The following is a 115,343-nucleotide window of genomic DNA, read 5'->3' on the forward strand; positions in this document are numbered from 1 at the left end:
GGGAAGTATTCTTGAATCCGGATTCGAACCACAATATCTGCTGGGTAACGGGATGAATATGGACTATTCGGAGAATCTGGACATCTTTGTACTGAAATATGGATTAGGGATGGGGAACTTTTCCTTAGGTACAGCAGCCGGCATATTCAAAACTGTGGTCAGCTTCATCTTCCTTTTCTCCGCGAACTATATAGCGAAAAAAATGGGAGAGAGCAGACTATTCTAAAAGGAGGCCTATGCCATGCGAAAAGGAAACACATCCCGCTTGCGGAATAGCAGCACCGGGGATCGAGCGTTTGACACCATTAACATCGTCTTCATGGTATGTCTGATGATTGTGACGATTTATCCCTTTGTTAATATGATTGCCGTATCCTTCAATAATGCAAATGATGCCATACGGGGTGGAATATATCTATGGCCTCGTGTATGGACACTGGACAACTACAAATACATTTTTGGCGAATCCGATATCTATCACGCAACTCTGATCTCGGCGCTGCGTACGGTCATTGGAACCGTGGTGTCCGTCTTCTGTACAGCCATGCTCGCGTATACGGTTAGTCGTCAGGAATTTGTGCTTCGCAAGTTTGTTACGATGTTTTTTGTCTTCACCATGTACTTCAGCGGGGGGTTGATCCCCGGTTATCTGCTGATTCGAGACCTTGGATTGATTGGTTCCTTCTGGGTATATATCATTCCGGGTGTAATTGGAGTCTTCAATATGATTGTCATCCGTTCATTTATTGAAGGTCTTCCTGAAGGCATTCTGGAGTCAGCCCGTATTGACGGGGCAGGGGAGTTCACGACATTTATCCGCGTTGTCCTGCCGCTAACGATTCCCGCAATGGCAACCGTATCACTCTTTGTAGCTGTGGGACAATGGAATTCCTGGTTCGATGTATTCTTGTACAACTCTTCCAATAAAGAATTAAGCACATTGCAATATGAGTTGATGAAGATTCTACAAACTTCGACGACCTCAGCGACTTCATCAGCAAGTGATGCTTATCAGTCTGCCGAGAGTAATGCAACGGCTGTCACACCAACCTCGATTCGGGCGACCATGACCATTATTGCAAGTGTTCCTATTCTGATGGTGTATCCGTTCTTACAGAAATACTTTGTACAGGGCATGACGATTGGAGGCGTGAAGGGATAGTCAATTCCCTGAATATAATTTCATAGAAGTATGAAAACGCAACAAACTGTACCGTAGTAGCGTCTATTCATCCATAGAATACAACAGGAGTGAAACAAATGCATGTAAAATGGAAGACGATTATTGGTGCTGTTGTAGGCTCTATGCTTATAGGGGTGGGAACGGCAGCTGCGGAAGAAACGTTTGTTGATCTAAAGTATTCCAAGTGGGCAGAGGATGGCATCACGTATATGGCGAAACGGGGAACAGTAGCCGGATATGGCAATGGGATCTTCAAGCCAGAGGCACTTGTGACAAGAGCACAAGCTGTCACTTTTATGGTGCGGGAGCTTTATCCAGATCAACTTCAAAGAGCAGTGGAAGGCACAACCTATTCGGATGTGCCAACTACACACCCGTTCCATCGAGAAATCATGATAGCTGCTAAAAATGGACTTGCAAGTGGTTTTCCTAACGGAACCTTCCGTCCGGACGCACCGCTTAGCCGCGCAGAGACTGCGGCCTTCCTTACACGGGCTTATTCACTAGCGGAAGGTAAGAATCCTGCTAAATGGACTGATACGGACAGGCATTGGGCTGCAGCACCGATTCTTATTATGAGTTCAAATGGCTTGGTCGGCGGTTATTCAGATGCCACCTTCCGTCCGAATCAAGCTGTCACGCGTGCTGAATATGCCGTATTTATGGCGAGAGTAATTCGCTTCGAACGTGAAGCGGCCATTCGGACACAAGATTGGGATAAGCTGATATCCTATATGACGGTAAGCGAGCAAGTTGGTCAGATGCTTATGCCCGACATTAGGCAATGGAATGGTAAAGCGACGACGACCGTGAATGAAGGACTGAAACGCACGATCCATGATCAGGACTTGGGCGGACTTATTCTTTTTGACAAAAATATTGTAGACATGACGCAGCTTACAACGTTCACACATGATATCCAAAGAGAAGTAGGTGACATTCCTCTATTTCTTAGCATCGACCAAGAAGGAGGCGTTATTAAGCGAATACCAGGAGGCACGAACCTTCCCGGGCAGATGGCGCTTGGCGCAACTGGAGATGCAACGCTAGCCGAAGCAGCTGGTCAGCTGACAGGGGAGGAGCTGAAGGCATTAGGATTGCAGATCAATTTTGCGCCAGTGCTGGACATCAACAGTAATCCAGATAACCCCATCATTGGTATACGTTCGTTTGGCTCGGATGCGGATTTGGTGACAAGGCTTGGTCTGGCAACGATAAAAGGGCTACAGCAATCAGGGGTGATGGCGGCAGTTAAGCATTTTCCGGGACATGGAGATACAACGGTAGATTCCCATCTTGGTATGCCTGTGCTTGCCCATAACCGAGAACGGCTTGATGCGGTAGAACTAAAACCGTTTCGGGCTGCGATTAAAAATGGGGTAGAGATGATTATGACCGCGCATATTGCTTTCCCTGCCATAGACAACGAACATGTCACTTCGCTCAAAGACGGTGAACGTGTGCCGATTCCTGCCACCTTATCGAAAAAGGTACTGACAGGACTTCTTCGAGGAGAGTTGGAATACAAAGGACTCATCGTGTCGGATGCCTTTACCATGAATGCAATTGCGGAGCACTTTGGGGAGAATCAATCGGTAGAACGCGCCGTTTCCGCAGGTGTTGATATCATCCTTATGCCAAAAGATTCAGCAGCGGCCCATCAAACGCTGGTGAACGCGGTGAACAATGGAACGATCAAGGATGAAACCATACATGCATCTGTGAAACGAATCTTGGAGATGAAAGCGAAATATGGTTTATTTGAACGCAGTCAAACTCTCGCGCAAAAGCTAACTAAACTTAACGGTATCATCGGATCGAAGGCGCACCGAGCAGTGGAGCAGACAATCGCAGAGCGGGCGGTCACTGTACTCAGCAGTCGCGAAGGTGTGCTTCCTGATCCAATGAAGCAAGGCGACCGGGTCGTTATTGTCGCAGCCGAGCAGGAACAGGCGAAACAGCTTGAGAAGCAACTGTTGCAGGCCGCTAATAATCTGTCGTTAAAAACTGAAATTGTACTTGTTGGTCAAGGCAACATGAATGAAACGCTCCAAGCAATTGGCAAAGCCAATTATGTCATTCTTGCTTCTTACCAGTTCCGCAATGTGGCCAGCCAGTTCGGTTGGGGTGATTATCAAACCTTGATTAATGCGATGAACAAGAGTAATCAGCGATATACGCTGTTCTCACTCGGTAACCCTTACGAGATGATCTATTTACAGAACGTGCGCTCAGGGCTTGCTGTGTATGGAAAGCAGGAGCCAAATACGTCTGCCGGGATCAAAGTATTGCTTGGTCAACTGAAAGCTGGAGGACAGTTGCCGGTACTAACGGATTAAATGATACTTTATAGAACATTAATGTAACCCAGTGAAAAAGAGAAACTGGGTTGTCTCGAAAAAACTCCCTTAAAGTCGCTTTTATAGCGGCTTTTTTTTTGATTTACAGGTCATTATTCTTAGGTAGAAGAACTTGACCCGATCTCAGATGGCATACTAGAACGTATTGCACCCCTGATGTTAAAAAAAGATTGCTCAATTTTAACCGCAATTGAAAGCGAATACATATTCTCATCATAATTGTACGTATAGGAGGTATGATTTAAGCAATCTATATACACCAGAAGTCAATAAAATAACGAATGTAACCGCTTATTTGAAAACGAACGTTCAAAAAATGCTGTGGTTAATAACCGACTAGAGGTGAAGTGATATGGATTATAAAGAACTGTCCAAACAAATCGTGAAAAACATTGGTGGAGAGAAGAATGTAACTTCTTTGATGCACTGTGCAACACGGTTAAGATTCGTTTTGAAGGACCCGGACAAGGCAAACAAAAACAAATTGATGGAGCTAGACGGGGTGATTCAGGCCTTGGAGGCAACTGGTCAGTATCACGTCGTCATCGGTAGTCAAGTATCAAAGGTCTTTGATGACATACAGCGTCTTTATTCATTTAACAGTGATTCCGGAGACGACGAAGAAGTAACATCCACGCCGCAGGAAAAGCAATCAGATGAAGTTAAACCTGCAAAAAGGAAAAATCCGATCAGTAAACTGCTGGAGACGGTCATCAGCATTATGGGACCTTTGATTGGAGTTATGGCAGCAACTGGTATTGTCAAAGGATTCTTGGCGTTGTTCCTGTCACTAGGATGGATTATGGATTCGAGTGGAACTTACAAAGTACTCTATGTCGTCGCGGACGTAATCTTCTACTTTATGCCAGTCTTTGTTGGCTTCTCCGCAGCTAAACGTTTCAAAATGAACGAACTGGTGGGTATGGCGATCGGTGCAGCATTATTCTATCCAACACTGGCAGAATTGCTTAAGGCTGACCCGATCAGCGTACTAATGTCAGGCTCTCTACTGGAAGCCCCCGTTTATACGACATTTGCGGGAATCCCTGTTTTGTTAGCCAGTTATTCAGCGACAATTATTCCTGCAATTCTGGCCGTGTATTTTGCTTCCAAGGTCGAGCATGTAGCTAAAAAATATATACCTTCGGTTATCTCAAGCTTCGGAGTTCCACTGGTGGTTCTGTTAATCTCTATTCCAGTTACATTGATTGTAATTGGACCACTAGCCATGCTGTTAAGCCAGATGATCGCTAAAAGTATTCTCAGTGTGTACGGCTTGAGTCCAACATTAATTAGCGCGCTTTTAGGTGGATTGTGGATTCCAATGGTTGCTGTGGGTTTGCATGGTGCTATTGTACCGATCGCCCTGACGAACTTCTTCACTAACGGTTATGATGTCATCTTCCCAATGATTACAGGTCATTCGTTTGCGATTGCTGGTGCAATTGTGGCTATGGGCATGAAAAATACCAACAAAAAGCAAAAAGGACTTGCTTATTCCGCCGGATTTAACTCGGGGCTTATGGGAGTCATTGAACCAGCCTTGTATGGCTTCCTGCTTGCTGAGAGAAAGATTTTAACGATGGTTTGTATTGTTTCCGGTATTGGTGGGGGAGCCATTGGATATTTCGGAGCCAAACTTTTGCAACTAACGCCGAGTGGAATCTTCGCTCTGCCAGGATTTATTGATACTCAAAACACTGGAACACAGGTAGGGTTTATCGTTGTACTGGTTGTTATGATCCTGTCATTCGTTATACCTTTTGCTCTTACATTACTGATGTATCGTGGTAAAAAAGATAATATTTCAAACAAATAGATTCAATAGGGAGAGAGAAACCATGATGAAAAAAGATTTTTTATGGGGTGCAGCGATGTGTGCGACTCAGAGTGAGGGCGGCTATCTCGAAGGTGGAAAGGGTCTCACGCTAGCTGATCTTTTCCCCGCAATCAGCGAAGGTCGTTGGGATGCGATCTATAATATCGAAAAGGCGATGAACACAAAATACGATTACTATCCAAGTCATAACGCGATCGATTTCTATCATCGTTACCCGGAAGATATCAAGTTGCTGGCGGAGCTGGGGATTAATTTTCTTCGTACTTCAATTAACTGGGCTAGAATTTTCCCGAACGGGGACGATCCTGAGCCAAATGAAGAAGGGTTGGCTTTCTACGATCGATTATTCGCAGAATGTGCGAAGTATGGAATCACTCCTGTAGTTACATTAAACCACTTCGATACTCCGCTTGCTCTGATTCACAAAGGCGGTTGGAAAAACAAGAAGGTCATTGATTACTTCGTCACCTATTGTGAAACGGTATTCCGAAGATATAAAAATCACGTCAAGTATTGGATCACATTCAATGAAATCAATATGGTCCTGGGTATTCCAGCAGTTGGTGGTTTGATCGATCCTAATAAGGAAGAGAACATTCTGGAAGCCAAATTCCAAGCCGCTCACAATCAGCTTGTATCTGGAGCACTCGCTACAAAGGTTGGACATGAGATCAATCCTGATTTTGAGATCGGATGCATGATCGGAGCAGGTAAGAACTATGCCTACACATGTAACCCAGAGGATGTCTGGGCAGCTTATCAAGCGGATCAGAATGAGTTCTCACTAGTAGACGTACAAGCCAAAGGGAAATATTCCGACTATATGCTGAGTTACTTTAGAAGAAACGAGATCGATTTGAAAGCTACTGAAGAAGAAATGGACATTCTGCGTAAATATACCAGTGATTTCGTAGCGTTGAGCTACTATTCTACGCGGCTCGTATCCTCGGATAAAGAAGACAAAGAGAAGACTGGCGGCAACATTAATGGTACATTGAAAAACCCATATCTGGAGGCTAACGAATGGGGCTGGCAGATCGATCCGACAGGATTTAGAATCACGTTGAATGAGCTGTATGACCGATATGACCAGCCGCTCTTTATTGTCGAGAATGGTTTCGCAGTTAGAGAAACTCCGGACGAGAATAACTATCTGGAAGACGATTACCGTATTGCCTATTTCCGTTCCCATATCAAGGCAATGCAAGACGCCATGTCCGACGGAGTCGATATCATAGGCTATACCACGTGGGGGACGATAGATATCGTTAGTGCCAGCAGCGGAGAAATGAGCAAGCGATATGGCTTGGTCTATGTCGATCTGGATGATAAAGGGCAAGGAACGGGTGACCGCTTCAAAAAGAAATCTTTCGACTGGTACCAAGAGGTTGTTAGGTCAAACGGTGAAAACTTGTAAGTAAGGTTCTGTAACTAAATCTCATGAGGTCGGCTCGTCTAACGAGTGGCCTCTTTGATGTATGGTCTCTGATCCAAAGAAAAGAAACAAACGATATTTTGCATCTAAGATGAATGTATCAGGAGATGCCAGACGGGGAAAAGTATCGGAAAGACTAGACGAAAGTCTCGTATCCTGTATCAGATTTGCAAGATGAAAGCCGCCGGCAAACCTGTTGTAGCAATTCTAATGAATGGTTTTCGCCTGGCATAGGTATGGAAACGCTGAAAAATTGACGTATTGTTAGAAACATGGCATCTTGGTAGTTAGATAACAAACAACCACTTGAGTATGGTGCGTATAATTACTAAATGAATCTAAAGAAGAATTAAAGGTAGCCATGAACGCGAAATGTTTTTGCGTTTATGGCTTTTTTGGAGGCTTGTTATGAAACTTGTAAACCCGTGGGAAAATATCGCGATTCAACAAATCATCCCTGGAAGCAGCATCCATAATTTTGATGGGAAAGTTCATATCCTTTATGTGTTGAAGGGCTCTATCGAAGTTGAAAGTGAAGAGGAATCGATCAAGGTCGAGTCGCCAGGGTTTTATATTTTACCGAGATCCGACTCCTTTCAGTTGACGTCAACACAGACTCTTTCCTACGATATCGCACTCTATTATAACTATGATAAGAATCAGGGAGACAACGGATACCAGTTCGAGTTTCGTGGCGATTCGAGAAAAGGCGGGAATGGTAGTGACGAGGAGATGAGTCATCTTGCCAATAAGCTACTGTCCGGATTTTACTTGGAGAAAAACAGCATGTCTGACGTCGAGGTATTTAACCTCTACTTCTCAATGTTGAGCTTGCTGGAGAGAAAGTATTATAAGGAAGTTCCCATTCGCAGTAATAAAAATATGCGCAGCCGAATTGAAGAGATTAAATTCTACCTGGGTAACAACTTCGAGAAAGATATCAAGTTGAAGGAAATCGCCAAGAAGTTCTTCGTATCAGAACAGTATTTGTCACGAATATTCTCTGAAATCGTTGGACAATCGTTAAGCGACTATCTGCTGGGGCATCGAATGCGCAACGTGGAAAGACAACTGCTCGAGACAAACGATCCGGTAACCTCTATTGGATACGAGGCGGGGTTTACGAATATCAATTCCTTCAACAGACTTTTCAAAAAGAAACATGGCATAAGTCCGAGCACATTCCGTAAAACGAAGACGCCTAATCCGGTTATTCGGAATATTGAATCAGAGGAATGCGATCAAAAAGAATTAGAAGCCGTTCTGCAGCATGTGAATCAGGAGAAGAAGCGTAAAATTCGAATAGAAGCTCAGAATAGCGAAGATATAAGGATCTCGTCCGCAATCTTGAATGTAGGACAAGCTTCAAAACTGCTGATGACTGAGTTGAACGATCAACTTGCTGTATTTGAAAAGTACAAGATATTTGAATTCTCAAGAGTAAGTGGACTCCTGAACAGAAACATGCTTCGCGTAGAAGGAAATACTCCTGATTACGCACTGGTTGCAAAAGCGATCGGAAAGCTTGTGGCCAGAGGCTGGAAGCCGTTTATTGTACTTAATCCTCCCGAAGCTGCCGAAGTCGTTACGAGTGTTGGTCATAACCATAGAACATACTCCTTGGAAAACTGGCTAAAGGAAATTCAAGAATTGTTCCGTCTGTTACTTAATCAATACGGAAAATCAGCGTTGGTCCAATGGAAAATCGAAGTGGTCAGACCTAGCCCATGGCATTATGAGACGGGTATTAATCATGGTTGTGAACGTTTCAAGGGAAAACTTCGCAGTTATGACTTATCCCTGGATGAAGAATTTGTTAAGTACTACGATGAAGTACGGAAATTACTCAAAAAGGTGGAACCCGGTTTACAGGTTGGGATCGGAGGCATTGTGTTAGAGAATAAGGAGACTCATCAGCATGGCTTTCTGGCTCATCTTGTGCATGAGGGTATCGAACCAGACTTCTGTGGAATTTCCGCACTGCCGTATTCCAAAAAGAACAGTACCACTAACGGTAAATCTGCAATCGTCAAGTCAACCAAAGAAAACTATTTATTGATGATGACCCAAAGCCTGATTACGTATCTGGAGGATAATCTGAACGTACCAGACCTCTATCTCACCGAATTCAACATTACGTCATCGAGTCGCGATCAGTTGAACGATATGGCATTCAAAGGATTATATATATTTCACCAACATCTGGGTCTCACTGACCTCTACAAAGGCATTGGATATTGGTTGGTGTCAGATTTTGCTTACCCAAATGAAATTGCGGAGGAAACCATTGAGTTTAGTGGTGGTCCCGGACTTCTAACCGTGAGTGGCATTCCCAAAATCGGCTTTTATGCCTATGAATTCCTGAACAAACTTGGAAATACATTGCTTTTTCGGGATTCATCCTTGTTCATCACCAAAAACGAAGATGAGGATATTACAATTTTGGCTTATTTATACGCTCCGGTAGACCCATCATATTTTAGCTCGTTCGAAAAATACGATATGAACAGTAACAAATTCATCTTTCACAATCCTGCATCCAAAAATATGATATTACAACTATATAACCTGCCTGCAGACTGCCGTAACTACAGAGCTGTCGTAAAAAAAATAAGCTTCAACGATGGAAATGCGTTAGATGAGGCTTTAAAGATGACCAGTCTGAATTCATTCGACATGGAGACTATAGATTACTTAAAAGTCCGGAGTACCCCGGTAACTTACTTGAGACATATCCAGGCTCGTGGGGGAACTCTGGAAATGGATATTAAGATTGAGCCTCAACAGATACTCTGTATTACGTTGGAGCGAATGTATTGAGAACTATATTTTCTAATCATTAGGTTGTATGTATATAAGTAATTGCTCTAAATTAACCATCAAGTCTTAGAGAAATTAACATCATCAAGATTGTAGGAGTAATTAGTAGGTAAAATGCAATCTTTGTTATGAAAAAGTAACTAAAATATGATATGTAATCGGTTACTTCAGTCCAAAAAATCGGATAAACCCCATGTTGAGATTACAAGTATAAGTTATTAAATTATTAACATGGGGTACGAAGTGAAACAGGAGGAATGGCTTTTGTTTAAGAAAATGAGTGCATTATTTAGAACTGAGAAACAACCACAAGAGCAACAAAGTACAACAGTTGTTGCAGATGAAGTTCAACCATCTATTTCTGACGAAATACTGCTTAGTCCTATGATCGGGCAATTAATTCCATTGAGTGATGTAAAAGATCCTGCTTTTGCTATGGGGGCTATGGGGGATGGAATCGCTATTGAACCCATGGAAGGAAAGGTTTTATCACCAGTAGATGGTGTTATTATGAATACGCCTAAATCCAAACATTCATTATTTATCAATAGTAAGAATGGCGCAGAAATATTAATTCATGTTGGGATAGATACGGTTAAGCTTAAAGGAGAGCATTTCAATGTTCTGGTTCATGTAGGACAACAGATAAAAGCTGGAGATTTACTTATTGAATTTGATTTAAACATGATAAAGCAGAGTGGGTATGAAGTAACTACACCGATAATTATTACGAATAGTTCGAACTACTCTCAGATTGAAAAAAACGAATATAAAAAAGTAATTATCGGCGAACAAATCCTGCAACTACATGCCGAAGTTTAAATTTACTAATATAGAGTGCAATAGCATATCCCATATAAAGCCGCTGTCATAGCGGTTTTTTTGGTATGTACATAAGTTCGTTTACTCTTGAGTGCACCAACCCGAAGGCAGAAAAGATGCAAAAGACTGATCCATCTGCTGGAATCAGTCTTTTGCACTTTCTGGATATGCCGTCACTCATGTATTTCCTCGCTACAGACAAAATGGAGCAGCATCTTCACAAACTGCTCCCTGATCCGTGTATCCATTTCATCGGATTTGGACGGATCGATCTTAACGATCCTCTGTAGCATACCCATCATCGTTGTGAAGATGAATTGAGCAAGCTCGAGTGGGGGGGACGGATTCTTGATACTGCCGTCAGCAACGCCTGTAGTTAAAGCATGCAAGAGGAAATGGTCTTCTTTCCCGTGCTGGTTGAACTTATCATACTTTTCTCTTAATTCAGGACTAAAATCATACATCTCATAGTTGATATCAAATAATTGAATAAACCGGATGTAGTCTGGATGATCCTGGGCAAACACAACCCATACATTCAACATGACCTTAAGTTGTTCTCGCCCGTTCATGTCCTTCGTTGATGTACGACTAATCTCATCTGTTAAATGTTCGATCAGTTGCATCTGAATGGCTAGAAGAAGCTCAGCCATAGACTGAAAATGTTTATAAAAGGTCACTCTACTAAGTTCAGCTTTCGTACATACATCCTTAATCTTCACCTGGAGCAATCCATATTTCAAAAAAAGCTCCTTACCTGCTGCAATCAAATCATCACGATGTTTATTTCCCAATTGTTGATGCCAGTTTTCATTCACTTGTATACAATTGTCCTTTCTTCGAACGAAATGCGTTCAAGGTCAGTCCGAGAGAAGCGAGCAGCATAATTGCACCAAAAATATACGGGAAGTTTATGTTTTTGTCAAACAATAGTCCTGCGATCAGCGGCCCAATCACCGTTCCGAGACTGGAAAATGTGGTGTTCAGACCGGATGCATAACCTTGCCGATCTCCCGCATTCTTGGATATTAACGTGCTGACCGAAGGTCGCAAAAACGAATTAAAGGCAAAGAATAACGCAGAAGCGAACAACAGAAACACAAGGTTGACTTTAATTAACATTAACAATAAAGCTATAGGTGTGATTATCAAGGAGAGACGGATCAACTTAATTTCACCGATTCTCTGTACGAACCAATCCAAAAGCCAGATCTGAACAACGATACCGATAATCGCGCCCAAGGTAATAATGATGGAGATTGTTGCAGCATCAAATCCATATTTTTGCTCTGCAAAAAGAGCGAATACCGTCTCATAACTCATGAGGCCAAAGGTCATGACAAGCAATACAATCAAATATTTGAAATAGGGGACTTTAAAAGAACTCCAGATTTTTTTGCCCAAGTGATCTCCTTTTTGAAGACGGATGGAGACCGTTCTTTTCTCCGGGGGAAGTGTCTCAGGCAATAGCAACGTCATTAGGGCCGCAATCAGTCCCAGCCCCGCTGCGAAGAAATAGGGCATGCGAATGCCCATCTCGGCGATGAGACCGCCCAGACCAGGTCCCAGAACCATCCCCAAGTTCATAGCTGCGCCGAAATAGCCCATGCCTTTTGCACGTGTTTCTGGCGTTGTAATATCGGCGACATATGCGAGGTTGGCAGGAACCATTAAACCAAGACTGATTCCACCGATAAAGCGTGCGACATAGAGGAACGGTAATGACGTCGACAGCGCAAATATGATATCTGAGATGACAGACAGAAACATACCTGCGATGATCAACTTTTTGCGTCCAAATCGATCAGACAGTTGTCCCCCGAGAGGTGAAAAGAAGAATTGAGCCGCACCAAAGGCGGCAACTAAAAATCCTGCTACTGTGCCTCCCGCATGAAAAAGCTTCAAATACTCTGGCAATATGGGGATGATCATGCCTTGCCCCAATAAAGCGATAAACAGATTTAACATCAGAATGAACAGTGGAAAGCGAACTGATTTTGGTAATGTACTCATGTACGTCATTAACCCCTTCGTTTACAACTTGTTAACCTTTACATCGTGTAAACCATTTTAAATGATTTGAAGGAAATATGTAAATCTTTTTTTTAATGAAGCAGTCTGATGAGTAGAGTTATAATTGGATTCATATGGAGGTGGGAACACGTGAAATTAGAGGAATTGTTTACGGTACATGTGAACATCGAAGAATCATTTGATTTGCAGAATAGCGAAGATGATTCGGTTGTCATGATTACTTTTACAGGCAGCGTAACCGGAAAGTACTTTGAAGGAATCGTGCTGGGTGGAGGAGTGGATACGCAGATCATCGGGAAGAATGGTGGTCCGCATACTCTATCGGCAAGATACATGCTCCAAGGCAAGGACTACACAGGGCATACATGCAAAATTTATATCGAAAATAACGGAATCATCGATAAAACGCTGAAAACTGCTTTATTTCGTACTTCCCCCAAGATGATTACAGACAGCAAAGCCTTATCCTTCTTGAATCGTGAGACACTTGTTGGAGAAGGTCATCCGACGGAGTCAGGGATAGATATAAAAATATATAGAAAACCGCTGTAATGCGGGATAAATAGCAATTATTTGTTTATTGTATGGCAGAGAAGATAGCTTTTTATAACGAAAAGTCAGAGTCGCTAAATAAAGCGGCTCTTTTTGTCGTATGAGACTTTACGTCAATTTTTATATGTATTCTTTTACAATCAATTAACATAGGATGGATACTGCGCAGACACTTCTCACCTATAGTATGATGAGCGAAAATAAAACTAATACGAGCATATCAAGGGAGAAAACGATTCAATATGATGATCAAAAAAATCGGGATTTCAGTAGCATCACTCGCCATGTTAACGTCTGTAAGTGTGTTTGACGTATATGGTGCAGGCTCCAAACGCATGATCGAAGTGTCTGAACAATCGGCTAATGTGGTCGTGAACGGACAAAGGGTGGAAGGAGAGTCGTTTCTCTACAATGGAGTTACTTATGTACCGGCAAGAGCTGTTGGAGAGGCCCTGGGGCAAGAGGTAGACTGGGATAACAACACCCAATCGGTATTTGTTGGAGCAAAAATGAACGATCAGCAGGGATACCGCGGCACCAAAACGCCATATCCTTTTAAGGCAACAAGTTATACAAAAGCTCCTAATGGATATGAACCCGTATTTATTAACTACATAGGGAGACACGGTTCCAGACATCTATCCAGTTCCAAGTACGACAAGACGCTCTTTGAACTGCTTGACATCGCTGAGAAGGATGGGCAGATCACTAATCTGGGCAAAGAGCTGAAGAAGGAAATTGGCAATCTGATGAAGGTTGAAAAAGACCACTATGGATTGTTATCCACTACGGGTGGAGAAGAACTGAAAGGAATAGGAACCAGAGTCGGGCAGAATTTCAGAGAACTATTTACATCAGATAAAAAAGTAATTGCTCAGGCCACCTTCAAAGATCGAACGCCCCAGAGCAGAGATCAGTTTATTGACGGGTTAGAGGAAAGCTTGGGAGATAACAAGGTAGACATCCTGGCTTCAGCCTTTGAAGAAGGGAAAGACCCCTATCTACGGCCCTACGACCTGGCTACGAAGTATAACGAGTACTTAGAAGATGGAGACTGGGTTAAATTATACGAGGATTATGTCACACAGAGGACTGGAACGCGGTATGCAAAAGAGGTCCTTTTGCAATTTTTCTCTGAAGACTTTTATCAACGGCTGAACGCTGGAGAGTTTGAACTGAAAGATGAGAAGGGAAAAGTGAAGCTCAGCAACCCAACCGAGGCTGCTTCTAATTTATACGAACTCTACATCATATCTTCGAATATTAAAGGAGAAGGTGACTTCGAATTCGGGCGGTATTTCACGGCTAATCAGTTGAAATGGTACGAGAGCATTGACAATATCAATGATTTCTATGAAAAAGGTCCATCTTTAACGTCAACGGATCTGCCGCAGAATATCATTGCACCTCTGGTCAAAGAGTTGATCGTGTCTACCGAACAGTCCATTCAGCAGAAAGACACGGCTGGTATATTTCGTTTTGCTCACGCAGAAACCATCATTCCATTATCTTCATTCCTGGATATCGCCGGAGCTAATGTGAGCATTGATAAACCGCAGGACGTGACCCAAAACTGGAATGGCTCGGTTATCTCACCGATGGGGGCAAATATCCAATGGATTCTGTATTCCAATGGTAAGGATATTCTCGTAAAAATGCTTAGAAATGAAGGAGAGATTGCCTTCCCGATTGAAACAAAGACCTATCCGTACTATAAATGGGAAGATGTGAAGACATATTACGAAAACAAACTGCAGAAGGTAGGCGTAAGCTTGGACAGCAGTTTGGAAGACAATATCGAGCTTTTACAGAAAGAATTCTAGTTGGTGAACCCATATCAAATGTGGATGAACATGAAGAAAGCAACTCCTAAACGGGGCTGCTTTCTTTTTTTATTTGGAACGAAAAGAATGAACGCAAAAAAATCCTAAAACAAAATGTGACCAAATGCCGTCCGTAAGAGTGTTAGAGGTATAAAGGAGGGCATACAACCATGCAGCGATCAGTGCCCCAGCTGGGCGATCATGTGATGAAAGTCTATGAGACATACGCGGATACGCTGTTCCGGATTGCCATGGTGCACCTCGGCAGACGAGAAGACGCGGAGGAAGCCACTCAGGATACCTTCATCAAACTAATAGAAAAAGCACCTACATTCAACGATGCGGAGCATCAGAAAGCATGGTTGATTCGGGTCATCACCAATCATTGCAAATCCTTATTAGGCAGAGGCTGGCGTAAACGGGAGGTTAAGCTGGAGGGAGTCGATCCCCTTACAACAGACAACCCTGAAGATCACGCGCTGATCGAACTTGTGCTGTCACTGCCCGTCAAGTATAGATCGGTGGTTCATCTGTATTATTACGAAGATTATCCGATCCGAGAAATCAGCGAGATCCTGGAGATTAGCGAATCAGCAGTGAAAATGAGATTAAAACGAGGCAGACAGCTGTTAAAACTGGAGCTGGAAGGAGAGGAACTGTAATGAACGAAGAACAATTCAAACAAAACTATAAGAAAGCGGTGGATAATATGAAAGCAAACGAACAAATGAAGAAACGGGTAGAGCAATCCTTAAACACGCAACATCAGGGACCAAAACGTCAACGTAAACCATTATACATTGCAGCAAGTGTCGTTATCGCTGCCAGTATTGGCTTGGCTGCGCCAAGTGTATGGCAACAATTCAATGGACCAGCCGCACCAACACCACAGGTGGCAGCGGTGACTCCAGGCACGTCGTTCGATCCGATCGTGATTCCGAAGATGGAGTTGCCGGATTCACAGGTCAAAGGCGCGATGGCTGATATGGTGCAATTGGTCGTGTATGGAGGAAACGTCTATACACAGTCCCCAACATTGCTTGAAGGCGCCAATGCACTCAACCTGCGGGGGGATAAACTGGGGACCACCACTGGCGGCATTGATGAGCTGAGCGGCCAGGATAAATACTCGGAACTTGCTTCCAACATTGGCGAAGCTGACATCTATGCGGTCAATGGCTACGATAAGGACTTCCGCATCATGTCTTACACCGAGATCGATGGTCAGGTGTATGCTCAACTATTTGACAAGAACAACGGGATCACCATTGGTACTGGTGCCGATCTGATCGGCAAGCTACATCTCGAAGGCAACATCACTTCTGCGCAATGGGAAACGTTTGACAGCTGGAATAACGGATTGCAGCAGCTTCAACCGTTAGCAGCGGATGAAGCACTGGACAGCTTTATCTCGGCGTTATCTGCTGCCAAACCAATCGCAACGAGCCCGGAATTGGAAGAGAACCTCTACGGCAAGGAAGATCGCAAGATCATCTATCTCACATTGGAAGATAAAACGCAGGTCCCACTGGTTCTATTCGGTGAAGGTCTGGTTCGTTACGGTAATGTTCCGGCATTCCTGGAAGTGGAGAAAGGCACATTTCAATCATTCTGGAACAGCTTGGGTGAGTAACGCGAAGACAGTAATATGGATTCATGAAGAAGAGCGAACATGGCACGCAAGTGCTTTGTTCGCTCTTTTGATTATCGGTGGGGTTAGATTAATTAGAATTTTTGTAATACACCAAGTGATCGGTCCATTCATTATTTTCGTGAATAAACCCTTTACGTAGACATTCAAATTCCATACCAACACTCTCTGCCAGTTTCATGGAAGGGGTGTTATCCACATTGATATGAGCCTCTATACGGTGGAATTTCAGATGTTCGAATGCAATATGAAGTGCTTCATTCACTGCTTCTTTCCCATAACCTTTTCGCCAATACTGATTATGGATCGTGTATCCGAAGCTTCCCCATTGAAAATCATCTCTTGCCAAGGTAGCAATATCAATCATACCCAGATGTGTACCATCATGCTTTCTAAACACACCAAATACATAAACGGCATCTGTACGCGCTAACTCTTGATGTCGATCTACCAGATCACGAAACCAATCCAGTGTGCATTCACTCATATCCATTTTGCCTGTATCATGACGGTGTTGGGAGGGATGACGGTTTTCGAACTCATTCAACCAATTTTCATAGTCGTCTTTCTGTAATGGTCGGATGACTAGCCGTTCTGTCTCTGAAATATGATCAAATTTTTCTGGTTTTAATATCAAAATGACAACTCCTCTGTATTGAATGTATGCTCATGGCATAGCACTGAAATAGTCCATAACCACGCTGCGAAACTCTAAAGCGGCTTTGGAAATATATCTGTTTTTGTGCGAAAGTAGAGCGATTTCCCGAACGAGCTTGTGTTCCTCTACCTGAAGATATCTAATGCGCTCATGCGGGTTTCTGGCTGTGCTAGGTATAAACGCGAGACCGATCTCCGCTTCCACAAGGGCTGTTAATCTTGCAGGCTCATCACCTTCATATACATACTTCGGTAGGAAACCAGCGGATTGACATACGGAATCTACCATATCACGAACCCCATACCCTTGCTTCACCCCAACAATCCGCTCGTCCTTAAGCTCGGTTAATTGAATGCTGCTTCGATCTGCATATCGATGACCCATAGGAACAGCGACTACAATCGGATCGTCATATAGGATCTGACATTCGATATCGTCACCATGAATCGGAGGGGAGGAGAGACAAAAGTCCACCTCGCCCCGATGTAGAAGTCTGGACATGTTTTCTAACGAAACCATTTGCACATGGAACTGAATATCCGGTTTGTTTTTCCGGAATTCCCGCAGTATGCCTGGCAATGTGCTCGCCGTAGTCACCGCCAATTGCAGTGTACCCTGATCCGGGTTGGAGAGGTCAGCAATTTCCCGCTTTCCTTGTTCCAATTCAAATAAGGCTTTTTCAGTTCGCTGAAGAAATGTTCTTCCAAAGTCGTTTAATCGCAGCTTTCTCCCGATTCGATCAAATAAAGGGACTCCCAGGTCATCCTCTAATCGTTGTATCGTTTTGCTCAGGGAGGATTGCGTGACATGCAGCTTTCCTGCAGCTTCCGTAACATGTTCGCATCGGGCCACCGTCAGGAAATATTTTAGTTGAAGAAGTTCCATTTGCACCATTCCTTCATTCCTTCTAGTTCATCAAATCATAACATATAATGCGTTGGAATAAATGAATGTTTTCAAGTAAGATGACAGCAGAAGAAGGAGAGGTGCACCAATGAACGTTCGAAATAAAGGATTGATGTTAGCTGTTGGACTCGGAATTATGTTGAATCCGTTGAATTCCTCCATGATTTCGGTGGCTATTTCAAGGCTACAACAAGTGTATCAACTTAATTTTACAGCCGTTTCGTGGATTATTTTATCATTTTACATTGCCAGTGCTGTCGCTCAACCCGTCATGGGCAAATGTAGTGATTTGTTTGGCCGCAGGAAGATATTCCTCATGGGTCTTATTATTGTTTTTGTATCATCCATGCTAGCTCCGTGGTCTCCCAGTTTTTCGTGGCTCATCGTATTCCGAATCATTCAATCGATTGGCACAAGCATGATGGTGGCCGTCGGAATGGCGATTGTCAGAATTAACGTGACTGACAAGCAAGCCTCCGCCTTGTCCACCTTGGCTATATTCCTTTCTGGAGCGGCTGCGATCGGGCCCTTTATTGGTGGAGTATTGATTCATTGGTGGGATTGGCATAGCATATTCATCGTTAATATTCCGTTTGTCTTGGCAAGTTTTTGGTTCGCCTGGAAAACAATCCCGAAGGACGAGCAATCCCCGTCTATCTCTGGTCACATGTCCATTCGGAAATGGCTTGCGTTAATTGACGCACCAGGCATCCTGATGTTTACGGTAGCCTTGGTAACTCTGCTCATCGGTTTACTTTCAGTAAATTCCACAGGAGATATTTCAACATGGCATCTGCTGACAGGAGCGATCGGGTTAATCGCACTCGTTATGTTCATTCGACATGAATTAAAAGCAGACACGCCTTTCATCCCTCTGCGAACCTTTGCCACATATCCCGAGATGACTTGGGTGAATGTGCAATACATGCTGGTAAATATCCTGTTTTACGCACTATTTTTTGGAGTTCCTACGTATTTGAAGCAGATACGACATCTCAATGAAGTTCATACAGGAATGAGTATGCTAGCTTTGGGGTTATGTTCAGTCATTATTGCTCCGATTGCAGGGCGCTGGATTGACAGATCAGGATCACGGCCAGCGCTGATCTTATCCGCTTCTTTAATGACATTGGGCTCTATATTGATCGTTGTTATGAATGAAACTTCTCCAATCTTCATAATCATTGTTGCCTTAGCTTTATTTGGAATAAGTAACGGCCTAAACGCGGTTGGCATGCAAGCAGCACTGTTCAAAAGCACACCCAAAGAAATGATTGGAGTCGCATCGGGTATTTTTAATACATCACGCTACCTGGGGACCATCTTATCGTCGTTATTCATTGGAATTGTTATGGGAGATACATTTAATGTGACAGGATTTCACATGCTTGGCATCATCCTTACGGTATTAGCTGCATCATTGATCATCATGAGCGTACGTCGCGAGGCAGGTCCGGTGAGTCCGGAGCAAGTAAGCAAGTAAATAGCGAATCTGCCGTGCAATAGCACGTTTACACCCAATGAATCAATAGCTCCATTGGGTGTATTTTTTGTTTTTCACCAAGTTGTCAGAAAGAGTTGATCCTTTCTTGAACGTTTAAGGTAGAAGACGTGTCTTTGATTGAATTAGGTAAAAATAAAGATATAATAATTTTGATTAATAGGCTTGGTCAGTACTTGAAGTGCATCAATATCAGATTTTCATAGGCATCCAGCGCTTGTTATAATCGGGAGCCAACAGGAGTAAACGCATTAAAGGTGTGGCAAGATATCGTCGTACCTACCTTTGTGAAATATTTCGCAACTATGCATTGAGCTTGGCCGAAGCTGATATTGATTGTTTCAAAATTGAACAGAGTTTGAAGGGAGGCAGTATAACGAATGGCTATTGATACGGTGTTATGGAGCAGGCTGGTGACTGGTTTGACGCTCGGGTTCCACGTTATTTTTGCAACACTTGGTGTCGGTGTGCCTCTGATGATCGCTATTGCAGAGTTCATCGGCATTCGGAAGAAGGATCACCATTACATACTTATGGCGAAGAGGTGGTCACGAGGGTTTGTCATTTCTGTCGCGGTTGGTGTCGTGACAGGCACAGCGATATCGCTGCAATTGGCTCTGGTATGGCCGAATTTTATGAAACTGGCCGGGAATGTCATTGCACTGCCACTATTTATGGAAGTATTCGCGTTCTTTTTTGAAGCCATCTTCCTGGGCATTTACCTGTACACGTGGGATCGGTTCAAAAATCCGTATATCCACTGGTTGCTGACCATTCCAATTGTCGCCGGGGCAGGTATGTCTGCTGTTTTTATTACTACAGTGAACGGATTCATGAACCAGCCTGAAGGCTTTGTGATGGAAGCAGGCCAATTCATGGCAGTGAACCCCGTGCAAGCGATGCTGAATACGGCGACGTTCTCCAAAGTGTTCCATGTATTAAGCTCGGCTTATCTGACAGGAGCTGCCCTGTTAGCAGGAATAGCAGCCTTTGCGATGCTGAGAAAGGGAGTGTCCGCCTACCACAAAAAAGGCTTGAATCTCATGATGGCCGTTGTACTGGTATTCAGTTTATTAAATTCCTTAGCTGGAGATGTATCTGCCAAGTTTTTGGCTGAGCATCAGCCGGAGAAGCTCGCAGCTGCCGAGTGGCATTTCGAGACGGAAAGCGGAGCGGATTTGATTTTATTGGGATGGCTGAATGCTGAACATGAAATTATAGGCGCACTACATTTGCCGAAGGTGCTCAGTTTCCTTGCCTTTGGAGACTTTGATGCCGAGGTAACCGGGCTGAACGAATTTCCACCAGATGAGCATCCACCTTTACTTGTGCATTATTTGTTTGATCTAATGGCTGGAATCGGATTTGCTCTGCTTGCGATCTCAAGTCTGTACTTCCTGTTTGTATTCTGGAAGAAACGTAATCAGTTTAACAAGTGGATGCTTCGTATGGTTGCACTCAGTGCACCGCTCGCTTTTCTGGCCGTTGAGATGGGTTGGTTCTATGCAGAGATTGGGCGGCAGCCATGGATCATCCGAGGTTATATGCGAGTGGAAGAGGCCGCTACTTCTTCACCGAGTGTGAGAATTTTATTTTTCGTCTTCTTGCTTCTCTACATCCTGCTAGGCGTTATGTGTGTCGTTGTACTGAGACGGTTGTTCAATAATAATCCTGCTGAACTCGAGATGGAGAAATGGTTGAAGGAGAAGCATGATCAATCAGCCGAGAAAGGGGGTCAGGCATAATGAGTTATGAATTAATTGGTATTTCGGTACTCTGGCTGTTCTTGTACGGCTATCTTATTGTAGCTTCCATTGATTTTGGAGCAGGTTTCTTCGCCTTTTATGCACGCCTGACGAAGCAGGATCACCTGATTAATCGTCTGATCTCCCGTTATCTATCACCGGTCTGGGAGATCACCAATGTATTTTTTGTCTTTTTCTATATTGGCATCGTTGGATTCTTTCCGGATACTGCTTACTATTATGGCTCCGCGCTGCTTGTTCCGGGAAGTATTGCCGTCATTTTACTTGCCATTCGTGGTTCATTCTATGCTTTCGAAAATTATGGTTCTAAAAAAAGTATCGTGTATTTGTTCTTATATGGAGCTACGGGTCTACTTATTCCAGCGTCATTGTCAGTGGCACTGACCCTGTCTGAAGGTGGCTTTATTTTGAAGCAGGGAGATACCGTTTCCCTGGATTACTGGGCGTTATTTACCAATCCGTTATCATGGAGCATCGTTGGACTGGCAATCGTATCCGTATTGTTCATTAGCGGGTCATTTCTAACATTTTATGCTTCTCGGGCAGAGGATCATTCGGCATTGAAGCTAATGCGTAACTATGCTTTGTTCTGGAGCACACCGACCATTATTCTCGCGCTGACTGCATTTATATATTTGGGTCAACACAATGAGCGTCATTTTCAAAATATGATGGATCTATGGTGGCTACTGGCGCTTTCCGTTGCGTTTTTCATGATTGCCATGTGGCTGTTATATAACGGACGCCGTTACGGTTTAGCTTTTATATGCATCATGCTGCAATTTCTCACAGCCTTTTTTGCTTACGGGATTGGGCAATATCCTTACATTCTTGATCCATTCATCACCATTCAGAGCAGCGCCACACCACCTGCAATGGGCTTTGCACTCGTCGTTGTGTTTATCGGTGGTCTGTGCCTGTTAATTCCTTCTCTAATCCTGGTCTTCAAACTGTTCCTGTTTGATGCGGATTATGTGAAAGGGAAAAAATAAAGGAGGAGCGTTCAATGAAAAGGAGAGGCAAATCCAATCTGATCTCGCAGCAAATGTCTTTACAACGAAAAAACAGACTTCTCCTTGCGATCATTTCGCTGGCCCTTGGTGTAGCTATTGTAAGCCAGGCCACCTTGGTAGCTGAAGCAGTCCAGCGAATCTTTGTAGAGAAAGCTTCCTTTTCATCCGTGATGCTGTTGCTTGGCCTATTGCTGGCTGTCATGGCTGTACGCTCACTGTTGTCGTATGGTAATGGGAAAGTGGGCTTGCATATGGCAGCACGCGCCAAGACGAATATGCGAGCATCTGTGTTGCAGAACCTGACCCGCGCTTCCATGCCTTCAACCCTGAGTGGACAGACGGGAGGAAAGGTCAGTGTTGCTTTGGATGCTGTGGATGAGGCTGACAGTTATTTCAGTCAATATATGCCTCGAATGATGGAAGCCGCGATGATCCCGATTCTGATTCTGGTTGTTACGTTTACGCAGCACGCCAACACAGGCTGGATTATGCTATTCACGGCACCGTTTATCCCGCTGTTCATGATTTTGGTTGGGCTCCAGACAAAGAACAAATCAGAAGAAAAATATGCGCAACTTGCCGAGTTTTCCGGTACGTTTCTGGATTCGCTTCAAGGGCTGGTTACGTTGAAAATATTCGGACGGGCTAAACGTCAGCAGCAGGAGATTGAACGCAGCAGTCTGGGGTATCGTGATGCCACCATGGGCATTTTGAAGATTGCATTTACAAATACGTTTATACTGGAATCGATCGTGATGTTAAGCATTGGTATTGTTGCGCTTGAATTGGCTATTCAGTTACTTGTGTTCAAATCGATGAGCTTCCACACAGCCTTTCTTGTGTTGTTACTCGTGCCCGAGTTTTACAGTCTGTTGAAGAATACGGGAACGGCTTTTCACAGCGGTCGAACCAGTATGGGGGCCATTCGTAAGGTGGAACAAATGCTTGAGGAAACTAGTGTCAAGAGCACACAAACGAAGCCTGAGAATGTTGAGAAGGCCACACATACCAGTGATACTAATGGTCAGATCGTGCAGCAGACTGGGGTACACGCCCCTCGCGCCGAGTTCATAACAATGCCACCAACCATTGAACTGAACGATGTCCGATTCCAGTACACACCTGATTCCTTTGGACTTGAGACAGGACAGATCTTGATTGGACCGGGAGAACAGATCGCTATTGTAGGCAAAAGTGGCTCCGGTAAAACCACGCTGCTTCATCTCATTGCCGGTTTACTGAAACCAGATTCGGGAGCGGTTCTGGTTAACGGAAGCGAGATTTCACAACATGATGAGGCTGCATGGTTTGAACGTGTTAGCTATATTACACAGCATCCGTATATTTTTGCAGGTACATTTTCCGAAAATATCGCGATTGGCGCAGGTCGGAACGTCTCCAGAGCTGAAATAGAGCAGGCGGCAGAGGAAGCAGGGCTTGCTGGTGTTGTCGCACAATTGGAGCAGGGCTTGGATACGTTTGTTGGTGAAGGTGGCCGGGGGCTGTCTGGCGGGGAAAAGCAAAGACTTGCTTTGGCACGTGCTTTTCTGAAGCGACCAGCTGTCATTTTGTTCGATGAACCCACCGTAGGATTGGATTTGCACACCGAGCGGGTAATGCAACAATCCATTGCGGCATTAGCCAAAACGGCAACGATGATTACGGTGGCACACCGTTTATATACGATTCAACATGCAGACAACATTTTGTTTATGGACAATGGGGTGTTGGTGGATTCAGGACATCATGAAGCGCTTCTGGCGCGCCTGCCTCAATATGCGGAGATGGTGGATGTACAACGGAAAGGAGGGTTAGCATGAATGAGCTGACGATTCTGTCAAAAGCGATGATTCAGGAGCGCAAGGATATCTTGCTTTCGATATTGGGCGGATTTATCGCCGGCATAGCAGGGGTAGCTCTCTTTTCCGCAAGTGGTTATATGATATCTCAAACAGTATTTGCGCCACCGCTGTACACCTTAATTGTACTCACCTCCATGGTCAAACTACTTGGTTTCCTTCGAGCGGCAAGTCGCTACGGGGAACGCTTGTATTCGCACAGGGCGACATTCTCCATGCTGAGCCGTTTGCGGACGTCCTTTTTTGCCAAACTGATCCCGGTAACGCCAGGTATATTGAACAAAAACCGAAGCGGGGATCTGCTTGCGCGGATCGTGGGTGATGTGGAAAGTTTGCAAAATTACTTTTTGCGGGTCGCGTATCCACCCATCATGGTCGTTATGGTGTTTTTGGCTACCATGCTGTTCACTTCGGCCTTTTCGATCTGGATTGCGTGTTTGTTAGTACTAGGTATGTTGATTACGGCATTTGTTGTACCAGGTATTGTCTTGTTAGGTCAGCGAAAAATACACGGACGTGTCCGCCAGCAAAGGGCTTTGCTGTCCACGGAAGTAACCGAAGTGTTGTATGGTTTCAGGGATCTGAAAGTATACGGCCAATTGGAACAGCGTGAGCAGCAGCTTCAGCAGGCTTCCGCTGCATTGGCAACAGAACAGAAACAAGCCGCTTCGCACCTGCTGCGTGGGCAATCCATGCACGTTTTTGTGACGTATCTCGTTACATGGGGTGTGCTAGCACTCAGTGCCTTCTTAATTGTGAATGGAGCGTTTGCCGGTGTATTCCTCGCCATGCTGATCCTGGCCACGCAGACCGTATTCGAAGAAGCTGCCGCAATGGCTATATTACCTCTATATAAGCAGGATAGTGAACACGCTGCTCAGCGACTGGCGGAAACGGTGCAGACCTCTGATGTGCAACCTGTTCAGCCAAGCGGTGACGTGTCAGCCGATCAGGCGGTTTCGATTGAACTATCCGGTGTTAGCTTTCAATATGAAGGGGAATGGAGACCGGCGCTGAGGGAGCTCTCCCTGCAACTTGCAGCAGGCTCCAAAACAGCGATTGTAGGGTCGAGCGGGTCAGGTAAGTCAACGATTATTGATTTGTTACTCAAGCTGCGTGTACCAACGTCTGGCGATATACGGTTAAACGATGTTCCGGTGCAGGAACTGAATGAGGAGAGTATTTGGCAAAGGGCAAATGTTGTGTTGCAGCAAAGCCATTTCTTCCGGGGAACCATCCGGGACAACCTGTTGCTGAATGGAGAAGAACATTCAGATGAACAACTGTCGGCTGTGCTGGATAAAGTCCAACTGCCGAATAAGTTATTGACCGACATGGTATATGAAAAAGGGGAGAACCTGTCGGATGGTGAGAAGCAGCGGCTGGCTCTAGCACGGGCCATGCTGCGCAAAGGACGGTTATGGCTTCTGGACGAACCAACTTCTTCGTTGGATTACGTCACAGAGAAACATGTGCTCCAGCATCTTCTTGCACAAGCATCCGAAGATACATTTCTTCTGATCTGCCATCGGCTGACGGGATTGGAAGAGATGGATCGGATTGTGGTCATGGACCAAGGCAAGATTGTAGAATCGGGTTCTTTCTCCGAGCTGATGGAGCAAAAAGGCTATTTTTATGAAATGAAACAAATTGAACGACAAATGATTGGAGACGTCGGGGCGTAAGAATCTAGTCTATTGAGTAGACAATACGGTCGATTGTCGTTAATGAAGAAAACTTCAATAAATCAATTTTATAAATTTAACTAAACCCCAAAGGATGCGGTGCATATACTCCTTGGGGTTTGTTTTGATATAATAGTTTTTTATGTCTATAAAGGAGATGGAAGATGGGAAAATATAAGTGGGATATTGTTTTTTATTTGGCCGTATTTTTATTTGTTGTGTACATGAAGATGAATGACCAATCTCTGTTTTGGATACTTGGAGTTGTTCTCACCGCTACTCTGATCATGTTTACCATTCGTATTTTTTATCCTCTGGGTTGGGAAACACGGATGGACCGCGTCGAGGCATTTCTACGCAGACAGGAGAATACCCCAAAGCTTTATATCTATTACGCTCTTGCAAACAGACTTGATGATGAATTGGAACACACAATAGAGCGCATCAGAAATGAGGACACCAATAAAAGGACACAAGCAGTATATAATGCAGCTTACGGCTCCTATCACAACGACTTGGTAGCTGTTCGTACTGCGGTGCAGAATATGCGTAGATCGGATTATCGTACATATTATGAAACGTATTTACTTATGGAAGAAGGAAGAAGTGAGCAGGCGAGGGAACACTTGAAATCCATTAACAAGGTCTGGATGAGATCTTCGCTTCTTGCAGCGATTGAACTAAAAGCGGGACAACGCGAAACTGCGATTCAGCTAATACAAGAAGCAATGCATGCTGTCAGAGGTGTCCATCGTTATATGATATTTAAGGAATCAGAGAGATACTAAGGGTGAACAAAAATCTTCCTTGGCATATAGTACAACTGACACGGACAAAAGCTTGTTCCATATAGGAGCAGGCTTTTATCTTTTGTCTTAAAGGAAGGACAGGAAGGACAAGAGTATACAGAGGCGCTAAACTGTTCGGCATAGTGGGGAACACCCGAATTAAAATGCTCTCCAACCAATTAGCCTATATGATGAGAATCTTAGCGTCTTTTAGTAACCTTTACATAATAGCAGATGATTCAGCCGTTTTAATTTTCTTGGTAAGCGGCTTTTTCCTTAGTGTCCTATCATACAAATATGGCTTTCCGTGATAATCCCGTGCATGCTGTTGTTTCTGCTTTTTATGTATATCAACCTTGATCTCCAGATTGGCAACGTTATTCTGGAATTCAGAAGCAACTCGTTTGCACCATTTCAATCCACTTTCTTCAGATGCACTGAAATGAACACGTAATAGATATCCGTTCACCGTTAATTCAAACTTGTATAAATTCATGATATGTATCCTTTCCAGGTGGGCATGTTATGTTACACCAAATACGATAACCTGATTATAACAGGAACGTATGTTCTGTAAAAGTGTTATTTATGATACCCGCAATTCAATAAGGTTCGCTAGACATCTTTGCAAGAGTCCGTTTAATGGTAAAATATCTAAAAATGGTTCATGTTGGGGGATACGCATGTATAAACTGATGATCGTAGATGATGAATTGCTCATGCGGGTTGGAATTCGTTCCATGCTGAATTGGGAAGAGTACAATTTCTATGTTGTTGGTGAGGCGGGAAATGGAAAAGAGGCATTAAGCCTTGCGCTTGAAGTGATGCCTGATCTAATTATTACAGATATCAAGATGCCGATTATGGATGGGCTACAGCTTATACAAGAGGCCTCCTGCGTACTGAAAACCTGTAAGTATGTCATCCTGAGTAATTTTGACGAATTTCATTATGTGAAAGAGGCGCTAAAACTTGGCGCTTCAGATTACTTGATTAAAAGTGAGATCACCGAATCCTCCCTTATTGACCTCCTGAGCACGGTTGGACAGAAACTGCAAAGTGAACATGTTCACCCAACCAACACACCCTCTATAACACAGGACTATTCCAAGAGCCTAAGATATCTAAAGGATAGTTTCTTCCAAGATATTGTAAGCGGATTCATTAGTGAGGAGGATATCATCACCAAAGCGGAAGAACTACATTTTCGTATACGTTCGGACCAGTTGGTTGTCATGAAGTTCATCGTGAATTATTACGAGGATGCAAAGCGGAAATATGTAGAGAAAGGGGAAAAGCTGCTCCGATTTTCGATTCTTAATATTATGGAAGAGATTATTCCTTCGAAGTGGGAGAAAGAGATTTTTGTTGAAAGTTCCTCTGAATATTGGGTGATCGTCAATGTACTTCCTGAGAGCCAATCTGTACATGCCGACTTGAATAAACTATGTAATAAATTGCTGTCTTCAATCAAGGATTTTATGAATCTATCGCTCACGGCTGGGGTGAGTAGAATGACTTCCGGTTTTCTTCACATCAGGAAGGCCTGCCAAGAGGCAGAAACGGCTCTCCAACAGAGTTTCTTCACAGGAAGCAACCAGGTGTTGCATTACGATGATATGGTTCAATCCCCAGATCGACATGAAGTTAAGGGGGCTTTAAGCCCGCAACAAGAACGAGATTTGTTGAAGTTATGGGTAAGCAAAGACAACAAAATGGCGGAAGAGTTCCTTGAAGGAATCCGATCCAACCTGGAACAGCTACGAGCGGATGAGAATAGCATTCGCAAGCAATATATCATGGTAATGGAAACGATACATTCCCATTTATCCCGCGCTACGGAAAGAGGTGCTCCTTCTTTAACAGAAAAATCACCCTATGAAATCGTTCTAAAGGGGGAGTATTGGGAGGATATCCACCAAGATATGCTTGCTCATATTGCATATTACTTCCAAACCGATTCCCAAATCAAACAGGAAAGCACGTACACCGATCTCGCCACTGAATTGATCGACAAGTATTATGCGGAAGATATCTCACTGCAAAGTATCGCTAGCCAAATCAGTGTGAATCCGTCGTATCTCAGCCGTGTGTTCAAACAGGAACGAGGAGAGAACTTTATCACGTACTTGACCCGAGTTCGAATTGAACATGCGAAGGCGTATCTATTGAGCAGAGGAATGAGAGTGTATGAAATCGCAGAAAAGGTGGGCTACCATAATTACACGTACTTCAGTAAAATTTTCAAAAAATCGGTAGGGGTCACTCCGGAGGAATATCGAGAATTACAGCAGGGATGAATGTAATCGGTGAATAGAGGTGCAGCATATGAAGCATGTTCGGCCCTTCCGAATCAAGTACAAAATTATGGTGATCTGTATGACGGTCATTATCCTTCCGGTATTGGTGATGACCATCAATTCGTATTACTCCTCAGAGCGGTTATTGGCACAGAACTATACAACGTTGCTAAACGATCTGGCCAAACAAACGAATATCCGCATTGACGAGTTCCTCAAGGAGATTGAGAAAATTTCGCTGCTAGCCAGCAATGGCCTTAGTGACAATCTGTCTGCGACTCATGAAGGGAGTTTCCCTATACAGGATTTCCTGCGAGAGGGTGATGAACATCATGAGATTGCCGCATACAATATTCTGATGAATTATATCATGATGAAAGATCGCGTATTCTCCATCTACCTCTACAATATGAACGGGGGGCAAGACCTTTTTGTCAGTCCACATCAACCCATTGATCCAAACTTCAAAGTAGCAAACGAATTGTGGTTTAAAAAGTTCATGCATGATAAGGATCGAACCATTACCCTCACAACACGAATCGACGAGCAATTGGAGAATAAAATACTGGCAGTGTCACACGCACGCAAAATTCATGATGTGACTAGTGGAAAACTGCTTGGCGTGATCGTTGTCAGCATTGATATCAAATTCATTGAAATCGTCAACCGCAACTTGCAGGAAGGGCTGCGCTCCAGATTCATGATTGTTGATGAGGATGACAAGATCGTATATAACGTGAACGAACGATTAATCGGGACACTGTTCCGTGACAACGTTCGTCCGCCTGAATCACTAAATGTCGTGGTGACCAGTCCCCTTAGTCAGCAAAAATGGACAACTTACTTATATATGCCTTTGGATGAACTGACTGCTGATGGCAAAATATTGGGCCGTAATCTGGTGACGCTTGCCATCGTTATTGTTCTTTTTGCTGCCGTCATATCCATCTTTTTATCTCACGTGATCACAACTCCCATTAAAAAATTGCTGCGGAATATTGCTCTAGTGGAGAAAGGTCAGTTCGAACAAGTTGTACCTATTGGCTCCAGAGATGAGATTGGCCATTTATCCATTCGGTTCAACAGAATGTCACACGAATTGAAACGGTTGGTCGAACGGATGCAGCAGGAAGAGATAGATAAAGCCAAGGCCGAGATGCGTGCGCTCCATGACCAGATCAAGCCTCATTTTCTGTATAACACCCTTGGGTCGGTGAAATGGATTGCCTCGATGCAGCAGGCTGATAAAATCGTGGAAATGACCGATGCACTAATCTCGATGCTCCGCTATGCAACAAAATCTGATGGAACTCTCGTAACCATTTGTGAAGAACTCGATAATATAGCGAATTACGTAACGATTCAGAATGTCAGGTACTATGGTTGTATTCAGATGAGATATGAGGTTGAGGATAGACTGCTGAATTATCGCATGCCCAAAATGATCCTGCAGCCGATTGTGGAGAATGCGATTTTTCATGGTCTGGCCGAACTGGAAGAAGACGGAATCATCACTATTCGGATTCAATCACAGCTGGATGAAGTTGTGATCGAAATCTGTGATAATGGCGTGGGGATGGATCATCAAACGATGCAGAATCTATTGGAAGAGAAGTCCGGTGCACGTACGGGAACGAATGGGATTGGATTGCATAATGTGCAGCGGCGAATTCAACTTCATTTTGGGAAACCCTATGGAATACAGGTGGAGAGTAAAATGGGTGAAGGTACCATTTTCTCCATTCTGCTGCCTGCCATCCTAGAAGCCAAATAGTCATTCATGCTTTCATTTATGCATCTCATAATGCAGTACAGCGATCATAAAAATAAGTTTAGATATAAACAAAGGGCTCGCAGTATGAACTGCAAGCCCTTTTGTTCACCCTTTGACGCTACCTAACACCAAACCTTTGGTGAAATATTTCTGTAAGAATGGATACACAAGCAAAATCGGAATGGCACCCAGGAACATCTGAGCGGCGCGCCCCGTCCTGGCGTTCATCATGGACAACAGCTGCGTATAATCTGACCCAGATTTCAGCATGATTTGCTCAAAACTTTGCAGAAGGGTCTGGAGGTAACTTTGTAATGGATAATTGTCTGGATTGTTCATATAGATAATGCCATCGAACCACGAATTCCAGTGAGCAACGATACTGAACAAACCAACCGTAGCCAGAGCGGGCTTGAGAAGTGGGAGTAGAATACGAAGCAATACCTGTACAGGCCCAGCACCATCGATAATGGCTGATTCTTCAATCTCCTCGGGCAGCCCCCGAATGAAATTCATGAGGATAATCATACTGAATACGGGGAGGGCCCCAGGCAGGATCAGAGACCATATGGAATCGATCAGTCCCATTTTGACGACTACCAGATAGGTTGGAATTAGACCTCCACTGAATAACATGGTTACGATGAAAAATCCCATATAGATATTACGCCCCATCAATTTTTGTTTTGATTTGGAGAGGGGATAAGCCGTGAGTACGATCAGAACCAGATTCACCAACGTTCCGATAACGGTTCGTTGAATGGCTACCCAGAGAGAGGAGAAAAATGATCCTCCAGTTAATGCAAATTCATAGGCTTTTGTCGTAAATTCCACAGGCCAGAACGTAACACTCCCCGCAGATACAGCCGCGCTGCTGCTGAATGAAACAGCCAGCAGGTTGATAAACGGCAGGATACATAGGAGAGAGATTAGAAGCAATATGGTGTAGTTTATGATAAGAAATACACGTCTGCTCATACTTTTATCATAGATCATAATGTAAGTTCCTCCTTCTTAGAAGATACGATAGCCAGCCACTCTGTAAGCCAGGATGTACGATACAGCAACGAGAACACTGGAAATGATCGATTTGAATAACCCGACAGCGGTACCAATTGAATACTGTGCTTGTTGAATTCCTAAACGGTAGACATAGGTATCAATAATATCACCGGTCTGATAAACAACAGGGGAGTAGAGATTATAGATTTGGTCAAAGCCAGCATTGAGTACGTTCCCAAGTGAAAGTACGGTCATTAAAACAATGGTTGGCATGAGGAGAGGCAACGTGATGTAGACGGTCTGCTTCCACCGTTTCGCTCCGTCGATCACTGCGGCCTCATAAAGTCCCGGATCAATACTGGTCAGAGCTGCCAAATAAACAACCGTGCCAAATCCGAAGCCTTTCCATATGTCACTCACAATCATCGTCCAAGGAAAAATAGAGGGTGTGCCAAGGAAGGAGATCGGTGCAATCCCAAATACACTTAGAAATGTATTGATAATACCGTCGGAGCTAAGGATATCCAGCATGATGCCAGCCATAATGACCCAAGAGAGGAAGTTCGGAATGTAGACAAGGGTTTGAAATGTACGTTTAATTCCACTGTGTAGTACCTCGTTAAGCAATAATGCGAAAATTACGGGTACGATTATACCACCGATAATCTTAAAGACAGACATGTACAATGTATTCCAGATCGTTCTTACGAAGTTCGGCTGATTAAATATGTGGGTAAAATTATCCCACCCTACCCATGGCGAGTTGAAGCCGAGACCCGGATTGTACTTCTGAAACGCAATAATAAGTCCGTAGAAAGGGATGTAACAAAAGATGAAGACCAAGACCAGGCTTGGGATCAACATGAGATGGTAAGGACTCTGCTGCTTCCATTTTCTCAACATACATATTCCTCCGTTCCTTGTACGCCAAATGTAATCGCTATCAAATAAAGGGGAGAGATCACCCTCATCCCCTCTTTGTGACAAACGAGATTATTTCTTCCCGTAGGCTTCATTAACTGCCTGAGTTGCGTCATCGCCCCCAGCTGCACGCCAATTTTGGACAATAACATCGAAATAATCGATACTTTCGCTACCCATAATGATCTTGGTGAAACCTTCGGTCAGGATATCATCCAAGGTTGTGCCGTAGCTTGAAAGTATTTCTGGCGTAACACCCCATAAGGCCGTCTTTGTATAGTTCTCGCTGTCCAGTACTTTCTTGGCAAGACCATACGCGTTCTTTGGAGCCCCTTGTTGCAAATAATCACCAACTGCTCCTGGGGTTGCATTCTCTATGAATTCCACACTGTTGTTATATTTTTGCCACATACCCGAAGTCGTGAGTCCACTGGTATCCTTGGATTGAAGGGCAGCGGAGACCGCCTCAAATTGCTCGTAATCGGAATTCGGATTAAGTACACGGAACGCTCCAACAACATGGGCAATATCGTTGTCCAGCAAGGCGGATAACGTTTCTGTGGATTCCTTGCCATTGCCTTCATCCACAATATAAGCATAGTCGTTCAAAATTTTGATCACTTCTTCAGGACTTTTAAATCCCTTTTTCATGACGATATAATTGTTGTTAGCGAAAAAGATGGATTGTTTGGCTTCTTTCCCATCAACGGTAGGGATGATATAAGGGTAGAAGATGGCGTCCTTACCCAGATTGGATACCGTATCGACACCCGGATTATAACCCCACCATTGGTAATAAGGCTGCATTCCCACTTTGCCGGCTACGATATCCGCGTTCATCGCATTAAAGTCTTTGATTGCAAATTCCGGATCAATGATGCCTCGCTTGTACCATTCTGACCACTCAGCCAGCGCATTTTTCATCTCAGGCTGCACGGAGCCGTACACGAGTTTTCCAGTGCTATCCTCCATCCACATATCCGGATGCGCATTCCATGCAATGGCAAGCAGGTTGAGGTAATCCAACGATTGGTCTACCGCTATACCATAACCACTGTGCTTTTCCATGAATTTTAGTGCAATATTTTTGATGTCTTCCACAGATTTTGGATCTGGGACTCCCAATTCTTCTTTCCAGTCGTTCCGGATCCAGATGAAGTCTGGTTGTTCAATTAATCCCCAGTGCATCTGTGGTATCCCGTATAGCTTACCGTCTTTCTTTCCAGACTCGTAACTGTCCGCATCTGCTTCCATGTAACCTTTGAGACGATCTGAAGCGTGTTGATCAAATACCTCGGTAAGGTCCATGACCATATCTGCTTCGACTAACTGTCTCAGTTGTGATGGATTAACTCTGAATACGTCAGGAAGATCGTTCGATGCGATAGCCAAATTGAGTTTTGTATCGTACTCATCGCTAACCCAGTCTGTTTTGACATCAATATTAAACTTCTCTTTGTATCGCTTAATCCAAACATTGTTGGTGATATCGTCGCCCTTTGGATATTTTGCAGAGGAGTATTCTGATGTTACGGTATGAATGGTTGTCGTTCCAGCCTCGTTGGAATCCGTGTCCGTCGTTGAACCTTTATCAGCACCGTTTCCATTGCTACAGGCTGCGAGTAATAAGGTTGACATGCACACAGACAAGACTAAGGCTTTCGTTTTCTTGTTCATTTCTTTTCCCCCTTATCAGTCATATTTCAATAACGCTTTCTTGAAAATATTCTAAACGAGAAAGGGGGAACGGGATATAAAGGTTATTGACGAGAACTGGTATCTTTTTTTACTTTTGAGTTGTAGCGGAGAAAAGAATAATGAGCTTTGTGCACTTTTTTTACTTTGTACTCCTTCTTTTTTTACTCATGTCTCCAAAAATTGCTTTAGATGACGATCGATAACGAGTGAATCCTCTTCGTTTGCTCCGATTCCAAAGCAGTGTCCCCACTTGGACTGTATAGGTTGATACACCGCGTTTGGCATATGCTGAGCATCATACGCACTGTCTTCTGGCGTGAAGAACAAGTCACTTGATCCTGGCATAACGAGTGCAGGAGAGGTGATCTTGCTTAACGCCTGTTCGAAGTTGCCGTCATCTACGGGATTATCGCTAATGTCTCCATAGATTCCTGTACGCAGCATGGTAATCAAGTCGTTAGCATCGAAGGGAAGAAATACCTGATCCCAGTAATCTTCTACATAAGATTGCAAGGAGTCGTAACCCTCAGATTGATACAATTTCTCCAAATAGTACGCCTGCGAAAACCCCCATGGAGCATAAGCTCTTCCCATCGCTGCGAGACCAGCAACCGGAGGGCGTTCATATCTACCATTTTTATAATTCGAATCTGCCTGTAACGCCGCGATCATTGCTTCGAATACCAACTGTGTATGGGGTCTGCTCTTTGCCGTTCCGCCAAAGGGGGCAATACGCTCGACCATCTCAGGATAACTGGTTCCCCATTGATAAACCTGCATGGCTCCCAGAGACCAGCCCACAACAAGTTTGATTTTGGAGATACCGAATTTTTGAGTGATGAGTTGATGTTGGGCACGTACATTGTCATACATGGAGATGAGAGGGAAGTTGTTCTTATCATATGGGGCAGGGGTATTACTAGGAGAAGACGATAACCCGTTACCCAACATATTGGGCACAACGATAAAATAACGACTGGGGTCCAGTGCCTTGTCCGTTCCAATTAACCATTCATTATCTGTGTGAATTCCAGCAAACCATGTTGGGACAACAATAACATTGTCCTTTGCCGCGTTTAAGTTTCCATAGGTCTTGTAAGCGATAAAGGCTTGAGGGAGCTGTTGTCCCGATCGAAGTAATGTATCTCCAAGGTTATATGTTTCATAATCGTTCATAGATTGATTCTCCTTATAAAATAGTAATAACTTGATTTCACTCTACAATACGTCTATTATCAATTCAACGAAACGTTATCGAACATATCATTCATTTTTTTTGAACTTGGGAGGTACGTGACTCATGGAAATACGCCAGCTAAAAACCTTTTGGACACTTGCATCGACCTGCAGCTTTAGTCAAACTGCTGAATTATTGAGCTATGTACCCTCTACCATAACCATGCAAATCAAATCGCTGGAAGAAGAGCTTGGTGTAAAATTGCTGGATCGATTAGGCAAAAAGGTCGTGTTAACGGATGCTGGCCAACAGTTTCTGCCTTACGCCACTAAGATTTTAAACGATGTAGAGGAAGCAAAGTGCATATCCAGTCAGCACGGAGAATTGGCGGGAACGGTTGTGATCGGAGCAGACGAAGTGCTGTGTGCATATCTTCTTCCAGCCTTGTTCAAACGCTTTCGAGCAGACTATCCTGGTGTGCGGTTATTGTTCCGCCCCTTGTCTGGGCAAGAGCTTAAATCGAGTCTGAGAGAAGGGCATGCCGATGTCGTTTTTGTATTGGATGAGCCTATTAATTCCAAAGACCTTCAATCAGAGTTTTTAAAGGATGAGACCTTTCAAATGGTGGTTTCTCCCGATCATATGTTAGCATCGCGTTCCGAGTTGGTCATTGATGACTTCCACAAACAGCATTTTTTGCTGACCGAAAAGAACTGTTCGTATCGCACTCATTTTGATCAATCCATAACAAAGAAAGGTGTGGATGCTCTGACAGAGCTGGAGTTTCATAGTGTAGAAGCCATTAAACAATGTGTTGTGGCTGGCCTAGGGATCGCTTTATTACCTGAAATGGCTTTGAAGAAAGAGTTGAGCGAAGGGGAAGTGGTTGCTCTGCCGTGGGATTTATCAGATGTATCCTTTTCTGCGCAAATGCTCTGGCATCGGGAAAAATGGATCTCTCCGTCCATGGCTGCTTTCATGGAGGTCGCCAAGAGTGAGTTGATTTGATTGTTCAGAATTTGTTTAGATGTATGTGTTAAGATATTCTTCATGGAGATCGTGATGTTAAATGGAATCAACCTTCAGCAACATGATACAGATATATATGGGGGATTAGCAATGGAGAGAAAGATTAGAAATTCTGCAAAAGCATTGATCATTAAAGACGGGAGAATGCTTGCAATGAAGCAGGATGATAATGATGAAGTCATCTACATCCTGCCTGGTGGGAGCCAGAATGCAGGTGAAACCTTGACGGATGCTGTGAAGCGTGAAGTTGCGGAAGAAATCGGAATAGATGTAGAACCGTTATCACTGGAATTTGTCATTGAAGGGGTATACGGTGAAGCTCTTCATCGTGTAGATTTTGTTTTTTTATGCGAGTACATAGGATTGATAGACCAAGATAGTTCTATTCTGCCAATTGACGAAAATCAAGTGGAATATGAATGGCTCGAAATTAAAAATATAAACGAACTACCTTTATTTCCTTCAAAATTACGAAAGCAGATCATTAGATTGGTTGAGGGAGAAAAAACGGTTATGTATTTAGGAAATGAGGAAGATGACGACCTGAATAGTTAGATGTGTACACGTCGTAAACAAGCGGCCGTCTTGTATTTATAAAGGAAAGACTATTTCAAAGGACATGATGGTCCAGTGAAATAGTCTTTTTGCCGTTGAACAAATTGTGCAGAGCGATTAGATAATGAACATCTATGATAAGGGGTTACATTAGGCCAGGAGTTATATATCTTGTTGCTTCACGCCTGCTGTCATATTTTTCTGACCCCACATTACCATGGATTCAATTAAAGGAACCAATTCCTTGCCTGATTCTGTGAGCGAATACTCCACTCTCGGTGGCACCTCGTTATATTGCTCCCGATGCACGATGCCGGAATGAATCAAATCCTTCAAACAGTTCGTTAACATCGTTCCGGTAATGCCAGGCAGTCTTCTTTTTAATTTATTGTAACGTATACAGTCATTTTCACTGAGGATTGCCAGGATCGGAAGATTCCACTTGCCTCCAATGACCTGAAATGCATAAGTCGCTGGACATAACTGATCAAAATTAAACTCGTATTTCACTTAATACCCTCCAATAGTATACTTTTTGATACTAAGTCAGAAAAAGAATCGTACTTGTTCAGAAGATTGTAGACATTATAATCAAACTAACACAAGAAAATCAATTCATAAGACAATATAAAGGCGGGATAACGTGAGTAACGAATCTATGATGTGTGATCTGGAAACAGGCGTATGTGGTGTGAATGAGGAAGAGGCGATGCAAGAAATCAATCTGAATCACGTTGAGAAAAGGATAACTCTTTATTACGCAACAGATCCGATCTGCTCTCACTGCTGGGCGCTTGAGCCTGTGCTTCATCGGTTTATTGAGGAATACGGCCATTATTTTACGCTGCAAATCAAAATGGGTGGGCTACTGGCTAACTGGAATGGTTTCTCGGATGGCGCTAACGGGATTAAGAAACCTTCGGACGTTGCAGCGCATTGGAAGGAAGTGGGTGAACATTCACGCATGTCCATCGACGGTTCCTTATGGCATGATAATCCAATACTTTCTTCTTATCCGCCATCTCGCGTATTTAAGGTCATTCAGAGTACACACCCTGGTAAAGAGCAGGACTTTTTAAGACGTGTGCGTGAAGCCGTATTTGTATTTAATCGAAATATTGGAGAAGATGATGTGCTGACGGATATCGTCAATCAACTGGGCTTGAATGGAAAAGAAGTGGTTGAGGCGGCTGCACAGCAATCTGCACAAGATTTATTAGAGGAAGACTTTGAGCGTGTCGCTGGTTTGGGAGTTAGAGGTTTCCCATCCATTATCATTGTGAATGAAGAGAATCAGGGTATAAAAATTGTCGGAGCGCGTTCTCTTGAAACATATGTGCAAGCACTTCAGCAGGTGCTCGGTGGTGATCTGAAACCCAAACAGATAATCTCGTTGGAGCAGAAAATCAATGAAGGACACCTTCTTTTTTCTAAAGAAATGGAGGTCTTGTACAGTATCGAAAAGAGTGATATTGAATCATATGTGAAATCTGAATTGGCAGAGCACACATATCGTGTGGGTCATATTTTGAATGAGATGTATGTTGAGCATATCTGAGGCAGGAAAATACAAGAAATCAAATCCAAAGCAGGTCAGCGATATGACTTGCTTTTTTTGTACATCTGCGAAAAAAACTGATTTGAATTGAAAACGAGGCTTGACCTTGGGTCGGACCTAAGGTTTATGCTATGTACAGGAAGAACAGCGAAGGTGGAGATGACAGTGAATGCTGAAATTACAATTAGCGAATTGGCCAAGCTGATGCACGTATCGGTACATCAAATTCGTTATTTTGAGGAAAAGGGAGTGTTGCATCCGGCTTACACAGGTGATAATCAGTACCGGATGTATGGCATAGATGAAGTGTACAGGCTTGCCCATATTTTATTGCTGCGTAAGATGGGGCTGTCCGTTCAAGTGATCAAAGAATGTCTTACACGTCTGACTCCCGAAGAGATCACACGACTCTTTCATCAGGCACTGACCGATACCGAAGCCGAGATTAAGAAACTTCAGGAGACCAAGCATTTTATGGAGAAGTTATTGGAGGAAAAAGCACATCTTGCCGATCTGATGGAGGCAGCATATAACATCATTCAGCGCGAAGCCACACCGCTATCGCTATGGTTTGAGATGGAAGCTACTGCCACTCTGAATGCGCAGACACTTGTACAGCACAAAGGCAAGATCACCAATCTGTTTGAAGCAGATCTCCATTATGTCTACGATTCGTCCGGCATCGTAGGCATGTACACTCCCACTCAGGAAGGAATGCATCATCTGATGCTGCCAGCGGGTACGTACCTGTCCTGTCATCTATTTGTGGAAAATGAAGAACAACTGACTGCTCATATTCAGCATTTTTATGCTAACGCCGAAGAGGTGGGGTATGTCTGTCAGGGGCCGCTTCTCATGGTGGAAAAATCGTATTTATCGTTGTTCACACCCGACAAGCTTCATTATGAATTACTGTCACAGATTATAACAGAACAGGAGGTTTCCTTATGACACATCTCGTTCAGATTGAACACCTCCAGCCTGATCGTTACAAAATAGCCAGCGAACTGATGGCTTATGGATTTGGACATAAATTCCAGAGATCCACTGCAATGTCCTTGTCAGATCTGGCTACAGCCTTTGAGCAGATGCTGCATCATGTTCCCCAAGATACTGGTAATCTGCGCATGGTCGCACGAGAAGACGATGTCATTGTGGGCACGATGTCGTTGAAGTGGAAACCAGGCTCTCATGAACAGATCTCTGGAAAGGTGAAGGGTTCCCAGGTATGGGACGCTTGCAATCACATCGGCGCTTGGAGACGCCTTCTGCTGTTAACGGGAATTCATTTGCTGAAACACGAACCTGTGACGCAGGAATGTTACATCGAGGATATCGTTGTGTATCCACAACATCAGCGCAAGGGAATCGGCAGACAATTACTCGCCTGGGCGCAGCAATACATGCTGCAATCCCCGCAGATGTCGTATCTCAGTCTGCATGTGGCAAGTCACAACCTGAAAGCCATTCAGATGTACGAACGTCTGCAGTTTCACACACAAAACAGTACAAAAAGCTGGATGACTGGTATGCTTCTCGGTGAACAACAATGGAATTATATGACTCACAATGGAGAATATCATGCTTCAACGTAAAGGAATCTGGATTTCACTACTCGTCTTCATTTTATTAATTGTTGGTACAGGAACGTACATTATCGTGCAACAGGACTACAGTATGGTCGAACAACACATTGAAATTCAAACCCCACAAGGCAAACTGACAGGTACACTGTCTCTGCCTGAGAACGAATCAGGCAAGCTGGGACTCGTGCTTTTCATCCATGGTAATGGTCCGATTGATTCGACACATAGTGATGGATATAAGCCATTGTGGGAGCGCCTTGCTTCCATAGGATACGCTTCGTTGTCGCTGGACAAACGCGGCGTAGATGGTTCCGAAGGCAACTGGCTGAATCAAAGCATCGATGATCGCGTAGTTGAAGCCGAGCAAGCTATCGCTTGGGCGAAAGAGCAGCCGATGATTGATGGTTCCAAAATTGGTGTATGGGGAGCGAGTCAGGCAGGGTGGGTCATTCCCAAGCTTGCAGGCAAGGAAAATCTCGCATTTAGTATTCTCGTTTCTCCAGCGATCAATTGGCTGAGACAGGGAGAATACAACACAAGGAGTCAAATGGCCAAGGATGGATTTTCGGCCACTGAGATACAAGCACAGGTGGATTACAATAACAAGATCAATGATGTGTTGAAACGTCATGGTTCTTATGAGGAATACATTAGGCTTGCACGTCAAGGTGAGGAGCAAATGATCAAGGATCGTTGGAACTTTGTGAGTAAAAACTTCACAGTGGATGCAACGGAGGATTTGCACAATTTCAAAACACCAGTCCTGCTATTGCTTGGAGAAGATGACGTCAATGTTGATATCAAGGATACCGAGCGTGCATATCGTCAGGAAGTCAAGCCGTCGTATTTGCTTCACGAGAAGATTTTCCAAAACACAGAGCATTCGATGCTTCCTACATCCATTGCAGGCTCGGAATGGAGAATGGGGCTGAGATTCCTGTTTGCTCCAAGAAGTATTACCACCGCTGAGTATATGGACGAGATTGAACAATTCCTGACCAAATTGGCGTTATAAAGAGAACAGGTTGAGCACCGATTTTATATCGATTCGTATTAGAAGGTATAATAAAGCTCTGGAGGTGAACGAGATGCTGGAATTAGAGTTTACTACTATAGAGGAGTGGGATGAAGCAATGTGGGCACGGATGGAGCGGATCTATCATGAGGCCTTTCAAAGCGGTGCGAAGACAAAAGTGATTCTGCGCAGTATGCTGGACCGAGGGGTTGGTTATTTACACACGGGCGTGCATCAGGGAAAAGTGGTTGCGATGGCTGTTACTGGACTGGAGGGGAAGGCTGTGGACCGCATTCTGATCATTGACTACCTCGCAGTTGATCAGAAGCTGCGCGGGTTGGGCATAGGGACCTGGATGCTGGAGCAGCTCAGAGCTTGGGCGCTAAGGGAACATGAGATCAGAGGGATCCTTATCGAGGCGGAGTCCGGGACAACGGGGGCTCATCAGGAACGCATTCAGTTCTGGCAAAGCAACGGGTTCATCCTGACCTCCTATGTCCATCAATATAGAATGGTGCCAGAACCATATCAGGCAATGATGCTGCCATTGGATAGAAGTACGCATGTGCCTGATGATGGTGAGGCACTGTTTCGTTATATCAATGCTTTTCACAAGGTTGCTTACCGGAAGAGTTAGACCCCTCAAACGATTTTACTTTATCCAATAAAGCGCTGGTCATTTTTCAATTTCGGCACACGGATGTACTATCGCACAGGCAAGTCGTCCACCCATTGCGTAGACTGAAGTAGATCAAGTCAAGTGAGGTGAATTCCATGGCTAAAACCAATGAAATACACGTCCGGGTGAAACGGCTCAAGGATCGCCCAGTCTGCGTGACTCTTCATAATGGCGAAACGTATGTCGGGTACATCTCTGGCGTTAACAACGAAGGCGTAGTGCTTACCGGGGGCGGAAAGCTTACTCAGGCTGCAATCACAGCAACCTCATCTGAAGGCAGTGCTCGCAAAACCAAACCTAAAGCAGGGGTGAAGAGAAAAACAGCCTCCTCTCGGAACCGTAAACGGGTGAACAGTACTTGTAAGTCGCAGGTGCGATCCCGGTCGATGTCTCGTTCAACGTCTCGGCCAGCTCAGGTATCCTCTTTCATGCCTATGCTAGGCTCGTTGTTAGGTGGCTTCGGCGGAGCTGGTGGTGCAGGCTCAATTGGAGGTATGTTAGGCGGTGGTATGCGGTTGTTTGGCATGATCCAGCGGTTTACACCTGTGGTCAAAATGGGGTATGGCATGATTAAGCAGATTCAGCCATTTATGGGGGCAGTTCAAGGGCTGATGACTCCAGCAAGCCAAGCAGCTCAGGCTGAAGCCGAAGGTGAAGAGGAAGCACAACAAGGATAATACTTGAAATGAAAATCGTGAAATAGAACACAACCTGCGTTGCATTTGGGAAAGAAGCATTGCTAGTATGTTGGGTGATCTGATTTCTTTCTGATCTGGTCTGTTCCTTATCTTCTCCGCTAGATGCTTAACTGCAAGCTGCTCTCCGTAAGCCAAACGGAGGGTGGCTTATTTGCTTATGCTGTATATGAGGTTCGAACTAGCTCAATATAGTATGCTTGCTCAGCGCTAACGAACTTCAGAAACCTTATTCGGGTCAATATCAAGCCGTTAAAATTCTAACGAACAAGACACACCCTATTTGCTGCAAAATGTAGGTGAAAAGGGGCTGATTCTGCATCATAACTTCTCCTGTGTTCGTTAAATTCCTTCGTTGCGAGGAATGAAAACTGAGGTTTCAAATACTCGTCTAACATCTAAATTTGATACCATGTAGTTCGACCGACCACTGTCATACAGCAAAAAGCACCGCGCGCTGGGAGCTGCACGCGGTGCGAAAAGCATTGCTGTTGTTGCAGAGTGGAAACCGATTCTATTCCGCTGTTATTAAGCCTTTAAGCCTGTTTGGTTTTCAGACGAATGACGTTCCATGATGCTTTGTTCAAGACTGCTTGCACTTTACCCTGGTCAACCGTTGTATATCCGCCGTTGTGAGGAACAACGTTACGTGGGTTTTCTTTGGTATTGGTGGCTTTCAAGTCGTTGTTCTCCAATACGATATGTTCCACAAATGTCGTTTCTCCGAAGGAGCGCAGATCCACATTCAGTTCCAACTTCTCATCCAGATGTCTGTTCACCGCAAAGATCGTGATCGTGCCGTTTTCTTCATCATGCACACTGATTGCTTCGAGATAAGGCACATCTGTAAAGTCTTTGGAATCATATTTAGGTGAAGTTGTGATGGATCGCAACACCGTACCACGACCGAAGTTGGATGCGTGCATGAATGGGAAATACGTCGTCTGGAACCAGATTGCTCCGTTATTTTCCGTCATGATTGGTGCAATGGTGTTAATCAACTGGGCAAGGCAAGCCATTTTTACACGGTCGGCGTGCTTGAGTATGGTAATCAGATAACACCCCACAGCCAGTGCATCTTCATGTGTATACACATCTTCAAACTCTGGAGGCGCAATCTGCCAACGTTCTTCCATACGGCTTGTGCCGATGGATTTCCATACATTCCATTCATCCAGAGACAGCATTAATTTCTTTTTGCTGCGTTTCTTGGCTTGTACAAAATCACAGATTGAAGCCACACTATCAATAAATTGATCCAGATCCAGCGATGTCGCCAGGAAGTCATACGTGTTGTCTTTGTTGTTGTTGTAGTACTGATGCAGGGACAAGTAGTCCACATTTTCATAGGTGAGATCAAGCACGGTTGCTTCCCAATCTGCAAATGTACTCATGTCACGGCTGGAACTGCCGCAAGCCACAAGCTCGATATCCGGGTCTACCCATTTCATCGCTTTAGCGGTCTCATTGGCAATACGCCCATATTCATATGCAGTCATTGCACCAATCTGCCAAGGGCCGTCCATTTCGTTGCCTAGACACCAGGTTTTGAATTTATGCGGGTCCTTGTAACCGTGAGAGATACGCAGATCACTCCAGTATGTGCCAGATGGGTGGTTGCAGTATTCGATCAGGTTTCTGGCCGCATCAATGCCGCGAGTACCCAGATTTACAGCCATCATCACTTCGGTTCCAACGAGTTTGGCCCAATCTGCAAATTCGTTTGTTCCAACTGCATTCGTTTCAATCGTCCACCAAGCGAGTTCAAGTCTGCGTTTACGTTCCGCTACCGGACCAACGCCGTCCTCCCAATTGTAACCGGATACGAAATTGCCGCCCGGATAACGAACAATTGGCACATTCAAAGCTTTAATCGCTTCAATGGCATCCTGACGGAAACCTTGAGCATCTGCCGTAGGGTGACCTGGATCATAAATACCGCCGTATACGGCCCGTCCCAGATGTTCTATAAATGAACCATAGACACGCGGATCTACTTCAGCAATCTGAAAGTCTTTATCGATAAGCATTTTGGATGTAAGCATGGTATGTACCTCCATTGGATGAATTCATATTCTTGAAAGAAGTAACAGTGATATTGAATTCGCTTAAAAGCAAAATCAATTCCTTGATTTGTTATCTAATATGTATCATAGTGCTTATATATTGAGCAAGTTCATTTTGATGAGTTCGCTAAATAACGAATCCTGTGATTGAAATAGATCGATTTTACTCAAAAAGGAAGTGAACATCATGATGCTTGGGACAGATGCAGCTTCATTGCTAATTTACGAGGCACTGGCAAGTGAAGCCCGATTAAACATTGTGCGCCTGCTGCTACAAAACAGAGAAATGCATATCAATGCGCTTGCCCAAGAGCTTTTTCTGAGCAAAGCTATTGTAAGTACACATGTCAGCAAGCTGCAAAAAGCCGGAATTGTCGGTAGCCGAATGAAACGGGAGAACGGCGGAACCTATAAGTACTGTTTTATCGTACGAGAGTTCATGACTATTAACCTGTCACCAGAGCCTGTTGATGCTCCTTACCATGAAATATCCATACCGGTAGGTCAGTATACAGATTATGAAGCGTGGCCGACCTGCGGGATTGCGACAACTACGCAGATGATTGGACAGTACGACACACCGGCCTGCTTTATGGACCCGGATCGGGTGAACGCGGGAATCCTTTGGATGGCACGAGGTTTTCTTGAGTATAAGATTCCCAATTATCTGTATAATGATCAGCATCTTCGAGAGATTGAAATTTCCCTTGAACTAAGCTCGGAAGCGCCAAAGGTGAACGAAAACTGGCCGTCTGATATTCGCTTTACCCTTAACGGCAGTGATCTCGGTACTTGGACAAGCCCTGGCGATTTCGGGGATCGGAAAGGTAAACATACGCCACAATGGTGGAAGCTGGATGTCAATCAGTATGGTGTATTGAAAATGCTGCGTATTAACGGGGAAGGCACGTTTATGGATGGTCAGCGCATCTCGGACGTGCGCGTTCAAGACCTGAATCTGGGTGCATCCACCTATTGGACCTTTGGATTGAAGCCAGAAGAGGGAGTAGATGGCCGAGGCGGGCTTACCCTGTTTGGCAAAGGTTTTGGCAACTATGATCAGGATATTCTGATTCGATACTATTATGATGCTCAGGAAAATAAAACTCCAGACGAATAGGATTTTCGTTTTGATGTCAGTTTATAGAGGGAAAGTTCCACGATGAACCACCTGCAGAACAATTCCAGAGTAATGGTATTGACAACGATTACATAGCTGATATAAGATACAGCTATATAAGGAGTGTCACTGATTCGATCAGGCACCACCAAAGTCTGGATTCCACAAGTTTGTTTATTACTTGTGAATTGGACATTGGTGGTGCTTTTTGCATACTGGGGGTGATTGCATCATGAGGTTTAAAAAATCGTTAAATAACAACATCGCACTGGCGGAAGACGCCGAAGGCTGCGAAGTCATTGTCATCGGAACGGGTGTTGGCTTCAAAAAAGTAAAAGGACAGCCGATTGAGCAGAGCCAGATCCAGAAAATGTTCCGAATTGGCTCGAATGATAAATATCAGCGAGTTGAACAATTTCTCAGTGATATCCCACTGCAAGTCATCGATATTACGGATCAGATTATTGAAGAAGGCAAGACGATAATCGGAAAAAAGCTGAATGACTCGATCCTGTTAACACTTGCGGACCATATTCATTTTGCGCTGGATCGTTTCAAAAAAGGCGTGGATGTGCAAAATCCGCTTCATTGGGACATTCGCCATCTATATCCTGCCGAATACCGTGCCGGAGAATGGGCAGTTCGAAAAATCAATGATGCTTTTCAAGTCTCATTGCCATCTGGTGAATCAAGCTCTATTGCCCTTCATTTCGTGAACTCACAATTCGACTCGGGCAGTATGAACCAAACGATTAAAATTACACAGATGATTAATGACATTTTAGGTATCATGACAGAACATTTTGGAATGGCACTGAATCAGGAATCTGCTGATTTTTCCAGGTTCATCACCCATCTGAGATACTTCATTGTTCGTCAGTTGAACCGGGAAGTGCTCTCGTTTAAAGATCAGCAATTTCTATATGATGTATTGTCGGAGCGATATCCTGTCAGCTTCCAATGCGCACTCAAAATAAAGGATGCGATGGAGCAGCAACGCGGATTCGTGATTACTCCCGATGAGATGGTATATCTCATGATCCACATCGAGAGAGTGACATCCCGTACCGATACGGATTGATCTCCATACAACCTGTTTGAAGTTATACCATCATCAATATGAATTGAATATGGAGTGTTACTGATTCGATCAGGCACCACCAAATGTTTCCGACTCCGCATCTGCAGCGGGCCGGTATTACATTTGGTTTTTTTTTCGCCAAAAAAGGAGGAAGCAGCATGAATCATCGGGAGTTGTCCAAAGAAATTATCCAGTTAACAGGAGGGCAAGAGAATATTACCCAAGCCTGGCATTGCATCACACGGCTTCGTTTTAACGTTCGAGAGCAAAACAAAGTTCAATTGGAACAGATCAAAGCACTCGATGGTGTGCTCGGCGCACAGTTTCAAAACGATCAGTTTCAGGTGGTCATTGGCAACCAGGTTGCAGCCGTATATGAGCAAATCGAGGATCAGATGAAGCAGAGTGGCATATCGAAGCCCGAAACAGACGCGCCACGCTCTAAAGGGATTAATGCTGTTTTGGATACGATCTCCGGCATTTTCACTCCGATTCTGCCTGCCATCGTAGGTACAGGGATGTTAAAGGGGATTCTGGCATTGCTCGTTACACTTGGAGCGATACAGGAGAAAAGCGGTGAGTATCAAGTTCTGTCTTCCATCGCAAACGCGGCCTTTTATTTCTTGCCTTTTCTTCTGGCTCTATCATCTGCCCGCAAGTTCAAAGTGAATGAATATATCGCCCTGACGCTTGCAGGAACGTTATTGTATCCTACGATGCTGGATGCGTATCTGGCAAACCAGCTTGAACCGATCCGTTTTCTCTCGCTACCCGTGTCCATTGTGAATTACACCCAGTCCGTTATTCCCATTATTCTGGGCGTGTGGCTTCTGAGTTATGTACATCGCTGGGTGGATCGTTTTATTCCCGGTCCGGTCAAAGTCATCTTTACCTCGATGATTGTACTAGTCATCACGGTGCCGATTCTATTAATTGCGATTGGCCCCCTAGGGAATTACATGGGTATCTATCTGGAAATGGGCACTTCTTGGCTCTTTGCCCATTCGGGTCCGTTAACCGGCATTATTCTTGGCGGCTTCATGCCTCTGATTGTTATGACGGGAATGCATTATGCGTTCTTCCCAGGCACCTTGCAGAATCTGAGCAAACTCGGATATGACGTGCTTTTGCTGCCGATCAACCTGATAACCAATATGAGCCAGGCTGGTGCAGTCACGGCTGTTTTCCTCAAGACCAAAGATAAAAGAATGAAATCCATTGCTTTATCCAGTGGCATATCCGCCTTGCTTGGCATTACTGAACCCGCACTGTACGGTGTCACCTTGAAGCTGAAAAAACCATTTTACGCTTCACTCATCGGTGGAGCAGCAGGGGGTGGCTTTATTACTGCAGTGGGTCTGAAATGCTTCGGTTTTGCTGTACCAGGATTGCTTTCACTTCCGTTATACATTGGGCCGAATGGTGGCATGTCCAATTTCTGGTATGCATTAATCGGAATAGGCATCAGCTTTAGCGTTTCCTTCGTGGTGACTTTACTGCTCAAGTGGGATGAGCCAAATACACGCGATTCTGCCATGTCCGACTCAGCAAAAAAATTAACCGAACAGGAACAGGAGACAACCACTGCCTTCTCTCAAGAAATGGTGACATCTGTAACAGTACATTCCATTGAGGAAAAGAAAGGAGAGGTTTTCAGCCCGCTCATTGGTGAATTGGTGCCGCTCGCAGAGCTTCCCGATCAAACGTTTGCCGAGGAAATGACCGGGAAAGGTATTGCCATTCGTCCGCAGGATGGACGTGTTACAGCTCCTTTTGACGGAACCGTCACGTTGGTTGCCAAAAGTAAACATGCGATAATGCTGACATCATCCAGTGGAATCGACATTCTCATTCATGTTGGACTAAACAGTGTGTCGCTCAAAGGGAAATATTTTGACGTGAAGGTTGTTGCTGGACAAGAAGTGAAGAAGGGTGATTTGCTTCTGGAATTTGATATGGATGGCATCCAGGGTGCGGGTATTGATCTTGTGACACCAGTCATTGTAACCAATACGCCGGATTACCTCGATGTAGTACCTGTTCAGGTGAAGGGGGTGATTCCAATGAATGAATTGCTTCTCCTCACCGTTCGTTGACAGCTTCATGCATACCACATACAAAAAAAGGAGAGAAATAACATGACAAAAACAATTAAACACTCATTTCCTGAAGGATTTTTATGGGGCGGAGCTACCGCTGCCAATCAGCTCGAAGGTGCATATGACGCAGACGGCAAAGGACTATCTACCTCAGACATGGCTCCATTCGTTCCACATGAGGAGCGCAATGGCAAGGATTTTACCTTCGACGTGGATTCTGTTCAATTGGAAGAATATCTGAGCGGTAACACAGACGTATATTTCCCGAAACGGAACGGCGTGGATTTCTATCATCGCTACAAAGAAGACATTGCCTTGTTTGCAGAGATGGGTTTCAAAGTGTTTCGTCTTTCGATCGCGTGGACACGGATCTTCCCAACAGGAGAAGAAGCAGTTCCCAATGAAGCTGGACTTGCCTTCTATGATAACGTGCTCGACGAACTTTTGAAATACGGCATTGAGCCGCTCGTAACGATCTCTCACTACGAGATGCCCGTTGAGTTAACCCGCAAATACAACGGCTGGGAAAGCCGCGAGATGATCGATCTGTATCTGAAATTTGCCAATACGCTGTTTGACCGTTACAAAGACAAAGTGAAATACTGGATCACCTTCAATGAAATGAACATGATGCTGACAAGTCTGTATACTGGCGGCGGCATTCTGGAAGATAAAATCAAGGGAAACCCGGAGCAAGTGGCTTATCAGGCAACGCATCATCAGTTTGTAGCTAGTGCGCTGGCTGTCAAAAGCGGAAAAGAGAAAATGCCGAATGCACAAATCGGCTGTATGATCTGCCGTCTGGAAACGTATGCTGCTTCTAGTAAACCGGAGGACGTTCTGCAGACGCTGAAGGAAGATCAGATGAACCTGTTCTACCCAGAGGTGCAGGCACGAGGCGAATACCCATCCTATATGCAAAGATATTTTGAGGAAAACGGCATTGAACTGGTTAAAGCTCCTGAGGACGATGCCATTATCCGGGACAATACCGTGGACTTTATTGCTTTCAGTTATTACATGACGTATATCGGAAAATATGATCCCAATGACAACAGCAACTCTGGTATGCTGGTCAGTCAGATCAAAAACCCGCATCTGAAAGCTACCGAATGGGGATGGCCTATCGATCCAATTGGTCTTCGCGTCGCGCTGAACCGATTGTATGATCGTTACCGGATGCCGCTCTTCATCGTTGAGAACGGGCTGGGTGCTATCGACACACCGGAAGAGGACGGGGCAGTGCATGACCCTTATCGCATCAATTACTTGCGCAGCCACATTGAACAGATGAAAGAAGCTGTCGCTGACGGCGTTGAATTGATGGGTTTCACTAGCTGGGGACCTATCGATATCATTAGCTGCTCGACTTCTGAAATGGGCAAACGTTATGGTTTCATTTATGTAGATCAAGACAATGCCGGCAATGGTTCATTGGAAAGAACCCGCAAGGATTCCTTCTACTGGTACAAACAAGTTATTGAAACGAACGGAGAAATCCTGTAATTATACAAAATTCTTACACGCCGCCCGTATGGGCGGTTCTTTATTTTACACTAGTAAAATCAGGGATAATTATGTAAACTTGTGATATTCAAACAAGAGGAGTGAATTCAATGTCTAACAAGGTGATTTTGCTTTAGGTTCACAGAAGGATATTTGCGTTACAGGGATTCCTTTTGTGGACATTGCAGTGCGGGAAACCGTCCAAACAATGTTTACTGGAGGAGATTATTATTAATTTTAACGAAGCTGTTAACATCAGCAATACGCATGTACTGACGCTGGTACCCCAGCTGTTTCATCTGGAGGGTTACAATATTCAGCTTATTCCGCCTCATGAGGGTGGACGTAATGTCGTTTACACTTGCGAGCAAGAGGGGCGTGAATCGCTAATTCTACGGGTGTCTTTTTTGCCTGACAGAAAGCGGGAAGATTACATTGCCGAACTGGAGTATGTCCGGTATCTGTTTGAGCACGGTGCAAGTGTCTCGAATGTAGTTAGCTCGAAAAAGGGTCATCTGTTAGAAGAGATCACTTATAATGAGCATACGTTCTTTATCTGTATGTTTGTAAAAGCCAAGGGGAAGTTGCTGGTAGAAAACCATTATCAGTACCGTGAAGGGGTCCCAATTAGCGAATACTATTATAATAGCGGAAAAGTTCTGGGCAGGATGCATCAACTATCGAAAGGGTACACTCCCGTCCATCGCCGGCATCATTTGATTGACAATTACAGCGGTGAATATATCGATAATCTGGTACCTGAATCATTCCCTCTGCTTAAGGAGAAGATGGTTGAGCTCCTGAATACCTTACAAGGTTTGGATACAAACCAAGAGACATTCGGCATGATCCATTTTGATTATAATGACGGGAATTACTCGATCGATTTTGATACCGGTCAGATCACCGTGTATGATTTTGATAATTCATGCTTCGGTTGGTATATGTATGATCTGGCAGATCTATGGACGCACGGCGTCGGCTGGATTCAGTTTGAGCCGGATGCGGATAAACGCAAACAGTTCATGGATGACTATTTCCAAACCGCCCTCGCTGGATATACTTCCGAAACCAAGATCGAAGATTCGATGCTGGAGAAGCTGCCTTTATTTATTCAAGTCACTCTCTTGGAGAATATTCTAGGTCAATTTGAGGAAATGCAGCGTGCTGGCGAAGAACCAGAAGCTAACGAAGAACTGTTGTATCTCATTAAATGTCTGGAAGAGGCTATACAGTATAAAGGATTTTTCCATGAGATGTATTCCACTGAAGCTCCTTTTGAGTATGAGGAACGCTGAAGGGAGCTGTACGTAAACTAAACCCTGAATAACCAAGGATTCATCAAGTGGGGAGGCAGCCGGATTGACCGGTTGCCTCTTTGTTTGTCTGCGGCATGTTATTCGAATTTGGAAGGGGGCACGTTGTAGAATTTTTTGAATGCTTTGGAGAACGTAAAGGGGTCGGGATAACCTAGAAATCCGGCAATTTGCTGGATCGTATATTTTTTCTCGTACAGATAGTCTCTCGCCCGGTTCATTTTGATCTGATTGATATACTGCCCCGGTGTAATACCGAGAATTTTTTTGAACAAAGAAATAAAATATTTCTCAGAGACGCCGGCAATATCTGCAAGTTCGTTAACTCGGATGGCACGATGCAGATTTGCATCCACGTATGGAAAGACATTCTGCAGAACCTCCAGACTTCCTTCGATCTTCCTCGGTTTTCGGTCTTTCAGAAACTCACCGTGATACAGGCCTTGCCCGTGTAATTCCAAAATTTTGGCGATGACGAGAAGCAGAGAGGCTTTCAAGTAAAGTGGACTGGCGGAAGCGCCGCTACTCTGCTTGAATCTTCGATAGGACGAGGTGAACAGCGTTGATTCCTCTTGAATCAGATTGCCAGGTACGATGCCTGGGAGTTGAAACTCGCTGAGAATTCGTTTCTGCTCAGCGATGCTGAAATCAAAGTGCATGTATACGAATCGGCACAACTCTCCAGTCGTGGAAGCCGTGTAGGGCATATCCGGATAAAAAAACACGACGTCACCCGGGTTCGCCATATGCTCGATTCCATCGATGGTAATCTTGAGGGAGCCTGCTGTAATGAACCACAGATCATAATCGGAATGAGACTTGTGCTCCGTCCAATTGCCGTCATGCGTTTGTTCCAAATAAGAGCTCATGCGAAGTGTGATATACTCCGAAAGTTCGTCGATTATACTCATATTTACAGTTCCTGTGTGCATCTAATCCAACCTAATCCTCTCGACTTTATGACATCCTTTATATTTCACTATCATAACAAAGGATTTATCTCTTGTTAACTATCGTACGATATGACATGTTTTGAAAACTATCACACATTCCGATTCCAGCTCACTCACCTATAATGAACTTATATCGTTAAGAGGAGGGGTTATTGATGAATGCTACAAGTACACAACATCCAAAGGTAGTTGTTATTGGGGCGGGCAGCCTGTTTTTTGGTCGGCAGTCCATCTGGCAGATGGTACACTCCCCATATTTGAATCAGGGAACGCTGGCTTTGGTGGATACGGACGAGGAACGGCTTTCGAAAATGGTAAAACTAGCGGAGATGGTCGCCAAGGAGAACAACGTATCCCTAAAGATTGAGGGTTCAGTGGACCGAAGAGAGGTACTACCGGGAGCCGACTTCGTTGTGCTCAGCTTTGCGGAAGAATCGGTGAAATATCGGGGCATTGACTGCCAGGTTTCTCTAAAGTATGGAATTCGTATGTGTTCCGGCGATACAATTGGCCCTGGTGGAATCTTTCGCGCGATGCGGGAACTGCCGGTTATTATGGAATGTGCTAAAGACATTGAGGAGTTGTGTCCGGATGCTTGGGTGATCAATTATATTAACCCGTCTACCGTTCATGGCATCGCATTACATCGATATGCACCCAGTCTCAAATCATTTGCGCTGTGCGATAGTCATCATATGCCGCATAAAAAAGCCTATTATGCTGTACGAGCCGGAATCATTGAAAATACAAGCCAGTTCACCGAAGAGATCAACCAGAAATTCGATTTTCGTATCGCGGGTGTTAATCATTTCACTTGGCTGCTCAAAGCCGAGTATGAAGGAAAAAATGTGATGCCCACAATTGCAGAAGCCATGCGCAAGCTGGCAGGTGATGAGAATAACGGCGGTGATCGCGGCGCAAAAGCTCTTTTTAACGATGCGATTACCTATGAACTATATGATATTTTCGGAATCATTCCCACTTGTACGGCGCATACGAAGGAATACGTGCGGTATTGGCAGGGTCTCGGCAAAACTGCGGACACCATTCCTCCATTATCGATCTGGGAGACAGAGGACAGGTATGAGCGTCATGACGAAATGTGGCGTCAGGTGGATGACTTTCTTGCAGGGAACATCCCGATTGCCGATTATATGAGCACCTTTGGACCGGATCATGCGACCGACATCATTGAGAATATGGTGGGGAACTTGGGCAAAAAGTTCTTTATCAATACGCTCAATCAAGGCGCCGTAACCAATATGAATAACGATTCGTTCCTGGAACTCCTGTGCGATGTAGATATGGATGGAGTGAAGCCACTCCATGTAGGCGAAATGCCGCGCGGAATTAGAGGGATGCAAGAACTTGTACTGGATACGCATGAGCTTACGGTTGAAGCTGTTCTGGAACAGAGCTACGAGAAGCTGAGAAGGGCGATGCTCACCGACCCGCTCGTGAATTCCATCAGTGACGCGGACAAGATCATCCATGAATTGTTGGAATTGGAGCGTAAGATGATTCCTGACGTTTGGTACAAGGATAGACTGCAGTATAGCTAAGAGTAGATAACGATCAAAGACCACGTCGGTTCCTTCCAAGGGACTACGTGGTCTTTGTTTTTATCGTTTGTCATGTATCAAGAAATCCTACTCCACTTTAAACAATCCAGCATGGTCTTCATAGTACGAAGTAATAAAATTACGAAATTCTCTTACAGCAGGAGATAACCATTTTTGTTTGACCCAGGAGAGGCTAATTGGATATATAGCGGAATCATCAGCAATTTTTACATAACGTAACCCCAGTGCTCTACATACGGAGATCGGAAGTAATGCAACACCCTGATTAAGCCTGATAATTTCAAGCAGGGTATGAGAATCGACCTCAAATGCATGATTGGGCAGGAAACCTGCTTTTTCACAGAGCATGGTGGTAAATCGGCTGTACTCCTTATTATCGGCAAGGGCAATAAAGGGCTCATTTGCAACAACATTTAATGAAATTCTTGTCTCTCCGCCGTATGCATGATCCGTGGGCACAACCAGAACAATATCCTCCTCAACCAGGACAACACTCTCAATCTCCTCATCCTGAATCGGATGCCCCGTAATCCCCAGATGCATGTCACCTTTCTTCAAACCTGTAATAATTTCACTGCGGGTCCCAATACCCTGATGAAGCTTGGTTTCGGGGGAACCGTTGATATAGTCACTAATGAGACCTGTGAGGAACCGAGTATTCGTAATTGAGATCCGGATTGTATTGGATATTTGCTGTTCCTCCGCTTTAATCTCCATCTCTGCATTTTCAATTTCAATAAAAATCCTGTTCACATGTTTCAATAAAATTTCACCTGAGGGATTCAATTGAATGTTTCGTCCTCTCCTATGAAATAGAGGGGTACCCAGTTCATCCTCAAGTCTTTTAATCGTCAAGCTTAGGGAAGGTTGAGCAATATTCAATTGCGCAGCTGCCTTGGAGATATGCTCAGTATAGGCAACGATCTGAAAGTATTTGAGCTGAAGCAATTCCATTTATCTGCACTCCTTATTTATTCTGATAAATATATATAGTACTTATTATGTATTATATTAAATTTAAATATTGATGTAGAATTTTTTTATGAGATACAGATCAAATTTTAACTAACAAAATTCAACTAAATTTATAAGGTAGGTGTCTTTGATGAAAATCGATGTGAATAACATAGCTAAAAATCTGAATACACCCCTAACGGCTCCGGCATACCCGATGCCACCGTACAAATTCGTGAATCGTGAATACTTGAATATTATTTACCGAACTGATGAAAAAGCGTTGTGGGCAGCCGTACCAGAACCTCTCGAAATTACGGAACCACTGGTTAAATTCGAAGTGATGTGGATGCCAGATGTTTCTGGACTGGGTGCTTATACAGAAGCTGGACAAGTTATCCCTGTACAATTCAATGGGGAGGAAGGCGATTATGTACATTCGATGTATGTAGATAATTTCCCCGCGATTGCAAGTGGTCGAGAGCTCACCGCCTATCCGAAAAAGCTGGGTGCGCCCAAGTTGTATACCGATTCAGATACACTTGTTGGCACACTAGATTATGGGACGCTGCGTGTAGCCACGGCAACGATGGGCTATAAACATGTGGAGATGGATAAGGAGTTCGCCAAACGTGAAATATGCCGACCTAATTTTATGATTAAGATTGCTACGGACTATACCGGGAATTTAAGAATATGTGATCTGATCCGTACTCAAATTACGGACATCGAAGTGAAGGAAGCTTGGACAGGACCTGCCCGACTTCAACTGTTCGAACATGCGCTTGCACCTCTTGCAGATCTGCCTGTGTTGGAAGTGGTGTCCGCTTCTCATATCCTTACCAACCTAACCTTAAACGCAGCACAACCTGTATATAACTATCTGGAAGAAAAATAAGGAGGAAATTAAAATGAGAATTGCAATTGTAGGCGCAGGATCTTTGGGAACCATCGTCGGGGCATACCTTGCGGATGGGGGACTGGACGTTGAGTTAATTGATGCATATCAGGAACATGTAAATGCTTTAAATCAGACAGGTGCTAGAGTAACAGGTACTACAGAGTTTCAGGCCAAAGTAAACGCAATTACTCCTGATCAAAAATCAGGACAGTATGACCTCGTTTTACTATTAACCAAACAACTTTATAACGATTCAATTCTTCAGGAATTACTTCCATTTTTGAAAGAAGACAGTATGGTGTGTTCCTTGCAGAACGGGATTCCGGAAGAAAAAGTGGCGTCCATCGTGGGTGAAAAACGTGTCATTGCAGGCTCCGTTGAATTTGGCGCTACGTTCATTGAACCAGGTGTATCAAGTCTGACTACCGAGTACACTCAATTTAAGCAGTATGCTTTTCAGATTGGCGAATTAAATGGTGAAATCACCGAACGAATTCAACGTGTGAAATCGGTGTTGGATCTTGTGGGTGGAACACATATTTCCGATAACCTGGTTGGAACCAAATGGTCCAAATTGTTGATTAACAATGCATTCAGTGGTTTGTCCGCTGCATTGAATGGGGAATACGGAGACATTATCGATCATGAAGCCGGCATTGTGAGTGCAGCTCATATTGCGGACGAGACGATTAAAGTTGCTCGTGCCAATGGGGTCACTTTGGTTAAAATGAATGGATTCGACATCGCTTCACTCGAACTGAACAGCACAGAAGATATTCCTGAACGGGTGAAAACATTACGTTACGTGATGGAGCCCTCCAGACTGCTCAAAGCAAGCATGCTTCAAGATCTGGAGAAAAACCGCAAAACAGAGATTGATTATATTAACGGGGTTGTTTCCAGCAGGGCAGAAGGTACTGGAATTGTGACACCTTATAATGATTTAGTTGTAAAACTGGTCAAATCTGCTGAAGAAACGCGAACCGTTCCTGATTTTGACACGAACATAAAAGCTTTTGAAGAACTATTAAGTGCACAATAATAATTTCAATTATTTCAACTGAAAGTCGCTAATATAGCGGCTTTTTTGTTGCATCAGTAAATCTAGTCAGGCTTGAATTTACGACGGATAGAATATTCTTTGTAATTTTTGTTTCCTAATATTATACAAAAAGGGGGATTAAATTTGATATAATGTAGACTTGCTGGTTATTTTTCTATTCGAAGGAGATTCATTATGAGGTACTCTTGGTGGGAATTCGGGTTTTATTTGGTTGTATTAATGTTTGTCTTGTTTATGCAAATAAACGAATATCCTCTATTTCTGATTGTGGGGGTTGTAGTCGTTACCATTCTTATCGCGTTTATTAAGCATGTTTTTTATCCTTTAGTATTTGATAAGCGTATAGATCGTTTAGAGTCCTTTTTATCCAAGCAACAAAATACACCTGGGACATACATTATTTATGTTCTTGCAAACAGACTTGATGATGAGGTAGAACTAGTTATGGAGCAAATTATGCAGAAATATAAGAGAAGAACAACACAAGCACAGTTCAAGGCAGCTCACGGATTATATCGCAAGGATATGTTTGCCATTCGGCAAGCTGTACCTCATATCGGCTTATCGGACTACCGTACATATTACGAAACCATTCTACTCTTGGAAGACGGGAAAAGTGAAGTAGCGCTTGAAAGACTTCAATCCATTAAAAAACAGTGGATGCGATCAACATTGCTCGCGGGTATTGAACTCAAAGCAGAAAACCGTGATACCGCTATTCAGCACGCGCATGAAGCACTTAACTCTTCCAGAGGTGTTAATCGTTATGTTTTATATAAGGAATACGAAAGAGTATTACCAGAGGTTGTTGAACACATATCGTAAGATGGTGAAAATGTTTTGAAAAAATAAACCGTGCTTCACGGTTTATTTTTTCCATTTGCTAGTACAGGTGCCAGTCCTTCCTTAGCAAAAATAGAGGGGAGAACCGTCAGTAACCTCTCACGCGTAAGAGGATCATCGTAATTCCAGCCAGCTTCTACTACAAATACATTACCGGGTCCCAACATGCCAACCAAACTTTGGAGTGGAGAAGGAATATTTAAATGCATCTCCTCCTGAGGTATCATCACGAAGTTTCGGTCTCCAGCGTATTGTGTGATTTTATTGTGATCGATTTGTATCCAAGGTCTGCCATTAATGATCAGTTGATTTACGGATTCAGTGGGTCGAAAGCCAAGTGATTCATACACGGTAGCAGCAAATCCCGTCTGTCCCATAACATATATGTTTCTGCCCAGCACCAGATAAACAGTTGCTCGTTCTCCTGCAATATAATCATCCGCCAATTGTCGCCGTATCCTCCTGACACTCTCCTCATAGCGGTCGATCCACTGTTCAGCCGTTCTGCTTCGACCGAAAAGATCCGCAATATAACGAAGACGCTCAAAAGTGCTGGTTGATTCGTGATAAACGATGGTAGGGGCAATGGCATCCAGTCGAGGTAACTGCTGCTCACTATAGTTGCCTAACAGTATAAGATCAGGGTTCAGTAGGGAGACTTGTTCCGGTACGCCTTGCAGTCCAATATCCGGGATCTGATGCAGTTTGTTTCGATATATGACTTGTGATTTCATTGTAGTTATACCCGCGCCGACTGGACGGATACCGATAGCAAGCAACTCACCAAGGGTATTGGTACCTGTGGCCACGATTCGTATAGCCGCATCTGGGAGGGAAATCTGCCTGCCGAGGGAATCGGTTATCGTTCTTTGCCTGGTACGTCTTAGTATATTGGCGTATTCCCGGGGAGGGTGTCCTGTGAGCTGATGAAAGCGTCGACTGAAATAATACTCATCCTTAAAACCGACTTGTCGGGATATTTCACGTAAGGTCTCGGTAGAACGGGACAGTAGTCTTTTAGCGTGCTGGACCCTAATCTCTGTCAGGTAGTCCGTCGGCTTCTTGCCAGTCATCACCTTAAACAATTTGCTATATTGCCATCGTACCATGCCGGCCATTTCGGCCAAAAGCTCTACGGTAAGATCTTCGTTGTAGTGCTGCTCCATATAGCTGAGTGTACGCTGTACCGCTTGATCATTTTGCACTGGCGGAGCAGCGCTTTCTAGCTGAGCCATCAGGCTAAGTATCAGTTGCAGCCGGACCTGAGTAACTGCTGATTTTGAATGATGCGTAGGCGTAAATTTCTTCTCCTGCAACCGATTTTGCTTGTTTGATTGCAAAGGCAGCGGAGAGATCCAGTCCTCTCCTGTCAACGCCAATTTTATAGTAGAAAGAGACAGCCTGTAAGGAAAGCCCAGAATAAGAGGAGGGCAAGCCGGAAGCAGAGTCAACTGATCCACTTGAAAAGCAAGAAAGGTAAACCGAGCTATATGCGCTTGCTCTTTTATCGTTTTGACAATGTATGATTGCTGAGTAGGGAGCAGAATACAACTGCCTTGGCTCAGATCTTGGGAGATGTTGTTTGTTAACAGCCGAATTCCATGATCCAGAGCAATAAGCAATGTATATTCATTGGCAGCCTTGCTCTTGGTTGATGGATTATGATGATTGGTTTCCTGCAGTGGTGTGAGCTGAAGCAGATCATGCTGCTGCAGTTGGATGTAAAGGGAAGCCATTTGCATTCTGGAGCACTCCGATCTAGTGATAATAATTCTCAATTACTAGTTTACCACATTTTACACGTTAGAGAATGTTTCGTTACAGACCTTATTACACGCAGTAAAAGTTTACAAAATCCAAAAATCCTCCATAACCCAAAGGGGTTGGAGGATTTTTGACGTTATCTATGCGATATTATTGATTCATCCATTTCGGTAGTTCATCAAGCAATTGCTCCAGTGCCAGCAGGTTGTCGGTATTCCAATCGGCTGATGCTGTGTAAACGTGTCCTTGCTGAACGGCCGGCAATGTTTTCCATAGTGTGCTCTGTAACAACCGATCAGATTCAGCTCGACTTTCGTCATTATCCAGCGTTAGGACAAAGAGATGATCTCCTGCATAGTCCGGCATTAGTTCTTCCGAAAGTTCGACGAATGTTAGCTCCTTGTCGATAATGTTTTGCTGGATTGCTGGTGGAATTGCAAATCCGTGCTCTTGATACAAGACTACACCCAATGAACGATTGCCCATCGCATAGAGCTGTTTACCCAACTGCAAGAAGATGGTCGCTGTCTCGCCCTCTGCCACATTCAGCTTGTCCCACATCGCTTCCGCTTTTGTATCAAATCTGCTGATCCATTGCTCTGCCTCATCCTGTTTGCCAAAAATGTTGCCAAGTTCGCGGACGCGTTCCGTAAATGGTAACGCCGAGTTGAACGGAATGGTAGGCGCAATCTTCGAAAAAGCGGTGTTTCGGTCAGCATCTTGGTTATAACCATTCAAAATCAAGTCAGGCTGCAAGGCTGTTATTGCCTCCAAATCACCAGGATTTCCGACATCCTCAATACCTTCTAATCGGTCTACAATATAGCTTTCGGAAGCATGAATCAGATTGGCTCCAACGACGGGAATATCCATGGCGAGGAGATCTCCAAGTGTTGAACCAAGATAGATCACCCGTTGCGGCTGAGTGGGTATTTCAATCACTTCGCCTGTTTGGGTTGTATAGCTTTTTGTCGTTTGTTCGTTGGTCTTCACAGCTTCTTGTGAAGGAGCGCTTTCCGAACGGCTGCATGCTGCAAGGACGGATAGAAGAAGGAAGCATGCTCCCCATATGAATAGGTGTTTCTTTATTGTACTGTTCATCATTGTTTCCCCCTAAGTTCTCTTTTTCTCATTGATAACCATTATCAATTACAACGTAATTATAGGTGCCTTTTCAGCGGCTTACAATGAAAAAAACGCAGTGAATTTATTTGTACAAATGTCAATGCGTGTATCTATTTGTTCGTTGCTTTATTTTCAATCCGCAGGTGTGTTGTCATCGGAGTATGCGTGATCAAAAACAGCTTGCTGTATAAGGAATTAATAACCTTTGGATAATAATTACATTGACAACTGCAGGTTTTTCCAAAATAATAGGATGTAATTGAATACTGGTACCTTTAATTCAGTCCAGAGAGGCTGGCAAGGGCAGCGGATTTCATAATCACGCGAGAATCAGGGCTTATCCCGTCATGGGATGCTCTGTGTCTTCGCGCGGGTTATGATGCAAAAAGGGCTACTTGTCAGTGTATAACTTGACGAGTAGCCTCTTTTTTCTGCTTTTTTTGGTATCAGATACACTTTCTGTTGGGGGTATTCTGATGAGCAAACAAGATCAAGAATTTTCATGGCAAGCGGTGCCGAAAGCACAAAGAAACCAATTTTGGAAGACGTTATCCGTCATGCTCGGTTTCACATTTTTCTCAGCAAGCATGCTGGCAGGAGGGACATTGGGCGTCAGCTTGACGTTCATGGAGTTTATGGGTATCGTGCTCGCAGGCAATCTTGTGCTCGGTATTTATACAGGGGCACTGGCACATATCGCTGCCAAAACGGGCCTGTCCACACATTTGCTCGCTAAATATGCGTTCGGTGCAAAAGGGTCGTATCTGCCCTCGTTCCTGTTAGGCTTCACTCAGGTTGGATGGTTCGGAGTAGGTGTAGCCATGTTCGCAATCCCGGTTGCCAAAGCCATGGACTGGAACGTGTACCTGCTCATCATCGTGTTCGGACTTGCCATGACAGCATCAGCCATCTTCGGTATGAAGTCACTTGTCATTCTCGGATATATCGCGGTTCCTGCGATTGCCATTCTCGGTGGTTACTCCATGTTCGAAGGGGCAGGTTCGCTGGGTGGTCTGCAAGGGTTGCTTGAATACACGCCGACTCAGTCGCTTACCACGGCGGCAGCATTAACGATCTGTATCGGATCATTTATAAGCGGCGGAACACTGACACCCGATTTTGCGCGGTTTTCCCGGACATCGAAACAGGCAGTTACCGCAACAGTGATTGCATTCTTCCTGGGTAACTCACTCATGTTTCTGTTCGGTGCAGTTGGTGCGATGGCCTATAACCTGGCCGATATCTCAGAGGTGATGTTCCTGCAAGGGTTAATGATCCCGGCAATTATTGTTCTGGGCCTGAATATCTGGACAACGAATGATAATGCACTGTACGCTTCGGGTCTTGGTTTTGCCAACATCACCAAAATCTCAAAGAAATTCTTCGTCATCGTTAACGGCATCGTGGGTACCGTATTCGCCATGTGGATGTACAACAACTTCGTCAGTTTCCTGAACGTACTGGGCGCGGCGGTACCGTCCATCGGGGCTATTATTATCGCAGATTACTTCATTGTGAAACGTAGAAACTATAAGCCATTTGCCGACATGTCATTCAAAAATGTAAACTGGGTAGCGATGGTGGCTTGGGCCATCGGCGTGGCATTCGCCCAACTGGCTCCTGGCGTAACACCATTGAACGCACTGCTTGGTACAGCAGTGGCCTATATCGTCTTGATGCTGATTGTTCCTGCGAAAGAATCGAAAGAAATGGGGAAAATAAATGATTATACAGAACGCAAAATTGCGGGGTAAAGAAGGACTATGGAATATCGTTGTGAAAGACGGAAAGTTTGAACGAATCACACAATCGTTGGAAGTGACTGAAAATGAGGAAATCCTGGATGTCAACGGATCGCTTGTCCTGCCACCTTTCATTGAGCCACATATTCATCTCGATACAACGCTCACCGCAGGCGAGCCAGAGTGGAATCTAAGCGGAACGCTGTTCGAAGGCATCCAGCGCTGGTCAGAGCGCAAGGCTTTCTTAACACATGAGGATGTGAAAACACGCTCCAAAACGGCACTCAAGTGGCAATTGGCACAGGGCATCCAGCATGTACGAACACATGTCGACGTTACCGATCCAAGCTTGATTGCTGTTAAAGCAATGCTTGAAGTAAAAGAAGAGATGGCTCCATATATGGACATCCAGCTTGTTGCTTTTCCACAGGAAGGCATTCACTCTTATCCAAACGGGGCAGAATTACTGGAAGAGTCACTGAAAATGGGCGTTGACGTGGTCGGCGGCATTCCACATTTCGAATTCACACGGGAATACGGCGTTGATTCGATGAAAGTTGCCTTTGATCTGGCTGAAAAATACGACCGTCTGATCGATATCCATTGTGATGAAATCGATGACGAGCAATCCCGTTTTGTTGAAGTTGTTGCCAAGGAAGCCTTCGAACGTGGACTGGGTTCACGCACAACGGCAAGTCATACAACCGCGATGGGGTCATATAATGACGCTTATACGTACAAGTTGTTCCGTTTGCTGAAGATGGCTGATTTGAACTTTGTCTCCAATCCACTGGTTAACATTCATCTGCAAGGACGCTTCGATACGTATCCGAAAAGAAGAGGGTTGACGCGGGTTAAAGAGCTGCAGGAAGCAGGTCTGAATGTGTGCTTTGGTCACGATGACATCTTCGATCCTTGGTATCCGCTCGGTACAGGCAACATGCTGCAAGTACTGCACATGGGGATTCATGCTTCGCAGTTGCTTGGTTACGACCAGATCGTGAATTCAATTGACCTCATTACGAAAAACAGCGCTAGAACGTTACACATTGAGGATGTATACGGTATTGAAGAGGGTAAACCTGCTAACTTCATCGTACTTGAAGCAGAGAATGAATATGAGGCTGTTCGCAAACAAGCCGGCGTACTTTATTCCTACAGAGGCGGTCGTAAAATTGCGGAATCGAAGCCGCGAGACACATCCATCATATTTGAGGGCGGTACAGAGAAGGTTAATTTCAATAAATAATGAAGAAGAACGAATCCCATTAAAAGTCGCTATTTAAGCGGCTTTTTTGCTTTTTCACCTGTTATACTGCCTGACCTATACGATGTATTTTATAAGGAACATGAAAGGTATCAACAGACAAATTGAAAAACCTCCCTATGTTTATAGAGGAGGTCTTTGTGTACTCATATTTTTGCCACAGTTGAGTAGAGTACTACTTGTTTTTTTTTACAACAATCCTGCCCATTTCAGACCATGCCAGATCCCGTCCTGCTCCGCACTTGCTGTAACATGAGACGCCAGTTGTTGTAGAGAATGCGGGGAGTTGCCCATGGCAATGCTACAGCCTGCATAACGGAACATCTCCAGATCATTGAAGTTATCGCCAAAAGCATACACCTGTTCAGGGGAGAATCCCAAGCGGTCTGCGAGTCGGGAAACCCCTTCGGCTTTGGAGCCTCCCGCGGGTAGAACGTCCATGGACAACGGATGCCAGCGTACAAAGTGGAGATCACGAAACCTTTCACGGTATACCGTTTCCTCTTCTGGTGAGCAGAATAACATCGTCTGATAGATGAGTCTATTTGTACAAAAGCTTTTGCTAAACCCAGGATACGTGACACCAAGCGAAGTTAGACAAAGGTCTACATGCGGATGATATTCCTGACTGCAGCTCATCTGTGAATGATCCAGATAAACGAGAGGATGTCCCGACAACTCAGCAAATGCAGACAATTGCTCCAAAGCTTCCGAACAGATGGGATTACTGTGAATGAGTTCTCCTTGATGCATCACATATTGTCCATTGAAACTAACATAAGACTCCAGCTCCAGTTCAAGCCGAACCTGTTCCAACATAAACGGAGATCGACCTGAAGCTAAAGCGACCACATGTCCGTCTTTCTTTAATGCAAGAACGGCTTGTTTCGCGGAAGCGGGAATTCGATTATGGCGGTCGAGCAGCGTACCATCAATGTCAAAAAAAATCAGTTTTGGGCTTTGAGTCATAACGTCACACTCCTTCACCGCCGACGGAAGAAAGACTCAAACTTACTTGTTCATTCAGGGCGAAAGGAAGAGGGGAGATGACTTCCCAACGTTTCGTATCACTACGAATATCATAGTGAAATTCTTTCCCTTGAAACTGAACATTGGCGATCTCGCCCATTATTCCAGCTTCACTGGAAGGTTGTAAATGGAACTCATCGGGTCTAACGGGATACAAACCGTTGGATTTAAAATAGTGTGCAACATGCTTGCCAGGCCAAGCAATATTCGTACCGCCTTCAGGGACGAACATATCTGCATCCCAGTGACCTTTGACCAAATTCGACTTCGATACAAACCTCGCCACGAATTCGGTCTCTGGCCGCAAATAAATCTCCTGCGGCGTGCCAGCCTGTTCAATACGACCATCCTTCATCACGATAATTCGGTCAGCCATGGCAAGGGCTTCTCCCTGATCATGCGTAACATAAACTACGGCTGATTTCGTATTCCGATGTACTTGTTGAATCTCACGCCGCATATCCATGCGAAGCATGGCATCCAGACTGCTGAGTGGTTCATCCATCAGCAGCAATGAGGGCTGGGGAGCGATGGCGCGTGCAATAGCGACGCGTTGTTTTTGCCCTCCGGATAGCTCATGCGGCATACGTTCGGCCAGATGGGACAGTCCAGACATATTCAGGACTTCCTGAATGCGGTTCTGCTCGTTATTTTTAATATGAGGAGGTGTTGATTTATGTGTTCTAATGGGAAAACGGACATGTTCGGATACATTCATATGCGGCCAAAGTGCGAAGGACTGGAACACCATGCCAATTCTCCGTTTCTCCGGAGGTAGCAATGTCCCTGAACCTGCAACTACCTTGCCATCCATCAGAACATTACCGCTGCTTGGCTGCTCAAATCCGGCAAGGATGCGCAGCAATGTGGTTTTTCCACAGCCTGACGGTCCAAGAATCGCCACGAATTCGCCATCCTTAATCGTTAAATCAATGGAATGAAGAGCCTGGTAACTTCCGAAAGATTTGCTAACCTGTTGAATCTGGATACTCATGATTTCACTCCCTTACGAGTTGCCCAACGTTGAGCGATGAGCAAAATAACTCCGCCTGCTGCAATAAGTGCGACAATCAGACTGGACAATGCAGTTGAATAGAGAGTATCTCCTGCCTGTTCAAAACTAAATATGGTAACACCAATAGTCTGTGAACCTGATGAATATAACAATGCTGATACAGTAAGCTCGGTCAAGGCAGTCAGGAAGACCAACATACCTCCGGTCAGAATACCCGGCAGAAGTAAGGGAAGCAGAACAGCAGTCCACTTACGCCAGAAACCGGCTCCGGATATCCGCGCGGCTTCTTCCATGGATGCATCCAACTGCATGAATGAAGTGACACTTGAACGGATCTGAAGAATAAGGAATCGGCAGATGTAGGCAATAAACAAAATGGTCATGGTGCCATAGATGCCAGGGTTCCAACCGGGAACCGGCTCCATCCATACCAGAATCATGGACAGTGCGAATACAATGCCGGGTAGTGTATAGGGAACAGCAGTGGCCAGTTCGGCCATTTTATTGAATTGATTAGGTTTGCGAACTCGTATATAAGCAAATCCTGAACCAATAATCAGACAAGCCAGCATCGTGACAAGAGAGAGGACCAGGCTGTTCTGGATCGCCTGCCATACACGCTCATTCTCGAAGAGAATATATCTATAATTGTCCAGGGTCATATTCGCACGAGTCAGACCGAGACCATACGCTCTTTTTAAAGACATCGAGATCATTGAAGACAACGGAATAATTGTAATCAGTGCGAGACCTGCCCATATGGCCAAGGTCAGCGGCTTGCGCATGCAACCCAAATTATACCTTGGGGTAAGATCAGGTTGCATCGTATCCGAAGCATGACTTTTACGTAAAAGAATCCATTGCAACAGACTGCCGACTACCGCAGCAGCACCGAGTAGTACAGATAACGATGCACCACGGGCAAATGCCGAAGGGCCGAATCCAATAATCTCTTCATATATAAGTGTACTGAGAACGGAAATATTCACAGGTGTGCCAAGGAAAGCAGGTATTCCGAAATTGTCCAGCGAAGCCAGGAAAACCAGCAATCCGCCCGCCGTAAGACCCGGAAGAGCAAGCGGCAGTGTAATACGACGGAAGACCTCGATCCTGCTGGCACCACCGGCTCTGGCTGCCCACTCCAGATCACGCGGGATTTTGCGGAGTACATCCAAAGTGAACATATACACCAACGGAAAATGATGAATACCCATCACAAACACGATGCCGCCCATACTGTACATACTCCAAGGAGCCAGATCGGGATGAATCCATTGCAGAAGATGTGCGAGCCAGCTCTGTGACCCGGTAAATGAAGACCAGGACAACGTGAGAACATAAGAGGGAAGAATAAAACAAAGCATGATTCCCATATGAAGGGCCGATTTGTGTCGTATATCCGTATAGGCGACGACCCAGGCCAGTGCAGTTCCAATCACGAGTGAGAACACAGTTGAACCGATGACGATATATACAGTATTGCGTAATGTGGACCAGAAGCGCTCCTGCTGAAGCAATTCGTTATAATGTGATAACGTTAACCCTTGCTCACCCTGAAAGCTGAGAAGAACCAGCTTCAGGATGGGGTATACAAAGAATAATAGAACAGCTATAGCACCCAACAGGGCGATCAATCGATTCCAACGAAACAGGCTGGGGAGGGAGAAAACGGACTTGCGCCCGTTATCTTGCCCCCTAAGAATGATCATGTTTCTCTTCAATTTCTCCATTCAGACAGCTCCAATCCTTACTCGCCAAACACATTAATGAATTGCTGTTTATCTGTTTCACGATCCGCTGCAAGTTTGGCCGCATCGCCAGGCAAAATCTTCATTTCTGTTACACCTTTCAATCCTTCAGGTGGGGCAATACCTTCACGAATAGGGGAGTAACCGATCTCGGCAGACAACTTCTGGCCCTCTTCAGAGAGAATGAAATCTACAAAGGCTTGAGAAGCCGGTACGTTGGCAGCTTCTTTCATAATCCCGATCGGTTCTGTAATGATGGGAACACCTTCTTCTGGATAGATCAGTTCAACTGGAGAACCTTTCGCTTTTTCGCGTGCGACGAGGTAATCAACAACGACGCCATATGATTTTTCACCGCTGGCTACAGCTTTCATAACAGCACCATTTCCTTTAATTACGGCCATGCCATTCATCTTGGTTTCCTGTAGAAAATCCCATCCAAACCCATCTGTTCGACTAAACACACCGATGTTGTATGCTGCTGCACCAGAGTATAAGGGACTCGGCATAATACTTGCGTCCTTACTGTCCGGCAGGGTCAGCACTTGCCAAGATGTCGGTTGAGTAGTGACTTTTTGGGTGTTGGTAGCGAGTACCGTTGCCATAACCTTCGTACCGGCGTACATACCGTCCGAATCAACCAGATCTGTCGGGATTTCACTTAGCTCTGGGGACTTGTACGATTGCAGAAGGTCATCTTTTTTCAGATTTTCAAAGGTAACGGCATCGGCCAGCAGGAGTACATCCGCCTGTGTTTTACCCGCTTGACGCTCTGCCTGAAGCTTGGCAGTGACTTCTTCGGTTCCGGAACGGAAGATGCTGACTTGAACATCAGGATATTTATCGTTAAACGCCTTTACCAGTTTGCCTGCATCTTCTTCTGGTTGGGATGTATAGAATGAAAGCTTACCTGAGACTGTGCTCGAAGCTGCGCCTGAACTATCTTGATCTGTCGTGGCTTGTCCCTGTGCAGAACAACCGCTGAATACAATCATGCCTGCCAAAAGGGGCAGTAATAACGACTTTTTGAATGGAATCACAGATAATCTCTCCTTTGGTGTCTAGCTGATAGATTAGAGTAAGAACGTATGGATTGCCTGTGCAACGCCATCTTCAGCGTTGCTGGCAGTGACAACATTAGCGATTTCCTTCACATGAAGCTCTGCATTTCCCATGGCGATTCCTAATCCTGCCCATTGCAGCATGTCCAGATCATTATCATAGTCTCCGGCTGCAGCTACCTGCTCGCGTTCGATCTGATGTGCATGACATAAACGTTCCAGTGCGCCTCGTTTACTGACTCCGGCTGAATTAACATCAAACCGCAAACTTCCTGTTCGTGTACATTGGAATAACCCTGATTCTTCAAGGGTACGAAATAGGTTTTCGCGTGAGTCGTGATCTGTACAGATCACGGCTGCTTTGAACAGCATGCCTGGCATCTGGTTTACAAAGGTTCTGAAATCCTTTCCGACTTCAACGAAGCGAATAAGATCAGCCTCTATAGCATCAAGTTCATCACGTTCTTCGAAAGAATCCAATTCCGGTCTGTTGACCCTATTGTTGATGGCCCAGTTCCTATTGATATCATTAATCTCTTGAACATAGAGGACATTGTATCCATAGAAATGGATGTAGGCTTCTTCTTGCTGGATGATATCCAACATGAACAGCATATCTTCTATTTTCAGCGCAACGCCATCAAGCAGTTGTCCTGTCAAGGGATCTACCGTTACGGCACCGTTTAGTGCTACCAGTGGGAAATTCATGGAGACTTCCTTAGCATGTGACCATACGGAAGCGGGAAATCGTCCAGATGCAATCGTGACATTCACTTCCGCTGAGATTAATTGTTGAATGGAACTTCGTGTCTTAGGTGTTATCATTTTATCTGGATTGAGCATCGTACCGTCCAGATCAAGGGCTAACAATCTGTACATGAACATATTCCTCCCGGATCGATTAACTTACACAACATACATACGAAGTGGTTCGGGGATATCCACAGGCCCTTGGAAAGAGCGACTTGCTTCATCCCGCATGAACTCCAGATCGCCATCTCCGGGAAGATGGACAAGGACGAGCTGCTTGACGTTAGCCTGACCAGCAATCATGCCTGCCTGAAGTGCATTCATATGTCCTTGGCCAGTTGTATGTACACTGCCTTCACAGATGGTAGCCTCACATAGAAAGATGTCTGCATCACGAGCAAGTTCGATAAGAGAATCACAGTACGAGGTATCACCGGAATACACCAGCACCTTGCCTTGATATGTGATTTTAACGGCATAACATGTAATGGTATGCTGCACCTGTACAAATTCGATTTCTGCGCCAGCAAGCTGAATTTTGGATGAAGGATCAATCGAGATGATCTCGGTATGTTCACCATATAGACCATTCAGAATATCCACTGGATTATCCGGTGCATACAGCTTCAGTTTATTCAACATGCGACCATTGCGGATCGCACCCGCTGCAGCATATTGAAGGACTCCCAGATCGGCGATATGATCATGGTGCAAGTGAGACAAAATAACACCTGATAGATCTTCCACGCATGTCTCACTGGGGAGTTTACTCATAACGCCGCTGCCACAGTCCAACAAAATCTGCCCTTCATCTGTGGTTACAAGGTATCCCGCGGTTGCTCCGCCAGAGGCGGGATAACCACCCCAGTAACCTAATATCTTCACATTCATCTTTGCACCTCTGTCTGTCTTGATCTACATTCTTTACAAATGTTCCGTACAGTTACAATTGTAAAAAGGGTTTGTTTCTCTCGTGTCAACCGAAAGTCAATCTTTTGTAAAACTGCTTTTGGCAAAGTTATCCTGGCTTGACTCCGCCGCGAATCCCATTTTATAGTGGGAAATGTGTTAGAAGGGAAATTTAAACGTCAAAGGCGGACTTATATGTGAATATAGACGAACGCAAAAATATGATAAGAGTCTGTAAGATGTATTATTATGAATCCTGGACACAGGAGAAGATTGCGGAGAAGTTAGGTGTATCCAGGCCAGTCATCTCCAAGATGCTGCAACGTGCGAAGGAAGAGGGCATTATTGAGATTGTCATTCATGATGATGATTACGAAACGTCCAAATTGGAGAAAAAACTGGAAGACATATTTAACCTCAAACAGGTGTTGGTCGTCCCAACCAAGGATCTGAATAAAGAGTTGTTGTCGAGTGCTGTAGGCAAGGCTGCCGCTCAATTTGTCCAAAAATTGATTAAAAACGGTGACCGTGTAGGTGTCTCATGGGGCAATACGCTCTATCATATGGTGCGAGAGTTCCCTTTGGAGAAAAAAGAGAATGTCAAAATTATTCCACTGGTGGGTGGAACAGGGAATTCGCGCAATGAAATGCACTCTAATCAGATCGCCTATGAGTTATCCAAAAAAATGGGCGTAACCTGTGATACGTTATATGCTCCGGCCGTTGTGGAAACAGAAGAGTTAAGGGAGCAGATTGTTGGCATGCCTAATATTTCGGCCGTTCTTAAAGAGGGGGAGAATATCAATCTAGCGCTGGTGGGGATCGGAAATCCGTATTCCATGTCAACGAAGGAACGATCGGGTTATCTTAATGAGCAAGTGTTAACTGAATTAAAGGCACTTCACACGGTAGCGGATATTAATTCTGTGTTTATTACTCGTGAAGGTACAATCACCGAGCATCCCATTAATCATAGAGTCATTGGCCTTGGACTGGAGCAGTTAAAGAAGACTAAAACGGTGGTAGGCATGGCCTTTGGTTTGCACAAAATAGACTGCATACTGGCTGCTTTGCGGGGTGGATATATTAATATGCTCATTACGGATGAAGCCACAGCAAGTCATATTACGAAAATTTGATGTTCGAGAAACATCCTTTCGTTTGGCTAATGAAACAAGTTGAAGCCGAGACTAAATGTATATTCATGAAGCCAGGAGAACGACAAGGTTCTCCTGTGCACCTATAAGAAGGACTAACCATTTAGCCTACCTTTATGGCTTCACTAGAAGCCTGCTTCCCACCTTTTTTACGAACAAAACTAATGATCAGCAGTAGCAGTGGTAACAAGCCAAATAAAAAAATGGAGATATTGCCAAGAAAATCACCTAAAGCTAATGTTTCCTCCAGGTTTTTTGGCAAGTAAGCAATTACATATAAGACTGGCAACATCGCGAATTGTATGCTCGTAATATTTTTGAGACGAAACAAATCTCGGATCCCGATTGCCGCAAAATAGTGTTTAAAAGCATACGTTGCAAAGATCTGCATCAGCCAAAATACAATAAACAGTGATTCATAACGCTCAAAAAGAAACCCCTCAATTTCAAAACTTCGAACCATATCGAACGTTGGCCACATCCGTGTTTGAATTCCTGGCAAAGATAAATTCCCTACAACGGTGACAATCGTGATCAAATAGATAATCGTGCAAATAAGTATGCTGTATATAGCAGCTTTATTGCTCGCTTTCACGTCCACCATGTAAGCTGTGATGATGAGTAAAACTTCATATCCAGAATAGGAGAGACACGAAGGTTTAAGACCCTTCAACACAGGCATGAATCCATCGCCCAGAAGTGGTCTGAGGTTATTAAGTTCAAACATCTTGCTGCTTAAAAGGAAAACCAGTGCTAGCAACACAAGCGTAACGGGCAACACAATGGAAAAAACTCGGATGATGATTTTTAGACCACCTGTTAACATATAGATACCAATCCATAAACTAACCATGATGGTAACCCAACTAGGCGTGCGCTCAAGGATGTACATACTTGTAATTTCGGCCATGACTCTGACTTCGAATGAACAAAGAACAACAAAATACACGATAATTAAAAGTCCCAATAGATAAGCAATCCATTGACCTGTGATTTCGGGTATAAATTCGAACACCGTTTTACCGGGGAATCTACGACACAAGGTTACAAGGAGAATGCTGATTGTGGTTACAATTAATCCTGATAAAATAACAGCAATCCATACATCTGGTGTTCCTACTGCTTTACTAATTGTGCGAGGGAGTGTTAGAATTCCAGCTCCGAGTATTGAATTGATAACTACAATAATGACCTCGGAGGTATTAATATTAGTTGTGGATTGCTTCATTGGACTTCGCTCCAAACCGGAGAATATATTTCTAGGTAGTATCGCCCAACGCAGTTGTTTTATGTAAAAATGCTGTACTGATATAATGTAGTGATATCCAATAATGAATTGAAGATGAGGATGTAGGTTATGCCAAAGAACGATAATATGTTAGCCATTCTATGGATGCTGAATTCAGGCAGCAAGGTAACTGCAAAACAGATGTCCGAAAAGTTAGAAATCAATATAAGAACCGTATATCGATATATTGATGCATTATGCACCAGTGGAGTACCGATTATTTCCGATACAGGTCACAACGGCGGGTATAGCTTGCTGAATCAGCATATCAAAGCACCTCTGTTATTTGATATTGAAGAAAAAAAGGCACTTCTCCAAGCTGCTGTGTTTGCAAAAGAAGCTGGATACCCTTTGAGTGAGGCATTGGACAATGCAACATCCAAATTGAGAATGTATTCAAATCAGGATCAGGAAAACACACTTCGTCGTCATTTAGCAGGGTTTAACGTTATCAATCGCATGGGAGATCCATCCGTTCAGCCGATCTTGGCGGAATTGGAGCAAGCCGTGGCTAATGATTGCTCTGTCGAAATTGATTATCGCAGAAGCCGTGATGAACAACCCAAGAATAGAGTAATAGACCCTTATGGAATGGTTTACTGGAATAATAAATGGTATACCATTGCGTTTTGCCACTTGAGAAATGAGTTCCGCAGCTTTCGGGCAGATCGGATTCTGCGAATCAACCCTACTCCGCTCCGCTTTAAGCGTTCGGAATCTTTTTCTGCTCGTGAATTATTTATGCAAAATTTATTACCTGATGTAGTGGGCAAAGAGGGGGTAATTTCCTTGGTTATCGAAGGCCGATCAGAGGCATTGGATGACTTGGGGCTGCATTGGTTTATGGGACATTATCTGAAAGAGCGGACTTCTAATCAAGCCATCTTTTTATTTGATGAAAAATCAATTGATACATACGTCCCCTATTTTCTCCTATCCTATGGGAAATCCATTCAAGTCATCGAACCACAGCGTGTGAAGGACAGACTTGTTGCTGTTGTATCCGAGTTAATGGAATACTATCAACTTTAACAACTTCACTGACAGTATTTGAACTTATCGGATTTTGATCTGTGAACTTGATAAAAAAGTTGCGAAGCTTTGCTGCTTTGGATATGATTATCTAATGTTCGATTAAAAAAATACTTATGTAATCAATTAATGATAAAAGATAGTGAGGTAAGAAAAAATGATCGCAAAAACAGAAGAAGATTTTAATGGCTTGAAGGAAATTGGCAAAATTGTAGCTTCTATTAGAGATGAATTGGTTCAAAGAACCATCCCAGGGATAACCACTAAAGAACTTGATGATTTGGCAGGAGAGCTTTTTGAGAAAGCTGGCGCAGTTTCTGCTCCAAAAAGTGAATATAATTTCCCGGGATTTACTTGTATTAGTGTTAATGAAGAAGTGGCACATGGTATTCCGGGAGATCGGGTTATTCAAGAAGGGGACATCGTCAATATTGATGTGTCTGGCTCCAAGAACAGTTATTTTGCAGATACGGGAATCTCGTTTGTCGTAGGCAAAGGTGAAGAAGTGTTAACGAAAATATGCGACGTTGTTAAACTGGCATTTGAAGCAGGTCTTAAAAAGGCAAAACCAGGCTCCAAAAAAAGCGGAATCGGGAAAGCCGTATTCCAAACTGCCAGACAGCATGAATTAACGGTTATTAAAAACCTTACAGGACATGGTGTTGGACGTGGAATACACGAAGCACCTGACCACATCTATAATTATAATGATCCATCGGATGATGAATTGTTAAAAGAAGGCATGGTTATTGCTTTCGAGCCATTTATCTCAACTTCAGAAGAAGAAGTAGTTCAAACTGGAGATGGCTGGACCTTTGTTACTAAAAACAGCTATGTAGCTCAAATAGAACATACCATTATACTTACTAAAAATGGTCCGATTATTGTCACTCTTTAAGGTGTTCAAACTGAAAGTCGCTAAATTAGCGACTTTTTTTGTTTTTGTTTTATTGGTACGTCAAAGCTAATCAAAATATAAACGTTCACTTATTAATTTATGTTGAAATTATGGAAGGATTTAACGTATATTTAGATCTGATCTTTATGTTATAGACAGAGGTGATTGATTGAGCACATCAAAAAAGCGCGTTCAAGTCATTGATGGACTGCGCGGATTCAGTCTGGCAGGCATTGTGCTGGCGAATATGCTGGCTTTCCAATATGGAATGTATGGCCAGAGCAAACCCCAACTATTCGGGATCGGTGGAGCAGATCAGGCTTTCCTCTCGTTTCTGCTGATCACTGTGGTGGGCAGTTTTATGCCGATTTTTGCATTTATGTTTGGCTTTGGAATGGTTAAGCTCTCGGAAAGCCTAAAATCACGAGATTTACGACCAAAGTGTCATCTGGCACGCCGTTTTCTACTACTGTTTGGAATCGGATTACTACACATCATCTATCTGTGGGAAGGGGATATCCTGGCTTTTTATGGCGTACTCGGTTTCTTCCTGCTCATGTTCCTTAATCGGAAGCCTATAACGCTGCTCATTTGGGCGGTACTGCTACTCATGGGAGCGGGGATACTTGGTCTCCCGGCATCTAATCCGATGAACCCGCTGGCGATTGAGTCCATTCATATGGAGAACTACATCATTCAAAGTCAGGATGTATACGGTAGCGGCAGCTACACGGAGATAAGGAATTTCAGTAATAACGGCGATCCATTCGGCGGAGAGATGGAGGTGTCATTCGCCCTATTGATCCTGCTATTAGCCCCACTCATGACAGTACCAATGTTCCTGCTCGGCATGCACGCTGCCAGAATCGGCACGTTTAGCGATCCCCAAACGATGCGGACTATGTATCTTCGCCGGGCATCATTATTGATTCCGGTAGGTTTGATACTCAAAGCATACGGTGTATTGGCGCCACAATTGGGTGCGGAAGGTTGGCTTGGAATCGGAATCGGGGGGACGCTTGGAGGATCGTTGCTTGCGCTGGGATACATATACGTATTTGCGCTGTTGTATGCTGGATACCGCCGTTCCAGCCTGATGGACAGGTTCGAGGCGGTCGGCCGTCTCTCGTTGACGAATTACCTGATGCAGAGCGTAATCTGTACGACAATTTTCTATGGATATGGCCTGGGACTGTTTGGAAGTGTTGGCGTGTTTATCGGAGCGATTATTGCACTTGCAGTCTATGGCATTCAATTGTGGCTCAGTCCGCTATATCTTAAGAAATTTAGCAATGGGCCTGTCGAGTACCTGCTACGGATTTGGACATATCTGTCCTGGAAAGGGCAGCCAAGAAAGAAGAAAAGATCGAACTTAACTACGAATGAAAACGCTCCTGGTGTTCAGTAAGCATAAAGTGTTATCGTGAAACGCAAAAAGAAGCTCGTTCCACCAAAAGAAAGGGCTTCTTTATGCCGTAACGATCATCTTCCTAATGTTTCCTGTTATAATTAGTAATTATTTATAGATTCAACTATTAACCCTAATACATAAGCTAACTATTATAGTGCAGACAGTGGAAGGTAATGCGAAATGAAAGATGAAAGCATATACATTCAACTGTTTCCACTCAGGCTTGAAAGGATCATTATTGTGCTAAAAATAATTAATTTTCTTCTTTTCTTGCTGATCATTTGGGTAGTCATCTTTTATCCTTTTCGTTTTGCTTGGTTTGAAGGTTTGAAACAGATTCCTCCAGATCTTCATGGTGTTTATTTACTATTCTTGTTCTTTGGATATCTGATCTGTTCATCGGCTATGGGACTTATGGTAGGCAAGATGTTTTTTAAACGAAAAGGAAAAGGACAGTAATAGGACAGTAGTTACGAATTGGAGTAAAATTTCGTGCAGACTAAGAGGAGCCCCGTTCAATTGCAATGTGGGTAAGAGTATTCAAGTGGGGGAAGATTTTCTGACCCCATTACAACGTACAATTCTTGATGTTGATAAAGCATCATTCAAAGTCGCTATAGTAGCGGCTTTTTTTGTTTTGAGTGGGGGAGAGCGCGTACTGTACGCAAGTTACTTTTCATTTCGGTAAACCGAAACCACGTTTGTTAGAATCTCCCCTTTAACAAACGTGGTCGAGAGGGCGGCTAGATAAGACGCTAAGAGCTTGAGTTTGTCCTTTCCGCCAGTTTAATAATCAACTCGATATCTTGTTCGGTTAATTGTTCAAAAAAATGTTTGCGTATTGCCTTGGAGAGGAAGGGACGGGCATCATCTAACATTGATTTTCCAGAAGAAGTGATACTGACTTGTACTCCACGATCGTTGTCTAATGGTTTTTTCATCACGAGTCCACGTTTTTCCATACGCTTCAGATGATGAGATAACCGACTTTTATCCCAGTCCATAGAGTCAGCTAATTCCTGTTGGCGAAGGCTACCGTCCCCAAAAAGGACTAATCGGTCCAATACTCCAAAATCACCCTCTGACAATCCTGAGTGATCGGCCATATCTTTGACGATGCGACCGAAGATGGTCTGAAAGGAACCTTTCCACATATGCCATATTCGCATTTCTTCTTCGTTAAGTTCATTTTTATCCATAGGAGCATAATAACATGGTTGACGTGTCAACTTCAATGTGCTAAATTTGATCCAAGGTTGACGCGTCAACTTGATTCATATGAACCCACCAATCACAAAAAAAGGAGATTATAACTATGCAAAATAAACCCGTTGCTCTGGTCACTGGGGCTAATAAAGGTATCGGCCTTCAAATTGCGAAGGATCTTACGGAACACGGCTTCACCGTGCTCGTTGGATCTCGCAGCCTCGAGAATGGAGAAACTGCCTCAAAAAGCATCGGTTTGAATTCACACGCTCTCCAGCTCGACGTTACAGATGAAACCTCCATCGCTGCTGCTGCAGAACGTATTCGGAACGAATTTGGTCGTCTCGATGTACTCGTGAACAATGCGGGGATCTCGCACGCAGGCAGATCGGGTGAACCATTTCCGAACGGTGGAGCAGCGAGTGGTCTTTTGACCGTTGCTTCGCTTGAAGATATTCGTACAGTTTATGAGACTAATGTTTTTGGTGTTATTGCTGTCACGCAGGCGATGTTGCCACTTTTGCGGGAGGCCCCGGCAGCACGTATCGTCAACATAGGCAGTACCGGCGGCTCCCTTAGCTGGAACTCTATTCCGGAAAACTCGCATCGTGCGATGTTTGGTGCCTATTCGGCATCCAAATCGGCTGTTCATGCGGTGACACTTGCCTTTGCATTTGCGCTTGAACCAACAAACATCAAGGTCAATGCGGCATGTCCAGGCTTCACATCAACTGCGCTTAATAATTTTGCTGGTACTCGTAGTGTTAAACAAGGGGCTCGTGAAGCGGTCCGGCTGGCGATGATTGGAGCTGGTGGTCCAACAGGAACATTCTCAGATGAGGATGGACCCATTGCTTGGTGATCATAGTTATACAATGAGGGTGAGCAACTTAAGGAGGATTTCATGATGCGCGTTTTCGTAACAGGAGCAACAGGCTACATTGGTTCCGCTGTCACCCGTGAACTTATTGAAAGGGGGCATCAGGTCATCGGTCTCGTGCGTTCAGACAGTAGTGCTGCGAAACTAGAAGAGTCCGGGGCCGAAGTACACCGCGGTGACATCAACGATCTTGACAGCCTCCGTAGTGGTGCAGCTGCTGCGGATGGCGTCATTCATCTGGCATTCCATCACGACTTCTCGAACTTCGCTGGAGCACTCACAACAGATCTGCATGCCGTAGAAGCGATGGGGGCGGCACTTGAAGGATCGGGCAAGCCGTTCGTAATCACCACGCATGTGAATGGAGTGGCAACGGAGAACATGGTGTTAGCGCTGGCAGGGCGTGGAGTGCGTACATCGATTGTAGAGCTTTGTCCATCGGTACACGGTGAGGGTGACACAGGATTTGTGCCGAGTCTGATCAATATTGCCAAGACTAAGGGCTTCTCAGCCTATGTGGAAGAGGGGAACAACCGTTGGCCGGCTGTACATCGCCTTGACGCCGCGCATCTATATTGCCTGGCGTTAGAAAAGGCACCTGCTGGTTCACGACTAGATGGGGTCGCAGATGAAGGAGTGCCATTTTGCGACATCGCGAGTGCTATTGGTGAGCAGCTGAACGTACCTGTAGTCAGTATTTCACGTGAAGAGGCAGATGCCCATTTTGGCTTTCTCAGCACACTCGCAGCGCTCGATCTCCCAAGATCAAGCGTTGCAACACAGGAACTTATGGGATGGCGGCCAGTGCAACCTGCACTGATTCCCGACCTTAAACAGTCTCATTACTTCAACAACTGATTGGAATTTTAACGCCTTTTTAAAAAATAACAACCATTAATAGAAGCCACTCCATTCATCAGGGGTGGCTTCTTCTTTTGCTAATGTATTCTTAAGACATGGGAAAAATAGGTTCTTGAATTTCTTTCCCGATGTACAGCCGAATCCGAGATTGTGATAGGCTGTATCTACAAAAGTATTACACGTTCTAAATGGAAGGGGATAATTTACTTGGATCAGGAACTTGCGACCACGATCGCTATTGAATTTAAGAACAATCAGAAGGTGTTGAATGCGATCGGAGACGAGACTCGGCAAGCCATCCTCATAGCCTTGATTCAAGGGCCGCAAAAACCCGGCATGCGCGTAGGAGAGATCAGGATGAAGACTCACCTTTCCCGACCGACCGTATCACATCATCTGAAAATATTGAAAGAATCACAGATAATAAGTGTTCGTAAAGAAGGAACTCTCAACTATTACAGCCTTGACTCAGGTAGCAAGTTGAAATTGTTGAAAAACCTGGTGAACCAAATAGAAAAGTTGCTAGCGCAATGCGAAGAACAAGCATCGGAACAATAAATAGAAAACACGGGGAGGGGGAGTTGCGAATGAATCAGACAGTCGCAGCGGCAAACGGAGTGGGCATTCCTCAACTAGGGTTCGGCCTATATAAGATCAAAGACGGGGGGACCTTCGAGAGGACAGTCGAGGAGGCTATTCGAATGGGTTATCGCCATTTCGATACGGCCAAAATTTACGGTAATGAAGCGGCGCTAGGTCGGGTCATCCAAAACAGCGGCATTCCCAGGGAGGAGTTCTTCATTACCTCCAAGGTATGGACGACAGACCTGGGGTACCGTGCGACGAAAAAGGCGTTCGAGCAGACTTGCCAGAAGCTGAACGTAACATATCTCGACATGTATTTGATTCATTTTGCCGGTCCTCAATACGTGAATGCCTGGAAGGCGATGGAAGAGTTATACGACGCAGGTAAAATCAAAGTTATAGGTGTAGCCAATTTCGAGATCCGGCATCTGGAGTATCTGAAGAAGCATTCCCGGATTTCGCCGATGGTAAATCAGATCGAGACCCATCCGGAATTTCCGCAACATGAATTGCATGATTATATGGTTCGGCATCGGATTCTGCATGAAGCTTGGGGACCGTTGGGGCAGGGAAACAAAGCGCTGCTGGAGCATCCGGAGCTGGCGGCAATTGCCCTTTGCCATCAGAAGTCGGTTGCGCAAGTCATTTTGCGCTGGCATCTGCAACGCGGAATTATTGTCATCCCCAAATCATCGAATCCTCAAAGGATAAAAGAGAACAAAGAAACATTTGACTTTGAGTTGAATGAGAAGGAAATGGAACAAATACGACGATTGGATACGGGTAAGAGATATTCAGTAAGTCCGAATGGCTACATGGTCAACCCGATTTATATCAATTTGATGAAGTTATTTATTCGCTCTCATTGATGGATCATATTTCTCCGGTACTGGTAGGGCGTAACTCCATATTCCACTTTGAACAACTGGATAAAATATTGATTTTTTCGGTAACCAACCATCTGGGCTATATCGGCTACACGGAGTTCCGAATCTTGAAGCAATTGAGAAGCCTTCTCCAACCTCTTCCTGGAAATGTAGTTTGACACATTTTCGCCCGTCTCCTGTTTAAACAGTTTGGAAAAGTAAACGGGATGAAGATGTGCAACTTTCCCCAGTTCATCCAGGCTAAGGCCATGTGACAGATGGTCTTCGATATACGTTTGTACTTTGTCAACGATGGTTTGAATGGACATCTGTTTGTTGTTTCTGATCCGACTGACCCGATCCATGAGAGTTGAGGATAGTTCATCAGGATAACGTAACTGGTTGAATATCCACTCCACGGTTTCAGAGGGATCGCGATCCTTGTCCGTCAGATATACATATAGAATGGTTTCCATGAGAAAGATTATTTTTTGTTTATGGAGATGGATTTGATCATATTTTTTAATGATATTTCCCGCCGACTCCCAATCACCGCATGACGGAGAATGGTTGAATATCCCGCTGAAGTCTTCTGAGTGTACGTCCTCATTAAGGAAGAACCTGTAGAACATCTGTCGGGTCGCGTTTCGATCAGTCAACAGAAATGGAGGAGACACGACCGATTTCTCCAGTTTGATGGTCAGTTCTACAGCAGCTTCTTCCGGAACCAGACCGAAAAGCCACGTTCCGGCAGCCCACACGAGACGATCCAATTTGTCTCCGACAGCGTGTTTTATAACATCCTCATGTTCCTGTGTGAAACCCTCCAGCTTGAAGCAGCAAAAACGGCGTTCCCCTAAAAATTCAGTATACGCATCATAATCCTTCCTTAATGTCTCGTTATGACCAAGAAGTGAAAGTAGATACCCCAAGCCATCGAAGTTCTCCCATACAACAGATTGAGCAGGCCGTGTCTTTGTAATATTATTGATGGCTTTGGACATGGCTTTCTCCACATCATCTTTGTCGACAGGTTTGAGCAAGTAGTCGAGCGCACCTAAACGGATTCCTTGTTGCGCATATTCGAACTCGGAGTAGCCGGAAAGGATGATCACTTTGGTAGGCAAGCTATGTTGGTGGATATGTTGAAGCAGATCAATACCCGACGCCTCAGGCATTCGGATGTCAGTGATTAGAATATCGATATGATTTTGAGTCAACATGTCTCGAGCTTCAATCGAATTGGTCATCGTCTCGATCTGATCAATACCAAAGGTGTTCCAATCGAGTAAATGCTTCATATATTCAACGACATAATGTCCGTCATCCACAATTAATAATCGCATTAGTTATCTCCTTTCACCTCGGGAATGCTGATGAGCAACAGGACGGACAAGCCGCCCCAATCATTAGTAGTAAAATGTAACCCGCTACGTTCGCCGTACGTATTTTTCAGACGTTGATTTACATTCCAGAGCCCTACGCCTTTAATTCCTTCAGGCGGGGTATCACTCTCAAGCCGAGCCTCCAGGCTGCGGATATCATCCAGTGAAAGACCTTTGCCGTCATCGGAGACCTTGATCGTTATCGCGGTCTCTGTCTGTTTTACATCAATCGTCACCCGATGGGCCCCTTGTTGTCCTTCAATTCCATGTTGAATCGCATTTTCAACCACTGGCTGGATGATCAATGGCATGAGGGGAAGGGAGGACAGTTCTGGCGGCAGATCAATGCTGTACTCCATTTTTTTGCTAAGAGCCATAATTATCAGGAAATGTTCCGCAAACTGAAGCTCGCTTTCCAGCGTGACTTCATGCCGGTCCAACTTCGTAAAATAACGATAATATTCAGCTAGATGTTTGCTCATGCGCATGACAGAATCAGGTGAAAATTGAGCCACCGACATGATGAAAAACAAACTGTTGTACAAAAAATGAGGATTGATCTGAGCTTGGAGTTGTTGAAGTTCCGCACTTCGTCTTAGTTCCGTTTCAGTCTTCAAGGATACGAACAGATCCTGGATCTCGGTAACCATATGATTAAAACTTCTGAACAGGCTGTAAAACTCTCTATCCGTATTTTCGGTAATACGAGTATTATGATTGCCTTGTTCGACCTGTGAAAACTTCCGCTCCAACAAACGAATATTACGGTAATAGTTCCGGTAAAACGTAAAGATCACAACCAGACCAAGCGTGAAAACAGCTAAAATGCTGGCAAAAAAAACTTTACGGTTGCGGTCAATCGGTTGCAGAAAATCATTCGTCTGTGTATATGTAATCAGGTAGGCGTCGATTGATTCAATATATCGGGAAAGAACATAATAGTCGTCTGAATTGGTGTGATAATCATATTTCAAAGTGATCTCCGGCTGTGGAGAAAGCATCTCAGTAACCGCTTTCAACAAATCGTTGTCGACTTCTTTCTCACTCCATAACTGATGGGAATTAAACCAAAAAAAAGCGTTTGAGCTGTCGTTGTTCACAGCCTTTTTCAGCAGATTTTTCAAATAATCGGTATTCAGCTTTACACCAACGACGTACTGAGTCGGTTCATTTTGTCCGGATTTTTGGATGTAAGGGTAGAGGGCAAAGTAATACAAGCTATTGCCGACGATTTGCCATCCCCGTTGATTAACATCCTTGAACGGAAGTCTCGCCTCCGGCGTACTGTTGGTGGACAGAAATGTTTCTTCAGACTTCCAGTAAATGCCGATCGATTCAATCGATCGACTGGATAGAAGCGTTTGCCGCAAGCGATCAACAATATCGTTTTTCTTCATTTGGGAATCGTAATTGCTCAGCTCGATAACATGCCTCTGATAAAACCGGACATCACTGTCTGCCGCATACTGAACCCCGTACATATTAGCTTCGTATATAATCCCGTCAAGAATACCTTTCACATAATCAAGCTGGTTTTTGGAAGCGCCAATTAGATTTTCTTCAAGTGTCTTGGAGCTCAATCGATTCATCACGAAAAACAAACTTAACGTCAGCAGCAGAAAAAAAACAAAGAAATAGATAAATCGCTTCATATACATTTTTCTGATCATATGTGTTTCCTTTCATATCGCAAACGCAGAAGTTTAAAAATCCATATCGGATTAACTTTAATATAAGCCAAACCTTCAAAAAGCGGAAGGGCAGTAACAGCGAGAAATGAAAGCGGTTTTAAAGTGCTTCAGGGTGGGGTGATGATCTTGAAATTTTGGCATTTTGAAGTGAAAGCGCTTTTGTTAAGCTTATCTTCAAGGATCGCTTTCGAAGAACCATCATAGAGGAGGTATGCAACATTAACGAGATTGTGCCCGTCCGATCCGCGAAAAAAACAAAGCTTTCCCAGCGGACTTCATTCAAAAAGGAAATCAAGAAAAGCTGGCCTTTGTACGTACTGTGTATTCCCGCATTTGTGTTTGTCTGCATCTTTTCTTATGGCCCGATGGTGGGTTTGCTCATGGCATTTCAGGACTACAAACCATGGCTGGGCATCACAGGTTCACGGTGGATCGGGTTAGATAATTTCGAACGAATTTTCCAGTACAAAGAAGCCACACAAGCGATCGTGAATACGTTAATTATCGCCGTTTCTAAAATTATCGTTGGGATTATCGTTCCGATCGTCATGGCTATTCTGCTGAGTGAGATCCGAAATATGGGCATTAAGAAAAGTGTACAGACACTGGTTTATCTGCCACATTTCTTGTCCTGGGTTACTGTGGCAGGGTTGATGATTGACATTCTGGGATTAGACGGAGGAATCAATCACATCTTGACACGTATTTTCGGGAACGATCCCATTTATTTCTTGGGAGATCCTGATCTGTTTCGATTCACGGTTGTGATCAGCGATGTGTGGAAGAGCTTTGGTTTTGGCATGATTGTTTATCTGGCGACCATTGCGGGAATTAATCCTTCTTATTACGAAGCGGCCGAGATTGATGGTGCCACACGCCGGCAGCAAATTCGATACGTCACCTTGCCGAGCATGTTGCCCATGATTATCGTCATTTCTACGCTGAGTCTGGGCAATATTCTGGATGCGGGCTTTGATCAAGTCTTCAATCTGTACAATCCGCTAGTCTACAGTACGGGAGATATCATTGACACCTATGTCTACCGTTCATCCTTGTTAAACGGGCAATACGGCTTCGGGACCGCTGTAGGACTGTTCAAATCGGGGATTAGCTTGATCTTGATCGTTGTCTCTTACAGGCTGGCCTATAAATACGCCAATTACAAAATATTCTAACAAGGAGGGAGAGGGATCATGTACCATAAGACGACAGGTTATAGAGTATTCTCCTATTTTAATTACGCGTTCATGATACTGGCGGGTCTGGCGTGTTTTCTTCCACTGCTTCATCTGCTCGCGCAATCGCTAAGCAGTAAAGCGGCCATTAGCGGTAATATGGTTTCATTTTGGCCGGTCGGGTTCAATGTGGATGCCTATATCAAAACGTTCAACAATTCTAATTTCAACGGTGCCATGCTGACATCCATCACTCGAACCGTATTGGGTACAACCATCAGCATGTTTATTCTTACCTGTGCAGGATATGCCCTGTCCAAGGAATTCCGGGGACGCAACGTGCTCATGTGGTTTTTTATCTTTACCATGCTCTTCTCGGGGGGATTGATACCTTCTTACATATTGATCACAGCCCTTGGATTAAAGGATACCATCTGGGCTCTTGTGTTACCGGGCGCTTTTGGTGCTTATAATCTGATTCTTCTCGTCAATTTTTTCAAAACGATTCCCAAAGCCTTGGAAGAAGCAGCTTTCATTGACGGAGCTTCCTTTTTCGTAATTCTCAGCAAAATATATTTACCATTATCTCTGCCTGGCATAGCGACCGTATCCTTGTTCATTATGGTGGGGCACTGGAACTCCTGGTTTGACGGGATATTGTACATGTCGGATGCAAGTAAGTATCCGCTGGCTTCGTTCTTACAGACCGTTGTTGTGCAGAGCAATATGCAGAATATGGCGATGAGCCAGTCTGAAGTGGCAGCCATGTCTGAACAGAGCATTAAGGCAGCGCAAATTTTTGTCAGTACGCTGCCGATCATTTTGGTCTATCCTTTTTTACAACGATATTTCGTGAAGGGTATTGTACTAGGAGCCGTAAAAGAATAGTTAGGATGACGAAAAATTGGATCGCTATATAAGTTCAACTAAAATTTACACGATAACGGAGAGGACAGAAGAGACCTGAAGAAGCGGAGCGTTCGCCTAAAAGCTTTCTGAAAGAAAGCTGCATCGGAAGCATACGCTATTACCAGAATTTCACCTTTGTAAAAGTGAATCAAAAATTCTGGGAATAACAGCGATCGGAAGGTTGTTCTGTCATCGGAGTGCCAGTGTAATATGCAATTAGTTGAACTTATATAGAAAACAAATTGAGTATGAGTGAAGGGGGCATCTTTCCATGAAGAAAAGAACTAATTTATGGAAAATGGTAAGTATGGTTATGCTGTCGGCTATTCTTGTGGCTGGTTGTAGCAAAGGGGAGAGTGCTTCCGAGACCGCACCGGCATCGGTGCTTAAGGACGGAAAATATGATCCACCGTTTACGATCACCATCGCCAAACAACAGGATGAAAATGCTGGAAAGTACATCAACGGTGAGACGTTGAATGACAATGTATTGACCCGCTGGGGCGAACAAAATCTGGGTATCAAAATACAAACCACCCTGCTGGGAGGTGACGCTTCACAATATAATACCAAGCTGCGGCTGGCACTGACGGGTTCAGAGAAACTACCAGACGTTCTGCCTGTCTATGACACCATGCTGGTCAATGATCTGATCGATTCGGGACAGGTCAAGGAGATTACAGAAGACATCTCAACTTACATGCCTGACCGGATTAAAGACATATACAAACAATACCCAACAACCTTCAATCCAGTGGTTAGGGAGGGCAAGGTCTACGGGATGGCGATCGCACCGAATCTGACGGAAGGCGAAGTCATGTTGATCCGCCAGGATTGGTTGGACAGATTGGATTTGGAAGCGCCAACAACGATTGAAGAGTTTGAGCAAGTCATCGCGGCGTTCACCAATGAGGACCCGGATGGGAACGGGAAGAAAGACACATACGGCTTTACTTTTTCAGGTAAAGATTCCTACAATACGGGCTGGGTTAGCGACCCGGTCATGATTTTCAGCGCATACACGGGCAAGCACCTTCCAAGACAATGGCATAACGACAACGGCAAACTCACCTATGGATCTGTGGCTCCTGGCAACAAAGAGGCACTGGCCAAGTTACGTGATTGGTATGCAAAAGGGTACTTGAACAAAGAACTGGCCACCCAAGGGGCCTGGGATGCACTGTCTGATTTTACGGAGGGGAAAGCTGGTATCATCATTGGTCGTCCTTGGCTGTACGACAGTGTGAAGGACGTAGAGAAAAATGTGGATGGTGCAAAAATTAGTGCTTATCCGACCATTCAAGGCGTGAACGGTGATAAGACCTACCAATCCGCCCAGTTGAACGACGGTGTGTTCATGTTTAACAAGGACTTTCAGAACATGGAAGCTTTCTTCCTGTACTACGATAAAATGTACGACGCAGCGTTCAGCACGGGAGAGTTCAAATACGGCTACGCTCAAGGATACGATTACGATATCGTTAACGATGAAGTCACTTTTGATCCAACGAAATTCAATAAGCCATTAGAAGCCGTGCAAGGCGTTGGAAAAATGGCATTTACCAAAAATACACCGAGTGTTGATGGTCCCGGCCAATCCTACTACGATCTGGCGAATGGAGTTAAAGCCGACACGGGTGTCCTCATTCAGAGCGCCTCGAAGGATCAAACAACGCAGGACGGATACCGGATTTCGTATGAAAACAGAGATGTTTTACTGCCAAATGAGTTTAACGGCCCACCAACGCCAACGATGCAAAATGTGTGGGAACAGTTGACCACCATGGAACAAGAGACGTTTACCAAAATCATATATGGTAATGAGCCGCTTGAAGCATTTGATACCTTTGTGAAACAGTGGCATGAAAAAGGCGGAGACACCGTGATCGAAGAAGTTAACGAATGGTACAACCAAGCCAGTGAGACGGATGTAATGACACTGATGAATTTGAAATAAAGTCTAGTTTCACCTGAACCAGCCTTCCGGCAACAGGAAGGTTGGTCTTCTAAAAAAGGAGATGATGAGACATGAACAAAGGTAAATCGTGGATGGCTATCGTCATTGCATTGATGTTGTTAACAGTTCATTTAACGTCCTCAGCTCAAACCATTCACGCTGCTGGTGAAGAGACCAAGATCGCTGCAACACTGTTTGTATTGAAGAACGAATCCGAAGTATCCAACGCCAAAATCCATTGGGCACCTGTAACGGGAGCTACAGCATACGAGTTGTACAGATCCGAGAACAATTCGCCGTATACGTTATTACAGACCCTAACCGGTATAACGACGGATGATTATGACCTCAATATAGGTAGCACCTACAAATATCAAGTAAAGGCATATGCCGGAACTTCCTTAATTACCTCCGCTGTCTCAACAGAATATATCCCATACAGCCTTCCAGAGAACCTCACGACTTTTGATAACACAACGCAATCAACGCTTATGCTCCCGAATGAACTTAAAGTTGGAGGCACCTACTACAGATTTAATTTCGTGCAAAAGTCATCAGGCGGTTTTGGCGAAATGATTCAACAGACATCAACGGATGACATCACATACGGTAACGACAAAGTGGTCCTGTCCTACACGGATCATCCAGATCTGGCGAATTCAAAATTTGAGGGGATCAATATCCTCTACCATGCGCCAACGAACAAGTTTGTTTTTTGGGCTCACTATGAAAACAGTACAGACTACACGCTTGCCAGAGTATCGGTGGCTTCAGCCACGCCTGGAGAAGACTTTACATTTCACAAAAGCTTTCGGCCGGAAGGGAACCAATCCCGGGATATCTCCATTTTCAAAGATGATGATGATTCGGCGTATCTGATCTCTACGGCCAATAATAATTCGGACACGATTTTGTATAAATTGACTTCTGATTGGCTGGATGTGGATCATCAAGTTTCTGTTATTTATCAAAGTCAACACAGGGAACTGCCCAAGATGATCAAAAAAGATGGCATTTATTATTTGTTCTCTTCCCAAGCGGCAGGCTGGTATCCGAGCATACCCTTGTATTCTTCAGCAACAAGCATAGACGGAGATTGGTCTGAATTACGGACGATTGGTAACACGTCAACCTTCTCGGCGCAGTCGGGTTCCGTCATGCGGGTGAAGCCAGATACGGGTAACAACGTGGTTATGGTTGCATATCGCTGGATGTTTGGCTGGGCAGGCACGCAAAATGGAACAACGGAGGAACGACTGCTTCCCGTTTGGTTCTCCGATGGTTACGCATTTTATGATTATTTTGATCAAGTCCTGTACAACACAAGTGATGATGTTGTCGTTCCCGTTCAGAATGGAAAACTGCTGTCACAAGGTAAACCGGCAACAGCCCAAACGGCTACTGGAACGAACCCGGAAAATTATGCTAATGATGGTAACTACCAAACCGAATGGGTCGGCACAGGCAGTTCCTGGCCACATTGGTGGAAAGTCGACCTCGGCTCTGTTCAACAATTGAATAATGTGCAAATCTCCTGGTGGATGCAAAAAGGCTCCGAAGGTTTTTATAAATACAAAATCGAGACCAGTACGGATAATGTAAACTGGACCGTGGCTTTGGATCGAACCAATAATACATCTTACGGGTTCACATCAGATACTTTATCAAGCACTGCTGCCAGATATGTACGAATTAATATGCAAAATGCGGCACTTCATAACAACCCTAACAATTGGTACACGCCAAGACTTTGGGAAGTGAAGGTATTTGGATCGGAGACCAATTAACGATGTTCCTAAAAGAAGAGAGGTAACGGTGTGAATAATCAATTAACCAATGGTGGCATCTGGAATGATTCAAGCGGTAATCCAATCCATGCTCATGGTGGACATATGTTATTCCATGACGGCTATTATTACTGGTATGGCGAAGATCGGAGAGACGATATTTATGTGAGTTGTTACCGTTCCAAGGATCTATTCAACTGGGAGTTTCGGAATCATATCCTGACGACCTCTATGCCAGCTACACACATTCGAGTTCGGACGAATCTGGCATTAATGAACGCTAAAGGTGGAAAGGTAAATCTCGAACGTCCTAAAGTGCTTTTTAACGCGGTGACAAAAAAGTTCGTACTCTGGGTCCACTATGAGAATGGGGACAATTACAATGATGCCGCGTGCGCCATAGCCACCTCTGATTCTCCGGATAGTCATTTCGTGTACCATGGCAGCTTTAATCCCTACGGGTATATGTCGCGTGACTGCACGCTCTTTCAGGACGATGACGGGACGGCTTATTTTATTTCGGCTGCCAGAGACAATGCGGACCTGCACATTTATCGTCTGCAGGAGGATTACCTTAATGTCGAAAGTCTTGTCGGAAAGCTGTGGCAGGGGGAATATCGGGAGGCGCCAGCCGTCTTCAAACGGAACGGGAAGTATTATATGGTGACCTCATTTTGCACGGGTTGGGCTCCAAATCAAGGGAAATACGCGATGGCTGATACGATGGATGGTTCGTGGGGGATGCTAAGCGATTTTGGCGATGAAACGACGTTTCAAACGCAACCAGCGTTTGTGCTGAAACGATCCGCTGAGGAGTACCTGTATTTTGCAGATCGCTGGAACGGGTCGGATTACTTTCAATCCAGCTATGTGGTCCTACCCATTGAATTCAATGGGGACATTCCGATTCTACATGAGTATTCCACGTTATCTTTGCGAGAGGACGCACATCTGATTCATTTTGAACGATAATTTGAACGATAAAACGACTGATGAGAAAAGACTTTGTTCCTACAGCGAATGCAGGTTCAAAGTCTTTTTGAATGAATTTTATAATTTCAAATCCAACGAATAACGATCGCGAAGTACTGAACAATGGTGGAGCTCATGTCCTGCCATAACAAATGCAATCGATCGAGCTGAAGCAGGATTATCACTCACGATCCCTCTACAGAGCCATGCTTCCGGGGTGAGGCGACGAAGCATAAGAATGGTTGAGCGACGTGTGACGGCATATTCTTCGCTCAAATCGGCCAGGTTATACGAATCGAAAGGGTGGGTCTGCATAAGCACGTCCTGATCGTAGCCGGGATGATTCGCTTGGTCACCTCTGGCGATGCGAAGCAATCGGCTGCTCATGATGCGTTCATTATCCAAAAGGTGTCCGATGACCTCTTTCACACTCCATTTGCCTTCGGCGTAACGATAATTTGCTTGCTCTTCTGTTAATGAAGAAAGCAAATTTTGTACGATGTGGGCCTGCTGCTCCAACATTTCAATGATGTTTCCTTCAGGAACAAGCCGGATATACCCGTCATAATAAGCTGCATATTCATCTGTATTTGGTCTTTCAACCATGGTAATACCTCCTTTGGGGTTCGTAGATCTGGAATATATTGTAGCATAAATCTTACTACCAGCATCGAAATTGGCCCTTCCGCTTGATAGGTGGAAGGGCTGCTTCATGTAATTGGAACAGTCTTATAGCGTTTGGGTGTACCACTTCTAATCCGTACGTTGTATCCTTTTATTTTGCACAAATTTCTCCAAAACCGCAAAATCCTCCGTCACTTTTTTGAACGGCAACGTGTCCAGCACCTGTTCCCGGTAACTTTTTTTAGCCGCTTCGCTGAGACGGGAGTCAAGTATGCTGAGTATGCCAAGGTCGGTTTCACTACGAATCAAGCGTCCCGTTCCTTGCCGCAACCGAAGAAGCATGTCCGGTACAAACACCTCCATAAACGGATTCTCCGTTACAGATGACTTATATTCATAAACAGGATCCGATGGAACAGGGAAGGGCAGCCGGAAAATAATGACCTGCGACAGGTCAGACCCCTCGATATTCACACCTTCCCAGAATACACCGGTACCCAGCAGTACACCTTTGCTTTTCCTGAATTCGGCGATGACACTGTCCTGTGATGAACCCTCTTTCTGAACATGGACTGCCCATGTGTATTCATTAGCCCTTGAGATCAACTTTTTGTGAATGTACTTCATGTCTTCTTTTGCTGAAAACAGGACGATTGTTCTTCCTTGAGTTAGATTACAGAGTTGAACCAATTCCTTATAAGCTGCTTCAAGATAGTTTTCGCGCTGCTCATGGTGGTAATAGGGAACTTTGTTCGAAATATACATCATGGCGTGGTTAGTGTAGTCAAAAGGGGAGGGTTGGCGCTCTAGGAAATCTCCCTTATAACCAAGGGAGTGCGTCATATAAGAATATTGTTCCTCCAGCGTATCCCCGCCTTGGCACAGCGTTGCTGATGTTAGGATTACAGGTACCTTGCCATTAAATAAAGCGTATTTCAGAAATTGGCTTATATCTTTGGGACAGATGCTGATTGTGGGTACTCCAAGGGGACTGCTTGCCCATAAAAGATAGTTGTCCTCCATTTCAGATAAGACACGAATGAGGGTAATAAGCCCGTTGATGGCTTCAAAAGCGTCATCTATTTCCCGTTCGTGGCGAGAGGTCAAAATGGAAAGGCGTAGGCTGAGATCTTTTAAATCGTTTAAGACTTGGTTTAACGGTATTCCTTTGATTTCCGACACTTTGATTCGGTCGTTATCCTGCTTGGCATGGTGGAGCAGATCCGCATTTACCTGTTGGAATATACGCTGGGCACATTTTTTTATAAAATTGGATTGTGAGAAGAGACTTTTATCCCCGGACTGCTTCGTTAGAAGCTGCACCGTGGTATCCAGAATGCGGCAAATTCCACGATAAGTGAACTCAAGTGTTCTGGCATCCCGAACTTTTGCTTCCAGATTATGCGCTTCATCAATGACGATCAGAGCAGGCTGTTCTGAGATGATGCTCTTGGTTCCTTCTTTTTTCTTCATCAAATCCCGTATGAGCAAGTCCTGGTTCACGATAATAAAATCAATCTCGTGAGCCTTTGCATTTAATTTCGCTCTCATATCGTAAAACAAACATGCAGTTTTATGATGACAACGTTCAAATTTGCAATCATTCACGGAAACGTGGGACCATTCGGCATCACTAACTCCAGCTTTAATATCGGCTCTTTCATCAATTTCATAATCTAATATGCGCTGTGCGAGGGTAGATACGGAGGAGTTTGCATCATCAAGATTGATCCATTCCGCTGCTCTACTTCGACAGGCGTACTGACCCATGCCTTTCCCCACCACGGATCGAACCGTTGAGAATCCCAACCGACTACCAATGATCCTTAAATCTTTATGTATCTGTTCCGAGAGCTGAATGGAGGATGTAGCTATAATGACTGGTTTCTGAGACATTTGATTCGTGAGCAGACTTGGGATCAGGTACGCAAAAGACTTACCGATTCCGACACCAGCTTCAATCATGGCGTTATGCCCATGGATATAAGCATCGGCGATATCGAGGGACATTTCTTGTTGTCCGATTCGTTCTCTAAGGCCGATTCGGGGGAACCGGTCATAAATTCGGAAGATGGCGTTCACCAAAGAACGTTCGATTTCCTTGTCCGGTTCTTGCTTATTTATTTTATAAAGTTCATTTAACCAATTCATAACGATCGCCCCTCTTCCGAATGATGATCTTCTTGTACTACATTTTGGAGACGATTTACCTCACAATGCAGTTGTAACGGCATTTTTTAATCTGGATACGCCTTCCTGTAATTGTTCATCTGACAAATGTGCAAAAGATAAATAGATACCATACTTCATACCAACAGCCGTTGAACTGCTGACTTCTGAGTATACCACACCTTGTGACCGAGCTGATTCCCGAAAGGCCTCATAAGTGGACACATTACCTCGCCACCAGCCAAACACGTGGAGACCCGCTTCATTCTCCACCCAATCAAACCATGTAGAGAGTTGCTTGTTCAAAAGTTTGAGTAACAGATGGAATTTGCGACTGTATAATCGATTCATTCTGCGCAGGTGACGCTCATATTGACCACTTGTCATGAATGCAGCTAATGCCCGTTGTTCGATCAGATTGACAGGTCTTGGCTCGTATAATGCCTGTGCCTTTCTAAAAGTATCAGCCAAGGTTGGGGGAAGAACCACATAACCAAGTCGTACTTCTAAAGGCAAGGTTTTTGTGAAGCTGCCCAGGTAGATTACGCGTCCTGCTTTATCAAGTGTTTTCAGTGGTTCAACATGCATTCCGCGATATCGGAATTCACTATCATAATCATCCTCAACAATCATGGCATCATTTCGCTGTGCCCAGTCCAGCAGGGTTTGTCTGCGTTCCAGGCTGAGCATTTCACCAGTAGGAAATTGTCGTGACGGCGTGACAAACAACATACGTGCTTCCCAGTCCTGGGGTACAACGCCCTGACCATCGAGATTAGCTTCAATCAACTTTGCACCCGCAGCCAATATGGCTTTAGAAATCCCGACATAACAAGGACTCTCTGTCACGACATAATCCCCAGGATCTGCAAGTAATTGAGTGAGTAAAGCTATAGCTTGCATGGAGCCTGCAGTTACTGCAATATGATCCGGATCGACTTGAATGCCCCGCATCCTCCGAAGATAGGCAGCAATGGCTTCTCTCAATTTTGGATCCCCGGTTGAACTAACCATGGCAGAGGTTGTTTTCAGGTGATGCTCACGCTGCCTTATCTCTGCATACAATCGATTATTCCATTCATCGTAAGGAAACTTGGAGAAATCAGGTTGATATTTGCTAAAGTCGATCATTTCGTCGCTATTCATTCTGGAATCATGTGTATGAGCATTGGCTGGTGCATTTCTTTGAATTGACGGCTGTTCAAACTGCTGAATACGATTCCCCCAGGCGGATAAGTGATGCGTACAAGCTTTCTCGGTGGACGCATTATTGTTCAAATCCAACTGGTAAGCAACAAAGGTTCCTCTTCCATGCTCTGAATGAATGTAACCTTGCGCAGTCAACGTATCATAGACCTGATTCACGGTTCCTCTGGAAATGTGATACGTCGCAGCTAACTCTCTTGTAGAGGGTAATTTCTCGCCATGTATAAGATTACCTTCATGAATTGCATCACGAATGGCATGATAGAGAGCCTTCATCTTGGTATATTTTCGGTTCAAATATGAACTGTAAGCTACATGAAATTGCATAGGACCTCCAGAGTTATCATTAAAGTGGTACAATAAAAATCAAAATTATTGGATCTTTTTATATGACCATTATCATTCTATACTAAATCATAGATTAGAGCGATGCCTTTATTGAAAACCACCCAAAAGTTACTTAGGAGGAATACAATCATGCAAACAGGTACAGATCGTGTAAAAAGAGGAATGGCTGAAATGCAAAAAGGTGGCGTCATCATGGACGTTATGAATGCAGAGCAAGCTAAAATCGCTGAGGCGGCAGGGGCAACAGCTGTTATGGCTCTTGAACGGGTACCTTCCGATATTCGCGCAGCTGGCGGTGTAGCTCGTATGGCAGATCCAACCATCGTTGAAGAGGTTATGAAGGTTGTTTCTATTCCAGTTATGGCTAAAGCACGTATCGGTCATTACATAGAAGCCAAAGTGCTTGAATCCCTAGGTGTGGACTATCTCGATGAAAGTGAAGTTCTTACTCCTGCAGACGAAGTGTTCCATATCGATAAACATGAGTTTACTGTACCATTTGTATGTGGAGCCAAAGATTTGGGAGAAGCTCTTCGCCGTATTGGTGAGGGTGCATCGATGATTCGTACAAAAGGTGAACCTGGAACGGGCAACATTGTTGAGGCAGTTCGTCATATGCGTCTGATTAACAGCCAGCTCCGTAAAGTGCAAAACATGTCCAAAGATGAGTTGTACGCTGAAGCCAAAAATCTGGGTGTAGCTTATGAGTTACTGCGCGAAATTCATGAAAATGGAAAACTTCCTGTCGTTAACTTTGCAGCAGGCGGTGTAGCTACTCCGGCGGACGCAGCATTAATGATGCACCTGGGAGCAGACGGTGTGTTTGTAGGATCAGGTATCTTCAAATCCGATAGCCCTGAGAAATTTGCTCGTGCAATCGTTGAAGCTACAACACATTACACGGATTACAAACTGATTGCCGAAGTATCCAAAAACTTGGGCGCCCCGATGAAGGGGATCGAAATTTCCAAATTAGCTCCAGAAGAGCGCATGTCCAACCGCGGTTGGTAAGATAGTAGTGCATCAAGTTGAATAGGTAGTTTGAACATTTATATAGAAGAGCCGATTAATTGAACCTTAATTGATCGGCTTTTTTGTTATTACTGTTTAGTTTGTTGATATCTTCAAAATGCTGTGCCTATAATAATCGGTATGAAGGAAGGTGCAGACAATTCGCTATCTATATGAGTTTATTCAACATCAGGACGATCTGCCTATGAAACTCTTCGTGAACTCGGTAAAACATATTGATTTTCATTGGCACAAGGAAGTGGAAGTTGTATATGTTCTCCACGGTTCAATCATCATGTATCTGGACCAGCAGCAATATACACTGCATGAAGATGATGTGATCGTGGTTAACAGTATGTCCGTCCACAAGATCGAACGAACCAATCAGGACAATGTGTTATTAACATTGCAGTTCGGTCCCGAGTTGATGAACAATAATGCATTTATCTCCTGTAACTCTGCTATGAACGTGGAACAAAACGCTCCTCGCTTGCAAAGTATTAAACAATATCTTGCGCAGATGGTATGGGAGATCAACAAAAAAACGCCGGGTTATCAAAATTTCACAATGGGCAGATTACAGATGTTATGCGGATGCCTGCAGAGGTATTTTTCCAGTGGAACGAATTCCGCATTGGAAGACGGTAGCAGGGATTATGACTATAAAAGACTGAACAGGGTCCTCACATATATTGATTTACACTACAACGAGAAGATTACACTGCAGGATATGGCGCATTCCGAACATTTAAGTTTGCATTATTTCTCCCACTTCTTCACCGACAAAATCGGGATACCTTTCCAAAAGTATTTGACGCTCATTCGCTTGGAAAAGGCTCAGGCTCAGCTGGCAGCAAACGATAAAAACATCTCGGAGATCGCGCTTGATTGCGGATTTGCCAATGTGAAGCTGTTTAACAAATACTTCAAGGAAAAGTACGGCTGTACGCCCGGTTCCTATCGGGAAGCTTCTCGTACACCGGAACTCCATCAGTTGAATGTAAACCGCAAACCCAAAACATATGAGGAGTCTTCAAGCGGAGATTATTACGAGATGGAAACGTTGAATGCGATTGGCTTACTGTATCGATATCTGGATGTGAAGGTTGACGCCGATCAGGACACGCTTCCTGTACCGTCTATACATCTGTCAGACCAAACTTATATTGAAATTCGTGCGGATCAGACGTCGTCTGTCTATGAAAAGCACTGGAATATGACCATGACGGCAGGGAGAGCCATTGAAGGTTTACGTGAAGATTGGCGGACGCAGCTCTCCGCGCTGAAAGGAAAAGTACCTTTTCAATATATTCGATTTCACGGCATCTTTAATGATGAGATGATGGTGTACAGCGAGAATGAGCAGGGCACTCCCCTCTATAATTGGTCTTATGTAGACAAATTGTATGATTTCCTGCTGGATCAGGGCGTTCGGCCATTTGTGGAATTAAGTTTTATGCCGAGCCAGCTGGCGAGATCCAAAGAAACGCTGTTTTGGTGGAGGGGGAATATTAGCCCGCCATCCGACTCTGCAAAGTGGCAGGCGCTTTGTGGCGAATTCGTTCGCCATTGTTTGAATCGTTATGGTGCGGAAGAAGTGAGACAGTGGTATTTCGAAGTATGGAACGAGCCTGACCTGGCGGGTGTTTGTTGGGCAGGAAGCAAGGAAGAATACTTTGAGTTTTACGAATCGACCGTTCATGCCATCAAATCGATTTTGCCGGAGCTGAAGGTGGGGGGGCCAGCTATGGGTTACGGTTCTCTCTGGAACGATACCTGGGCTGAGGAATTTTTGTCCTATTGCCGCAAGCGGGAAGTAGCTCTCGACTTTTTCTCGTTTCACATCTATTCGGAGTATCCCAAGCTAAAAGTTGAAGACGATCGTTTAACCCAGATCATGCCGCCTTCTTTTTATAAAGAAAGTATTGAGCTTATGCGGCAAAAAATGAATACGTCATCTTACGGTCATGTTGAACTTCATGTCACCGAGTGGAACTTTTCGCTGTATGACCGGAACTTGCTGCACGATACCATGTTTATGGCTCCGTTTGTCATTTACCACACCATGAACACACTTGGTGACGTGAAAGCGATGGCTTTCTGGTCCTTTACCGATGTATTCGAAGAAAGTATCGTTCCCGCTTCTCCTTTCTACGGAGGTTTTGGCCTGATTAACCGCGATGGGCTGAAGAAACCCAGCTATTATGCATTTGAGCTTATGCAAAAGCTTGGGGATGAGCTGATGGTCAAGGGAGACGGTTATGTCGGAACCCGAAAAAGGGACGGAAGCATGCAATTTTTGTTCTATCACTATGTTCACGTAGACCAGCTGTTTGCAAGTGGAGATTGGTCGGAATTATCCAGCTCAACCCGCTATGACGTATTTGAGGAAAAAGGCAGCAAAGCTTATGAACTTAACCTGATCAATCTCGAGGGACCTTATAAATGCACCAGTTATCAACTGGATCGGGAGCATGGATCGGTATTTGATGAGTGGACCCGCATGGGATCGCCCTATTCATTGACGGAAGAAGAAATCGCCTATCTAAACGGCAGGAGTGGACCCGTGATGGGGACAGAGATGGTAAGGGATGAAAGTTGGCGCAGAGAGATTTTGCTTCCACCGCATGGGGTAATGCTGCTCATTTTGGATAGACAATATTAAAAAAAAGTGCTTTTAAGACATCCTTTCAGTTTGAAGGGATGTTTTTTGTTGTTTATTTCTTGTTCAGGCTGGCAAGCTAGAACTATAGCGATGGATTGGGCAAAAAACGAACCATGATGCGGCAAGTTCCAACAAGAAAGCGTTAACACAAATCGATATACTATGGTTGTGGCAGCATAGAGGAAGACAGGGGGAGTTTTGGATGAAGCGTTTCATGAAATGGATGACAGATTCGTTTGCGCCAAGATTGGAGGCGTTTACGAACAATATTTGGGTTTCTTCGATTCAAGAAGCCATCATGGTCGCCATTCCGATGATTTTCATCGGTTCGATTATTACATTGATTTCGATTTTGCAGGATTTCATTCCGGGCATGCCGGACCTGACACCTATCACGACATTCAGTTTTGGTTTGCTCGGGTTGTTTATTGCTTTTCTGACGCCTTATGTCGTGATGGAAAAAAGAGAACGACACAAAATCAAGTTGCTGGCGGGAATGACGGGGATATCTCTGTTCGTTATGCTGCTTAACCCGACGGTAAACGAAGACGGTACCATTCAGTTTATCCTTGAACGATTTGGACCCTCGGGGATGATCACAGCACTCCTGGTAGGTGTATTTGTCGCTCTTGTAATGATCATGTGCAACAAATTTTCGTTCTTCAAAAAAGGGTCTTCACTTCCCGAATTCATTATGGACTGGTTCGATTTTCTCGTCCCGATCGCCCTGGTATTAACAACAGGATGGTTGCTTGTATATCAGCTTCATTTTGATATTTTTGGACTGATCGTGAACGTATTTGAGCCGATCAATGCGGTAGGGCAAAGTTTAACCGGATTTTTATTGTTTAATTTCATTGGTGTTGTACTGTATTCTTTCGGCGTAAGCCCGTGGGTCATGACACCGATCTGGTACGCGATCTGGATACCTGCAATCGAAGAAAATGCAGCTCTTGTGGCAGCGGGACAAGATCCCGTCAATATCAACACGTTTGAAACCTTTTTCTCCGGATGGCTGGGTATAGGAGGAATGGGAGCGACCTTGCCGTTAGTTGTTTGGTTCCTGATGGCACGTTCGAAAAAACTGAAATCTGTCGGCAAAGCGACTATTATCCCGTCCTTGTTTAACATCAATGAACCCGTCGTGTACGGAGCACCGATTGCCTTTAATCCATTACTCATGGTGCCGATGTGGATTAACTCACTTATCACGCCGGTGATTGTGTACTTGGCTCTCGACTGGGGTTGGGTGCGGATTCCGAGCCAGATCTTCCAGTTATGGTACACGCCGATCGGCTTGTCCACCTACATTATGTCCGGATTCAATGGGCTTATCTTGCTGGCGGTCGTCCTGGTGATTGTATTTATTGTCTGGTTTCCGTTTTTCAAACTGTATGATGCACAGGAACTGAAGAAAGAACAGGAACAAAATTGATATCAGAAGGGTGAGTACTATGGATAAATCAATCAATGAATTGTTGTCGGCATTAACGCTGGCCGAGAAAGCTTCACTCTGCGCAGGATTGAATATGTGGATGACAAAAGGAATCGAGCGGTTAAACATTCCGCCAGTTCATATGTACGATGGGACAAACGGCATCCGTAAAACAAACAGCGATGAAGAAATGGGGATTACAACGGAAAATGTACCCGCAACCTGTTATCCTACGGGTTCAGCCATCGGTTCTTCGTGGAATACGGAATTGTTATATGAAGTCGGTGTGGCACTGGGACGTGAATCCAAAACCATGGACGTCGAGTTGCTGCTTGGGCCGGGTGTCAATATGAAAAGAACGCCGCTTGGCGGAAGAAACTTCGAATACTACTCGGAAGACCCATACTTGACGGGGGAACTTGGAGCGGCGTTTATAAACGGGATCCAAAGCGAAGGCGTGGGCGCTTCTGTCAAACACTTTGCAGGTAACAACCAGGAGTTCGAGAAGATGGTAACCAGTTCGGAAATCGACGAGCGAACGCTTCGCGAGATTTACCTGAGCGCCTTTGAACGAATTATTAAGAAATCCGACCCTTGGACGGTGATGTGTTCTTATAATTTATTGAATGGAACGTATACAAGTGAGAACGAACATTTGCTGCATGACATTTTGAGAGAAGAGTGGGGTTATGAAGGTGTTGTTCTATCCGACTGGACAGCTGTTAATGATCGCATACGCGGTCTGAAGGCTGGGCTTGATCTGGAGATGCCGGGTCCTGCGAATTACAATGCCAAAGCAATCATTGAAGCGGTTCAGAACGGAAGCCTTTCCGAAGAACAGTTGGATCGCAGCGTGGGTCGTATTTTGAAGCTGGTTGAGCGGGTAACGGGCAAGAAAGACATGGATTCTTCTCCAGATTCGGACCATCATGCACTCGCACGTAAAGCGGCGGCCGAAAGTATTGTACTTCTGAAAAATGAGAACGCGATTCTCCCGCTAGTGCAGGAGTCCATTTCGTCGATTGCCGTGATCGGACGGTTTGCCAAAAAACCGAGAATTCAGGGAGCGGGCAGTGCGAAGGTAACGCCTACAAATGTCGATATTCCATGGGATGAGATAAAAAATCTGGCTGGCGATGCCATGACCATGAATTATGCAGAAGGGTACCCGGAGGATAACTCCATCAATGATGAGCTAATTAAGGAAAGCGTCTCATTAGCGATGAATTCCGATGTTGCTGTATTATTTGTTGGCCAACCGGAATATGCGGAATCGGAGATGCATGATTTGCAAGGCATTGATCTTCCCGAGCATCAAGTGAAATTGATTCTCGCGGTAGCCGCAGTTCAACCCAAGTGTATTGTCGTAACGAGCAGTGGTTCCGCACTGGCGATGCGTCCATGGGTACAGCATGTACCTGGTGTGATTCATTCTTGGTTGTCGGGTCAAGGCATGGGTAAAGTGATTGCAGATGTATTATTCGGACAGACGAATCCTTCGGGCAAACTGTCTGAGACATTCCCTGTCAAACTGTCGGACAATCCTTCACATATGCGAATTCGCGGAGAGAACGGCAAGCTGTATTATCGCGAAGGCCTGTTCGTGGGTTATCGATATTATGACCGGAAAGAACTGGCACCTCAATTCCCGTTTGGACACGGATTGTCTTACACATCATTCTCCTATACGGATCTGGAAGTAGCTCAGACCCACACCGGTGTTACTGTGTCCTTCCAATTGAAAAATACCGGAAAGCGCAAGGGGAAAGAAGTTGTTCAATTGTATGTTCACGATGAAGAGTGCACATGGACCCGTCCAGAGAAAGAATTAAAAGCTTTTGCTAAAGTTGAACTGGAGCCGGGTGAAAAACGCAAGATTACTTTTGAACTGGAAGAGAGAGATTTTTCATACTACAACACCAAGTATAACCGTTGGGTGGCTGAGACCGGGTATTTTCAAATTTCACTAGGCAGCTCGTCCAAAGATCTCCGGATTACGGAACGTCTGCATTGTGACTTTGGTAAGGAAGAAATCACGTTCCAAAAATTCAGTCTGCTCAGTGAGTGGATGAGTGATCCTGTAGCGAAAAAGGAATTGGAGCATTGCCTGAATGAAATGAACGAGCACGTTACGGACAAGGTATACCTTAACGAGGAGTTTGTGGGATTCTGGGCAGATTTCCCAATGATCAAAGTATTCCAAATGTTCGGTCAACAATGGATGAATGAGCGGTCACCTGATGAAATTATTAATGAACTTATCGCCAAGGTTAACCAGGCACGTAATGAATAGTTAAGTAAAAGAGGAACCAAGTTCAATCCCGTACAGAGGAGATGAACTTGGTTTCTTTTTATTCATCAGGCGAATGATATTGATTATTGTTCTCATTTACACACTTCGACATTTACTGTATACTGACAATAGTTATTTTACATATGGGTCTAAAAGACAAGAGAGAATTGAAAAGGGAGAGATTATTTACATGTTGGTATCCGTTAAAAAAGGGATGTTTCTTTGTTTGATTACTGCAATGATTCTGGTGCTCGCAGCGTGTTCAGGCAACAATGGTGGCAGCGAAGATGCAAATGGCAGTTCACAGCAAGCTGCGGAGAGCAGCGCCACGAATACAACAACAAATGGGAAACAAACCGACGCTGACGCTTCAGCACCTGCCGAAACAACTTACCCGGTAACCGTTTCAAACTATACAACAAAGAACGGCACATGGGTGAAGAAGGATCAAACGTTTGACAAGGCACCTGAACGAGTAGTTGCCAATACCCAAGGTGCAGCCGAGCTGATGATTCGCCTTGGTTTGACAGACAAACTTGTAGGTGTAGCTGCGTTGTTTGGTAGTGTACCTGAAGATATTGCGGACGAGTTTAAACAAATTCCTGTGCTAGCTGAAGGCTATGTAGGCAAGGAAGTGACAATAGGGGCTACGCCTGAACTGGTTGTTGGTCGTGGTGGATTGTTTGAGGATGCGGACTGGGGTGTTGGTACAGTAAGCAGCTTGAATGATATGGGGATCAAAACATATGTACAAAGCACCAGTGTTCCTGATGCATCGTTAGATAGTCTGTATCAGGATATTACTGAATTAGGTGAGATATTCAACGTACAAGCCAATGCAGCGGCATATATTGAGACGCTTAAAGCACGCGAGAATGCCTTGTCGGCCCGAGCTAGCGCTGAGACGATCAATTATGCATCATTTTCGGATAATGGTGATGGAACCATTGGCATTTACAACGGAAATGGTGATACGTTTATTGAAAGTGCAATGTCATTAATCAATATGCATAATATGCTGATTAATGAAACCGGCACACTCAGTCTGGAGAAGTTAATCGAGATTAATCCGGATGTGATGATTATTTCGAGATATGCAGGTGGTATTGATCCTGAGCAGACGATTGAAAAGCTGCTTGCCAACAAGCAGGTACAAAACATTAACGCAGTTAAAAATGAAAAAATCTACATTATTGATTTCAACAACTTCTGGGGATACGGAGATTCCATCTTCACAGGCGTTGAAGGACTTGCTGATGATCTAGGCTTGTAATGGAAATTTCGGCTTAGTGACCATTCGTGCCTCAAGATCGTTTTATGGGCCAAGAGCATAGTACCAATGAAAGTCGCTATTTTAGCGGCTTTTTTTGTTATAAAAGAACCAAATTCCTGTCTAAAGCTGATCAAACTTTTATTGGAACATAACGTTACTATTGTAAGATTAAAAATTACATGAAGTGGGTGAATCGCTGTGAGAATGAAGCACTTGAAAAAAGTAGTTGTCGTTGCATTAGTGATGTCGGTGTTATTACCATTGGGGGCGCAAAAATCTGAAGCAGCATCCAAATATGTTGATTTGGAAATTCAGTGGGCAGACGGTCGTATTAACCATGTTCAGACGTTAATCAAGGATGGAGTCACTTATGGAAGTTTTTTCTCACTGGGTATTAAGGCAGGCCTAGTGTGGGGGATGGAAGATGATAATACAGCCGTACTGAAGAACAGTCAGAAGCATATTGTTGTGCACTTGGGAAGCAGCATTGCCGAGGTAGATGGTCAAAAAGTAGATATGGGCACAGAACCTGTGTCGTATATTAGTCACCTTTATGTGCCCATTAGATTTCTTGCATCTGCTTTGGACGGGGAAGTGACTCATCGAGATACGAAGACGAATAAGATAACTGTGACTGGGCTGAGCAATTATACCGATACTTTTTATGGTAGCGACATGGGTTACACCTATGTCATTCGCACTGCAAAAGGAGACCTTGAGATTACGAATGCTTCTACTGGACAAAAGAGTTTGATACCCTTAGGGATCAAGGACATGAATGTGAATATTCATGATCTTAAGATAAATTTCAAGAGGAGCCCCCAAAATCTACTTATTGTCATCATTGAACACACTAATCGTAAAACGGAAGACTACGATCTGTACACCTTGGTATTCAAAAATAAAGGTCTGATTCGCAAATCCATTGCTCACGGGGTAACGGACCAGCAGGAAATTTTGAATTCAGATAGTACCATTCAACTCATCGATGACAACAGTATACGTATTATTGAAGATGGAAGTGGGAAAGTACTTGAAGTCCTTTCTCGTTGAATAGATATCTGATCCGATATTCATGAATTTCATCCCTCACCAACTGATTTTAATACAAACATCTCAAAGAGCCGCTGATCAGAGTGATCAGCGGCTCTTGCATATTTCTTCCCGAATCTTTTCAAAACCAAAAATAGTTAGGCTATCTTTTTGTAAATCTGAATACAGTGGTTTTAAATTTTTATAATGATATTAAACTAACAAGATAGCTTGACTTGTGAATGAATTATCAGTATAGTGTGAATCAGTTCACACTATACATTAAGGAGTAGTCTATGCCAAAAAATACTTTCTTTCGTTTAGACGAAGCAAGGCGCGAGGAAATATCGAATAGCGCTATGCATCTTTTTGTTGATAATCTTTACGAGGATATAACTATGAAGATGGTTTTGGATAGTTTGTCCATGCACCCCGGAACATTTTATCGGTATTTTGAAGACAAAGATGATCTTTATTGTCACTTAATACGTAATGTGACCCAGAAAAGAGCTGCATATTTTAGTAACAGTACTGAAGATTCCCTTTACAGCTATTTCCTTACTGGCTTATTTGGTAACGTTAATGGCATGGTGACCGAGCCACTGAATGAGTTGGAAATCAAACTCACTAAAACATTTTCATATATTCCTGAGGACATTTTGCTGAAAGTATATGTGAATGTGTTAAAGGGCGAGTCATTCCCCATGATCAAGGACATTTTACGCCGAATGAGGGTTGATGGATATCTCCGACCGGATGTTGACGACGACCTGATTTCTTTTATGTTTGAGTCAATGCAGCTTAATTTAATCTTGTTTTTTAGGGAATTCGATATTAAGGACTCTGAGCTGCAACATAAGATCAGCAAATACTTTGCTGAATTTATGGGCCATGGGCTGCTTGAAGATCATAAATATTCTGAAGTGGTTAGCGATCTCAAGGGGGAAAGAAAATGAAAACTTATGACGCATTTCCAGAACCAATTGGCGGCTATACTGTCGGTCGAACCCAGATGGATTTTGAGTACACGGCATCAGATTACTCCAAAAGAGAACTGACCGCTTTTGTGTACTATCCGTCTGACAGTAGCGAAGGTAAGACTACATCAACGTACATGTTTCCTGAAGTCTACGAGATGTTTAATGAGCAGCCACTTGTCACTGCGTTGAAGGATGTTTTCTCTATAGATATCAAGACCCAGTGTTACGATGACCTTGCTCTCTCCGGGAAGGAAAAGCGCTATCCAGTGTTATTCTATGTTTGCGGCGGGGGCGGTTCTCCAGAATGGGGTACAGTGCTCTGTACAGACTTGGCAAGCATGGGGTATGTTGTGGTAAGCATCGGCCATCAGAATAGCACGATGTATAAACGTAAAGATGGGCGACTGTTTAATGTATCCAAGGATTTTTCGGATGTCATTACAGGGTTTGGTGAAGATCCGAAGATGCTGGCGTTGGCTGGTAAGATGGAGATGCGGCCTGACGATGAAACTGCCATTGAGATGTGCCGTAACGTGCTTGCACTGCCGATCCTTTCCAAGATAACAGAGTATAGTGAATCACAGGCAGAAGATGTAAGGTATGTAGCCGATTATCTTTACAAACTGGACTCTGGAGAGCTGAATTCCATCTTTAAGGGCAGATTGCTGCTTGACATCGGCATGGGCATAGTCGGACATTCTTATGGAGGGCCTACCACGGCGATGGTTTGCCGGAATGACGACCGGTTCGCCTGCGGGATTGGCTTGGATAGCGGTGCGTTTGGCCTTCTTGACAGCGATCTTAAGAAACCCTTCTTGCTCCTGTTTTGTGAACCTAACTATAATATGAATGCGATTATTGGCGCTAACAATAGCATGGGAACCTATTATTTCTCAGTTGATCGTGTTGCACATTTGGATTACTGTGACATCGTGTTTACCAGTGTTAATGAGGAACTCAGAGGTGAACGGGATGCTATGGAGATGCGAAATCTTGTTACAGACTATGCAAAGAACTTTTTTGATCATTACATACTGCAGAAGGCAGCAAGTGTGGAAAGTCTGGCATACGATGGTGTGGAATTGATCAGGAAGACCAGCAACAAGTGACATAACCGAGAGATAGCTGATTGATGTAGTAAAAGAGCTAGCTGTACAGACGTAGAGCCGATAACCCTATTAGGCGGTTATCGGCTCTCTGACTCTGATATTACAAATTGACATCCTGGTTCCAATAACTGATGCTTATTCGGCCTTAGTCCCGCCAGTGTTTACTTCGCTTCCAGGTTCCATCAACATGATATGACATTCCTTTTCGGCGGAAGGCTTGATCTCGACTCCCTTGGGGACAATATACATCTCTCCCTTGGAAATCTTCACTTGCCCATCACGAAAATCAATTATCATTTCCCCTTCAAGCACAAAAAATAACTTGTCGGTCTCCTCATGAACATGCCACTCAAAATCTCCAGCAATCTTAACGATCTTAAATTGATAGTCATTCATTTCACCAATGAGTTTCGGAGACCAAAGATCGTTTAATTTCGAAAATTCCTCATTTAATTGAATAGCTTGATAGTGCATCGTCATTCCTCCTGTGTATTAATCCTATATGTTCAGTATACTGATCTAAGCTTTGGTATAACATGGATGCCTATTGAAATCAGGATGGATTATTGATGAACTTCAGACGATACTCCGTAGGAGAAATACCACATTGTTTCTTAAACACTCTGCTAAAATAAAAGGGGTCAGCAATGCCAACGGTCTCAGCAATCTGTTGTACCGACACATCACTTGCCAATAACATTTGCTGTGCCATGTTTATACGATATTTCAATACATATTCTGCTGGACCCATACCTGCATGTCTTCTAAACACATAGGAAAGTCGATTTCGATTAACATTATTTTGTTCTGCAAGCGATGCGACAGTCAGACTTTGATCATAGTATTCTTGGATATAGGTAGAGACCCGTTTGAATAAAACATCTGTTTCACAACTGTTTTGCCTATGATCAACACATATTAAAGTCTCATTCAGTACATCGCGAAACAGCATCTCGGTCTGAAACTTTGAAATACCTCCGCGCTGATTATACACATGCCAAAGACGCATGATTAATTCGATCAGACGTGGGGATTGACCCGTTGATAATTCAAAATGCTGATGGGACAAGCTTGTCTCTTCGAGGTCCGAACTACATATCCGGTATAAAACGAGGATGTATTCCCAGTCCGTTCTATGAAACACGGTTTGATCCAGTTTCATTTTCGCGCCCCCGTGTACAACTTTTCCTGGTGAAAAAATATAGGGCGAACCATCAAATTGAAATTGTATTTTTCCTGTAAGAGGAAATACAAATCCAGGAAAAGAATCGGTATAGTCAGCCTGAGGAACCCCTGGATTTCTAGCATATCGATATACTCCTTCGACTTGAAAAGGAATGTGTGCAAAATGTGCTGCTAACTGATTAACGTCTACTTTCACATTACGTACCTCATTTCAAAAGTGTTTGCCGGTCATTCTAAGATAAATCGTTGTGCACCTTACTCCAACATTATTGATAACGATTATCACTGTCAACATATATAATGAAAAGGTTGCTTTCGGCTAAATAAAAACCAGCGTTCCATATGGGCAATAGAATCCATCTTGTGTTAACATGTGCACTAACTAATCCAATTGCTTGTTTGAGAAGGGGAACCCATGTCAATTCGAATAAAAATGCTGCTGTCCTTCACGGGCATGCTTGTTATAAGTCTACTGTTCATCCTGCTTACGGCAAGTCTGTATACGATTGCGGCTACAGGGGATCTACAGAGTTTCCGCGATATTTACAAGGTACATTATCAGATCAACCCCCTGACTGAACAGGGAGAATCGATCTTTCAAGAGATGAAGTTTCTGGCCAAAAATGACCCGGATGACCTGCAGAACAAGGTTTTGCTGCGTGAATATGATATGAAGCTTCGAGCTGAGAAGTCAGGGCTCTACATCAGACGAGAGAATAGTCAGATCTTCGAATCACTGACCTTCAACCAGCCGGAACTGAAGCAAGCACTGCCTGCCTATGATCTTAACAATTATCAGATTCGGAGCACCTTCAATATTGGTGAGCGATTTTATGCGTATGCAAAATTTGATTTTCAATATTCAGATGGGGAACGTGGGAGTATCTTTGTCATTCGTGAGAGAAGCCCCTTTGCGGAGCTTACTCGCAAGTTGCTGCCTGTGATGTCATTCCTGCTTATTGGCGTCCTCATCATTGCAAATCTACTCTTGTTCCGCTGGATCACGCGCAGCTTCATTAAACCCTTGAATCAACTACGAAGTTCAGCCGAACATATTAAGGATGGCAATCTATCCTTTGAACTTCAGCTAAACTCCAATGACGAGGTTGGTCAACTCAGCGAAGCGTTTGAGAGTATGCGGAATCAATTACAGCTCTCCTATGCGTTACGTCAGCAGGACGAAGTGAACCGCAAAGAGCTTATCTCCAACATTTCGCATGATCTCCGTACACCCATTACCAATATCAAAGGGTATATTGAGGGTATTCGTGACGGAGTGGCTAATACTCCAGAGAAAATGGAGAGTTACGTTAATATCATTCACTCCAAAGCAGTTAGCATGGATAAGCTGGTGGATGAACTGTTTTTGTATTCCAAGCTCGACTTGAACCAAGAACCTTTCCTGTTCAAGACAGTTGATCTCGCTGATTTCCTTGAAGATAGCATCGAAGAACTGAGATATGATCTGGAGGATAAAGGTGTTGCCCTGGATTGGAATAACCAGGTGTCTGGTCCCGCCATGGCTGCTGTGGATCCGGAGAAGTTAAAACGTACCGTTGTTAATGTAGTGGATAATGCACTCAAATACATGGAGAATGAACATAAACAATTCGAGATTACACTTCAAGCGGATGAGAAATGGATTACGATGGGCTTTAAAGATAATGGCAGGGGAATACCTGAAGAGGCACTGCCTTATATATTTGAACGCTTCTATCGTGCAGAACAATCCCGGAATTCCTCAACGGGCGGAAGTGGGCTCGGGCTAGCAATTGCCCGCCAAATCATTGATGGACATGGGGGCTTCATCTGGGCTGAAAGCCAGCCCAATGATGGCACGAGTATATATATCAAACTGAAACGGCTGAATGAAGAGAGGGACTAATAAGTAATGGCAAACATTTTGATCATTGAAGATGAAACAACGATTGCGGAACTGGAACGGGATTATTTTGAGCTCAACGGATTTTCCGTGGATCTCTGCCATACTGGAGATGAAGGTCTGAAGCAGGCACTGGAGGGGGACTATAATCTGATCATTGTTGATCTGATGCTTCCGGGACTTGACGGATTCGAATGTTGCAGGCGCATTCGCGAGGTAAAAGAGGTGCCCATCCTTGTCGTTTCCGCGAAAAAGGAAGAAATCGATAAGATCCGGACATTTAATCTGGGAGTGGATGATTTTATTACAAAACCGTTTAGCCCAAGTGAGTTGGTTGCACGAGCAAAGGCTCATTTGACCCGATACGAGAGACTACTTGGAAAAAACAAACCAGCTGAGCAGGATGAAATCCACATTCGCGGGCTTCACATTGATAAAGGATCACGCCGCGTTTTTGTTAATGGAGAAGAGGTGGCGATTACAACGAAGGAATTCGAGCTACTTGTATTTCTTGCGAGTCATCCCAACCGTGTATTCAGCAAATCCGATCTGTTCGAGCGGATCTGGGGCATGGATTCCACCGGAGACATTGCAACGGTTACTGTCCATATTCGCAAACTGCGCGGAAAGCTGGAGACAGACCCCAAAAATCCGGAGTATATTGAAACCGTCTGGGGTGCAGGCTACCGGTTTACTGCATAAGTTTCGTGAAAATTTAGAGCCAGTTTATATTTTGTTAATAACTTTAGCCTTGGGAGTTTCTTTTTGTCCTCTATTCTATAGATACAGGCAACTACAACCTATAGAGGAGGAGTTCAAACATGAATTCTACAACCCGCAAAATCGCTACATTTCTAACCATAACTGCATTAGGTACAGCAGTGTTCCCGCTAACTGCGAATCAAGTACATGCAGCTACATACGTTACTAACATTGCGGCAACAACCACACAGCTTACCCAACAACAGATTGAAGCTGCTATCAAGGATCTGAATAGCATGGGGATCATGAACGGGTATGCAGATCAATCTATGGGTGAACATCGAGCAATTACCCGTGCGGAGTTAGCTTCATTGGTTTTCAAAACGTTTAATTTGGAGAGCAAGACAGGAGAAACCGTAGAATTAACGGATGTCAATTCCAATGCATGGTATGCGCCATATGCGTCAAAGCTTGTTGAACTTGGCATCATGCAGGCTAACGATGGACAATTCAATCCGCAAACTCAAGTGTCGGATGCTGAACTCGAACAGGTCGTATCCAAAGCGATGCAACGTGATGTAAAGTCCATTCACCATTGGATGAGCGAGTTTTACTCCGAGAACGGTTCAGCAACGCGTGGCGAAACAGCAGTGCTGCTGCAAACCGCACACCAAGCTATTCCTTCGGAGCAAGCTCAAATCAAGAGCGTTAGATCTCTGAATGCCATTACGTTAATCGTCACATTCGACAAGCCGTTAACAGCAGCGAATGAAGCTTTTGCCAAGGCACAAACGGACTTTGTGTTTACCGGTGGGTTGACGTTAACCAATATGCCCCGTTTGAAAACAGGGTCAATTGCGACTTACATCGTTCCAACGTCCGTACAAGATGCTGGTGAAGTGTACAACCTGACTTACAAAGGCCAAGACGCTGGTTCCTTTGAAGGCAGTGCCACGAAAATAAACATGACAACGGCTAGTCAAGTAACGAATGATACATTCGAGATTGAAGCAATGCAAGTCAACAGTGTCGTGGATTATGGTTACATCATTTCGGCTTACAGCGGTGGTCGAGGAGCTAATGCATTTGTGCTGAATGATCAAGAGCAAGCAGGAGGCAAAACGTATCAAATCATCTCTTCCATGCAGGCAAGACAAGTTGTAATTACGCCAGAAGGTGGCGAGCCTATCGTTGCCAGATATGTCCCGTTCACGCAATCCACAGATGGCAAACAAGAACCGAAGTTCCGTTTGCCTGAGGGACAAACGCTGAAATCAGGTGTCAAATATACGGTTTCTTCGGATTGGGCCAACATCGAAAATGCTTCATTTACGGCGAAATCGTTTGATGCACTAGTGGTTGCAAGTGCTCAAGCAGTGAGCGAAACCTCCATTGAAGTTACACTTGACCAGGACCCTGGGGATGAACTGTTCTCTGGTCGAAGTGTAACGTTAACTTCACCTAGCGGGGATGTTCTGACGGCTACTTATAAATATTCAAGTCGAAAAGGTGCGACGGGTGTATTCGACCTAACAAATGATGGAAAGTTGACTCCGGGTACTACGTATACAATAAATCCAGTTGGGGATTGGAGTATCGCTTCTTCGGTCACCTCGACACTGGAGTAAAGGAGGCAGTATGAGTAAATCGCTGATCATCGTTGTTCTGATAAGCAGTATGTTGATCGTTCAAGGCTGCATGCCTGAAGTGAAAAACGACTCCAATGTGGAGGAAAAGGCCATGACTTCAGCAGATGAACAGCTGTTCAAGGCAGTAGAGGACAGCGATACTGAACGCATCGAACAATGGATTCAAGCAGGCGCCAATATCAATGCTCAAGATCAGAGTGGACGAACGGCTACAATGATTGCAACCTACAATAATGATCTAACATCGGCTAAAGTGTTAATTGAAGCGGGTGCAGATGTGAACATACAGGACGATATGAAAAATACTCCGTTTCTGTATGCTGGCGCTGAAGGATACTTGGATATTTTGAAGCTGACAATCGAGGCGGGAGCGGACCCAGCGATAACGAATCGATATGGAGGGACAGCACTTATTCCAGCTTCGGAGCATGGATATGTGGATGTAGTGCAAGAATTACTGACTCAAACTTCGGTGGATGTGGACCATGTGAATCAATTGGGATGGACAGCACTACTCGAAGCGATCATTCTTAACGATGGCAATGCTCAGCAGCAGGAGACGATACAATTACTCATTGATCACGGAGCAGACGTGAACATACCGGATCGTGATGGGGTATCACCACTCAGTCATGCGAAGAATAAAGGCTTTAAAGAAATTGAAGATATTTTGATACGAGCTGGTGCGAAATAGACCTTTTTAGGCTGAATAAAGAAACAAACATGTTGAGATATATGCAAAAATGGTTTACATGGAGCGCCTGATTCCTTCTATGCTGAAGGGCAGGCGCTTCATTCAATCCATCTTACGTGTATGAAACTGGCATAGTCTTAACATGACATGATTAGATACAAGAACGAGGATCTTAAAAATTGAATATCTCTGCTTTGAAGTTTGCTATAGTGTACCACTCTGCTTCCAGATAAAATGGAAATACCAACCATGTAAGCGTTATCTATTATTGCGCTGCTTATACATGTTGGAATCATTCATGGAGGTGTATGATGAAGAGGAAGTCTTGGTATACTTTGGTGGTAACTGGTGTCATCTCTTTATTTTTTTCGGTAAGCGCTTTCGCGGGTTATGTTTTCTGGGAACCTCTAACCTATTTTAACGCAAGCACGTGGCAAAAAGCGGATGGGTATTCCAATGGGAGCATGTTTAACTGTACGTGGAGGGCTAACAATGTTAATTTTACAAGTGACGGCAAGCTTAAGCTTGGTTTGACCAGCTCTGCACAGAACAAGTTTGATTGCGGAGAGTATCGTACCACAAATACGTATGGGTACGGCTTGTACGAAGTCAGTATGAAACCTGCCAAGAACACAGGTGTAGTTTCGTCTTTTTTCACATACACAGGCCCTGCACATGGCACCCAATGGGATGAGATTGATATCGAATTTTTAGGAAAAGACACAACCAAAGTGCAGTTTAATTATTATACCAATGGGGTTGGTAATCATGAGAAGATTATCAATCTAGGTTTTGATGCATCCCAAGGCTTCCATACGTACGCATTTGACTGGCAGCCGGGACATATCAAATGGTATGTAGATGGTGTATTGAAGCACACGGCAACCAGCAATATTCCTAAAACACCCGGAAAAATCATGATGAACCTGTGGAATGGAACAGGTGTAGATAGCTGGCTCGGTCCTTATAACGGTGCCAATCCACTCTATGCGGAATATGACTGGGTTAAATATACGAGTAATTAAGCAGACTGAAGCAGCCATTAGCGGCTGCTTTTTTCTATATTCAGGCATTGTATTTATTCAATTTATGTATTCAATATCCAATATCCTAAATTAATGCAATAAATGTTGCAATATTAGTATGGGCATAAATATCAATCATTCATTATGATTAACCTGTAAGCAACATTACATAGACTGGGGGAACGAAGTTGGACACAAGTAAAAAGAGACGAGTAGGCAGTTTGGTCATGATCGGTGTATTGGCCCTATCTGCAGCCTTGAGTGGGTGTAGTAACGGGAACGAAAAGAAAACTGAATCAAGTACACCAGCGACAACGTTGGAGCTCAAAAATGGGAAGTATGATCCACCAGTATCCATTACGTATTTACGACCATGGGGTCCAGACGTGAAGTTTAAGTCAGGCGAGGATCAGGATAACAACGTCCATACCAAATGGGCTAAGGAGAAACTCGGAATTGAGTTGAAAAACCAGTGGATATCTCCATCCACCAATAATGCATTTGAGACAAAACTGCGCCTGTCACTGGCTTCCAATGCAGACATGCCAGACATTATTTCGTATCGCGGCGAATTCAATCTGGTGCGTGAATTGATTGAGTCCGGAAAATTTGTCGATGCGGGCGAGTTGTTTGACAAATATGCCAGCGACACATGGAAAGCAGCCGTAAACGAAGATCCTTCCGTATGGTATCCATACATGCAAGATGGCAAAAAGATCGGTATTCCGATTCTGGACTATTCCTATAATGGTGATCCTGTCATGTGGATCCGTGAAGACTGGATGAAGAAATTCAATCTGGAAGCCCCTAAAACTATAGATGATCTTGAAATCATTATGGAAACGTTTACGAATCAAGATCCAGATGGCAATGGGAAGCAGGACACCTACGGACTGACCATTGGCTTCAAGAACTGGCTGAACACATGGATGTCTGAAGCTGGGTGGGTATTTGGCGCTTATGGTACAATGCCAAACCAATGGAATCTGACGGCAGATGGAAAACTTGAATACGGTTCCGTTACACCTGGTGCAAAACAGGCTTTGGCCAAATTACAGAGCTGGATGAGCAAAGGGTATATCCCGGAAGAAGCCGGCGTGTATGACGAGACAAAAGCTGCTGAAGAATTTACTGCCGGAAAAGCAGGTATTGTGGTTGGTCCTCACTGGATGCCATCCTGGCCGCTGGAGGATGTGAAGAAAAACAATCCTGAGGCTGAATATAAGGCGTATCCAATTCCTTCCGGTCCAAACGGTCAAGCAGGAAGACATGGTACGTCAAACGGAAATGGCGTAGTTCTAATTAACAAAGACATGAAAAATCCGGAAGCCTTTTTCACCTATCAGAACTATCTCTTTGATCACTATGCGAATCCTAAAGAGGGCGATGAGTTTGAGCATGGATTTGCGGAAGGATACGAT

96 protein-coding genes (2 of these 96 only partly in view) are annotated in these 115,343 nt (G+C 44.2%); 66 read left to right on the top strand and 30 right to left on the bottom strand.

Annotated elements, in window-relative coordinates:
- The 7 genes from NST33_RS14820 to NST33_RS14850 form a co-directional block, all read left to right on the top strand.
- A protein-coding gene (locus NST33_RS14820; RefSeq protein WP_051153902.1) for an ABC transporter permease subunit crosses the window boundary here: on the top strand, positions 1-226 show its 3' end. 716 nt of this gene lie to the left of the window's left edge; the window shows 226 of its 942 coding nt (coding positions 717-942); its start codon lies beyond the left edge, outside the window; it ends in the stop codon at positions 224-226.
- A gap of 15 nt (positions 227-241) precedes the next feature.
- A complete protein-coding gene (locus NST33_RS14825; protein WP_339308501.1) occupies positions 242-1,162 on the top strand; it encodes a carbohydrate ABC transporter permease in 921 nt (306 codons plus the stop codon).
- A gap of 98 nt (positions 1,163-1,260) precedes the next feature.
- Positions 1,261-3,522, top strand: coding sequence for a glycoside hydrolase family 3 N-terminal domain-containing protein (locus tag NST33_RS14830; RefSeq protein ID WP_339308503.1), 2,262 nt, complete (start codon positions 1,261-1,263; stop codon positions 3,520-3,522).
- Between the two features lie 373 nt (positions 3,523-3,895).
- The gene (locus tag NST33_RS14835) at positions 3,896-5,362 is read left to right on the top strand and encodes a PTS transporter subunit EIIC (RefSeq protein ID WP_339308505.1); all 1,467 of its coding nucleotides are present in this window, start codon (positions 3,896-3,898) and stop codon (positions 5,360-5,362) included.
- A 22-nt stretch (positions 5,363-5,384) separates the two neighbouring features.
- A complete protein-coding gene (locus NST33_RS14840; protein WP_218639188.1) occupies positions 5,385-6,800 on the top strand; it encodes a family 1 glycosylhydrolase in 1,416 nt (471 codons plus the stop codon).
- A 426-nt stretch (positions 6,801-7,226) separates the two neighbouring features.
- The gene (locus NST33_RS14845) at positions 7,227-9,638 is read left to right on the top strand and encodes a helix-turn-helix domain-containing protein (RefSeq protein WP_076210792.1); all 2,412 of its coding nucleotides are present in this window, start codon (positions 7,227-7,229) and stop codon (positions 9,636-9,638) included.
- A 264-nt stretch (positions 9,639-9,902) separates the two neighbouring features.
- Complete coding sequence (locus NST33_RS14850; RefSeq protein WP_076210790.1) at positions 9,903-10,460, top strand: PTS glucose transporter subunit IIA; 558 nt, start codon at positions 9,903-9,905, stop codon at positions 10,458-10,460.
- A gap of 173 nt (positions 10,461-10,633) precedes the next feature.
- On the opposite strand, the gene NST33_RS14855 is transcribed toward NST33_RS14850, so the two are convergent.
- The gene (locus tag NST33_RS14855) at positions 10,634-11,278 is read right to left on the bottom strand and encodes a TetR/AcrR family transcriptional regulator (protein ID WP_076210789.1); all 645 of its coding nucleotides are present in this window, start codon (positions 11,276-11,278) and stop codon (positions 10,634-10,636) included.
- Positions 11,271-12,473 carry an MFS transporter gene (locus tag NST33_RS14860; protein WP_076210787.1) on the bottom strand — a complete coding sequence of 401 codons (1,203 nt, stop codon included), beginning with the start codon at positions 12,471-12,473 and terminating at the stop codon, positions 11,271-11,273. Before NST33_RS14860 ends, NST33_RS14855 begins: the two co-directional genes overlap by 8 nt.
- A 150-nt stretch (positions 12,474-12,623) precedes the next feature.
- Between NST33_RS14860 and NST33_RS14865 the strand changes: the two genes are divergently transcribed.
- The 4 genes from NST33_RS14865 (at position 12,624) to NST33_RS14880 (ending at position 16,502) form a co-directional block, all read left to right on the top strand.
- Positions 12,624-13,046 carry a DUF3237 domain-containing protein gene (locus NST33_RS14865; protein WP_221821127.1) on the top strand — a complete coding sequence of 141 codons (423 nt, stop codon included), beginning with the start codon at positions 12,624-12,626 and terminating at the stop codon, positions 13,044-13,046.
- Positions 13,047-13,288: 242 nt separating this feature from the next.
- On the top strand, positions 13,289-14,869 hold the full coding sequence (locus NST33_RS14870; RefSeq protein WP_221821128.1) for a histidine-type phosphatase: 1,581 nt from the start codon (positions 13,289-13,291) through the stop codon (positions 14,867-14,869).
- A 170-nt stretch (positions 14,870-15,039) separates the two neighbouring features.
- Positions 15,040-15,531: a sigma-70 family RNA polymerase sigma factor gene (locus NST33_RS14875; RefSeq protein ID WP_036615805.1), complete on the top strand. Its 492-nt coding sequence runs from the start codon at positions 15,040-15,042 to the stop codon at positions 15,529-15,531.
- Positions 15,531-16,502: a hypothetical protein gene (locus NST33_RS14880; protein WP_221821129.1), complete on the top strand. Its 972-nt coding sequence runs from the start codon at positions 15,531-15,533 to the stop codon at positions 16,500-16,502. The genes NST33_RS14875 and NST33_RS14880 overlap by 1 nt, the downstream gene beginning before the upstream one ends.
- Before the next feature lie 88 nt (positions 16,503-16,590).
- Here NST33_RS14880 and NST33_RS14885 read toward each other — a convergent pair whose 3' ends face one another.
- Together NST33_RS14885 and NST33_RS14890 are read right to left on the bottom strand one after the other, a co-directional pair.
- Positions 16,591-17,157 carry a GNAT family N-acetyltransferase gene (locus NST33_RS14885; protein WP_221821130.1) on the bottom strand — a complete coding sequence of 189 codons (567 nt, stop codon included), beginning with the start codon at positions 17,155-17,157 and terminating at the stop codon, positions 16,591-16,593.
- Between the two features lie 30 nt (positions 17,158-17,187).
- Positions 17,188-18,063: a LysR family transcriptional regulator gene (locus NST33_RS14890; protein WP_339185401.1), complete on the bottom strand. Its 876-nt coding sequence runs from the start codon at positions 18,061-18,063 to the stop codon at positions 17,188-17,190.
- Positions 18,064-18,172: 109 nt separating this feature from the next.
- Between NST33_RS14890 and NST33_RS14895 the strand changes: the two genes are divergently transcribed.
- The 6 genes from NST33_RS14895 (at position 18,173) to NST33_RS14920 (ending at position 26,696) form a co-directional block, all read left to right on the top strand.
- Positions 18,173-19,567, top strand: a complete 1,395-nt coding sequence (locus NST33_RS14895; protein WP_221821131.1) for an MFS transporter — start codon at positions 18,173-18,175, stop codon at positions 19,565-19,567.
- Between the two features lie 398 nt (positions 19,568-19,965).
- Positions 19,966-21,330, top strand: coding sequence for a cytochrome ubiquinol oxidase subunit I (locus NST33_RS14900; protein ID WP_221821132.1), 1,365 nt, complete (start codon positions 19,966-19,968; stop codon positions 21,328-21,330).
- Positions 21,330-22,343, top strand: a complete 1,014-nt coding sequence (locus NST33_RS14905; protein ID WP_174806461.1) for a cytochrome d ubiquinol oxidase subunit II — start codon at positions 21,330-21,332, stop codon at positions 22,341-22,343. The genes NST33_RS14900 and NST33_RS14905 overlap by 1 nt, the downstream gene beginning before the upstream one ends.
- A gap of 14 nt (positions 22,344-22,357) precedes the next feature.
- Positions 22,358-24,184, top strand: a complete 1,827-nt coding sequence (gene cydD, locus NST33_RS14910; RefSeq protein ID WP_221821133.1) for a thiol reductant ABC exporter subunit CydD — start codon at positions 22,358-22,360, stop codon at positions 24,182-24,184.
- Positions 24,181-25,908 carry a thiol reductant ABC exporter subunit CydC gene (gene cydC / locus NST33_RS14915; RefSeq protein WP_221821134.1) on the top strand — a complete coding sequence of 576 codons (1,728 nt, stop codon included), beginning with the start codon at positions 24,181-24,183 and terminating at the stop codon, positions 25,906-25,908. The genes cydD and cydC overlap by 4 nt, the downstream gene beginning before the upstream one ends.
- A gap of 164 nt (positions 25,909-26,072) precedes the next feature.
- Positions 26,073-26,696 (top strand): hypothetical protein, encoded by a 624-nt coding sequence (locus tag NST33_RS14920; RefSeq protein ID WP_221821135.1) that lies wholly within the window; start codon positions 26,073-26,075, stop codon positions 26,694-26,696.
- A 220-nt stretch (positions 26,697-26,916) separates the two neighbouring features.
- Here the strand turns inward: NST33_RS14920 and NST33_RS14925 are convergent, their stop codons facing one another.
- A complete protein-coding gene (locus NST33_RS14925) occupies positions 26,917-27,192 on the bottom strand; it encodes a hypothetical protein (RefSeq protein WP_221821136.1) in 276 nt (91 codons plus the stop codon).
- A gap of 187 nt (positions 27,193-27,379) precedes the next feature.
- On the opposite strand from NST33_RS14925, the gene NST33_RS14930 reads away from it, so the two are divergent.
- Positions 27,380-28,996, top strand: coding sequence for a helix-turn-helix domain-containing protein (locus tag NST33_RS14930; RefSeq protein ID WP_221821137.1), 1,617 nt, complete (start codon positions 27,380-27,382; stop codon positions 28,994-28,996).
- A gap of 28 nt (positions 28,997-29,024) precedes the next feature.
- Positions 29,025-30,770 carry a sensor histidine kinase gene (locus tag NST33_RS14935; RefSeq protein WP_221821138.1) on the top strand — a complete coding sequence of 582 codons (1,746 nt, stop codon included), beginning with the start codon at positions 29,025-29,027 and terminating at the stop codon, positions 30,768-30,770.
- 105 nt (positions 30,771-30,875) lie between these two features.
- On the opposite strand, the gene NST33_RS14940 is transcribed toward NST33_RS14935, so the two are convergent.
- The 4 genes from NST33_RS14940 to NST33_RS14955 form a co-directional block, all read right to left on the bottom strand.
- Positions 30,876-31,766, bottom strand: a complete 891-nt coding sequence (locus NST33_RS14940) for a carbohydrate ABC transporter permease (protein ID WP_307412710.1) — start codon at positions 31,764-31,766, stop codon at positions 30,876-30,878.
- An 18-nt stretch (positions 31,767-31,784) separates the two neighbouring features.
- A complete protein-coding gene (locus NST33_RS14945; protein WP_221821140.1) occupies positions 31,785-32,675 on the bottom strand; it encodes an ABC transporter permease subunit in 891 nt (296 codons plus the stop codon).
- A gap of 90 nt (positions 32,676-32,765) precedes the next feature.
- Complete coding sequence (locus NST33_RS14950) at positions 32,766-34,370, bottom strand: hypothetical protein (protein WP_339185163.1); 1,605 nt, start codon at positions 34,368-34,370, stop codon at positions 32,766-32,768.
- 186 nt (positions 34,371-34,556) lie between these two features.
- Complete coding sequence (locus NST33_RS14955; RefSeq protein ID WP_339185165.1) at positions 34,557-35,567, bottom strand: alpha/beta fold hydrolase; 1,011 nt, start codon at positions 35,565-35,567, stop codon at positions 34,557-34,559.
- Positions 35,568-35,691: 124 nt separating this feature from the next.
- Here NST33_RS14955 and NST33_RS14960 point away from each other — a divergent pair, with 124 nt between their 5' ends.
- Both NST33_RS14960 and NST33_RS14965 read left to right on the top strand, forming a co-directional pair.
- Positions 35,692-36,576, top strand: coding sequence for a LysR family transcriptional regulator (locus tag NST33_RS14960; protein ID WP_339185167.1), 885 nt, complete (start codon positions 35,692-35,694; stop codon positions 36,574-36,576).
- Positions 36,577-36,618: 42 nt separating this feature from the next.
- Positions 36,619-37,152, top strand: a complete 534-nt coding sequence (locus NST33_RS14965) for an NUDIX domain-containing protein (protein WP_339185169.1) — start codon at positions 36,619-36,621, stop codon at positions 37,150-37,152.
- 162 nt (positions 37,153-37,314) lie between these two features.
- On the opposite strand, the gene NST33_RS14970 is transcribed toward NST33_RS14965, so the two are convergent.
- On the bottom strand, positions 37,315-37,662 hold the full coding sequence (locus tag NST33_RS14970; RefSeq protein WP_339185171.1) for a helix-turn-helix domain-containing protein: 348 nt from the start codon (positions 37,660-37,662) through the stop codon (positions 37,315-37,317).
- 133 nt (positions 37,663-37,795) lie between these two features.
- Between NST33_RS14970 and NST33_RS14975 the strand changes: the two genes are divergently transcribed.
- From NST33_RS14975 to NST33_RS15000, 6 genes are all read left to right on the top strand, one after another.
- The gene (locus NST33_RS14975; RefSeq protein ID WP_339308510.1) at positions 37,796-38,710 is read left to right on the top strand and encodes a DsbA family protein; all 915 of its coding nucleotides are present in this window, start codon (positions 37,796-37,798) and stop codon (positions 38,708-38,710) included.
- A 159-nt stretch (positions 38,711-38,869) separates the two neighbouring features.
- Entirely contained in the window at positions 38,870-39,661 is a 792-nt protein-coding gene (locus NST33_RS14980; RefSeq protein ID WP_339308697.1) for a MerR family transcriptional regulator, read from the top strand.
- On the top strand, positions 39,658-40,305 hold the full coding sequence (locus NST33_RS14985; protein ID WP_339308512.1) for a GNAT family N-acetyltransferase: 648 nt from the start codon (positions 39,658-39,660) through the stop codon (positions 40,303-40,305). Before NST33_RS14980 ends, NST33_RS14985 begins: the two co-directional genes overlap by 4 nt.
- Positions 40,292-41,311: a CocE/NonD family hydrolase gene (locus NST33_RS14990; RefSeq protein WP_339308513.1), complete on the top strand. Its 1,020-nt coding sequence runs from the start codon at positions 40,292-40,294 to the stop codon at positions 41,309-41,311. The genes NST33_RS14985 and NST33_RS14990 overlap by 14 nt, the downstream gene beginning before the upstream one ends.
- Positions 41,312-41,384: 73 nt before the next feature.
- Entirely contained in the window at positions 41,385-41,948 is a 564-nt protein-coding gene (locus NST33_RS14995) for a GNAT family N-acetyltransferase (protein ID WP_336757859.1), read from the top strand.
- 137 nt (positions 41,949-42,085) lie between these two features.
- Positions 42,086-42,667: a hypothetical protein gene (locus tag NST33_RS15000; RefSeq protein ID WP_339308516.1), complete on the top strand. Its 582-nt coding sequence runs from the start codon at positions 42,086-42,088 to the stop codon at positions 42,665-42,667.
- A 554-nt stretch (positions 42,668-43,221) separates the two neighbouring features.
- Here the strand turns inward: NST33_RS15000 and NST33_RS15005 are convergent.
- The gene (locus NST33_RS15005) at positions 43,222-44,730 is read right to left on the bottom strand and encodes an alpha-N-arabinofuranosidase (protein WP_047843004.1); all 1,509 of its coding nucleotides are present in this window, start codon (positions 44,728-44,730) and stop codon (positions 43,222-43,224) included.
- A 208-nt stretch (positions 44,731-44,938) separates the two neighbouring features.
- Here NST33_RS15005 and NST33_RS15010 point away from each other — a divergent pair, with 208 nt between their 5' ends.
- The 5 genes from NST33_RS15010 (at position 44,939) to NST33_RS15030 (ending at position 51,855) form a co-directional block, all read left to right on the top strand.
- Positions 44,939-45,871 (top strand): ArsR family transcriptional regulator, encoded by a 933-nt coding sequence (locus tag NST33_RS15010; RefSeq protein WP_076210729.1) that lies wholly within the window; start codon positions 44,939-44,941, stop codon positions 45,869-45,871.
- Positions 45,872-46,103: 232 nt separating this feature from the next.
- On the top strand, positions 46,104-46,952 hold the full coding sequence (locus tag NST33_RS15015; RefSeq protein WP_237175330.1) for a PRD domain-containing protein: 849 nt from the start codon (positions 46,104-46,106) through the stop codon (positions 46,950-46,952).
- A gap of 158 nt (positions 46,953-47,110) precedes the next feature.
- The gene (locus tag NST33_RS15020) at positions 47,111-49,048 is read left to right on the top strand and encodes a beta-glucoside-specific PTS transporter subunit IIABC (RefSeq protein ID WP_339308520.1); all 1,938 of its coding nucleotides are present in this window, start codon (positions 47,111-47,113) and stop codon (positions 49,046-49,048) included.
- Positions 49,049-49,090: 42 nt separating this feature from the next.
- A complete protein-coding gene (ascB, locus tag NST33_RS15025; protein WP_307412689.1) occupies positions 49,091-50,557 on the top strand; it encodes a 6-phospho-beta-glucosidase in 1,467 nt (488 codons plus the stop codon).
- Between the two features lie 173 nt (positions 50,558-50,730).
- The gene (locus NST33_RS15030) at positions 50,731-51,855 is read left to right on the top strand and encodes a phosphotransferase (protein ID WP_339308523.1); all 1,125 of its coding nucleotides are present in this window, start codon (positions 50,731-50,733) and stop codon (positions 51,853-51,855) included.
- A gap of 98 nt (positions 51,856-51,953) precedes the next feature.
- Here the strand turns inward: NST33_RS15030 and NST33_RS15035 are convergent, their stop codons facing one another.
- Positions 51,954-52,805: an AraC family transcriptional regulator gene (locus NST33_RS15035; RefSeq protein ID WP_221821156.1), complete on the bottom strand. Its 852-nt coding sequence runs from the start codon at positions 52,803-52,805 to the stop codon at positions 51,954-51,956.
- A 176-nt stretch (positions 52,806-52,981) separates the two neighbouring features.
- Between NST33_RS15035 and NST33_RS15040 the strand changes: the two genes are divergently transcribed.
- The gene (locus NST33_RS15040; protein WP_221821157.1) at positions 52,982-54,388 is read left to right on the top strand and encodes a glycoside hydrolase family 4; all 1,407 of its coding nucleotides are present in this window, start codon (positions 52,982-52,984) and stop codon (positions 54,386-54,388) included.
- An 87-nt stretch (positions 54,389-54,475) separates the two neighbouring features.
- On the opposite strand, the gene NST33_RS15045 is transcribed toward NST33_RS15040, so the two are convergent.
- Positions 54,476-55,363 carry a LysR family transcriptional regulator gene (locus NST33_RS15045; RefSeq protein ID WP_221821158.1) on the bottom strand — a complete coding sequence of 296 codons (888 nt, stop codon included), beginning with the start codon at positions 55,361-55,363 and terminating at the stop codon, positions 54,476-54,478.
- A gap of 151 nt (positions 55,364-55,514) precedes the next feature.
- Between NST33_RS15045 and NST33_RS15050 the strand changes: the two genes are divergently transcribed.
- From NST33_RS15050 to NST33_RS15060, 3 genes are all read left to right on the top strand, one after another.
- Positions 55,515-56,261: an acetoacetate decarboxylase gene (locus NST33_RS15050; protein WP_221821159.1), complete on the top strand. Its 747-nt coding sequence runs from the start codon at positions 55,515-55,517 to the stop codon at positions 56,259-56,261.
- Positions 56,262-56,274: 13 nt separating this feature from the next.
- Entirely contained in the window at positions 56,275-57,306 is a 1,032-nt protein-coding gene (locus NST33_RS15055; protein WP_221821160.1) for a ketopantoate reductase family protein, read from the top strand.
- Between the two features lie 195 nt (positions 57,307-57,501).
- Entirely contained in the window at positions 57,502-58,152 is a 651-nt protein-coding gene (locus tag NST33_RS15060; RefSeq protein ID WP_221821161.1) for a hypothetical protein, read from the top strand.
- 35 nt (positions 58,153-58,187) lie between these two features.
- Here the strand turns inward: NST33_RS15060 and NST33_RS15065 are convergent, their stop codons facing one another.
- A complete protein-coding gene (locus tag NST33_RS15065) occupies positions 58,188-59,912 on the bottom strand; it encodes an AraC family transcriptional regulator (protein ID WP_221821162.1) in 1,725 nt (574 codons plus the stop codon).
- A 172-nt stretch (positions 59,913-60,084) separates the two neighbouring features.
- Positions 60,085-61,038 (bottom strand): ABC transporter substrate-binding protein, encoded by a 954-nt coding sequence (locus NST33_RS15070; protein ID WP_339185203.1) that lies wholly within the window; start codon positions 61,036-61,038, stop codon positions 60,085-60,087.
- 497 nt (positions 61,039-61,535) lie between these two features.
- Here NST33_RS15070 and codB point away from each other — a divergent pair, with 497 nt between their 5' ends.
- Together codB and NST33_RS15080 are read left to right on the top strand one after the other, a co-directional pair.
- On the top strand, positions 61,536-62,813 hold the full coding sequence (gene codB / locus NST33_RS15075; protein ID WP_221821164.1) for a cytosine permease: 1,278 nt from the start codon (positions 61,536-61,538) through the stop codon (positions 62,811-62,813).
- The gene (locus tag NST33_RS15080; protein ID WP_221821165.1) at positions 62,782-64,050 is read left to right on the top strand and encodes a cytosine deaminase; all 1,269 of its coding nucleotides are present in this window, start codon (positions 62,782-62,784) and stop codon (positions 64,048-64,050) included. Before codB ends, NST33_RS15080 begins: the two co-directional genes overlap by 32 nt.
- 207 nt (positions 64,051-64,257) lie before the next feature.
- Here the strand turns inward: NST33_RS15080 and NST33_RS15085 are convergent, their stop codons facing one another.
- From NST33_RS15085 to NST33_RS15110, 6 genes are read right to left on the bottom strand one after another with little or no spacing between them, the layout of a single operon-like run.
- The gene (locus tag NST33_RS15085; protein WP_221821166.1) at positions 64,258-65,037 is read right to left on the bottom strand and encodes a Cof-type HAD-IIB family hydrolase; all 780 of its coding nucleotides are present in this window, start codon (positions 65,035-65,037) and stop codon (positions 64,258-64,260) included.
- A gap of 4 nt (positions 65,038-65,041) precedes the next feature.
- The gene (locus tag NST33_RS15090) at positions 65,042-66,091 is read right to left on the bottom strand and encodes an ABC transporter ATP-binding protein (RefSeq protein ID WP_221821167.1); all 1,050 of its coding nucleotides are present in this window, start codon (positions 66,089-66,091) and stop codon (positions 65,042-65,044) included.
- Complete coding sequence (locus NST33_RS15095; RefSeq protein WP_221821168.1) at positions 66,088-67,842, bottom strand: iron ABC transporter permease; 1,755 nt, start codon at positions 67,840-67,842, stop codon at positions 66,088-66,090. The genes NST33_RS15090 and NST33_RS15095 overlap by 4 nt, the downstream gene beginning before the upstream one ends.
- A 17-nt stretch (positions 67,843-67,859) precedes the next feature.
- Positions 67,860-68,900: an ABC transporter substrate-binding protein gene (locus NST33_RS15100; protein WP_313771451.1), complete on the bottom strand. Its 1,041-nt coding sequence runs from the start codon at positions 68,898-68,900 to the stop codon at positions 67,860-67,862.
- Between the two features lie 33 nt (positions 68,901-68,933).
- Entirely contained in the window at positions 68,934-69,800 is an 867-nt protein-coding gene (locus NST33_RS15105) for a Cof-type HAD-IIB family hydrolase (protein WP_221821169.1), read from the bottom strand.
- Between the two features lie 27 nt (positions 69,801-69,827).
- Positions 69,828-70,562 carry an MBL fold metallo-hydrolase gene (locus NST33_RS15110; protein WP_221821170.1) on the bottom strand — a complete coding sequence of 245 codons (735 nt, stop codon included), beginning with the start codon at positions 70,560-70,562 and terminating at the stop codon, positions 69,828-69,830.
- A gap of 257 nt (positions 70,563-70,819) precedes the next feature.
- On the opposite strand from NST33_RS15110, the gene NST33_RS15115 reads away from it, so the two are divergent.
- On the top strand, positions 70,820-71,719 hold the full coding sequence (locus tag NST33_RS15115; RefSeq protein WP_260632751.1) for a sugar-binding transcriptional regulator: 900 nt from the start codon (positions 70,820-70,822) through the stop codon (positions 71,717-71,719).
- Between the two features lie 121 nt (positions 71,720-71,840).
- Here NST33_RS15115 and NST33_RS15120 read toward each other — a convergent pair whose 3' ends face one another.
- The gene (locus NST33_RS15120; RefSeq protein ID WP_221821171.1) at positions 71,841-72,965 is read right to left on the bottom strand and encodes a GerAB/ArcD/ProY family transporter; all 1,125 of its coding nucleotides are present in this window, start codon (positions 72,963-72,965) and stop codon (positions 71,841-71,843) included.
- 129 nt (positions 72,966-73,094) lie between these two features.
- On the opposite strand from NST33_RS15120, the gene NST33_RS15125 reads away from it, so the two are divergent.
- The 4 genes from NST33_RS15125 to NST33_RS15140 all read left to right on the top strand — a co-directional run bounded on the left by NST33_RS15125 (position 73,095) and on the right by NST33_RS15140 (position 76,825).
- Positions 73,095-74,057: a YafY family protein gene (locus NST33_RS15125; RefSeq protein WP_221821172.1), complete on the top strand. Its 963-nt coding sequence runs from the start codon at positions 73,095-73,097 to the stop codon at positions 74,055-74,057.
- A gap of 157 nt (positions 74,058-74,214) precedes the next feature.
- Positions 74,215-74,955, top strand: coding sequence for a type I methionyl aminopeptidase (gene map, locus NST33_RS15130; protein ID WP_221821173.1), 741 nt, complete (start codon positions 74,215-74,217; stop codon positions 74,953-74,955).
- Positions 74,956-75,124: 169 nt separating this feature from the next.
- Entirely contained in the window at positions 75,125-76,363 is a 1,239-nt protein-coding gene (locus NST33_RS15135) for a DUF418 domain-containing protein (protein ID WP_339308528.1), read from the top strand.
- 183 nt (positions 76,364-76,546) lie between these two features.
- Complete coding sequence (locus tag NST33_RS15140) at positions 76,547-76,825, top strand: hypothetical protein (RefSeq protein ID WP_221821175.1); 279 nt, start codon at positions 76,547-76,549, stop codon at positions 76,823-76,825.
- A 296-nt stretch (positions 76,826-77,121) separates the two neighbouring features.
- Here NST33_RS15140 and NST33_RS15145 read toward each other — a convergent pair whose 3' ends face one another.
- Positions 77,122-77,565, bottom strand: coding sequence for a MarR family transcriptional regulator (locus tag NST33_RS15145; RefSeq protein ID WP_221821176.1), 444 nt, complete (start codon positions 77,563-77,565; stop codon positions 77,122-77,124).
- Between the two features lie 116 nt (positions 77,566-77,681).
- Here NST33_RS15145 and NST33_RS15150 point away from each other — a divergent pair, with 116 nt between their 5' ends.
- The 4 genes from NST33_RS15150 (at position 77,682) to NST33_RS15165 (ending at position 80,767) form a co-directional block, all read left to right on the top strand.
- Complete coding sequence (locus NST33_RS15150) at positions 77,682-78,434, top strand: SDR family NAD(P)-dependent oxidoreductase (RefSeq protein WP_221821177.1); 753 nt, start codon at positions 77,682-77,684, stop codon at positions 78,432-78,434.
- 45 nt (positions 78,435-78,479) lie between these two features.
- Complete coding sequence (locus tag NST33_RS15155) at positions 78,480-79,310, top strand: SDR family oxidoreductase (protein WP_221821742.1); 831 nt, start codon at positions 78,480-78,482, stop codon at positions 79,308-79,310.
- Between the two features lie 210 nt (positions 79,311-79,520).
- Entirely contained in the window at positions 79,521-79,871 is a 351-nt protein-coding gene (locus tag NST33_RS15160; protein WP_260632752.1) for a metalloregulator ArsR/SmtB family transcription factor, read from the top strand.
- Positions 79,872-79,900: 29 nt separating this feature from the next.
- Positions 79,901-80,767 carry an aldo/keto reductase gene (locus NST33_RS15165; protein WP_339308531.1) on the top strand — a complete coding sequence of 289 codons (867 nt, stop codon included), beginning with the start codon at positions 79,901-79,903 and terminating at the stop codon, positions 80,765-80,767.
- Here the strand turns inward: NST33_RS15165 and NST33_RS15170 are convergent.
- The gene (locus tag NST33_RS15170) at positions 80,761-82,110 is read right to left on the bottom strand and encodes a response regulator (RefSeq protein WP_339308533.1); all 1,350 of its coding nucleotides are present in this window, start codon (positions 82,108-82,110) and stop codon (positions 80,761-80,763) included. The two genes, NST33_RS15165 and NST33_RS15170, sit on opposite strands and share 7 nt — an antisense overlap.
- Complete coding sequence (locus NST33_RS15175) at positions 82,110-83,819, bottom strand: histidine kinase (RefSeq protein WP_221821184.1); 1,710 nt, start codon at positions 83,817-83,819, stop codon at positions 82,110-82,112. Before NST33_RS15175 ends, NST33_RS15170 begins: the two co-directional genes overlap by 1 nt.
- 311 nt (positions 83,820-84,130) lie before the next feature.
- Here NST33_RS15175 and NST33_RS15180 point away from each other — a divergent pair, with 311 nt between their 5' ends.
- The 5 genes from NST33_RS15180 to NST33_RS15200 all read left to right on the top strand — a co-directional run bounded on the left by NST33_RS15180 (position 84,131) and on the right by NST33_RS15200 (position 90,640).
- Positions 84,131-85,015 carry an ABC transporter permease subunit gene (locus NST33_RS15180; protein WP_036616097.1) on the top strand — a complete coding sequence of 295 codons (885 nt, stop codon included), beginning with the start codon at positions 84,131-84,133 and terminating at the stop codon, positions 85,013-85,015.
- 18 nt (positions 85,016-85,033) lie between these two features.
- Positions 85,034-85,903 carry a carbohydrate ABC transporter permease gene (locus tag NST33_RS15185; RefSeq protein WP_047843039.1) on the top strand — a complete coding sequence of 290 codons (870 nt, stop codon included), beginning with the start codon at positions 85,034-85,036 and terminating at the stop codon, positions 85,901-85,903.
- Positions 85,904-86,195: 292 nt separating this feature from the next.
- The gene (locus NST33_RS15190) at positions 86,196-87,881 is read left to right on the top strand and encodes a hypothetical protein (RefSeq protein WP_221821185.1); all 1,686 of its coding nucleotides are present in this window, start codon (positions 86,196-86,198) and stop codon (positions 87,879-87,881) included.
- Positions 87,882-87,952: 71 nt separating this feature from the next.
- Positions 87,953-89,668 (top strand): discoidin domain-containing protein, encoded by a 1,716-nt coding sequence (locus NST33_RS15195; RefSeq protein ID WP_221821186.1) that lies wholly within the window; start codon positions 87,953-87,955, stop codon positions 89,666-89,668.
- 30 nt (positions 89,669-89,698) lie between these two features.
- Entirely contained in the window at positions 89,699-90,640 is a 942-nt protein-coding gene (locus NST33_RS15200; protein WP_221821187.1) for a family 43 glycosylhydrolase, read from the top strand.
- 78 nt (positions 90,641-90,718) lie between these two features.
- Here the strand turns inward: NST33_RS15200 and NST33_RS15205 are convergent, their stop codons facing one another.
- The 3 genes from NST33_RS15205 to NST33_RS15215 all read right to left on the bottom strand — a co-directional run bounded on the left by NST33_RS15205 (position 90,719) and on the right by NST33_RS15215 (position 94,966).
- The gene (locus NST33_RS15205; RefSeq protein ID WP_221821188.1) at positions 90,719-91,246 is read right to left on the bottom strand and encodes a DinB family protein; all 528 of its coding nucleotides are present in this window, start codon (positions 91,244-91,246) and stop codon (positions 90,719-90,721) included.
- Between the two features lie 147 nt (positions 91,247-91,393).
- Positions 91,394-93,415, bottom strand: a complete 2,022-nt coding sequence (locus NST33_RS15210) for an ATP-dependent DNA helicase (protein WP_221821189.1) — start codon at positions 93,413-93,415, stop codon at positions 91,394-91,396.
- Positions 93,416-93,475: 60 nt separating this feature from the next.
- A complete protein-coding gene (locus tag NST33_RS15215; protein WP_339308536.1) occupies positions 93,476-94,966 on the bottom strand; it encodes a PLP-dependent aminotransferase family protein in 1,491 nt (496 codons plus the stop codon).
- A gap of 147 nt (positions 94,967-95,113) precedes the next feature.
- Between NST33_RS15215 and pdxS the strand changes: the two genes are divergently transcribed.
- The 8 genes from pdxS to NST33_RS15255 all read left to right on the top strand — a co-directional run bounded on the left by pdxS (position 95,114) and on the right by NST33_RS15255 (position 106,785).
- A complete protein-coding gene (gene pdxS, locus NST33_RS15220; RefSeq protein WP_339308700.1) occupies positions 95,114-95,998 on the top strand; it encodes a pyridoxal 5'-phosphate synthase lyase subunit PdxS in 885 nt (294 codons plus the stop codon).
- Positions 95,999-96,149: 151 nt separating this feature from the next.
- Positions 96,150-98,663 (top strand): helix-turn-helix domain-containing protein, encoded by a 2,514-nt coding sequence (locus NST33_RS15225; RefSeq protein WP_339308538.1) that lies wholly within the window; start codon positions 96,150-96,152, stop codon positions 98,661-98,663.
- A gap of 202 nt (positions 98,664-98,865) precedes the next feature.
- Positions 98,866-100,098: a PTS transporter subunit EIIC gene (locus tag NST33_RS15230; protein WP_036671279.1), complete on the top strand. Its 1,233-nt coding sequence runs from the start codon at positions 98,866-98,868 to the stop codon at positions 100,096-100,098.
- A gap of 19 nt (positions 100,099-100,117) precedes the next feature.
- Positions 100,118-102,391, top strand: coding sequence for a glycoside hydrolase family 3 C-terminal domain-containing protein (locus NST33_RS15235; protein ID WP_237175296.1), 2,274 nt, complete (start codon positions 100,118-100,120; stop codon positions 102,389-102,391).
- A 190-nt stretch (positions 102,392-102,581) separates the two neighbouring features.
- A complete protein-coding gene (locus tag NST33_RS15240) occupies positions 102,582-103,664 on the top strand; it encodes an ABC transporter substrate-binding protein (protein ID WP_339308540.1) in 1,083 nt (360 codons plus the stop codon).
- A 204-nt stretch (positions 103,665-103,868) separates the two neighbouring features.
- Positions 103,869-104,717 carry a copper amine oxidase N-terminal domain-containing protein gene (locus NST33_RS15245; RefSeq protein WP_339308542.1) on the top strand — a complete coding sequence of 283 codons (849 nt, stop codon included), beginning with the start codon at positions 103,869-103,871 and terminating at the stop codon, positions 104,715-104,717.
- A 275-nt stretch (positions 104,718-104,992) separates the two neighbouring features.
- Positions 104,993-105,652, top strand: a complete 660-nt coding sequence (locus NST33_RS15250; protein WP_339308544.1) for a TetR/AcrR family transcriptional regulator — start codon at positions 104,993-104,995, stop codon at positions 105,650-105,652.
- Positions 105,649-106,785: a choline esterase gene (locus NST33_RS15255; protein WP_339308546.1), complete on the top strand. Its 1,137-nt coding sequence runs from the start codon at positions 105,649-105,651 to the stop codon at positions 106,783-106,785. The genes NST33_RS15250 and NST33_RS15255 overlap by 4 nt, the downstream gene beginning before the upstream one ends.
- Before the next feature lie 135 nt (positions 106,786-106,920).
- Here NST33_RS15255 and NST33_RS15260 read toward each other — a convergent pair whose 3' ends face one another.
- Positions 106,921-107,259, bottom strand: coding sequence for a cupin domain-containing protein (locus NST33_RS15260; protein WP_047843047.1), 339 nt, complete (start codon positions 107,257-107,259; stop codon positions 106,921-106,923).
- 79 nt (positions 107,260-107,338) lie between these two features.
- On the bottom strand, positions 107,339-108,166 hold the full coding sequence (locus NST33_RS15265; RefSeq protein ID WP_339308548.1) for an AraC family transcriptional regulator: 828 nt from the start codon (positions 108,164-108,166) through the stop codon (positions 107,339-107,341).
- A 219-nt stretch (positions 108,167-108,385) separates the two neighbouring features.
- On the opposite strand from NST33_RS15265, the gene NST33_RS15270 reads away from it, so the two are divergent.
- From NST33_RS15270 to NST33_RS15295, 6 genes are all read left to right on the top strand, one after another.
- The gene (locus NST33_RS15270) at positions 108,386-109,855 is read left to right on the top strand and encodes a HAMP domain-containing sensor histidine kinase (protein WP_339308550.1); all 1,470 of its coding nucleotides are present in this window, start codon (positions 108,386-108,388) and stop codon (positions 109,853-109,855) included.
- Positions 109,856-109,861: 6 nt separating this feature from the next.
- Entirely contained in the window at positions 109,862-110,554 is a 693-nt protein-coding gene (locus NST33_RS15275; RefSeq protein WP_047843050.1) for a response regulator transcription factor, read from the top strand.
- Positions 110,555-110,673: 119 nt separating this feature from the next.
- Positions 110,674-112,182, top strand: coding sequence for an S-layer homology domain-containing protein (locus NST33_RS15280; RefSeq protein ID WP_339308553.1), 1,509 nt, complete (start codon positions 110,674-110,676; stop codon positions 112,180-112,182).
- Between the two features lie 70 nt (positions 112,183-112,252).
- The gene (locus NST33_RS15285) at positions 112,253-112,897 is read left to right on the top strand and encodes an ankyrin repeat domain-containing protein (protein WP_339308702.1); all 645 of its coding nucleotides are present in this window, start codon (positions 112,253-112,255) and stop codon (positions 112,895-112,897) included.
- A gap of 311 nt (positions 112,898-113,208) precedes the next feature.
- The gene (locus NST33_RS15290; protein WP_221821745.1) at positions 113,209-113,922 is read left to right on the top strand and encodes a glycoside hydrolase family 16 protein; all 714 of its coding nucleotides are present in this window, start codon (positions 113,209-113,211) and stop codon (positions 113,920-113,922) included.
- A gap of 188 nt (positions 113,923-114,110) precedes the next feature.
- Positions 114,111-115,343, top strand: the 5' portion of a protein-coding gene (locus tag NST33_RS15295; RefSeq protein ID WP_339308555.1) for an extracellular solute-binding protein. 453 nt of this gene lie beyond the right edge of the window; 1,233 of the gene's 1,686 nt are visible here — the first part of the coding sequence; it begins with the start codon at positions 114,111-114,113; the stop codon falls past the right edge of the window.

It is taken from the genome of Paenibacillus sp. FSL L8-0435 (assembly GCF_037965655.1).
In the GTDB taxonomy this organism is placed as follows: domain Bacteria; phylum Bacillota; class Bacilli; order Paenibacillales; family Paenibacillaceae; genus Paenibacillus.

What these genes read in the sequence shown, in the direction of transcription:
- NST33_RS15060 (WP_221821161.1), top strand. Translation starts at nt 57,502, where the DNA reads ATGAGGTACTCTTGGTGGGAATTCGGGTTTTATTTGGTTGTATTAATG.
- NST33_RS15290 (WP_221821745.1), top strand. Translation starts at nt 113,209, where the DNA reads ATGAAGAGGAAGTCTTGGTATACTTTGGTGGTAACTGGTGTCATCTCT.
- NST33_RS15210 (WP_221821189.1), bottom strand. Translation starts at nt 93,415, where the DNA reads ATGAATTGGTTAAATGAACTTTATAAAATAAATAAGCAAGAACCGGAC.
- NST33_RS15080 (WP_221821165.1), top strand. Translation starts at nt 62,782, where the DNA reads ATGATTATACAGAACGCAAAATTGCGGGGTAAAGAAGGACTATGGAAT.
- NST33_RS15235 (WP_237175296.1), top strand. Translation starts at nt 100,118, where the DNA reads ATGGATAAATCAATCAATGAATTGTTGTCGGCATTAACGCTGGCCGAG.
- NST33_RS14965 (WP_339185169.1), top strand. Translation starts at nt 36,619, where the DNA reads ATGGAGATCGTGATGTTAAATGGAATCAACCTTCAGCAACATGATACA.
- NST33_RS15175 (WP_221821184.1), bottom strand. Translation starts at nt 83,819, where the DNA reads ATGATCAGAAAAATGTATATGAAGCGATTTATCTATTTCTTTGTTTTT.
- NST33_RS14875 (WP_036615805.1), top strand. Translation starts at nt 15,040, where the DNA reads ATGCAGCGATCAGTGCCCCAGCTGGGCGATCATGTGATGAAAGTCTAT.
- NST33_RS15000 (WP_339308516.1), top strand. Translation starts at nt 42,086, where the DNA reads ATGGCTAAAACCAATGAAATACACGTCCGGGTGAAACGGCTCAAGGAT.
- NST33_RS15110 (WP_221821170.1), bottom strand. Translation starts at nt 70,562, where the DNA reads ATGAATGTGAAGATATTAGGTTACTGGGGTGGTTATCCCGCCTCTGGC.
- NST33_RS15120 (WP_221821171.1), bottom strand. Translation starts at nt 72,965, where the DNA reads ATGAAGCAATCCACAACTAATATTAATACCTCCGAGGTCATTATTGTA.
- NST33_RS14995 (WP_336757859.1), top strand. Translation starts at nt 41,385, where the DNA reads ATGCTGGAATTAGAGTTTACTACTATAGAGGAGTGGGATGAAGCAATG.
- NST33_RS15115 (WP_260632751.1), top strand. Translation starts at nt 70,820, where the DNA reads ATGTATTATTATGAATCCTGGACACAGGAGAAGATTGCGGAGAAGTTA.
- NST33_RS15230 (WP_036671279.1), top strand. Translation starts at nt 98,866, where the DNA reads ATGAAGCGTTTCATGAAATGGATGACAGATTCGTTTGCGCCAAGATTG.
- NST33_RS14900 (WP_221821132.1), top strand. Translation starts at nt 19,966, where the DNA reads ATGGCTATTGATACGGTGTTATGGAGCAGGCTGGTGACTGGTTTGACG.
- map (WP_221821173.1), top strand. Translation starts at nt 74,215, where the DNA reads ATGATCGCAAAAACAGAAGAAGATTTTAATGGCTTGAAGGAAATTGGC.
- cydC (WP_221821134.1), top strand. Translation starts at nt 24,181, where the DNA reads ATGAATGAGCTGACGATTCTGTCAAAAGCGATGATTCAGGAGCGCAAG.
- NST33_RS15045 (WP_221821158.1), bottom strand. Translation starts at nt 55,363, where the DNA reads ATGGAATTGCTTCAGCTCAAATACTTTCAGATCGTTGCCTATACTGAG.
- NST33_RS14890 (WP_339185401.1), bottom strand. Translation starts at nt 18,063, where the DNA reads ATGGAACTTCTTCAACTAAAATATTTCCTGACGGTGGCCCGATGCGAA.
- NST33_RS15185 (WP_047843039.1), top strand. Translation starts at nt 85,034, where the DNA reads ATGTACCATAAGACGACAGGTTATAGAGTATTCTCCTATTTTAATTAC.
- NST33_RS14930 (WP_221821137.1), top strand. Translation starts at nt 27,380, where the DNA reads ATGTATAAACTGATGATCGTAGATGATGAATTGCTCATGCGGGTTGGA.
- NST33_RS15105 (WP_221821169.1), bottom strand. Translation starts at nt 69,800, where the DNA reads ATGTACAGATTGTTAGCCCTTGATCTGGACGGTACGATGCTCAATCCA.
- NST33_RS15155 (WP_221821742.1), top strand. Translation starts at nt 78,480, where the DNA reads ATGCGCGTTTTCGTAACAGGAGCAACAGGCTACATTGGTTCCGCTGTC.
- NST33_RS15260 (WP_047843047.1), bottom strand. Translation starts at nt 107,259, where the DNA reads ATGCACTATCAAGCTATTCAATTAAATGAGGAATTTTCGAAATTAAAC.
- NST33_RS15020 (WP_339308520.1), top strand. Translation starts at nt 47,111, where the DNA reads ATGAATCATCGGGAGTTGTCCAAAGAAATTATCCAGTTAACAGGAGGG.
- NST33_RS14950 (WP_339185163.1), bottom strand. Translation starts at nt 34,370, where the DNA reads ATGAACAAGAAAACGAAAGCCTTAGTCTTGTCTGTGTGCATGTCAACC.
- NST33_RS15010 (WP_076210729.1), top strand. Translation starts at nt 44,939, where the DNA reads ATGATGCTTGGGACAGATGCAGCTTCATTGCTAATTTACGAGGCACTG.
- NST33_RS14870 (WP_221821128.1), top strand. Translation starts at nt 13,289, where the DNA reads ATGATGATCAAAAAAATCGGGATTTCAGTAGCATCACTCGCCATGTTA.
- NST33_RS14940 (WP_307412710.1), bottom strand. Translation starts at nt 31,766, where the DNA reads ATGATCTATGATAAAAGTATGAGCAGACGTGTATTTCTTATCATAAAC.
- NST33_RS15040 (WP_221821157.1), top strand. Translation starts at nt 52,982, where the DNA reads ATGAATGCTACAAGTACACAACATCCAAAGGTAGTTGTTATTGGGGCG.
- NST33_RS14840 (WP_218639188.1), top strand. Translation starts at nt 5,385, where the DNA reads ATGATGAAAAAAGATTTTTTATGGGGTGCAGCGATGTGTGCGACTCAG.
- NST33_RS15065 (WP_221821162.1), bottom strand. Translation starts at nt 59,912, where the DNA reads ATGCAAATGGCTTCCCTTTACATCCAACTGCAGCAGCATGATCTGCTT.
- NST33_RS15270 (WP_339308550.1), top strand. Translation starts at nt 108,386, where the DNA reads ATGTCAATTCGAATAAAAATGCTGCTGTCCTTCACGGGCATGCTTGTT.
- NST33_RS15280 (WP_339308553.1), top strand. Translation starts at nt 110,674, where the DNA reads ATGAATTCTACAACCCGCAAAATCGCTACATTTCTAACCATAACTGCA.
- NST33_RS15150 (WP_221821177.1), top strand. Translation starts at nt 77,682, where the DNA reads ATGCAAAATAAACCCGTTGCTCTGGTCACTGGGGCTAATAAAGGTATC.
- NST33_RS15250 (WP_339308544.1), top strand. Translation starts at nt 104,993, where the DNA reads ATGCCAAAAAATACTTTCTTTCGTTTAGACGAAGCAAGGCGCGAGGAA.
- NST33_RS14895 (WP_221821131.1), top strand. Translation starts at nt 18,173, where the DNA reads ATGAACGTTCGAAATAAAGGATTGATGTTAGCTGTTGGACTCGGAATT.
- NST33_RS14990 (WP_339308513.1), top strand. Translation starts at nt 40,292, where the DNA reads ATGCTTCAACGTAAAGGAATCTGGATTTCACTACTCGTCTTCATTTTA.
- NST33_RS14880 (WP_221821129.1), top strand. Translation starts at nt 15,531, where the DNA reads ATGAACGAAGAACAATTCAAACAAAACTATAAGAAAGCGGTGGATAAT.
- NST33_RS14905 (WP_174806461.1), top strand. Translation starts at nt 21,330, where the DNA reads ATGAGTTATGAATTAATTGGTATTTCGGTACTCTGGCTGTTCTTGTAC.
- NST33_RS15055 (WP_221821160.1), top strand. Translation starts at nt 56,275, where the DNA reads ATGAGAATTGCAATTGTAGGCGCAGGATCTTTGGGAACCATCGTCGGG.
- NST33_RS14835 (WP_339308505.1), top strand. Translation starts at nt 3,896, where the DNA reads ATGGATTATAAAGAACTGTCCAAACAAATCGTGAAAAACATTGGTGGA.
- NST33_RS15165 (WP_339308531.1), top strand. Translation starts at nt 79,901, where the DNA reads ATGAATCAGACAGTCGCAGCGGCAAACGGAGTGGGCATTCCTCAACTA.
- NST33_RS15255 (WP_339308546.1), top strand. Translation starts at nt 105,649, where the DNA reads ATGAAAACTTATGACGCATTTCCAGAACCAATTGGCGGCTATACTGTC.
- NST33_RS15050 (WP_221821159.1), top strand. Translation starts at nt 55,515, where the DNA reads ATGAAAATCGATGTGAATAACATAGCTAAAAATCTGAATACACCCCTA.
- NST33_RS14960 (WP_339185167.1), top strand. Translation starts at nt 35,692, where the DNA reads ATGGAAATACGCCAGCTAAAAACCTTTTGGACACTTGCATCGACCTGC.
- NST33_RS14830 (WP_339308503.1), top strand. Translation starts at nt 1,261, where the DNA reads ATGCATGTAAAATGGAAGACGATTATTGGTGCTGTTGTAGGCTCTATG.
- NST33_RS15090 (WP_221821167.1), bottom strand. Translation starts at nt 66,091, where the DNA reads ATGAGTATCCAGATTCAACAGGTTAGCAAATCTTTCGGAAGTTACCAG.
- NST33_RS15005 (WP_047843004.1), bottom strand. Translation starts at nt 44,730, where the DNA reads ATGCTTACATCCAAAATGCTTATCGATAAAGACTTTCAGATTGCTGAA.
- NST33_RS15190 (WP_221821185.1), top strand. Translation starts at nt 86,196, where the DNA reads ATGAAGAAAAGAACTAATTTATGGAAAATGGTAAGTATGGTTATGCTG.
- ascB (WP_307412689.1), top strand. Translation starts at nt 49,091, where the DNA reads ATGACAAAAACAATTAAACACTCATTTCCTGAAGGATTTTTATGGGGC.
- NST33_RS15035 (WP_221821156.1), bottom strand. Translation starts at nt 52,805, where the DNA reads ATGCACACAGGAACTGTAAATATGAGTATAATCGACGAACTTTCGGAG.
- NST33_RS15140 (WP_221821175.1), top strand. Translation starts at nt 76,547, where the DNA reads ATGAAAGATGAAAGCATATACATTCAACTGTTTCCACTCAGGCTTGAA.
- NST33_RS15275 (WP_047843050.1), top strand. Translation starts at nt 109,862, where the DNA reads ATGGCAAACATTTTGATCATTGAAGATGAAACAACGATTGCGGAACTG.
- NST33_RS15015 (WP_237175330.1), top strand. Translation starts at nt 46,104, where the DNA reads ATGAGGTTTAAAAAATCGTTAAATAACAACATCGCACTGGCGGAAGAC.
- NST33_RS14860 (WP_076210787.1), bottom strand. Translation starts at nt 12,473, where the DNA reads ATGAGTACATTACCAAAATCAGTTCGCTTTCCACTGTTCATTCTGATG.
- NST33_RS14945 (WP_221821140.1), bottom strand. Translation starts at nt 32,675, where the DNA reads ATGTTGAGAAAATGGAAGCAGCAGAGTCCTTACCATCTCATGTTGATC.
- NST33_RS14955 (WP_339185165.1), bottom strand. Translation starts at nt 35,567, where the DNA reads ATGAACGATTATGAAACATATAACCTTGGAGATACATTACTTCGATCG.
- NST33_RS15205 (WP_221821188.1), bottom strand. Translation starts at nt 91,246, where the DNA reads ATGGTTGAAAGACCAAATACAGATGAATATGCAGCTTATTATGACGGG.
- NST33_RS15195 (WP_221821186.1), top strand. Translation starts at nt 87,953, where the DNA reads ATGAACAAAGGTAAATCGTGGATGGCTATCGTCATTGCATTGATGTTG.
- NST33_RS14935 (WP_221821138.1), top strand. Translation starts at nt 29,025, where the DNA reads ATGAAGCATGTTCGGCCCTTCCGAATCAAGTACAAAATTATGGTGATC.
- NST33_RS14825 (WP_339308501.1), top strand. Translation starts at nt 242, where the DNA reads ATGCGAAAAGGAAACACATCCCGCTTGCGGAATAGCAGCACCGGGGAT.
- NST33_RS14920 (WP_221821135.1), top strand. Translation starts at nt 26,073, where the DNA reads ATGGGAAAATATAAGTGGGATATTGTTTTTTATTTGGCCGTATTTTTA.
- NST33_RS14925 (WP_221821136.1), bottom strand. Translation starts at nt 27,192, where the DNA reads ATGAATTTATACAAGTTTGAATTAACGGTGAACGGATATCTATTACGT.
- NST33_RS15145 (WP_221821176.1), bottom strand. Translation starts at nt 77,565, where the DNA reads ATGGATAAAAATGAACTTAACGAAGAAGAAATGCGAATATGGCATATG.
- NST33_RS15215 (WP_339308536.1), bottom strand. Translation starts at nt 94,966, where the DNA reads ATGCAATTTCATGTAGCTTACAGTTCATATTTGAACCGAAAATATACC.
- NST33_RS15245 (WP_339308542.1), top strand. Translation starts at nt 103,869, where the DNA reads ATGAAGCACTTGAAAAAAGTAGTTGTCGTTGCATTAGTGATGTCGGTG.
- NST33_RS15170 (WP_339308533.1), bottom strand. Translation starts at nt 82,110, where the DNA reads ATGCGATTATTAATTGTGGATGACGGACATTATGTCGTTGAATATATG.
- cydD (WP_221821133.1), top strand. Translation starts at nt 22,358, where the DNA reads ATGAAAAGGAGAGGCAAATCCAATCTGATCTCGCAGCAAATGTCTTTA.
- NST33_RS15085 (WP_221821166.1), bottom strand. Translation starts at nt 65,037, where the DNA reads ATGACTCAAAGCCCAAAACTGATTTTTTTTGACATTGATGGTACGCTG.
- NST33_RS14845 (WP_076210792.1), top strand. Translation starts at nt 7,227, where the DNA reads ATGAAACTTGTAAACCCGTGGGAAAATATCGCGATTCAACAAATCATC.
- NST33_RS15285 (WP_339308702.1), top strand. Translation starts at nt 112,253, where the DNA reads ATGCCTGAAGTGAAAAACGACTCCAATGTGGAGGAAAAGGCCATGACT.
- NST33_RS15240 (WP_339308540.1), top strand. Translation starts at nt 102,582, where the DNA reads ATGTTGGTATCCGTTAAAAAAGGGATGTTTCTTTGTTTGATTACTGCA.
- NST33_RS14985 (WP_339308512.1), top strand. Translation starts at nt 39,658, where the DNA reads ATGACACATCTCGTTCAGATTGAACACCTCCAGCCTGATCGTTACAAA.
- NST33_RS14980 (WP_339308697.1), top strand. Translation starts at nt 38,870, where the DNA reads ATGACAGTGAATGCTGAAATTACAATTAGCGAATTGGCCAAGCTGATG.
- NST33_RS15125 (WP_221821172.1), top strand. Translation starts at nt 73,095, where the DNA reads ATGCCAAAGAACGATAATATGTTAGCCATTCTATGGATGCTGAATTCA.
- NST33_RS15095 (WP_221821168.1), bottom strand. Translation starts at nt 67,842, where the DNA reads ATGGAGAAATTGAAGAGAAACATGATCATTCTTAGGGGGCAAGATAAC.
- codB (WP_221821164.1), top strand. Translation starts at nt 61,536, where the DNA reads ATGAGCAAACAAGATCAAGAATTTTCATGGCAAGCGGTGCCGAAAGCA.
- NST33_RS15070 (WP_339185203.1), bottom strand. Translation starts at nt 61,038, where the DNA reads ATGATGAACAGTACAATAAAGAAACACCTATTCATATGGGGAGCATGC.